Source organism: Agromyces tardus (genome assembly GCF_003710805.1).
GTDB classification, from domain to species: Bacteria; Actinomycetota; Actinomycetes; order Actinomycetales; family Microbacteriaceae; genus Agromyces; species Agromyces tardus.
On the sequence record NZ_RHHB01000002.1, the window covers coordinates 170,675 to 252,694 of the forward strand.

Here is an 82,020-nt window from a genome sequence, read left to right on the forward strand (position 1 = left end):
TGTTGCGCACGCCGAGAAGCGCCGCGGCTTTGCCGCCACACTGGAGGTGGCGTCTCGACGACGGCGACAACCGAACGTCGTCCCGAGGCTCGCGAGAGTGACCTGGTCCGCCGACACCACCGACGAGGAGCGCGGTGCAGCCCGGCGATGCCGGACCGCGCTTCCGCTGAGCCCCTCCAAGGAGTGAGATGTCGACCGTGATCCAGACCGACGCCCAGACCCGTACCGCCGAGCGCACCCCGTCCGAGAAGACCGTGCTGATGTGCCGCCCCGAGCACTTCACCGTCGTCTACCAGATCAACCCCTGGATGGACCCCGCCAAGCCGACCGACACCGCCCTCGCCGTGGCGCAGTGGCAGGTCCTGCACGACACGTACGTGGGCCTCGGCTTCGACGTGCACCTCATCGACCCCGTCGACGGCCTGCCCGACATGGTCTACGCGGCCAACGGCGGCACCGTCATCGACGGCATCGCCTACGGCGCGAGCTTCACGCACGCGCAGCGCCAGCCCGAGGGGCCCGCCTACATGGAGTGGTTCCGCAGCGCCGGCTTCGACGTGCGCGAGCCCGAGGAGGTCAACGAGGGCGAGGGCGACTTCCTCCTCGTCGGCGACGTCATCCTCGCGGGCACCGGCTTCCGCAGCGACTCGTCGAGCCACGACGAGCTGCGCCGCATCACCGGCCGCGAGGTCGTCACGCTCACGCTCGTGAACCCGAGCTTCTACCACCTCGACACCGCCGTCGCCGTGCTCGACTCCCGCCCCGGCCAGGAGCACATCGCCTACCTGCCGAGCGCGTTCGACGAGCCGTCGCTGGCGATCCTGCGCGAGCGCTACCCCGACGCGATCCTCGTCTCCGAGGAGGACGCCGCCGTGCTCGGCCTCAACTCCTACAGCGACGGGCGCAACGTCGTCATCGCCGCGCGTGCGAAGGGCTTCGAGCAGCAGCTGCGCCACGCCGGCTACAACCCGATCGGCGTCGACCTCTCCGAGCTCCTGCTCGGCGGCGGCGGCGTGAAGTGCTGCACGCTCGAGCTGCGTCGCTGACAGGACGTTCGACCCGCCGGGGGAGGCTCCCGGCGGGTCGACTGTGCGGATGACCGGAACCGGATCCGAGCAGCCCTACCGCACGCTCTACCGCGTCGCCGGCGTGGCCTCGCTCCTCTTCGTGGGGCTGCTGCTGGCTGCGCTGGCCCTCGACGTGATCGCGCCGCCCCCCGTCACGGGCGGCGCCGAGACGCTCGAGTTCATCGCCGGGCACAAGGCCGTCTACGTCGCCGAGCAGCTCCTGTGGATCGTGCCGAGCCTCCTGCCCGTCGTGACGTTCCTCGCGCTGTTCATCGCGCTGCGCTACACCAGTCCGAGCTGGGCGCTCATCGGCGCAGTCGTGGGCGGGCTGCCCTGGGCGCTGCTGCTCGCGATCCCCGTCTCGAGCCGAGGCTCGCTCGTGCTGGTCACGCTGAGCGACTGGTACGCCGTGGCGGCGACGCCCGAAGCGCGAGCGTCGTATGCGTCGGCCGCGGAGGCGCTCGTCGCCGAGAACAACACTCCGGGCATCCTGGGGGTGCTCGCTGCGGCGGGAATCCTGCTCGTCTCGCTCGTGATGCTGCGCAGCCCGCTGCCCCGCACGGTCGCGTGGCTGGGCATCGCCGCGGGTGCCGTCGGCGTGCTCAGCGAGCTGCTGCGCTACGCCGTGCCGGCGTTCTACTCCGCATACGGCCTGCTCATGTGGGCCTGGTTCGTGATGGTGGGCATCTCGCTCCTGCGTCGCGCATCGCGCATGGCGCCCGCTCCACGCCGCGGCGGGTACGATTCCTGAGTGCCGTCGCGAGGTGAGGAGCAGCGGATGACCCGGCCGCTGGTGGTGATCCCCACCTACGACGAACGCGAGAACCTCGCGGCGATCGTCGCGCGCGTGCGGGCCGCCGTGCCCGCGGCATCCGTGCTCGTCGTCGACGACAACTCGCCCGACGGCACCGGGGCGATCGCCGACGGGCTCGCCGCCGCCGACGCCTCGGTGCACGTGCTGCACCGCCGGGCCAAGAACGGCCTCGGCGCCGCCTACCTCGAGGCCTTCGCGTGGGCGCTCGACCGCGACTTCGACCCGATCGTGCAGCTCGACGCCGACGGATCGCACCTGCCCGAGGAGCTGCCCTCGCTCCTCGAGGCACTGCAGACGACGGATGCCGCGGGCCGCACGCCCGACCTCGCCATCGGGTCGCGCTGGGTGCCCGGGGGCTCGATCGTCAATTGGCCGCGGCACCGCGAACTGCTCTCGCGCACCGGCAGCGCCTACGCGGGCTGGATCCTGCGCCTCCCCGTGCGCGACGTGACCGCCGGCTATCGCGCGTTCCGGGCCGACGCGCTGCGCGACCTGCACCTCGAGCTCGTGCACACGCTCGGCTACGGGTTCCAGGTGGACATGCTCTGGCACGCGCACGAGGCCGGGCTCGTCGCGGTCGAGGTGCCCGTGACGTTCGTGGAGCGCGAGCACGGGCACTCGAAGATGAGCATCGGGATCGTGCTGGAGGCGATGGCGCGCGTCACCGCGTGGGGCGTCGGGTCGTGGTTCCGCCGCCGGCGCCAGCCGGCTCGCAACGACGGGCCGGCTGCGAGTCGTTCGCGCGCCTGAGGCCCGGTGCGGTCAGCGGCGCTCTTCGGCGACCGCGTTGCCGCCGTCGACCGCGATGAGCTGCCCGGTCGTGTAGGCCGCGCCCGGCGTCGCGAGCCACGCGACCGCGGAGGCGACCTCCTCGGGGCGGCCGCTGCGCTTGAGCGGCACGAGCAGCCCCTCCTCGGCCTCGCTCGGCAACTGGCTCGCGGTGGCGATCCAGCCCGGCGCGACGGCGTTCGCCGTGATGCCGAAGAGCGCCTCGTCGACGGCGAGCGCGCGCACGTAGCCGAGCATGCCGGCCTTGGCGGCGGCGTAGCCGACGTCGCCGCGCGAGGCCATGAGCGGGCCCGAGACGCTCGAGACGCAGATCACGCGGCCCCAGCCGACCTCGCGCATGCCCGGCAGCATCGCGCGGGTCAGCAGGAAGGCCGTCGTGAGGTTCATGGCGAGGCTCGCATTCCAGTCGGCGAGCGACATCGTGGCGTCGCCGTGGAGCATCTCGGGGTCGCCCGTCGCGATCATGCCGGCGTTGTTCACGACGATGGTGGGGCGGATGCCGCTCGCCGCGAGGTCGGCCGCGAGCGCGTCCACCTGCTCCTCGTCGTCGAGGCGCGCGACGAGTCCGGTGGCCGTGATGCCGGATGCGCGCAGCTCGGCGGCCCGCTCGAGCACGCGCCCGCTCGTGGCGGTGAGCACGATGCCGGCGCCGAGCTCGCCGAGGGCGCGTGCCGCCGCGAATCCGATGCCCGCAGGGCTGCCCGCGCCGCTCACGATCGCCACGCGTCCATCGAGGTTCCAGAGGTCCGGGAGGCTCATGACCACATCGTACGCACGGGCGTGCGGGTGCCGGGAGGCACTGCTCGGGTCAGCCGGCGAGCAGTGGGCGCACGGCCGCGAAGCCGTCGTCGGCCACGCTCGACGGGGTGTCGTAGACGCGCGTGGCGCGCGCGGCATCCGTGTACCGCGGCCAGCCGGGGTCGCCCGTCGCGATGAACCCGACCGCGCCCGCGTGCACCTCGTCGGCGAGCGCCTGCGGGGGAGCGTCGCCGGCGATGACGGCGACGCGCTCGGCGCCGAGGCAGTCGAAGAAGAAGGGCACGTCGAGGCAGTGCAGGGCGAAGCCGCGCGTCGGCGACACCCACGAGAAGCGGTAGAGCCACGTGGGCGCCGATCCGCGAGCCGACGCGACGCGCACGGCGAGGGTGCGGAACAGGCGGTCGGTGAGGTACCGGCCGGCCACCGCCGCGGTGCCGCGTCGGCGCACGTCGCGGTTCGCGGCGAGGTAGGCGGAGCGCGTCCGGCCGCGCAGGCCGAGCCGGCCGAGCAGGAACGACGCCGGAACGAACCGGAGCTTGCCCTTCGCGCCGTCGAGGATCATCGAGAACTCGTCGTCGGTCGCACCGAGCACGAGTCGCTTGTCCGCGCCGACGCCCGAGCGGATCGCGTCGAGCGTGCACGTGGGAAGCAACTCGCCGTCGGTCACGGGCGCGAGCGTGAGCCCGTCGTCGACGAACCGGCGCAGGCCGTCGAGCGGACTGCCGCCGTCGCCCGCGGCGAGCTCGCGCTGCAGCTCGAGCACGCGCCGCTCGTCGAGGGAGCCGAAGCCCGCGCGGGTCGGCTCGACGCCGGCCCGGCCGGCGAGGCGCCGCGCGAACTCCTCGGCTCGATCGCGCGTGACGTCGGTCGACACCCCCGAGATGCAGTAGACCGCGTCGAAGAGGGGCTGTGCTCGTGGCGTGCCGAGCAGCGTGAGCACCGCCCCGCCGCCCGCCGACTGGCCGGCGATCGTCACGCGAGCGGGGTCGCCGCCGAACGCCGCGATGTTGTCGCGCACCCACTCGAGCGCGAGGATCCAGTCGAGCACGCCGCGGTTGAGCGGGGCGTCGGCGATCCAGCCGAACCCGTCGAAGCCGAGCCGGTACGACACCGAGACCGTCACGACGCCGTCGCGGTTGAACGCGGCGCCGTCGTACCACGGGCTCGCCGGGGACCCCGAGACGTAGCCGCCGCCGTGGATGTAGACGAGCACCGGGAGCGCGGCGCCCGTGCCCGGCTCCGTCGCCGGCGCCGGCGTGAACACGTTGACGTTGAGCGTCGACTCGCCGGGGACCGACGGCTCGGGGATGAGCGTCGTGTCGTCGTCGGGACCCCGCTGCGGCGTCGCGCCGTACTCGAGGGCGTCGCGCACGCCCTCCCACGGGCGGTGCGGCACCGGCGCGGCGAACCGCAGTTCGCCGACGGGCGGCTCGGCGAAGGGGATGCCGAGGAACGCGGCCGAGCGGTTGCCCGCGGCATCCGCTCGCCATCGGCCGCGCACGCGGCCCGCCAGGGTGTCGACCTCGACGAGGGTGTCGGTTGCGTGCGCGTGCATGTGCGGTTCAGGCCTTCCGGGTGATGAGGTGCCAGAGGTAGGCGATGTGCTCGGGCATGTCGATCGACGGGTCGAGCATCCACTGGGTCTGGAGCCCGTCGGCGGCAGCGAGGAAGAGCCCCGCGGCCAGCTCGGGATCGATGTCGGGATCGACCCGCCCCGCGGCCTGCTCGAGCCGGATCTGCTCGGCGAAGCGCCGGCGGAACTCGGCGTAGCGCTGGATGAAGAACTCGCGCGCGGGGTGGTCGGGGTCGCCCGCTTCGGTCGACACCTGCGCGTAGAGCTGCACGAGACCGGGCACCTCGGCGTTGTGGCGCACGACGCCGAGGAACCCCTCCATGAAGTCGGTCGTGTCGGGCTCGAACGCCGAGGCGTCGACCTCGTCGCGCTTGCGGAGGATCTCCTGGAAGAGCTCCTCCTTCGACGAGAAGTAGTGCAGCAGGCCGGCCTGGCTGAGGCCGACGGCCTCGGCGAGCTCCCGCACCGAGGTGCGACGGTACCCGTTGCGCGCGATCACCTCGAGGGCGGCGGTGAGGATCTCCTCCCGCTTCGCCACGCCCTTGGCGTATGAACCGCGTTGTGCCATGCGCCCAGCGTAAACCGAGCACTGCTTGAAATTGAAAACCGAGCGATGTATGGTTTTGCCACCCTCACCGATGAGGCACCCCCGAAAGGACCGCACATGACGATGGCGTCAGCCCCTGCGCCCACCCTCGAAGCCGACGGCACCGACGAACCTCGCCCCCTCGTGCGGGGCACCGTCAGGCGCCTGCTCGGCTGGATCATCCCGGCGAACATGTCGATCTTCGTGCTGTGGGGCGCGATCCCCGGCCTGCTGCTCGCGACCCAGGTGCAGCAGATCGACGAGGCGAACAAGGTCGGCAACCTCGCCGTCGTCACGACGATCGGCGCCTTCGCGGCGATGCTCGCCCAGCCGATCGCCGGCCAGGTCTCCGACCGCACGCGCAGCCGCTTCGGGCGTCGTGCCCCGTGGATGGTCGCGGGCGTGCTCATCGGCGGCCTCGCTCTCGTGGGCATGGGCCTCGCGAACACCATCGCCCAGATCGCCATCGCCTGGGTCATCGTGCAGGTCGCCTACAACTTCACGCAGGGGCCGCTGTCGGCGATCCTGCCCGACCGCGTGCCCCGCGCGGCCCGGGGCACGTTCTCGGCGCTCGCCGGCCTCGGCGCCATGCTCGGCGCGCTCGGCGGCCAGATCGTCGGCTCGATGCTGCTCTCGAACATCCCCGCGGCCTACGTCGTGCTCGCCGGCACCGCGATCGTCGTGATCGTGCTCTTCGTGGTGTTCAACCCCGACCACTCGTCGACGGACCTCGCGCGCGAGCCGTTCTCGGTCGTCGAGTTCCTCAAGACGTTCTGGGTCAGCCCCGTGCAGCACCCCGACTTCTTCTGGGCCTTCACCGGCCGCCTGCTGCTCTACACGGGCTACTTCGCCGTGGTCGGCTACCAGCTCTTCATCCTGCAGGACTTCATCGGACTCGGCGACGCCGCAGGCTCCGTCATCCCGATCTTCGGCCTCGCGTCGCTCGCGGGCATCGTCGTCTCGACGCTCGTCTCGGGCCCGCTGTCCGACAAGCTCGGTCGTCGCAAGATCTTCGTGTTCCTCTCGTCGGTCGTCACCGGCGTCGCGTTCCTCGTGCCGCTCGTCATGCCCACGTTCGAGGGCTGGCTCATCTTCTCGGTCGTGTCGGGCCTCGGCTTCGGCATGTTCGGCGCCGTCGACACCGCCCTCATGAGCGAGGTGCTGCCGTCGGCGAAGTCGTTCGCGAAGGACCTCGGCGTCGTGAACATCGCCGCGACCCTGCCGCAGACGCTCGCCCCCGCCGTCGCCGGCGCGATCGTGCTCGCCTTCGGCGGCTACGCCGCGCTGTTCCCGATCGCGATCCTGCTCTCGGTGCTCGGCGCGTTCGCCGTGTGGCCGATCAAGGCGGTGCGCTGATGACGGATGCCGCGCCCACGACCACACCTGAAAGGATCCACCCATGACCGAAACGCTCAGCCACGCGGCATCCGCTGCCGACATCGTCGACGGACTGACCCTCGAGCAGAAGGCCGCCCTCACGAGCGGCGCGAGCTTCTGGCGCACCAAGCAGGTCGGCCCCGTGCCGTCGATCATGCTCACCGACGGCCCGCACGGCGTGCGCAAGCAGGACGAGAGCGCCGACCACCTCGGCATCAACGACTCGGTGAAGGCCACGTGCTTCCCGCCCGCCGTGGCGCTCGGCTCGTCGTTCGACCCCGAGCTGCTCGAGCGCGTGGGCGTCGCCCTCGGCGAGGAGGCGCGCGCCGAGGGCGTGGGGGTGCTGCTCGGCCCGGGCATCAACATCAAGCGCTCGCCCCTGTGCGGCCGCAACTTCGAGTACCTCTCGGAGGACCCGATCGTCTCGGGCGTGCTCGGATCGGCGCTCGTGCGCGGCCTGCAGTCGCAGGGCGTGGGGGCATCGCTCAAGCACTACGCGGCGAACAACCAGGAGGACGACCGCATGCGCGTATCGGCCGACATCGACCCGCGGCCGCTGCGCGAGATCTACCTGCGCGGCTTCCAGCGCGTCGTCGAGGACGAGCAGCCGTGGACCGTCATGTGCTCGTACAACCGCGTCAACGGCATCCCCGCGTCGGAGCACCACTGGCTGCTCACCGAGGTGCTGCGGGACGACTGGGGCTTCGACGGCCTCGTCGTGTCGGACTGGGGCGCCGTCACGAACCGTGTGAATGCGCTCGCCGCGGGCCTCGACCTCGAGATGCCCGCCAACGACGGCCGCTCCGACGCGCAGCTCGTCGCGGCCGTGCGGGCCGGCGAGCTCGACGAGTCGGTGCTCGACACCGGCGCGACGCGGGTCGTCTCGCTCGTGCAGCGGGCGCTCGCGGGCGCCGACGCCGATGCCTCCTACGACCGCGACGCGCACCACGGGCTCGCCCGCGAGGCCGCGGCGGCGAGCATCGTGTTGCTGCGCAACGAGGGCGGGGTGCTGCCGCTCGCGCCCGAGGCATCCGTCGCCGTGATCGGCGAGTTCGCCCGCACGCCCCGCTTCCAGGGCGGCGGCAGCTCGCACATCAACCCGACCCGCGTCGACAGCGCGCTCGAGGCGATCCGCGAGGTCGCCGGCGCCGGCGCGGTCGCGTTCGCGCCCGGCTTCACGATCGACGGGTCGGATGCCGCGGGGCTCGCCGACGAGGCCGTGGCCGCCGCATCCGCCGCCGACGTGGCCGTGCTCTTCCTCGGCCTGCCCGCGAGCCTCGAGTCGGAGGGCTACGACCGCCGCGACATCGAGCTCCCCGTGGAGCAGCTCGAGCTCGTCGACCGCGTGCTCGCCGTGAACCCGAACACCGTCGTGGTGCTCTCGAACGGCGGCGTCGTGCGGCTCGCGCCGTTCGCCGAGCGCGTGCCCGCGATCCTCGAGACGTGGCTGCTCGGCCAGGCCGGCGGCGGCGCCGTCGCCGACGTGCTGTACGGCGCCGTGAACCCCGCGGGGCGGCTCACCGAGACGGTGCCCGTGCGCCTGCAGGACACTCCCGCGTGGGGCAACTTCCCCGGCGAACACGGCCACGTGCGCTACGGCGAGGGACTGCTCGTGGGCTACCGCTGGTACGACGCGCGCGAACTCGATGTCACCTACCCCTTCGGGCACGGACTCTCGTACACGACCTTCGAGTACGGCGACGCGGTCGTCTCCTCGGATGACGACGGCCTCGCGCTGCGCGTACCGGTGACGAACACCGGCGAGCGCGACGGCGCCGAGGTCGTGCAGGTCTACACCTCGCTGCCCGGCTCCGCCGTGGCCCGTGCACCCCGGGAGCTCAAGGGCTTCGCGAAGGTCGCGCTCGCCGCGGGGGAGCGCCGCGAGGTCGAGGTGCGCGTGCGCCGCAGCGACCTCGCCTACTGGGACACCCGGGTCGACCTGTGGCTCGTCGAGGGCGGCGAGTACACGGTCGAGGTCGGGGCGTCGAGCCGCGACATCCGCGGGGCCGTGACCGTCGACGTCGAGGGCGACCCCGTGCGGGTGCCGCTCACGGTCGAGTCGACGATCGCCGAGGTCATGGCGCACCCCGTCGCCGGACCGATGGTCGCCCCCGCCTTCGCGGCGATGGCCGCCGACATGCTGGGCGGCGCGCACGCCGACGGCGAGGCGACGGCGGAGTCGGCCGGCGGGCTCGGCATCGACGCCGAGGGCATGATGCAGATGATGGGCGCGATGCCGATCGGTCGCGCCGTCATGTTCCCGGGGTCGCCGTTCGGGTTCGAGCAGCTCGAGCAGCTCATCGCGTCCGCCAACGCGCCGCAGGCGTAGCGACCGCGCTCGGCATCGGGCCCGTCGCCCCTTCAGGGCGGCGGGCTCGTTCGTCTGCCTGCGGGGCCTCGCGGACCGGGCCCACGGCGGCCGGACGTCATCGGATCGTAAGGATCTCCCTTCCGCGGCACGGGGCGCGCGCGGCAGGCTGGGTGGATGACGAGCATCGTGGGCGTGATCGGCGGCTCGGGCCTGGGCGTGCTGGTCGACGGCGGCGAGCCGCGCGAGATCCCGACGCCGTTCGGTCCGGCGACCGTGACGATCGGCGAGCTCGGCGGGCGGACCATCGCGTTCCTGCCCCGTCACGGCGCCGGGCACACGATCGCGCCGCATCGCATCAACGCACGCGCGAACCTGTGGGCGCTCGCGAGCGTCGGGGTGCGCGCCGTGGTGTCGACCGCTGCGGTCGGATCGCTCAGCCCGGGCCACCTGCCCGAGTCGTTCGCCCTCGCCGACCAGCTCGTCGACCGCACGTTCGGACGCGCCGACACCTACTTCGACTCGGGGCCCGTGCGTCACCTGCCGTTCGCCGAACCGTTCTGCCCGGTGCTGCGTGGGCTCGCGATCGAGGCGCTGCCGGATGCCGCGCCGCGAGCGACCGTCGCCGTGATCCAGGGGCCCCGGTTCTCGACCGCCGCCGAGTCGCGGATCCTCCGCGATGCCGGCGTGGATCTCGTCAACATGACGCTCTGTCCCGAGGTCGCGCTCGCCGCCGAGATCGGCATCGGCACCGTCGCCATCTGCGTGGTCACCGACACCGACAGCGGCACCTCGGCAGACGATCCCGATGCGGTCACGGCCGAACTCGTCTTCCGCCGCCTCGCCGAGGCGAAGCCGCGCATCGTCGCTGCGATCGCGCGGATCGTCGCGGCCGTGCCCGGCGACTACGTGCCGCGCCCCCTGATCGACGAGGAGACGGTCGCGGCGCTGCGAGCACTGCCGGTGCCACCGCCGCCGCTGTCCGTCACGCCATGATGATGCTCGTCACCGGGGGCGCCGGGTTCATCGGTTCGGAGATCGTGCGTCTCGCGGTCGATCGAGGCGCGGAGGTGCGCGTGCTCGACTCCCTGCGCCCGGACGTGCACCGAGCACCACGCGGTCCGGTCGGCGGGGTGGAGCTCGTACGGGGAGACGTGCGGGACGCCACGGTCCTCGATCGGGCCCTGCGCGGCGTCGACGTGGTCTGCCACCAGGCGGCGAAGGTCGGACTCGGCGTCGACCTCTCGGACGCGCCCGACTACACCGAGAGCAACGTCACCGGCACCGCCGAGCTCGTCGCCGCGATGGACCGTGCGGGCGTCGGCGGACTCGTGCTCGCGTCGTCGATGGTGGTGTACGGCGAGGGTGCCTACCGCGATGCGTCCGGCCGCCGCCGTCGCCCCACCCCGCGCGCGACGGACGACCTCGACGCCGGCCGCTTCGAGCCCCGCGACCCCGACACGGGCGAGCCGCTCGAGGCCGACTTGATCGACGAGGACGACGTGCTCGACCCCCGCAACGTCTACGCGCTCACGAAGCTGGCCCAGGAGCACCTCGCCGCGAGCTGGGCGCGTGCGACCGGTGGCAGGGCGGCGATGCTGCGGTACCACAACGTCTACGGCCCCGGGATGCCGCGCAACACGCCCTATGCCGGTGTCGCGGCCCTGTTCCGCTCGGCGATCGAGCGCGGCGAGGCGCCGCGCGTCTTCGAGGACGGCCGCCAGCGGCGCGACTTCGTGCACGTGACGGATGTCGCGACCGCGAACCTCGCCGCCGTCGGCGCACTGCCCGCGCAGGCCTCCGGCACCGCCCGTGCGTTCAACGTGGGCTCCGGCATGGTCTCCACGGTCGGCGAGGTCGCCGCCGGGCTCGCCCGCGTCATGGGCGGACCCGAACCCGTCGTGACGGGGGAGTACCGCCTCGGCGACGTGCGGCACATCACGGCGTCGGCGGCGCGGGCCCGGGCCGAGCTCGGCTGGCGGGCGCGGGTGTCGCTCGAGGCCGGGTTGCGTGACTTCGCGCGCTCCGGTGCTGGTGACGACGCCGATCCCGGCCACTGAGGTGCCTCGCGCCGCGGAGCGAGCGCAGGTGCGGGACAGTCCTGACCGGCGCGGGACAGTGCCGATCAGGCGCTGAGCGACGCGTCCCGGGGCAGCAGCAGGTCGAAGCGGCATCCGCCCGGCACGTTGCGCACGGCGACCTCGCCTCGGTGCGCGCTCATGATGCCCTTGACGATCGCGAGGCCGAGCCCGGCGCCGCTCGAGCGGCCGTCGTGGAGGGAGGGCGTGCGCGCCTTCGACCCCCGCCAGGCCGGCTCGAATACGCGGTCGAGGTCGTCCTCGTCGATACCGCCGCCCGCGTCGATGACCGACACCATCGCGCGGTCGTCGACGAGGTCGACCGCGACGGTGATCGGCGAGCCCTCGGGAGTGTGCTGGATGGCGTTCATGAGCAGGTTGCCGATCGCGCGCGAGAGCTCGCGAGGATCGGCCATCACCACGAGGTCCTGTGCGAGCGGCGCCTCGACGCGGATCTCGCGACCGCGTGATGCGGGCCGCAGGTCGGCGACCGTGTCGCTCACGACGTCGTAGAGCGACACCTCCTCGAGCGAGAGCCGCAGCGCGTCGGAGTCGATCTTCGACAACTCGAAGAGGTCGTCGACCATGCTCGAGAGCTGGTCGACCTGCATGCGCATCTGCCGGTGATAGCGGGCGGGGTCGGGCGCGATCCCGTCCTCGAGGGCCTCGGCCATCGCCCGGATGCCGGCGAGCGGCGTGCGCAGGTCATGCGAGATCCAGGCGACGAGCTCCCGGCGGGAGGCTTCGATCCGCTGCTCCCGCTCTCGGGACTCTGCGAGCCTCGCACTCGTCGCGACGAGCTCGTCGGCGAGGTCGTTGAACTCGCTGTTCGAGTACCGGCCGGCCGACTCCAGGCGTTCGCCCGCGCCGATCCGCCGAGCAGCGGCCGAGAGCGAGCGGGAGTTTCGCGCGACGAGCACGCCGAGCACCGCCACGAGCAAGAGGGACACGATGCCCGAGATGCCCGCCACGGCCACCGCGACCGTGAGGTCGTGCTCCGAGAGGTACATCTGGTTCGCGACGCCCACCATGCTCGCGACGACCGACACGATCGCGGCGAGCACGAGCACCCACACCTGCACGGCGAGCGACGCTCGCCGCAGCAGCACGAGCGCGGCGACGCCCAGACCGCCGACGACCGCCGTGGTGGCGAGCGCGACGCCGGCGATCGCCGCAAGATCAGACCACGGCATCCGCAGCACCACCCATCGTGAATCGGTACCCCACGCCCCACACGGTCGTCAGCATCGTCGGAGCACGAGGGTCGAGCTCGATCTTCTCGCGGAGGCGGCGCACGTGCACCGTGACCGTCGAGAGGTCGCCGTGCGTCCATCCCCACACCGTGCGCAGCAGGTCCTCTCGGCTGAACACCTGGTTCGGATGCTTCAGCAGGAACTCGAACAGGTCGAATTCGCGCAGTGTCAGCGGCAGTTCGACGCCGCCCCGGGTCGCGACGCGTGCCGACGGGTCCAGGCGGAACTCGCCGTACTCGAGTACGGACTCGGGCGTGAACTCGCCGATCGACCGGCGCAGCACCGACTGCACGCGCAGCACGAGCTCGCGCGGCGAGAACGGCTTCGCGAGGTAGTCGTCGGCGCCGGCCTCGAGGCCCGCGATGCGGTCGTCCTCCGAGCCGAGGGCGGTGAGCAGGATGACCGGGGTCGACATCCGCTCGCGCAGTCGACGGAACACCTCGAGGCCGTCGATGCCGGGGAGCATGCGGTCGAGCACGATCAGGTCGGGCGCGAGGCGGTCGGCCGCCTGCAGCGCCGCGAACCCGTCACTCGCCTCCTCGACGACGAATCCGCTCGCTCGCAGGTAGCTCGAGGCGACCTCGGCGACCGTCGGGTCGTCGTCGACGAGCAGGACCCGTCGGCCCACGAGGTCCTCGTTGCCGGTCGACGAGGGAGCAGCGGGGGACACGCTCACAGACTACGTCCGCTGCGGCGGCGCGTCCGCGACGGTCGGGCATCCGTCCGTGTTCCGTAAGACTTGACCCGCCACCCACGGCTGCCGCATGGCTAGCGTCGGACCATGACCGCTGCCCGCGTCGACCTCGTGCTCCCGTGCCTCGACGAGGAGCATGCGCTGCCGTGGGTGCTCGCACGCCTGCCCGCAGGCGTGCGCGCGATCGTCGTCGACAACGGCTCCACCGACCGCTCTGCGGCGATCGCTCGGGAGCACGGCGCCCGCGTCGTGACCGAACCCCGCCGCGGCTTCGGCGCCGCGGCCAACGCCGGCCTCGAGGCGGCGGATGCCGCGTACGTCGCGTTCTGCGACGCCGACGCATCGCTCGACCCCGCCGAGCTTCCGCGCCTGCTCGCGCTCGTCGAGGGCGGTGAAGCCGATCTCGTGCTCGGACGTCGCCGCCCGACGAGCCGCCGTGCGTGGCCGGTGCACGCCCGCCTCGCCAACCGGGTGCTCGCCGCACGGATGTCGCGCCGCACGGGCGTGCGCCTGCACGACCTCGGACCGATGCGCCTGGCCCGCACCGCCGAACTGCGTTCGCTCCGCCTGCGCGACCGGCGCAGCGGCTTCCCGCTCGAGATGGTGCTGCGCGCCGCGACCGCCGGTTGGGCCATCCGGGAGGTCGACGTCGCCTACGCCCCGCGCGCGGGGCGGTCGAAGGTCACGGGCACGGTGCGCGGCACCGTCACCGCCGTCGCCGACATGTCGCGGGTCTTCGCGGAGGTCGAACGATGACCACGGTGGTCGTCATCGCGAAGGAGTGCCGACCCGGGCGGGTCAAGACCCGGCTCACGCCGCCGTTCTCCCCCGTCGAGGCGGCCCACCTCGCGGCCGCGAGCCTCGACGACACCCTCGCGGCGGTCGGCGACCTGCCGGTCGCACGGCGCCTGCTCTACTTCGCCGGGACCCGCGTGCCCGCGCTGGCACGCGACCTCGGATTCGAGCTGTTGCCGCAGGCCGACGGCGGGCTCGACGCCCGGCTCGCGCACCTCTTCGACGTGCTCGCGGAGCCGGCCCTGCTCGTGGGCATGGATACGCCGCAGCTCACCACGACGGACGTCGCGCCGGCGTTGGTGGGGCTCGCCGCTCCTCGCTCGGACGCCACGAGCAGCGCAGTCGACTGCTGGTTCGGGCCGGCTGCCGATGGCGGCTTCTGGGCGCTCGGCATGCGCGAGCCGCGTGGCGACGTCATCCGCGGGGTGCCGATGTCCCGGGCCGACACGGGCGCGCTGCAGCGCCGCCGCTTGGAGGCCGAGGGACTTGCGGTGGGCGCGCTGCCGGTGCTCACGGACATCGACACCGCGGACGACGCATCCCTCGTCGCAGCCATCGCGCCGAGCTCGCGGTTCGCGCACGAGTTCCGTCGCCTCGGGGCGGGGCGGCCGGCATGAGCACGTCCACCGTCGACGGCATCGACGGCGGGGCCTTCGGCGCCGGGCGCGGCGAGCCCTACGGCAGGGCGCTCGCGAACGACCGCGGGACGCTGTCGCTCCGCAGCGTCGACGGTGCGCACGGGCCGTACCGCCTCGACGTCGGCAGCTGGGTGCGCTCGGCGACGGCCGCCGACCTCACCGTGCTCGACGGCGCGACCGGACCGACGCTCGACGTCGGCTGCGGGCCGGGGCGGATGGTGCGTGCGGCCGCGGCCCGCTCGATCCCGGCGCTCGGAATCGACATCGCTCCGCACGCCGTCGCCCGCACGCGCGTCGACGGGAGCCTCGCCCTGCTGCGTTCCGTGTTCGGTCGGGTCCCCCTCGAGGGGCGCTGGCAGCGGGTGCTGCTCATGGACGGCAACGTCGGCATCGGCGGCGACCCCGAGGCGCTCCTGCGTCGCTGCCGTGCGCTGCTCGCGCCGCTTGGCTCGATCGTCGTCGAGGTCGAGGCGGACCCCGCGCTCGAGGTCCGCTCGCTCTGCACGGTGGTCGACGACGACGGCAACGAGAGCGAGCCGTTCCCCTGGGCGCGCATCGGATGGGTCGCCGTCGAAGCGGTCGCCCGGCGGGCAGGCCTCGCTATCGCCGCCCACTGGGTGGCGTCGGGACGTCACTTCGTGCGAGCGGTGCCCGTGCCGTCGTCCGTGGCCGACTCGGTTCCGGTGTCGGCGGCGGCGCCGGCCCCCTGAGGGGAGCCGACCGTCCGCGCCGACGCTCCCGACCGCCACAGGGCGACGGCCGCGACGGTGGCGAGCACCGCCCATGCCAGCGCGAGCGACCACGCGTACGAGCCCACCAGGATCGTCGGGTTCGGATTGCCGCGTGTCGACGCGATGATCGCGGGCAACGCGATCGCGGTGAGGATCGCGCCGACGAGCAGCGCCCCCTGTGCCACCGCGATGCCGCGCCGGCCCACCCGCCCCCGGGCTCGCGCCGCCCCCAGCCCGATCGCGACCGCGATCGGCGCGATCACCGCGTCGTGCACGACGATCGCGGCGCCCACCCACACCACGATGCCGAGGTAGCGGTCGGGCGGCACCTCCGTCAGCAGCACGAAGCCGCCGGCGCCCACGAGCCCCAGGCCGAGGCCGATCAGGATGCCGCGCGCCGCGCTCATGCCGCCACCTCGATCGATCGCAGCCACTTCGTCTGCATGACCCCCGGCCGGCCGGGTGCGATCACGCGGGCGGGGTAGCCGTGGTCGACGTGCAGCACCGAACCGTTGAGCTCGAGTGCGATGAGGGTGAGCGGATCCCGGGCGTACTCGGGCGGCATCTCGGTGCGAGCGAAGCTCCCACGCGTCTGGAGGCTCGTGAACACGAGCGGCGTCGTCGGCTCGGCCCCCACCTCCGCCAGCAGGTCGACGAGGCGCACGCCGCGCCACGAGGCCGACTGGCTCCAGCCCTCCACGCACGCGATCGGCAGCACGACGTCGGCCTGCGGCATCCGTCGCAGCTCCTCGAGCGAGAACGCTCGCGAGCCGGCCGGCGTGACGAGCTCGAGCGACCAGCCCGGCGCGACCGCGGTCTCGGTCACGCCTGCCTGCGCGGCAGTGCGATTGACCGGCAGCCCCTGCGGGCCCACGCCCATGCGGCGGGGTGCGAACACGTTGAACGGGGAGAGCGCGTCGACCGACTGCCCGGCGGTGAGCAGCACGGCGGAGGCGGTGGCGGCGGTGACCCCGCCGACGAAGGCTCGGCGCGAGACGAAGCGCCCCGCGGCATCCGGATCGTCGCGGGCCGGCCGCCGCCAGAGCCGCGCGATCACGGGAAGCTTGACGCCGATGTGGATCGCCAGGCTGCCGATCGCGATCCAGGCGAGCGCGAAGTGCGTCGAGCGGAACGAGAACGGGAACGGGTACCACTGCACGATGTTGAGCAGGCCGATCGTCACCTCGACGAGCGAGACGCCGACGAGCACCGCGATCGACACGCGCTCGAGCAGGTTCGGGAGCGAGCGAACGGGCGGCCACGTGAAGAGCGCGGGATAGACCGTCCAGAGCTTCCCGAGCAGCAGGGGCACCGACGCGATACCCGAGATCACGTGCAGGCCCTGCGTGAACCGGTAGAGCTCGGCGGGTCGCGTCGGCAGCGGAATCCACGGCAACGGGTCCTGGAGCAGGTGGCTGTAGAGCCCCGTGGCGAAGCACACGAGGAACGCCGCGGCGAGCAGCCGGCCGATGACGACGGCCGAGCGCTCGGACTTCACGGGGTCGGCGGCCGCGTCGCGCGCGCGCCGCACGCCGGGCTCGAGCCGGGCGGCGAGCCGCGCCGAGACGCGTGCGGTGAGGTCGGCCATGAGTCCAGTCGAGCACTCGGCACCCGACGATGCAGCCGCCAGTCCTTACGGTTCGCGAACGGGCGGCCCCGGGGCCGCGACGGGCGGATGTCGCGACCGCCGCCGTTCGCGTTCCGTAAGGTTTCACGGGCTCCGCTGCGGCATCCTCGTCCGTAGTCTCGCAACAGCGGGCCTCCCGCAGGCCGGCACGGTCGACTCGCGCCCGTCCCGCGCCCGCGCACCGACCCAGCCACGAGGAGCGGCATGAACGTCGAGACCGACACCGCGCGCGAGCGCACGCGTGCGCCGGCGATCGGGCTCGGCGTGGCCGTCGCGCTCATCGTGCTCGCCGTCGCCCTGCCGCCGCTCCTCGGCTGGAACGTGCACGTGCGGTCGTTCCCGCCGCTGCATGCCGAGTGGCTGCCGCGCGTCGGGCCGGGAACGCTGCCGGCCGTCGCGCTCGCCGTGTGCGCCGCCGTGTACGGAGTGGACGTCGCCGCCCGCGCGCGCTGGCGGTGGCTCCTGGCGGGGAGTTGCGTCGTCGGTGCCGCATGGCTTGCGAGCCTCGCGACGGTCGACGGGCTCGACGGCATCGGCGTCATCCTCGATACGCCCTACGAGTACCTGGAGACGGCACGGGCCGTCACCGACTTCCCGGCCACCCTGCGCGAGTACGTCTCGCGGATCCCCCTCGACGCGCCCCACAACTGGCCCGTGCACCTCGCCGGGCATCCGCCGGGCGCCCTGCTCTTCTTCGTCGTGCTCGTGCAACTCGGGCTCGGCAGCGGCCTCGCCGCGGGATTCGTGGTGCTCCTCGTCGGGGCCACGACGCCCGTCGCCGTGCTGCTGCTGCTGCGCCGGCTCGACGCCGAGGAGTGGGCGCGCCGGGCGGCGCCGTTCCTCGTGATGGGCTCGGCGGCGATCTGGATGGCGGTGTCGGCAGACGGCATGTTCGCCGCGTTCGCCGCGTGGGGCCTGTGCGCCCTCGGGTATTCGGCGACCGCGGGAACGCGAGGGGCGACGGCCGCCTGGGGAGTCGCGGCGGGCCTGCTGCTCGGGTACTGCGTGATGTTGTCCTACGGACTTCCGTTGCTCGGGATCCTCGCGCTCGCCGTGCTGCTCATCGCGCGCACGTGGCAGCCGCTGCCGTGGGCGGTCGGGGCAGCGCTCGCCGTCGTGCTCGCGTTCGCCGCCCTCGGGTTCGCCTGGTGGGAGGCGTACCCCGTGCTCGTCGACCGCTACTGGGACGGCATCGCGAGCCGGCGGCCGGCGGCGTACTGGGTGTGGGGCGACCTCGCGGCGCTGGCCGTGAGTGCGGGACCCATGGTCGGCCCGGCGGTCGCGATGGCGCTGCAGCGCGGCATCCGACTGCGACGTCTCGAGGCCGGCGAGCGCGTGATCGTGCTGCTCGCCCTCGCGGCCGTGCTCACGGTACTGCTCGCCGACCTCTCGCAGATGAGCAAGGCGGAGGTGGAGCGCATCTGGCTGCCGTTCGTGCCGTGGCTGCTGCTCGGCACGGCGCTGCTGCCCGAGCGTTGGCGCCGCGCCGGGTTCGCCGGACAGCTCGGCTTCGCGCTCCTCGTGCAGCACCTGCTCGCCACCGGATGGTGACCTCCGTCGTGCCGGTGCTGCGGATGCCGCGTGCGAGCCGCTCGTCTCGGGCGACTGCACGCGGCATCCGTCAGGTCACTTCAGGAACTTGAACAGCGCGGAATGCGTCGTCCCATCGTTGAGCTTCAGTGCGAAGGTGCCGCACTTGCCCGCCCACGACTTCTCGGTCTTCCAGACGTAGACGTACTGGCCCGCGACCGGGTCGTAGCTCAGGCTGCTGCCGCCCGCGGTGATCGTCGTCTCGATCGCGTCGATCGTCGCGCTCGCGTTGCAGGACGTGAACGTGATCGTCGGTGAGCCAGCGGCCAGGATGTCGAGGCCCTGATCTCCGTCGAGGCCGAACTTGATCGGCACCGCGCTGCCGGCCTTCGCCGAGTTCACCACGTTGCCCATGTCGACCGGCCGGAAGAACCCGGCGAAATCGTAGATCACCGAGTAGGTGCAGGAATCAGCAATGGATTCGTTGCCGGCCGCATCCCACACCGTCCCGGCCGGCACCGTCGCCGTCTTGCTTCCGACGCTGCTCGTCGCGAGCGCCACCGATCCGCTCGACGGGGAATCGTCGGCGATGCCAGATCCCGGTGACGGGTCGTAGGCGGTCCACTCGGCGACTGCGCTGGATCCGAGGATCAGCGGCGAGGTCGGGCACACGAGGTCGACGACCGGCGGGGTGTTCTCCGTCACGAAGTACTCGCACGTCACCTCTGCCGATCCATTGCCGGCGAGGTCCTTCGCTGTGCCGGCCGGGGCCGTCGCGGTGGCAGGGCCGTAGCTCGACGTGTCCAAATCGATGGACCCGCTGGAGGGCTCGGCGATGCCGGACCCGCCGGCCTCGTCGGTCGCCACCCATGTCGCCTCTGCGCTCGAGCCCAGCAGCACGTCCTCGTCAGGGCACGTGAGCACGACCACCGGCGGCGTCTTCTCGGTCACGAAGTAGGCGCACGTGGCTTCCGCGGACTCGTTCCCGGCGATGTCCTTCGCTGTTCCGACCGGTGCGGTGGCGGTCGCTGCGCCGTAACTCGACGTGTCCAGCTCGATGGAGCCGCTCGACGGCTCCGCGATGCCGGACCCGCCCACCTCGTCGGTAGCGACCCACGTGGCGTACGCCGTCGATCCGCGCAGCACCTCCTCGGTGGGACAGGTGACCACAACGACCGGGACGGTCTCATCGGGCACCACCACCTCGCAGTCGACGATCTCCCACGACACGGTGACGTCCTTCGTGGTCGAGAACGCAGCGCTCGAGGTGTTGGTGCCGGCCACCTTGTACGTGACCTTCGAGGTGTAGGTGCCCTCCACCGAGCCCCCCACGGTGATCTCGGAGTCCGACGGAGTGCTGAAGATGTTGTTGCTGGCCACCCAGTTCCCGGGAAGCGCCGCCGTCGAGGGCGCAGGCTGGGTGGCGACGGCGCCCGCGTCGCCCGTCGTCGGGAGCACCGAGAAGGTGACGGTGCTCGAGTTCGCGAAGACGTTGCCCGAGTTCACATTGCCGTTGCGCTTCGCTGCGAGGCTCACGGTCGCGGTGTCCTGTTCACCGCACGCGATCGGTCCGAAGTCGATCGAGCTCACCTCCACGTCGAGCTCGTCAGTGAGGAAGAGGCTGTCCGCATACGCAATGCCGCCCCCGCCCAGGATCAGGGCGGCCGCTGTGGCCGCTCCAGCTATCGACATTCCCCAGCGCTTCATCAGCATTCCCCCATCGGACCATTTGATTCGTGTGCATGCACACGGTGAGTCCTCACCGTACGGGGTTGCGTCAGGGCGGGGTGAGCCCCCGTATGAGTGCCAGACGTCCGGGTGGCCGGGCGATCCGGACTCGCGACTGGGCCGCCCGCTTCAGTCCATCGCGACGGAGGCTGCGGGCTGGATCTCAGTCGGGACCGTGGCCGAGTCCGCCGGCGAACTCGGCTCGCCCGGGTCGGCGTCGAGGTCGACGATGCCGCGGAGGTAGACCTCGAGCTCCTCGGCCATGTCGACGCTGTCGCGGTCGAGGAGCCACTGCACCTGCAGGCCGTCCATCATGGCCACGGTCGCGCGCGCCGCGCTGTCGGGGCTGACCCCGGGCCGCAGCGCCCCGCGCTCGGCGGCACGCCCGAAGGTGTTCGCGAGGCTTCCGACCGTGAAGCGGTAACGGCGCACGAAGTAGTCGTGCGCGGGGTGGTCGGGCGTCGTGGCCTCTGCCGACAGCGTGCAGTAGAGCTCGACGACGCCGGGCACGGAGGCGTTGTAGCGCGCGAGCTCGACGAGTCCGCGCAGCGTCTGCAGGGGGTCGGGGCCGTCGATGGGGGCCAGCTCGAGCGAGTGCTGGTCGCGCAGGTCGAGCACCTCGGCCAGGAGCGCGCTCTTGGTCGGGAAGTGGTGGAGGAGACCGGCCTCGCTCATGCCCACGGCCTCGGCGATCTCGCGGATCGACCCCGAGCGGTAGCCGCCCTTGGCGAAGACGGCGAGCGCGGCTTCGAGGATCGCCTCGCGGGTCTTGCGGGTCTTGGCGTAGGCGCCCCGGGGGCGCCCTCGGCCGCGCGGCTTCGGCGCCGCATCCGGCGTCGCATCGGTCGTGTCGGTCATCCCTCTCACCTCCCGTGGATTCGCCGTCGAGCCTAGTCGGTGGCCGCACCGCACCGGACGGAGGTCTCCGTTTCGGGCGGATGCTGCGGCGTCCTCTTTCCATCGTGGCACCCGCTGAAACAAAAACCTAGTGATCATTAGAAATTCTTCCGTGAAAACCTAGTGTGCACTTGGAATTCGTGCTAGCTTCCATCCCACGAGGCGATCCGCAGTGGTATCGCCCTTGATCAAGAGGACCGAAGATGCTCCGATGGAGGAAGGCCACAGCAGCCGCCGCGATCGTCGCCGCAGCAGCAACGGCAGCGCTCGCGCTCACCGGCTGCGCGGCTGACAGCGCGGGATCCACCGCTGGTGGAGGCACCCTGACGCTCGGCGCGATCGCCGCGCCCACCACGTACGACGTAGCCGGCTCCGAGTGGGGCAACCGTGCGCCGTTCTACCAGGCCGTGTACGACACGCTCCTGCTCGCGACGTCGGAGGGCACGATCGAGCCGTTCCTCGCCTCGGCCTACGCGTACGACGAGACGAACACCGTGCTCACGCTCACCATCCGCGACGACGTCACCTTCACCGACGGCTCGAAGCTCACCGCCGATGTCGTGAAGCAGAACCTCGAGCGGTTCAAGTCGGGCACCTCGCCCGACGCCGGCTACTTCGCGGGCATCGCCTCGATCGAGGCGCCCGACGACACCACCGTGGTCATCACGCTCACCGCGCCCGACCCGGCGATGCTCAACTACCTCACCCGCGACCCGGGCCTCATCGCCAGCGGCGAGGCGCTCGCCGACCCCGAGTCGCTCGCGACCGACCCGGTCGGGTCCGGCCCGTACGTGCTCGACACCGAGGCGACCGTCACCGGTACGAGCTACACGTACACGAAGAACCCCGACTACTGGAACCCCGACCTGCAGCACTACGACAACCTCGTGATCAACGTGCTCGGCGACCCGACGGCGGCGCTCAACGCCATCAAGGCCGGCGAGGTCAACGCCATCAAGCTCGCCACCAACGACAACCTGGCCGAGGTCGAGGGCGCCGGCTGGACCGTCAACTCCAACGAGCTCGACTTCCAGGGCCTGCTGCTGCTCGACCGTGCCGGCACGATGAACCCGGCGCTCGCCGACGTCCGCGTGCGCCAGGCCATCAACTACGCCTTCGACCGCCCTGCGCTGCTGAGCGCGCTGCAGAACGACCACGGCACCGTCACCGAGCAGGTCTTCCCCGAGACGAGCGCCGCCTTCGACGCCTCGCTCGACGACACCTACTCGTACGACCCCGAGAAGGCCAAGGAACTCCTCAAGGAGGCCGGCTACGGCGACGGGCTGACGATCGCGATGCCCAGCACCCCGCTGCTCGGCGCGAACACGTTCACGCTGATCGCGCAGCAGCTCGCCGACGTGGGCATCACCGCCGAGTACACCGACCCGGGCAACAACTTCATCGCCGACCTGCTCGCGCCGAAGTTCCCCGCGTCCTTCATGGCACTCGAGCAGAACCCCGACTGGCAGCTCATCCAGTTCATGATCGCCCCGAACGCCATCTTCAACCCGTTCCACTACGCCGACCCCAAGGTCGACGAGATGATCGTCACGATCCAGAGCGGTGACGAGGCGACGCAGGACGAGACGGTCAAGGAGCTCAACAAGTACCTCGTCGAGCAGGCCTGGTTCGCACCGTTCTACCGCGTGCAGGGCAGCTTCCCGTCGGACGCGAACACATCGGTCACGATGATGCCGACCAACGCCTACCCGGCGATCTACGACATCCAGCCCAAGGGCTGAGTCGACTCCCGGCCCGTCGCGGATGACCGCGGCGGGCCGGGCCCCACACCCGGTCGCGCACCAGCCGGCCGTCCCGGAACCGTTCCACCACCACGGAGTCCACCATGCTTCCATTCGTGCTGCGGCGCATCGCCTCCGGCATCGTGATGCTGTTCGTGATCTCGTTCGTCGCGTACACCCTCCTCTACCTGAGCGGCGGTGACATCGCCCGCCGCATCCTCGGCCAGAACGCCAGCCAGGACGTCGTCGCGCAGAAGGCCGCCGAGCTCGGCCTCGATCGGCCGCTCCTCACCCAGTACTTCGACTGGCTCACCTCGGCTCTGACGGGCGACTTCGGCCGCTCGTGGTTCACCGGCCAGCTCGTGTCCGCGAGCCTCTCGAGCCGCCTCGCGGTGACGCTCTCGCTCGTCATCGGCACCACGATCGTCGCCGCGATCGTCTCGGTCGTGCTCGGTGTGCTCGCCGCACGCCGCGGCGGCTGGATCGACGCCGTCGTGCAGTTCGTCGCGGTCATCGGCTTCGCCATCCCGGGCTTCCTCATCGCCCTCGTGCTCGTGCTCGTGTTCGCGATCAACCTCGGCTGGTTCAAGGCCACCGGGTACACGCCGTTCGCGACCTCCCCGAGCGGCTGGGTCGCCTCGGTGACGCTGCCGATCATCGCCCTCGCGATCGGCGCGATCGCGTCGGTCGCCCAGCAGGTGCGCGGCTCGGTGCTCGACGCCCTCTCCCGCGACTACGTGCGCACGCTCCGCAGCCGCGGACTCAGCACCAATCGCGTCGTCTACAAGCACGTGCTGCGCAACGCCGGCGGTCCGGCGCTCGCGGTGCTCGCCGTGCAGTTCGTCGGCCTCCTCTCGGGCGCCGTCATCGTCGAGCAGATCTTCGCGCTCCCCGGCATGGGCCAGCTGTCCGTGCAGGCCACGAGCTCGGGCGACATCCCCGTCGTCATGGGCGTGGTGATCATCTTCGCGATCATCGTCATCGTGGTGAACCTCCTCATCGACCTCGCGCAGGCGGCACTCAACCCGAAGGTGAGACTGTCATGACCACCGCAGTGGACCTCCCCACGAACATCCCGACCCCGCCGGTCAAGACCTCGCTCATGCGGCGCATCGTGCGCCGGCCGATCGGCGTCGTCTCGCTCGGGATCCTCATCGTCGTCGGCATCATCGCCGTCATCGGCCCGTACATCGCGCCGTACGACCCCAACAAGGCATCGCTGCAGCTCGTGCTCGCCCCGCCGAGCGCAGCACACCCGCTCGGCGCCGACAGCGCCGGCCGGGACGTGCTCTCGCGGCTGCTCGTCGCCACCCAGGTGAGCGTCGTCGCGGCACTCCTCGCCCTCGTGACGGCCCTCCTGATCGGCGTGATCTCGGGCCTCATCGCCGGCTACTTCAAGGGCTGGTTCGACTCCGTGTCGGCATGGTTCACGTCGCTCGTGATGGCGCTGCCCGGCATCGTGGTGCTGCTCGCCGTTCGGGCCGTGGTCGGCCCGTCGGTGTGGATCGCGATGTTCACCTTCGGCATCCTGCTCGCCCCCGCCTACTACCGGCTCGTCTACGCCGCCGTCACCGCGGTGCGGTCCGAGCTCTACGTCGACGCCGCCAAGGTGTCCGGCCTCGGCGACGGGCGCATCATCTCGCGACACATCCTCTCGGTCGTGCGCGCGCCCATCATCATCCAGTCGGCGATCATCGCGGGGATCGCCATCGCGATCCAGTCGGGCCTCGAGTTCCTGGGCCTCGGCGACACGTCGGTGCCCACCTGGGGTGGGATGCTCAGCGACGGATTCGCGAACATCTACAAGGAGCCGCTGCTCATGCTGTGGCCCGCCCTCGCGATCGGCATCACGTCGATCGCCCTGACGCTGCTCGCCAACGTCATGCGCGATGCCCTCGAACGCACGGTGCTCGTGCGCCGCCGTCGTCGTCGCGCGGTCGCCACCGCCACGGGCTCGATCGCCGCGGTGACCACGTCGATCGGTGCGGTCACCGGGTCGCTCGACGTGGATGCCGCGTCCGCCCCCGTCATCCGCCACGACGACGACGTGCGCGCCGCCGCGCGGGCCGGCGACACGATCCTCCAGGTCCGCGACCTGCACGTGGGCTACGGGCAGGACGACGGCAGCACCCTCGAGGTGGTGCACGGCGTGTCGCTCGACATCCGCAAGGGCGAGGTGCACGGGCTCATCGGCGAGTCGGGGTCGGGCAAGACCCAGACCGCGTTCGCCGTGCTGGGTCTGCTGCCCCGGGGCGGCCACATCACCGGCGGCTCGATCGACTTCGAAGGCGTGCGGCTCGACCAGGCGTCCGAGAAGGACTACACGGCGATCCGCGGCCGTCGCATCGGCTACATCCCGCAGGAGCCGATGTCGAACCTCGACCCCTCGTTCACGATCGGCAGCCAGCTCGTCGAGCCGCTGCGGAAGAGCCTCGGGCTCAGCAAGAAGGATGCGACCGACAAGGCGCTCTCGCTCCTCGAGCGAGTCGGCATCCCGAACCCGAAGCGCACCTTCGCCGCATACCCGCACGAGGTCTCGGGCGGCATGGCCCAGCGCGTGCTCATCGCCGGGGCGGTCTCGACCGATCCCGACCTGATCATCGCCGACGAGCCCACCACGGCCCTCGACGTCACGGTGCAGGCCGAGGTCCTCGACCTGCTGCGGGACCTCCAGGCCGAGCGGCACATGGCGCTCCTCCTCGTCACCCACAACTTCGGCGTCGTCGCCGACCTCTGCGACCGGGTCTCGGTCATGCAGCAGGGCCTCATCGTCGAGACCGGACCGGTGCGCGCGATCTTCGGGCATGCGGAGCATCCGTACACCCGGTCGCTCCTCGGCGCCATCCTCGACGAGGGCCCCGCGCGGCCCCCGCTCGGCACGCTCCTCACGAAGGGAGGTGCGCGATGAGCGCACCGCTGCTCGAGGTCACGGACCTCGTCGTCGAATACCCCGGCAAGGGATTCCGCGCCAAGCCGTTCCAGGCGCTCAAGGGCGTCTCGATCGACATCCAGCCCGGCGAGACCGTCGGCCTGGTGGGGGAGTCCGGTTCGGGCAAGACCACGCTCGGTCGCGCGGTGCTCGGGCTCGCGCCCGTCACCGGCGGGTCGATCACGTACGACGGCAAGGAGATCGGCCACCTGTCGCGCAGCCAGCGGCGGGCGCTCAGCTCCGAGATCCAGGTCGTCTTCCAGGACCCGTACTCGTCGCTCAACCCGTCGATGACGATCGAGCAGATCCTCATCGAACCGCTGACGGTGCGGGGTGTCGCCTCCGGCGAGGCCAGGCAGCGCGTCGCCACGCTGCTCGAGCAGGTCGGCCTCCCGGTCGACGCCCGGTCGCGCCTGCCGCGCGAGTTCTCGGGCGGCCAGCGCCAGCGCGTCGCCATCGCCCGGGCGCTCGCCCTCGACCCGAAGCTCATCGTGTGCGACGAGCCCGTCTCGGCGCTCGACCTCTCGACCCAGGCCCGCGTGCTCGACCTCTTCATCGAGATCCAGGAGCGCACGGGCGTCGCCTACCTCTTCATCTCCCACGACCTCGCGGTCGTGCGGCACATCAGCCACCGCGTGGCCGTGATGTACCACGGCGAGATCGTGGAGTCGGGCGAGGGCGACCAGGTGACGGCGCGCCCGCAGCATCCGTACACCCAGCGCCTCTTCATGGCCGCGCCCGTGCCCGACCCCGACCAGCAGGAGGAGCGGCGCGTCGCGCGCCGCGCCCTCATGACCACGACCGTCGAAGGATGACGATGACGCACCGCACCGACCCCACCGACCACCTCCGGCCCCTGCTCGCGCAGCTGAGCCTCGAGGACAAGGCCGCCCTCGTGCAGGGCGCCGACTTCTGGACCACCGTGCCGCTGCCGCAGATCGGCCTGCGCGCGATGACCCTGTCCGACGGGCCCGCCGGAGTGCGCGGTCCCGTGTGGGACGAGCGGGACCCGTCGCTCAACATGCCGTCGGGCACGGCCCTCGCGGCGTCGTGGGACACCGACCTCGCCGACCGCTACGGCGCGGCCGCGGCATCCGAGGCCCGTCGCAAGGGAGTGGATGTCGTGCTCGGCCCGACCATCAACCTGCACCGCTCGCCGCTCGGCGGCCGGCACTTCGAGTGCTTCAGCGAGGACCCGTGGCTCTCGGGCGAGCTCGGCGCCGCCTACGTCGAGGGGCTGCAGCGCAACGGCGTCGCCGCCACGCCCAAGCACTACGTGGCGAACGACTCCGAGACCGACCGCTTCACCGTCGACGTGCAGGTCGACGAGCGCGCCTTGCGCGAGCTCTACCTGCTGCCGTTCGAGCGCACCGTCGACTCCGGCGCGTGGGCGATCATGAGCGCCTACAACTCCGTCGACGGCGTGACCATGACCGAGAACGACCTGCTCGAGACGCCCCTCAACTCCGAGTGGGGGTTCGACGGCGTCGTGATCTCCGACTGGACCGCCGTGCGCAGCCTCGGCTCGGTGCCCGCCGCGCAGGACCTCGCGATGCCCGGCCCCGCCCCCGCCTGGGCCGACCTCGCCGAGGCCGTGCGCGACGGACGACTCGACGAGGCCGACCTCGACCGCAAGGTGCTGCGCCTGCTGCTGCTCGCCGAGCGGGTCGGCGCGCTCGAGGGCGCCACCGCCGTGACGCCCGACGCGATCGACGGCCGCGCGTTCGTGCGCGAGGCCGCGATCGAGGGCTCGGTGCTCGTGAAGAACGCCGGCGAGCTGCCGTGGCAGCCGTCGTCGCTCTCGAAGGTCGCCGTGATCGGGCACAACGCCCTGCACGCGCGCACCCAGGGCGGCGGCAGCGCCACCGTGCTGCCCGACCACGTCATCACGCCCATCGACGGCATCCGCGCGGCGCTGCCGCACGCCGAGGTGGTCTACGAGCTCGGCGCCGTCGTGCAGGAGGGCGTCGCCGAGATCCCGCTCGAGCGGCTCACCAACCCCCGCACGGGCGAGCCCGGCCTCGTCGTCACGTTCCGCGACGCCGACGGCGTCGACCTGTTCAGCGAGGACCGCCGCTCGACGGCGCTCGTGTGGTTCGGCGGCGACGCCCCGATCGCGGCATCCGCCACGGTCGAGCTGCACACGACGTTCGTGCCCGAGGAGACCGGCGAGATCCTGCTCGGCTTCGCCACCGCCAAGCACGGTCGCGTCTACGTCGACGGTGTGCTCGTGGTCGACGACCAGCCCGTGATCACCGGCACCGACCTCGGCGCCGCGTTCCTCGCGCCGCCGTCGGCCACCGCGCCCGTGCACGTCGAGGCGGGCGTGCCGCTCGACGTGCGCGCCGTGTTCGAGATGGGCTCGGCGCAGAGCGCGCTCGACGGCGCCCTCAGCGTCACCTTCGGCATCGCGCTCGACGACACCGACCCCGACGGGCTCATCGCCCGCGCGGTGGAGGCGGCCCGCGCGGCCGAGGTCGCCGTGGTCGTCGTGGGCACCAACTCGAAGGTCGAGTCCGAGGGCTACGACCGCGAGAACCTCGACCTGCCCGGCCGGCAGGACGAGCTCGTGCGCGCCGTCGCCGCGGTGAACCCGCGCACGGTCGTCGTCGTCAACTCCGGCTCGCCCGTGCTGCTCCCGTGGCGCGACGACGTCGCCGCCGTGCTCCTCGGGTGGTTCGGCGGCCAGGAGTTCGGCCAGGCCATCGCCGACGTGCTGTTCGGCGTCGCCGAGCCCGGCGGTCGCCTGCCCACCTCCTGGCCGGCGAGCCTCGACGACGTGCCCGTGCGCGACGTCACCCCGCACGAGGGCCGTCTCGAGTACACCGAGGGCATCCACGTGGGCTACCGCGCCTGGCTCCGCGCCGACCGCAGCCCTGCGTACCCCTTCGGGTTCGGGCTCGGCTACACGACGTGGTCGTTCGACGCGATCGAGGTGGCGGATGCCGCGAGCGCCGGCGCCGAAGCATCCGACGCGGGCGATGCCGTGGTGCGCGTGACCGTGACGAACTCGGGCGATCGCGCCGGCAAGCACGTCGTGCAGGTCTACGCCGAGCGCGCGGACTCCGCCGTGGAGCGCCCGGTGCGGTGGCTCGTCGGCTTCGCGGTCGTGCGCGCCGAGGCGGGTGAGACCGTGGTCGCCGAGGTGCCCGTGGCCGCCCGCCGCTTCGCGCACTGGGCCGACGGAGGCTGGCAGGTCGAACCGGGCGAGTTCGCGCTCCTCGCGGGCAGCTCGGTGGCCGACCTCTCGCTCGCCGCCACCTACGCGACCCCCGCGGTGGTGGCAGCATGACCGGCTACCCGAACCCGCTCATCCCGGGCTTCAACCCCGACCCGAGCGTCGTGCGGGTCGGCGACGACTTCTACCTCGCCACGTCGACCTTCGAGTACCTGCCGGGCGTGCCGATCTACCACTCCCGCGACTTCGTGACGTGGACCCTCATCGGCAGCGTCGCGACCCGCGCGGGCCAGTTCGACGTCGAGAAGGTCCCCACGGCGGGCGGTGCGTGGGCGCCGACCATCAGGCACCGCGACGGGGTGTTCCACGTCGTCATCACCGACGCGTTCGGCCGCGGCACCCTGCACTTCACGGCGGAGGACCCGGCGGGCCCGTGGAGCGACGGCGTCGTGTTCGACGGCATCGACGGCATCGACCCCGACCTGGTGTGGGATGAGGACGGCAACGCCTACCTGACCTTCTCGGGGCTCGGCGTGAACCCGGAGCTGCCGACGTTCATGAAGCACCGCGGCCTGCTGCAGGCGCGCGTCGACCTCGAGACCGGGCGCGCGCTCGAGGAGCCGCGCAGCATCTGGTCGGGCGTCGGGGGCCAGTTCCCCGAGGCGCCGCATCTCTACCGGATCGGCGACTGGTGGTACCTCGTCATCGCCGAGGGCGGCACCGAGCGCGGCCACAGCGTGAGCGTCGCGCGCTCGACGAGCCCCGAGGGCCCGTTCGAGAACGCGCCGGGCAACCCGCTGCTCACGGCACGCGGCACCGACCGGCCGATCCAGAACACCGGCCATGGCGACCTCGTGCAGGGCCCCGACGGCGAGTGGCTGCTCGTGCTGCTGGGCGTGCGTCCGCGCAGCATGACCCGCGCGTTCTCGGCGCTGGGCCGCGAGACCTACGTGACCACGGTCACGTGGGGCGACGACGGCTGGCCGGCGTTCGAGCCGGTGCAGCTGACGCCGCGGCCGGGCGTCGTGACGCTCCGCGAGGAGTTCGACGGCAGCGAGCTCGGCCCCGAGTGGATGTCGGTGCGCCGCACGCCCGCGTCGGTCGCCGACCTCGGCGCGCGCGCCGGCTCGGTCGTGCTGCGCGCCGACGGCTCGACGCTCGACGACCTCATTCCCGTGTTCCTCGGGCGACGCCAGCAGCACCAGACGGCGCGCGCCACGATCGCCGTCGACGTCGCGAACGGCGTCGGCGGGCTCGCGGTGCGGTACGACGAGAAGTTCCACTACTCGATCGCCGCCGGCGCGGGTCGGATCGTCGCCCGCGGCGCCATCCCCGGCTTCGAGCGCACCGCCGAGCTGCCGCTGACCGCCACGACGCTCGAGCTCGAGGTGCGCAGCCGTCGTCCCGAGGGCGACTCGTTCGAGGCCCGCACCTCCGACGTCGTCGAGCTCGCCGCCACCGTCGACGGGGAGCGCACGGTGCTCCTCGAGCTCGACGGCCGCTACCTCTCCTCCGAGGTCGCCGAGTCGTTCACCGGTCGCGTGATCGGGCTGTTCGCCCGCGAGGGCGAGATCGCCGTCGATCGCTTCGAGTACGAGGGATCCGACGACTGAGCGCCCGGCGACCGAGCGCCCGGCGACCGTTCCGGCACTGACGCAACCCCATCGAAAGGCACCTGATGTTCGACCGCTCCTCCACGTTCGGCGATGCCCTCGACGACGACGCCGCCCGTGCGGTGCTCGAGACGTTCCTGCCGGGCATCGCGGCCTCGCCCATGGCCGGCCAGTTCCGCGGTGCCCGGCTGGGGCAGCTCATCGCGATCTCGCCCGCGCTGCGCGAGGACGAGGCGGAGCAGGACAGGTTCTGGGCGGCGCTCGCCGAGGTGCCCGGTGACGGCGAGGTCACGCCCCGCGAGTACTCCCCGGCGATCGCGCCCGACCCGGCGTACGAGGGCGACGACGTGACCCGTGCGTCCGCCCGTGTCACAATGCCGTCGGTGCCGGTCGAGCGCTGGGGCGTCGTCGAGCTGCGGTTCGACGGGCCGAGTCACGGCAACCCGTTCGTCGACGTCGAGCTGGGCGCTCGCGTCACGCACGGCGACCGCGCCTTCCACATCGGCGGGTTCTACGACGGCGACGGCACGTACCGCATCCGGTTCCTCGCCGAGCGCGAGGGGGAGTGGCACTTCGAGACGACGTCGACGGCGCGCTCGCTCGACGGACTGTCGGGCGCGGTGCAGGTCGGCCCCGCGGCATCCGGAAGCCATGGTCCCGTGCGGGTCGACGGACTGCACTTCGCACACGCCGACGGCACCCGCTACCGACCGGTCGGCACGACCGCGTACGCGTGGACGCACCAACCCGAGGAGCTGCAGCAGCGCACGCTCGGGGCGCTCGCGGAGTCGCCGTTCAACAAGATGCGCATGTGCCTCTTCCCGAAGTCGTACCTCTACAACGCGAACGAGCCCGAGCGGTTCCCGTTCCCCGGCTCGCTCGCCGACGGCTTCGACCTCGCGCGGTTCGATCCCGCATACTTCCATGAGCTCGAGGGGCGCGTCGCCGAGCTCGCGGGGCTCGGGATCGAGGCCGACCTGATCCTCTTCCACGCGTACGACCGCTGGGGGTTCGCCGACCTCGGACCGGCGGTCGACGACCGGCTCATCCGGTACGTCGTGCGCCGGCTGGCGGCATCCGCCAACGTGTGGTGGGCGCTCGCCAACGAGTACGACCTCGTGTGGGCGAAGACCACCGCCGACTGGGAGCGCATCGCGGCGATCATCGAGGAGGAGGACCCGCACGGGCACCTTCGCTCCATCCACAACTGCCACGGCTTCTACGATCAGACCCGCCCGTGGATCACGCACGTGAGCGCGCAGCGCATCGACGTCTACCGCACCGCCGAGAACACCGACGCGTGGCGCAGCCAGTACGGCAAGCCCGTGGTCATCGACGAGGTGGGCTACGAGGGCGACATCGACCAGGGCTGGGGCAACCTCACGGGCGAGGAGCTCGTTCGGCGCTGCTGGGAGGGCGCGGTGCGCGGCGGCTACGTCGCCCACGGCGAAACCTACCTCAACGACCGCGAGGAGCTGTGGTGGTCGAAGGGCGGCGAGCTCATCGGCACGAGCCCGGCGCGCATGGGATTCCTCGACGGCATCGTCGCCGAGGCGCCCGGCGGCGTGCTCGACCCGCTCCCGTCGGACTGGGACGTGCCGTGGGGCGGCGTCGCCGGCGAGTACCTCATCGCGTACTTCGGGTTCAACCGGCCGAGCTTCCGCAGCATCGTGCTGCCCGACGGTTCGTTCGAGATCGACGTGATCGACACGTGGAACATGACGGTGGAGCCCGTGCCGGGCGTGCACCGCGGGGCCGTGCGCGTGGAGCTGCCCGCGCGGCAGTACATGGCGGTACGGGCGCGGCGGGTGACGCCGTCGGTCGAGTAGGCGCGCAGCGGTGCAGCGTCGGTCGAGTAGGCGCGCAGCGGTGCAGCGTCGGTCGAGTAGGCGCGCAGCGCCGTATCGAGACCATCCGGCGGCCGGGTCCCCGGGCCTCGATACGCTCGCCGGCGCTCGCTACTCGACCGGCGGGGCGACGCGGGCCTCGATACGCTCGCCGGCGCTCGCTACTCGAGGGCGGGCGGTGGCGGCATGCGCCGGGGGATCGAGTCCGGGTCGAACGTGCGCCTGTGGTGGAGGAACCGCACGTTCGACCCGGTCTCGATGCACCGGGTCGAGCGCTGTGCAACCCCGTTGACGCCGGCGAGCTGCCCTCGTAGACCGGAGATCGGGCGCGAGCGCCGCGCCCGATCGTCACGGAAAGGACACGTCATGACCGTGAAGCTCAACCAGACCGGACTCCGGCACGCCCGCTCGCTCGTGCGCGACGGGAAGGTCGTACGCGACGAGCGCGACGACTGGAGCGAGGACGCGCCGAGCGCCGACGACGAGAACGCCTTCGTCGACGAGCACGGCTGGGGCGAGTACTCCAAGTGGCACCTCGGCGTCGACGACGACATGGACCGCGAGACGAAGGGCCACTACAAGTTCCCGTTCGGCGACTTCTCGAAGGTGCACCGCTGCGCGGTGATCTCGCTCGAGAGCCGCGCCGGCCAGTTCGACCACGACGACATCCGCGACGAGGCGAAGAAGCTCCTCGAGCTCATCGACGAGGGCTGACGACTGACGGCTGAACGCCGAGGGCCGAGGGCTGAGCGCTGATGTGCGGTGCTCGCCGGGAGTGTTCGTCTCCATGGCTCATGTGAACGACGCCTCACATGAGGCGGTGTTCACACGACGGATGGCCGAATACGAACCGCTCGCAACCGGAGAGCTTGACTGGTCTGGCGAGCGAGCGGGCGGGCTCGGCGCAAGGCCACCGAGCAGGCATTGGCCGTGCCGCCCGCCCGGTCACCGATGGCACACTCGAACTCGAGCACCCGGAGGTCGCCATGAATGCCCCCGTCCCCGTCCCCGTCCCCGCCTCCGTCCCGCCCACCGCGGCGGTCGCCGACGCCGCCCTGCGCCTCGGCGTCGACGCCCGGCTCGCGCCCGTGTCGCTGCGATCGCTGCTGCCGTGTCCGCCCGTCGCGGGGCCCGCGCGCCCGGTGACCCACCTGGGCAGCGTCGACGTGCTGCTCGAGACGATCGACGACGCGTCGCCCGGCGACATCCTCGTGATCGACAACGGCGGACGCCTCGACGAGGCCTGCGTCGGCGACCTCATGGTGCTGGAAGCGGAGCGCGCCGGCCTCGCGGCGATGATCGTGTGGGGGCTGCATCGCGACACCGCGCAGCTGCGCGAGATCGGCCTGCCCGTGTTCAGCCTCGGCGCGAATCCGTACGGACCCCGCAGGATCCCGCCCGCCGGACGCCGGATGTCGAGCGCCTTCCTCGACGGTGTCGCGGTGAGCGACGCCGATCACGTGTTCGCCGACGACGACGGGGTGCTCGTCGTCGCATCCGACCACGTCGACCCCGTCGTCGACCTCGCGCGCGACATCCAGCGCGTCGAGACCGCCCAGGCCGAGCGGATGCGGGCGGGCTCCAGCCTGCGCGAGCAACTCGACTTCGCGGGGTACCGCGAGCGCCAGGCGGCCGATCCCGAGCTCACCCTGCGCCGGTACCTGCAGGAGCGCGGCGGCGCCATCGAGGTCTGACGGCGTCCGGTCGAGCGGATGCCGCGAGCAGGCGTCGGCGCGCATGCGGATACCTGTCAAGGGGTCGAGGCCGCACCGGGTCGCGGGCTATCGTCGCCGAAACGGATGCGGGACCGCGTGCTCCGATCGAGTACGCACCGGCGTCACGGAGGGAGTCCCCGAAATGGCACGAGCAACGACACGCACGACGAAGCAGGAGCGCACCGAGTCCGCTCGCGCGCTGAAGGCCGCCAAGAAGGCGAACGCCGAGGCTCGCAAGCTCGCCTCCACCCTTCCGCAGCCGACGCGCGGCAAGCTCGAGGCGGTCGCGGCGACCGAGCGCACGCAGCTCGAGCGGGCGAAGAAGGAGCGCGGCGAGAGCCCGCGCGCGGCAACCCGTCGCGCTCGCCGGTCGGCGGTACGCCTCGAGCGCGCGTCCGCGCGGCTCGGGCCGCGCAACGAGCGACGTTCCACCTCGGCCGACCCGAAGCGGCGGGCGGGCTCGATCAAGCGCCAGCGCGTGCAGGCCACCCAGTCGCAGTCGATGCCGGTGAAGGCGGCAGTCCGCACGATCATCACCGCCGTGATGACGCCGACGGACCGCGAGCAGAACAAGAAGGTCGCGAAGCGTCGAGTGCGGCGGATGAAACTGCAGCACGCGCGCTGAGCCGGCATCGCCACAGGTGCACCCCGCCGATCGCGGGGTGCGCCGTCGCGTACAGCACCGCCGTCGATCCTTGCGGCCCGTGCTCCACGGCGGTACGGTGCCGGTATTCGACGGGCGCCGCAGCGCCGACGGCCACCTCGGCACTCGCCGCAGGGCGGAATCATGGATCCCTCGGGGCTTCTCGAAGACGGTCGCTCGGCCTTCGCCGAGCACCGGTGGGGCGACGCGTTCCGCGCGCTGACGGATGCCGACGCGGAGCGCCCGCTCGCGGCGGCGGACCTCGAGCAGCTCGCCACGGCCGCGTTGCTGCTCGGGCAGGACGTCGCGGGCATCGACCTCGGCACGCGGGCGCACGAGGCCTTCCTCGGGGTCGACGCCGTCGGCGCGGCCCGGTGCGCCACCTGGATCGGCCTCTACCTCGAGGGACAGGGCGATGACGCGCGAGCCAACGGCTGGCTCGCGCGGGCCCGCCGCATCGTGTCCGAGGACCCCTCGGCCGAGGCCGCCGGTGCGCTCCTGCTCATACCGGCCGCGCTCGGACACCTGTACTCGGGGCAGCCGGAGCTCGCTGCCCGGACGTTCGAGCAGGCGCTCGTGATCGGGCGCCGGTTCCACGACCGCGACGGGGTGACGCTGGCGCAGCTCGGGCACGGACAGGCGAAGATCATGCTCGGCGATGCGGCGGGGGGCCTCGCCCTGCTCGACGAGGCGATGGTGGCGGTCACCGCGGGCGAGGTCTCGCCCGTGGCATCCGGGATCGTGTACTGCTCGGTGATCGGAAGCTGCCACCTCGCTTTCGACGTTCGGCGGGCGCAGCAATGGACGATCGCGCTGGACCACTGGTGCGGCGAACGGCCCGACATGGTGCTGTTCAGCGGACAGTGCCAGGCGCACCGCGCGGAGCTGTACCGCCTCCACGGCGCGTGGACGGACGCGATGGCGGCAGCCCGAGTCGCTCAGGATCGGGCGCGGGCGGGCGACTGGGCCGGCGTCTTCGGTGCGTGGTACCAGGAGGCCGAGGTGCATCGACTGCGCGGCGAGACGGAGGCGGCCGAGGCGGCCTACCACCGCGCGGGCGAGGCCGGATACCCGCCCGAGCCGGGTCTCGCGCTGCTGCGACTCGCGCAGGGGAACGTGCGCATCGCGCGTTCCCTCCTCCGCGAGGCCGTCGAGCAGGCCGACCCCGCGACACGGCGTGGACTGCTCGCCGCGCTCGTCGAGGTCGAGCTCGCAGCCGGCGACGTCGCCGCCGCCCGGACCGCGACAGACGAGCTGGCCGCCGCGACACCCGACGACGCGATGCCCCTCATGCGCGCCATCGCGGCCCGGTGCGAGGCATCCGTGCGCCTCGAGGAGGGCGACGCCCGCGGCGCGCTCGGTGCATTGCGCACGGCGTGGGCGAGCTGGCAGGAGGTCGACGCCCCCTACGAGGCGGCTCGGTGCCGGGTGCTCTCGGCTCGAGCCTGGCGGATGCTCGGCGACGAGACGGCTGCCTCGATGGACGCTGAGGCCGCCCGGGCGGTGTTCTCCGAACTCGGTGCGCTGCCCGATCTGCTCGCGGTCGACGCGCTGCCGCACGGTGGGGCGGGGTCGACGGCACCGCTGACGGCGCGAGAGGTCGAGGTCGTGTGCCTCGTGGCGGAAGGGAAGACCAACCGCGCCATCGCGGGCGAGCTCTACCTCAGCGAGAAGACGGTGGATCGCCACCTCAGCAACGTGTTCGCGAAGCTCGGCGTCTCGTCGCGGGCGGCGGCGACCGCCTACGCCTACGAGCATGCCCTGCTCTGACTCCACGTGATTGCGCCGACCGGAGCAGCGGGTCGCTCCATCCGGATCGCGAGAATGGGTGATTCACCTGATGCCCCGGCCGGGCGTCGCCCGTAGCGTCGGATGCATGGACGTCGCAGTGTTCGCCGGCGTCGTCTCGGCCGGCCTCTTCGCCATGAGCTACCTGCCCATGCTGGTGAAGGCCGCCCGTTCGAAGGATCTCTCGTCGTACAGCCTGGGCAACCTCGCGATCACCAACGCGGGCAACGTGCTGTACTCGGTCTACGTCTTCAGCCTGCCGATCGGGCCCATCTGGTTCCTCCACGGGTTCTACCTCGTCGCCTCGGCGCTCATGCTCACCTGGTTCCTGCGGTACCGCCGCCGGTGGCAGCGAACGGACGGCCAGGACCTCGCCGAACCGATCGCGGCCGAGCAGGCGACCCGGCGGTCGCGGCTCCGCCCGCTGTGACCTAGGACCCGGTCCCGCGCCGCCGCTCCCGTTACGTTGGTGGAGCGGGGCGCTCCGTCTGGGACCGCCGTGTGGACGAGGAGGTTCATCATGAGGGCACGACTGGGACTGCTCGCCGTGGTGGGCGCCTTGGCGCTGGGCGTGGGGTTCGCCGCGCCGGCGGTGGCCGCCATCGAGCCACCGGGCGACTGGATGAGCGTCACGAAGGTCATGGTGAACAGGCTCGGCGGCGTGAACGTCTCGGGCGAGGTGAGCTGCGCGGGGTCGTACCAGCGGCTCGTCGACGGCCAACTCGGTTACGACGACGACGGGCAGTGGGTGCCCGTGCCGTTCGTCGAAGGCGACCTCGTGGTGATGAGCGCCAACAACGACAACTACACCGTGAGCCAGCCGGCGGGCCGCAAGACGATGATCCGGGTGACGCACGGTTCATCGCGGATGAACCCCTGCTTCCTCACCGCCCCGACGCAGCCCGACGGCAGTGCATTCCCCGCCTGGGTGGGCTGCCAGGCGGACGGCGCCCCGTGCCGCTGGGAGACCGACGCCTACGCCTACGACCATGACGCGAACGGTCCGCTGTACGACTACTCCTCGGACGGCAAGTTCAAGTCCGGGTTGCTGAACGTCGACGCCCAGAGCATCGGGCTCCTCGTGCAGATCCTCCACGCTGACCAGACCTGGGATGTCTACTTCATCCAGGAGGGCAGCTACGCCATGGCCTCGACCGCGATCAAGGCCGTCAACGCTCGATAGGCGGGCCCACTCAGAGCTGCACGGGCAGGCGCGACGCGGCGAGCTCCGCGGCATCCGCCACCGGACGTGCGACCGGCTGCAGCCGCGCGAGCTGCGTGACGTGCTGCGGGCCGAGCTCGTCGAGCGTCGCGACCTCGAGGAGCTTCATCGTGCGCTCGATCTCGCCGCGCAGGATCTGGATGGTGCGATCGACGCCGCGACGCCCGCCGGCCATGAGGCCGTAGAGGTAGGCGCGGCCGATGAGCGTGAATCGCGCACCCAGGGCGACGGATGCCACGATGTCGGCGCCGTTCATGATGCCCGTGTCGACGTGCACCTCGAGGTCGTCGCCGACCTCGCGCACGACGTGCGGCAGCAGGTGGAACGGGATCGGCGCGCGGTCGAGCTGCCGGCCGCCGTGGTTCGACAGCACGATGCCGTCGACGCCGCGGCCGGCGAGGAGCTTCGCGTCCTCGACGGTCTGCACGCCCTTGACCACGATCCTGCCGGGCCAGATCTCGCGGATGACGTCGAGGTCCTCGAACGAGATCGTGGGGTCCATCGCCGAGTCGAGCAGTTCGCCCACGGTGCCGCCCGTCGACTGCAGCGACGCGAACTCGAGCTTCGGGGTCGTGAGGAAGTTGATCCACCACGCCGGGCGGGGGAGCGCGTTGATGATCGTGCCGGGCGTGAGCTGCGGGGGGATCGAGAAGCCGTTGCGCTTGTCGCGCAGGCGGGCGCCCGCGACGGGAGTGTCGACCGTGAAGAAGAGCGTGTCGAATCCGGCGGATGCCGCACGGCGGGCGAGCTCGTACGAGATCTCGCGGTTCCTCATCACGTACAGCTGGAACCAGTTGCGGCCCGTGGGGTTCGCGGCCTTCACGTCCTCGATCGAGGTCGTGCCGAGCGTCGACAGCGTGAACGGGATGCCGGCCGCACCCGCCGCTCCCGCCCCGGCGACCTCGCCCTCGGTCTGCATGAGGCGGGTGAAGCCCGTGGGCGCGATGCCGAACGGCAGCGCGCTCGGGCCCCCGAGCACCTCGCGGCTCGTGTCGACCACGGGCACGTTGCGCAGGATCGACGGGTGGAACTCCACGTCCTGGAATGCCTGGCGCGCCCGCGCGAGCGACAGCTCGCCCTCGGCGGCGCCCTCGGTGTAGTCGAACGGCGCCTTCGGCGTGCGGCGCTTGGCGATGTCGCGCAGGTCGGCGATCGTGAGCGCGTTCTCGAGGCGGCGCTCGGTGGGGTTGAGGGTGGGCTTCTTGAACTTCATGAGCTCGGCGAGCTCGCCGATCTTGGGGAGTTGGCGCTGGACCATGTGCTGCTCTCTCTCAGGCGGGGTTCGTGTCGTGTCGTGCCGGTCTCGGCTGCGGCGGGGTCTCACGTGATGTCGTTCTCGCCGGTGGGAACGACATCGACTGCGACCTCGTCGAGGTCGGCGGGGTGGGGAGGGGGCTCAGGGGTGGCGAAAGTGCGGTCGGGGGAGGTCTGGGCGTAGTAGCCCGAGATGTGGTCGTGCATGCGGGTGCGGGCGGTCGCGGCATCCGCTGCCCGGATCGCGGCGACCACGCCGCGGTGCTCGCTGCGCAGGCGGGCGGATGCCGCGTGCCAGTCGTCGATGCGGGCGAGCCCGGCGAGCGCGTAGCCCTCGATGCCGCTGCGCAGGCCCGCCATCGTGGCGGTGATGACCTGGTTGCCCGACGCCTCGGCGAGCGCGAGGTGGAAGGCCGCGTCGAGCGCCAGGAAGTCGGGGGCGGCGAGGGCCGCGTCGTCCATGGCGTCGAGCAGGCGGTCGGCCGCCGCGAGATCGGGCCCGGGCTCGACGGCGGATGCCGCGGCGAGATCGCCCGCGACGGATGCCTCGAGCACGAGCCGCGTCGCGACGATGTCGGCCACGGGGAATCCGCTCGCCGCGACCTGCAGGCGCATGAGGGCGCTCATGCCGCCGCCCGGCGTGGCGATGATGATCGCGCCGGCGGTGGGCCCGGAGCCCGTGTGCGTGCGGATGAGCCCGAGCACCTCGAGCACCCGCAGGGCTTCGCGCACGCTCGAGCGGCCGACGCCGAGCTCCGCGGCCAGCGCGCGCTCGCCGGGAAGGCGATCGCCGGGGGCGAGGTCGCCGTCGAGCAGCCTGCGCTCGATGTGCTGGAGCACCTGCTCCCAGGCGCGTGGCTCGGCGGATGCGTCAGCTGCCATGCCGCTCGTTCCCCTCGCCGCTCCCATGTGGTCTGACCACACTGTACCAGATGTGGTCAGACCACACAGGGGGTTCCGCTGCGCGCACCTCACGGGCCGTACGACCCTTGCCGCATGCCGAACGGAGCGGGCACGCTGGACGGATGAGCGGATACGCGAACCCCGATCAGCCCGAGCAGCGACTCAGCGACGCCGAGCGGGAGGCCGCCGTGGCGCAGCTCGCCGTGGCCCGTGCCGAGGGGCGCCTCACGTCCGCCGAGTACGACCAACGAGCCACGGCGGCGCAAGCGGCGCTGACTCGCGCGGACCTCGTGCCGCTCTTCGAGGACCTGCCGGAGACGACGGCGGCGCCTCCGCGGGTCGCGGCCTACTCGACGACGGCGACGGCGCCACCCGCCGCCACCGTCGCCGAGGCGTCGACGCCGCGCCCCTCGCGGGCGCTCGGGGGCCGCATCGGCGACACGATCATGGGCGTGACGCCGTTCCTCGCGGTGGCCCTGTTCTTCATCACGGGGTTCCAGGTCAGCTTCATGTGGGCCTGGCTGTGGTTCCTGCTGATCCCGATCGTCGGCATCATCATCTACGGTCCCGGTCGCCGGAACGAGCCCGAGGAGCCGACCCGCCCGTCCCGAGCGCTCGGCGGTCGCATCGGCGACACGATCATGGCGCTGACCCCGTTCCTCGCCGTCGCCCTCTTCTTCCTCACCGGCTTCAACGGCAGCTTCGCCTGGTCATGGCTGTGGTTCCTGATCATCCCGGTGACCGCGATCATCATCTACGGCCCGGGGGGCGGCGGGCGCCGCGGGCGCGACTGACGCGACGACCCGCAGTTCGAGGGAACGGGGGCGTTTCGCGGAGGCGGGCGTCAGCCCTTCTTCGGGCGGATGCGGACGCGGGTCTGCCCCGACTCGTCGAGTTCGACGACGCCGCCGCGCGACTTCAGGAAGTCGGTGAAGGTCGCGAAGCCGAGCCGCCGCTCCTGGAACGACGGGTCCATGCGCAGCATCTGGTTCTTCACGGCGCTCGGCGACTGCCACTCCTGGTCGTTCTTCGCGCGCATGAGCTCGAGCGCCTTGAGCAGCAGGCGGCCCGGGTTGCGGGGAGTGCCCGTCGCTCCGTCCTCGGCGGCGCCCGGCTCGACCGGTGCCACGAACTGCACGGCCTTCGACGACCCCTTGGTCGTCGGGGCTTCGGTCGGCGTGGCTGCCTCGGGCTCGGCGTCGGCGGATGCCGCATCCGTCACGGTCTTCGACGATGCACGTCGGCGCCGCGCGGGCGGGGCTGCCGCCTCGGGGGCGGCCTCCGCGACCGGCTCGGCCACCGCCGGCTCGGCCGCTGCCCCGCGCCCTGACGCCGCCGCCCTGGGCTCTGGGGCGCGCGGCGCGGCCTCGACCTCGTCGTCCCGCACCGCGGCATCCGTGGCAAGCAGCGCGTCGTAGTCGGCGTACTCGTCGCACGCGGCGGTGAGCGCGCGGCTCGTGCCGCCCGCGACGCCGATGCCGACGACGTAGCGGCCGAGTCGCTTGGCCTTCTGCGCGAGCGCGACGTAGTCGGAGTCGCCCGCCACGATGACGATGTGCGAGAGGTCGTCGATGCGGAACATGTCCTCGACGGCGTCGACCGCGAGGCGGATGTCGGCGCCGTTCTTCGTCGCCGAGAGCGGGAAGAGCTGCACGAGGTCGACCGCGCGGTCGATGAGCTGGCCGCGGTAGCTCGCGTTCACGGGCGTCGACCAGTCGGCGTAGGCGCGCGCGATGGCGATCGTGCCGAACGTCGCTGCGAAGTCGAGCACGGCGTCGATGTCGACCGTCGCCTGCTTGAGGCGCTCGGCCGCGACCGTGCCGGCCGAGACGGCCTTGGTGCGCGAGGTGTCCTTGCGGTACTGGCTGTCGCCGTGCAACTGGTCGTACCGGGAGATGACGATGTTGTCGAAGTCGAAGTAGAGCGCGACCCGGGGTTCTGCCGTAGTGGGCATGCCGACCTTCCGTCGATGGGTTCCCCTCGATCGTAGGCCCGGATGGGTGGGTCGTGGGTCGAGGAGGGGTGCGGGGGCTCGAGACCCGGCCGCGTGGACCGGGTCTCGAGACGGCCGCGGGCGACCTCCTCGACGCGCAGAAGCGGGTCCTCCTCAGGTCTCGAGACGGCCGCGGGCGGCCTCGTCGACCCGCACCGGCAGGGGTCTCCCCGACCCGCAGAGCGGGGAGCGCTCAGCCGGCGGCGACGCCCGCGAGCCGGGCGTCGGCGCGCACGCCGGCGGCCTCGAGCACCTCGAGGAACGCCTTCATCCACGTGCCGTTGTCGGGCCACGCGCGGGCGGTCACGAGGTGTCCGTCGACCACGCCGCCGCCGTTCTCGAACACGCCGCCGGCCACCTCCACGTCGACCGCGAGCTCGGGGTACGCCGACGAGGTGCGGCCCTGCAGCACGCCGGCCGCCGCGAGCAGCAGCGGGCCGTGGCAGGTCGCGGCGACCGGCTGGTCGGTCTCGAAGAAGTGCCGCACGATGCGCTTCGCATCCTCGTTGTTGCGGATGTACTCGGGCGCACGGCCGCCGGGCACCACGATCGCCACGTAGTCGGCGGGGTCGACGTCGGCGAACGCGACATCCGCCGGCCATCGGTGCCCGAGCTTCTCGGTGTACGTGTCGAACCCGTCGACGAAGTCGTGCACCACGAACTGCAGCGTGCGCGCCTCGGGGGCGCCGATGTGCACCTCGAAGCCCGCCTCCTGCAGGCGGTGGTAGGGGTAGAACACCTCGAGGGTCTCGGCTGCGTCGCCGGTGAGGATGAGGATCTTCGACATCGTGTACCTCTCTGCACGTCGGGCCTGCGGGTGCAGGCCCGGTGGGCTGTGCGGGCGGGCGGGCGGATGCCGCGGAGCCCCCGCGCACCCAGCGTGCGCGTCGCCGGGACCCCGCGTCACCCCTGCTTCGCACTATGTGCGAATCGCCGGCCGATCTCGATCGCCGGGGTCGCCTTCGGCCGGACACGCCCCCGATCGCGCGGCGTAGCATCGGGGCATGAGCGCAGTGGAGCGCCGGGGCGGCGCGGGCATCCAGTCGGCGGAGCGAGCGCTGCGCATCCTCGAACTCGTCGGCGCGGCCCCCACCGGGCTCACCGCGGCCGAGATCGCCGATCGCCTCGGCCTCGGCCAGTCGACCACCTACCGGCTGCTCGCGACGCTGCAGCACGACGACTACCTCGCCCGCCAGCCCGGCGAGCACCGCTACATCCTGGGCCGCTCGGTCGACGAGCTCGGCAGGGCGCTCCAGGTGCAACTCGTCGCGACCGATCCGGTGCGGGCGGTGCTGCGGGCGCTCCACGACGCCGTGCACGCGCCCGCGTACCTCACGGTGTTCCGCGGCGACGACATCGCCGTGGCGCACATCGCGGACTCGCCCGACCACCCGCGCATCGGCCAGCTGCACGTCGGCTTCGCCGAGGCCTCGCACACCACGGCGTTCGGCAAGCTCATGCTCGCGTCGCGCGACGACGCCGCCGTGGCGCGGTTCCTCGAGCGGCGCGGCGCGGCGCGGCTCACGGCGTCGAGCATCACGGATGCCGCGACGCTGCGCGACCAGCTCGACGAGGTGCGCGCCCAGCAGCTCGCCGTGGAGGTCGAGGAGTACCTCCCGAAGCTGGCGTGCATCGCCGCCCCCGTGCGCAGCCCCGCCGGACGCGTCGTCGGCGCGGTGTCGGTGTCGGTCTCATCGAAGGACCTGCCGTCGCGGGCGTGGGAGCTCGAGCGCGCGGTGCGACGCGGTGCGTGGCAGGTGTCGGCGCGCGTCGCGGGGTAGCCATGCCCCCCGGATGCGCGTGAGCGCCGCATCCGCGATCGGCAATAGTCTCGGGAGCACGGCCATCGCGAGGAGTCCCCTATGACGCACCCACGTTCCGCCCTTCCGGTCATCGCCGTGGCCGCAGTGCTCGCGCTCGCCGGGTGCACCGCCGAACCGGCGTACGCCCCGCGCCACGTCTCGGGCGACACGCCCGCGGGCGACGCGGTCGAGCTCGCCGCCGACGGGCTCGACGGAGCGCTCGAGGAGCTGCCGGCGATCGTGGAGCGCGTGCTCGAGGAGTCGGGCGTGCCCGGCGCCGCCGTCGCGGTCGTGAAGGACGACGAGCTGCTGTTCGCCGACGGGTTCGGCGTCAAGGTCATCGGCGGCGACGACCCGATCGACAAGGAGACGGTGTTCCAGATCGCCTCGATGTCGAAGCCCATCGGCGCGACCGTCGTCGCGACCCAGGTGGACGCGGGCGTCGTCGACTGGGACACCCCGGCCGCGCCCCTCGTGCCCGGGTTCGCCCTCTCCGATCCGTGGGTGACCGACCACGTGACCATCGGCGACCTGTACGCCCATCGGTCGGGGTTGCCCATGGCCGCGGGCGACGACCTCGAAGACGTCGGGTACGACCGCGACGAGGTGCTCCAGCGCCTGCGCTTCGAGCCGCTCGACCCGTTCCGCACCACGTACAACTACGCGAACTTCGGCATGACGACCGGTGCGCAGGCCGTCGCGAACGCGGCGGGCGTCGACTGGGAGACGCTGTCGGAGCAGGAGCTCTACGAACCGCTCGGCATGGACTCGACGAGCTCGCGCTACGAGGACTTCGTCGCGCGCGACGACCGTGCGACCCTGCACGCGCTCGTGGGCGGGAAGTTCCAGCCGCTCTACGAACGCGACCCCGACGCCCAGTCGCCCGCGGGCGGCGTGAGCTCGAACGTCGTCGACATCGCGAAGTGGATGTCGCTCATCATCGGCCAGGGGAGCTCGGCGGGCACCGACCTCATCGACTCCGAGGCGCTCACGCCCGCCATCTCGGCCGAGGTCGTGTCGGGACATCCGCCGTTCCCCGGTCGGCCCGGAATGTACGGGTACGGCTTCAACGTCGGATCCCAGCCGAGCGGGCGCGTCACGCTCAGCCACTCGGGTGCGTTCACGCTCGGCGCCGCGACGAACTTCCAGATCGTGCCCGAGCTCGGGCTCGGGGTCGTCGCACTCACGAACGCCGGTCCGGTCGGCGCCGCCGAGGCGATCGTCGCCGAGTTCCTCGACCGCGTGCAGTTCGGCGAGAGCACGCGCGACTGGTACCCCGCCTACAACGGGGCCCTCGCGCACTACTACGCGCCCGCCGGCGACCTCGCCGGCGAGACGGCACCGGCCGACCCCGCGGCATCCGGCCCCCTCGAATCGTTCGTGGGCACCTGGTCGAACGAGTACTTCGGCGACGCCGTGGTGGAGCTCGACGGCGATACGCTCGTCGTGAAGCTCGGCCCCGACGGCGGCTACGAGTTCGACCTCGAGCCGTGGGACGGCGACACGTTCGCGTTCGTGCCCACGGGTGAGAACGCACCCGACGGCTCGCTGTCGTCGGCGACGTTCGCCCTCGGCGGCGGCGCGGGCGACCGCATGACGCTGCAGTTCTTCGATGCGAACGGACTCGGCACCTGGACCCGGTGACGCGGCCGCCGGATGCCGTGATCGGGGTGACGTCGCGCGCCTCCGCGGCGACGCGTGACGGGGGAACGATGCGCGAACGGCGCTGGTGGCAGCTCGACCCCGGGGGCGCCGTCGTCGGGCTGCTCCTCGCCGCGCTCTCGATGACGCCGTCGCTGCTGCCGCGTCCGGCGCTCTTCCAGGGGCTCATCACGGGGTTCGGCTTCGCGATCGGCTACGCCGTCGGCGTCGGCCTGTGGTGGCTCGTGCGTCGGTTCGTCGCGTGGCGGCCGACGACCGACCAGCGACGCGTCGCGTGGTGGAGCTACCTCGGCGTGGCCGCGGTCGCCACCGTCGTGCTCGCCGTGCTCTCGCTCGGGTGGCAGAACGAGGTGCGCCGTGCGGTGCGGATGCCGGAGGTCGACGGGTTCGACTTCCTCGTGTTCGTCGTGGGGTTCGTTCCCGTCGTGGTGCTCGGCATCGCGAGCGGCCGCGGCATCCGGCGCCTGTACCGCCGCGCGGAGCGCACGTGGGGACGCGCGTGGGGCACGGTCGCGACGGCCGCCACGGTGGTCGTGGGCGTCGCCGTGCTGCTCTCGGTCGTGATGTTCGGGCTCGACCGGCTCTACCTCGCCAACAACGGGCCCGCGGCGCCGTGGGTGACGGAGCCCGTGAGCGGCGCGAGGTCGGCGGGTCCCGACTCCGAGGTCGACTGGGATCTCGTGGGCCGGCACGGCACCGCGTTCCTCGGCGGCGGCCCGAGCGCCGCCGACATCGAGGAACTCACCGGCGAGCCCGCACTCGAGCCCGTGCGCGTCTACGTCGGGCAGGCGAACGCGCCCACCGTCGAGGAGCGGGCCGCGATGGCCGTGCGCGAGCTCGAGCGCACGGGTGGCTTCGACCGCGACGTGCTCGTCGTCGCGACGACCACCGGGTCGGGATGGCTCGAGCCGCAGACGGTCGACGCGATCGAGTACCTGCACGGCGGCGACACCGCGATCGTGTCGACGCAGTACGCGTACACGCCGAGCTGGGTGTCGTTCGTGTTCGACCCCGACGCGCCGGTCGCGGCATCCGTCGCCCTGTTCGACGCCGTGCGCGCGAAGTGGGAGACGCTGCCCGCCGACGATCGACCCCAGCTGGTCGCGTACGGGCTGAGCCTCGGCGCGCACGGCGCCCAGGAGACGTTCGCCGACCTCGACGACGTGCGCGGCCGCACCGAGGGCGCGCTCTTCGTCGGCAGCCCCAACGGCTCGGCGCTGTGGCGCACCCTCACCGAGGGACGCGACGAGGGCAGCCCGCAGTGGCAGCCCGTGGTCGACGGCGGGCGGCAGGTGCGCTGGCACTCGACGGCAGGCGACTTCGGGGCGCTCGGCCCCGGCTGGGAGGAACCACGCGTCGCGTACCTGCAGCACGCCACCGACCCGGTCACCTGGCTCGGACTCGAGCTCATCTGGGCCGAGCCCGACTGGCTGAAGTCCGGCCAGCGCTCGGACGACCTCAGCGACTCGATGCGCTGGATCCCCGCCGTCACCGCCGTGCAGCTCGTCGTCGACATGTTCATGGGCGAGAGCGTCCCGGCGTCGTACGGGCACAACTACGGCGATGTCGTGCTCGACGGCTGGCGTGCCGTCACGGGCGACGGCGGGCTCGACGTCGCCGCGCTCGCGCGCATCCAGGAGGTCCTCGAGGGGTACGCGCAGGTGCAGCCGATCGGCAGCGTCAGCGAGTAGCAACCCGCCCTGTGCTGGTTGAGCCTGTCGAAACCCGGGTCAGGATGCCGCGGCCACCGCGTTGTGCAACTGGTCGGCGTCGAGGCCGAAGCGCCCGATGCCCCCGCCCACGTTCGCGAGCAGCACGAAGCACACGCCGCGCGAGGGCGTGATCCAGAACTCGGTGCCGGCCCAGCCGCCGTGGCCGAACGTGTCGTTCGCGAGCAGGCCCGGCGCGGACTGCCGCACGTTCCAGGTGAAGCCCCAGTCCTGGCCGCGCGAGGCGACGTAGGGCTCGAGCTTCGGCAGGCCGGCGGTGAGCGGGCGCAGCATCGCCTCGGCGGTGACCGGCGCGACGAGCGAGCCGTCGGTGCGCAGCAGCGCGCTGCCCACCGCGAGCAGGTCGGCGGCGCGGGCCAGCAGCCCGGCTCCCGGATGCCGCAGCGCCGCGAAGCGGGCGTAGTCGAGCCCCTGCTCGGCTGCCTCGACGGGGGCGTGCGGCGAGACCGAGGCGTCGAAGGTGAAGCCGGAGGCATCCGCCCGCTCGCCGACCCGCGCCACGGCCTGCTCCCACGGCGCACCGGAGGCGTGCTCGATGAGCGCCGCGATGCCCTCGAAGGCGATCGTCGAGTAGCGCGACACGGCGCCGGCCGCGAAGTCGCGACCCGGTGCGAGCAGCGACGGCCGCAGCCCGTCGGGGGTGTCGAGGGGCGGCTCGACGATGCCCGAGGTGTGGCTCGCGAGGTGCCGCAAGCGCACGACGTCGTCGCGCCCGGTGCCGAACTCGGGGATCGCCGCAGTGAGCGGCGTCTCGGGAGTGAGCCGGCCCTGCTCCACGAGGTGCAGCGCCGCGAGCCCCACGATGGGCTTCGTGATCGAGAACAGCGGGTAGTGGTCGTCGACGGATGCCGCGCCGAACCCGTCGAGCGCGGCGACCCCCGCTGCCGTCGCCACGCCGAGCACCGCGCTGGGCAGCGGACCCTCCTCGACGTGGCGGCGGACCCAGTCGAAGGCGTGGTCGAAGCGTGGCATCGGTGTCCTCTCGGTCAGCTGCGCAGCACGACGTTGCGCGGCTCGTCGCCGCGCAGCATCCGCTCGATCTGGTCGCGGAGCAGCCGCGCCATGCGGGGGATCATCGCGCTCGTCGCGCCGCCGACGTGCGGCGAGATGAGCACGTTCGGCAGGGCGAAGAGCGCATGGCCCTCGGGGAGCGGCTCGGGGTCGGTGACGTCGAGGGCGAAGCGCAGGCGCCCGCTCGCAGCCTCGGCGAGGATCGCCTCGGTGTCGGCGACGGGTCCGCGGGCGACGTTCACGACGAGGGCGCCGTCGGGCAGCGCCGCGAGGAAGGCTGCGTCGACGAGGCCGGTCGTGGCATCGGTGAGGGGCACGCCGACGATCACGATCTCCGCCTCGGGCAGCAGCGCCGGCAGTTCGTCGATGCCGTGGATGCGGCCGTGCTCGTCGTCGCGCGCGTGGCTCGCGACCCGGGTGAGCACCACCTCGAACGGCGCGAGGCGCGCCTCGATCGCCTGGCCGACGCCGCCGAAGCCGAGCAGCAGCACCCGTCGGTCGGCGAGGCTGGCGTGCCGTGCGGGCGCCCACCGGCCCTCGGCGGCGGCGCGCACGAAGTCGGGGATGCCGCGCTGCGCCGCGATCGCGAGGCCCACGGCGAGCTCCGCGGTCGAGGTCTCGTGCACGGATGCCGCGTTGGCGAACACGTGGCCCGGTGGCAGGGCGGCGGGCACGTCGTCGTAGCCGATCGACTGCGACTGCACGAGCCGCACATCGAGACCGGCGAGTGCCCCGAGGCGAGCCGCGGCGCCCATGTAGGGCGGCACGACGATGTCCAGGTGCTGCGCCGGCGGCGATGACCGCAGGTCCCAGACGACCACCTCGGCTCCCTCGGGCACACCGCCCGGCGTCGCCGCGAGGGCGGTGCGGAGGGTCTCACCGGGCACGGTCACGAGCAGGCGGGGTGCGGTCATGCCGCAATCCTTCCAGAGGCCGCGGCCGCTGCTAGCTTGGGCGCATGACGGAGGCGGCAGGCGGGGCGGCAGGCGACGCGGCGGGCGAGGCTTCGGCCGACGCCGGGGGCAGGACATCGCCGCTGGGCCGTCGGAGCCGGCACGACCGACCCGTCGACGAACGGGCCGAGGCGCTCAAGGAGCGCGTCTACGCGACCTTCACGGGCCTCGCGATCGTGCTCGTGCAGCAGACGAACGTCGAGCACATCACCGCGGCGCGCGCGACGCTCACGCTGCTCGTCGGCATCGTGGCGATCAGCGCGGCGGGATTCGTGGCCGACGTGATCGCGCACCTCGCCGTGCACGCCGCGTTCCCCGACCGCGCCGAGCTCGGCCGCATGCTGCGCACCGCCGGCTCGGCGGTCGGGTCGGCGAGCGTGCCGCTGCTCGTGCTCGCGCTCGCCGCACTCGGCGTGTTCGAGCTCGAGGGCGCGCTGCGGGCCGCCTCGATCGTGTACCTCGTCACGCTCGGCCTGCTCGGGTACGTCGCGGTGCGCCGAACCCGCGTCGCCTGGTGGAAGCAGCTGCTCGCGCTCGGCGCGCTCGTCGCGCTGGGCCTCGCCGTCGTCGGCCTGCAGCAGCTCGCCCACGGGCACTGACCCGCCGCCGGTCGAGGAGGCCGCCCCGCGGCCGTATCGAGACCTTCGATCCACGCCCACCGCCCCGCGTCAGCGCCCCGACGGCTCGTACCGCCTCGGCGCGAACGCCGCGGCGACGAGCGCGCGCAGCGACTCGAGGTCGCCCCTCGCGAAGCCCTGCGCCCGCGCCTGCACGAGCACGTTGCCGATCGCGGTCGCCTCGACGGGGCCCGCGAGCACGGGAATGCCGGAGCGATCCGCCGTGCGCCGGCAGAGCAGCTCGTTGAGCGCGCCCCCGCCGACGACGTGGATCGTCTCGACGTCGACGCCCGACAGGATCGACGCGGTGCGCACGGCGCCGGCGAACGCCTCGGCGAGGCTCTCGATGATCGACCGCGCGAACTCGGCGCGGCTCGCCGGCGCGGCGACGCCGTGCTCGGCGCACCACTCGGCGATGCGGCCCGGCATGTCGCCCGGCGCCAGGAACCGCGGGTCGTTCGCGTCGAACACGGGCACCGACGCGGTGACGGATGCCGCGGCCGCGAGCAGTCCGCCCAGGTCGATCGCCTCGCCGTCGCGTTCCCACCACCGCACCGACTCCGACAGCAGCCACAGTCCCATGACGTTGTGCAGGAACCGCACGCGCCCGTCGACGCCGCCCTCGTTCGTGAAGTTGGCCGCGCGCGCGGCATCCGTCGTCACGGGGTGCTCGAGCTCGACGCCCACGAGGCCCCACGTGCCGCACGAGATGTAGGCGGCCGACTCGGCGCGCATCGGCACGGCCACGACGGCCGACGCGGTGTCGTGCGATCCGACCGCGACGACCTCGATGCCCGCGGGCGCGCCCAGGTCGGCGGCGACGCCGGCGCGGAGGCCGCCGAGCGACTCGCCGGGCGAGACGAGCGGTGCGAAGACGGATGCCCCGAAGCCGAGCCGCTCGATGAGCTCGTCGTCCCACTCGCCCGACTCGACGGCGACGAGGCCCGTCGTCGACGCGTTCGTGCGCTCGGACACCTTCGCGCCCGTGAGCTGGAACCCGATGAGGTCGGGGATCAGCAGGAGCGAATCGGCGAGGTCGAGCCAGCCTCCCGGTCGGGCACCGTCACTCGCCGCGTCGCGCTCCGCCGCGAGCTGGTAGACCGTGTTGAACGGCAGGAACTGCAGGCCGTTGCGCCGGTAGAGCTCCTCGAACGGCACGACCCGGTGCACGGCCTCGACTGCGGCCTCGTTGCGTTCGTCGCGGTAGTGGAAGGGCTCGCCGAGCAGGCGACCGCCGCGCAGCAGCCCGTAGTCGACGGCCCACGAGTCGACGCCGATCGACGCGACCGCGGGGTCGCGGCGGAACGCGTCGGCGAGGCCGCGGGTGAGGTCGCGGTAGAGGCCGGTGAGGTCCCAGTGCAGGCCCGAGGCGAGGCGCACGGGCCCGTTGGGGAACCGGGCGACGTGGCCGAGTTCGAGCGTGCCGGCGCGCTGGTCGACCCGGCCGAGGATGACGCGCCCGCTCGTCGCGCCGAGGTCGACCGCCGCGACGGTGCCTCCGCTCATCGCAGGAACGCCGCCGCGACGCCCGCGTCGACGGGGATGTGCAGCCCGGTGGTGTGGCTGAGCTCGGGCCCGGTGAGCACGATGACCGCGTTGGCGACGTGCTCGGGGAGCACCTCGCGCTTGAGGATCGTGCGCTGGGCGTAGAACTTGCCGAGGTCCTCCTCCTCGATGCCGTACGTCTTGGCGCGGTTCGCGCCCCAGCCGGAGGCGAAGATGCCAGAGCCCCGCACGACGCCGTCGGGGTTGATGCCGTTGACCTTGATGCCGTACTCGCCGAGCTCGACGGCGAGGAGGCGCACCTGGTGCGCCTGGTCGGCCTTCGTCGCCGAGTAGGCGATGTTGTTCGGTCCGGCGAACACCGAGTTCTTCGACGAGATGTAGATGATGTCGCCGCCGAGGCCCTGGTCGATGAGCACGCGGGCGGCGGCCTTCGACACGAGGAAGGAGCCCTTCGCCATGACGTCGTGCTGCAGGTCCCAGTCGGCCTCGGTGGTCTCGAGCAGGGGCTTCGAGAGCGAGAGTCCCGCGTTGTTCACGACGAGGTCGAGTCCGCCGAAGGCGAGCACGGCGTCGTCGATCGCGGCCTGCACGGCCGCCGCATCCGTCACGTTCGCCTGCACGCCGATCGCGACATCCGTCGACCCGAGCTCGGCCGCCGCGGCCTGCGCCTTCTCCAGGTCGAGGTCGGCGATCACGACGCACGCGCCCTCGGCCGCGAGGCGGGTGGCGATGGCCTTGCCGATGCCGGATGCCGCGCCCGTGACGAGCGCGATCCGCGTCGCGTGCGGCTTGGGCTCGGGCATGCGCTGGAGCTTCGCCTCCTCGAGCGCCCAGTACTCGATGCGGAACTTCTCGGCGTCGCTGATGGGGGAGTACGTCGACAGCGCCTCCGCCCCGCGCATCACGTTGATGGCGTTGATGTAGAACTCGCCGGCCACGCGGGCGGTCTGCTTGTTCGCGCCGTACGAGAACATGCCCACGCCCGGCACGAGCACGATGAGCGGGTCGGCGCCGCGGATCGCCGGCGACGCGGCATCCGCGTGCGCGTCGTAGTACGCCTGGTAGTCGGCGCGGTAGGCCTCGTGCAGCTCCTTCAGGCGCGCGATGGATGCCTCGATGCCGGCGTCGGCCGGCAGGTCGAGCACCATCGGCTTCACCTTGGTGCGCAGGAAGTGGTCGGGGCAGCTCGTGCCGAGCGCCGCCAGCCGCGGGTGCTCGCTGCTCGCGAGGAAGTCGAGCACCTCGGGGGCGTCCGTGAAGTGGCCGACCATGGGCTTGTCGTGGGATGCGAGGCCGCGGATCGTGGGGGCGAGGGCGGCGGCCTTCGCACGGCGCTCGGCGGGCTCGAGCGGCCCGTAACCGGACAGTGCGGAACCGAACGGGTCGGCCTTGCCGTGCTCGGCGATGTACGCGGCGGCGGTGTCGATGATCCAGAGCGAGTTGCGCTCCGACTCCGCGCTCGTGTCGCCCCACGCGGTGATGCCGTGGCCGCCGAGGATGCAGCCGATCGCCTGCGGGTTCGCCGCCTTGATCTCGGCGATGTCGAGACCGAGCTGGAAGCCGGGACGCCGCCAGGGTACCCAGACGACCCGGTCGCCGAAGATCTTCGCCGTGAGCTCCTCGCCGTCGGCCGCCGTCGCGATCGCGATGCCCGAGTCGGGGTGCAGGTGGTCGACGTGCGCCGCGTCGACGAGCCCGTGCATGGCCGTGTCGATCGAGGGGGCCGCGCCGCCCTTGCCGTGCAGGGTGTAGTCGAACGCGGCGACCATCTCGTCCTCGCGGTCGACGCCCGGGTAGACGTCGACGAGCGCGCGCAGCCGGTCCAGTCGAAGCACCGCGAGGCCCGCCTCGGTGAGGGTGCCCAGGTCGCCGCCCGAGCCCTTCACCCACAGCAGCTCGACGGGCTCGCCCGTGACCGGGTCGGTCTCGGTGCCCTTGGCCGACGTGTTGCCGCCGGCGTAGTTCGTGTTCCTGGGGTCGGCGCCGAGGCGGTTCGACCGCGCGATGAGGTCGACAGCAGCCTGGTTCGTCATGAGGGGATTCCTTCGTTGGTGCGGAGGGTGGTCAGGTGGTCGGATGTCGCCGGTCGAGTAGGGCGCTCAGCGCCCGCGCCCGCCGGTCGAGTAGGGCGCTCAGCGCCCGTATCGAGACCCGACAGCCCGTCGATCCAGCGCACGACGCGCTCGATCGAGGCGGATGCCGCGGGCCCATCCGGCCGGTTCAGGTGTCCGTGCTCGGTGCCAGCCTCGGTCGAGAGCTCGAGCGACACGCCCGCCTCGACGAGCGTCGCGGCGAACACCTCGCCCGAGACGCGGAGCTCGTCGGCCTCGCCGTTGATCATGAGCACGGGCGGGAATCCCACGACGTCGGATGCCGCGGCCCGGCCGGGCACGGCCGGAAGCGGCGCATCGTCGACGGGGCCGCCGAGGTAGGCCTCGTACATGCTGCGAACGCGGTCGGGACCGAAGCGGTCGGCGTCGGGATTCGCGTCGAGGAGCGCCCGCAGCGCGGCATCCGGTGCCGGCTGCACGGCGAGCAGGGTCGGGTAGGCGAGGAACACGCCCGCGGGCGATTCCGCCGGTCGAGCAGGGCGCGCAGCGCCCGCCCCCTCCGCCGGTCGAGTAGGGCGCGCAGCGCCCGTACCCTCCGCCGGTCGAGTAGGGCGCGCAGCGCCCGTATCGAGACCCGGGGCGCTGGTCTCGATACGCTCGCCGGCGCTCGCTACTCGACCGGCGGGGTCGCTGGCGCTCGCTACTCGACCGGCGGGGTGGGTCGCGATACGCGGCCCCGCCGCTCCTCGATCGGCGGGGCGCAGCAGCCGCAGCACGGCGCCCGCGACGAGGTTCGCGCCCGCGCTCGCCCCGCCCAGCGCCAGGCGGTCGCGGTCGACGCCGAGCTCCTCGGCGTGCGCGAGCGTCCAGCGCCAGGCAGCGAGCACGTCGTCGGACACCGCGGGGTAGCGGCATCCGTCGCCGACGAGCCGGTAGTCGACCGAGACGACCGTGACGCCGCGGGCAGCGAGGGAGCGCGCGACCCAGTCCGCCTCGGGCATGTCGAGGTCGCCCGCGGCGAAGCCGCCGCCGTGCGCCCAGACGAGGCCCGGCGTCGGGCGCGCGGCCGCGGCATCCGCCGGGTACACCCGTACGAGTCCCTCCGCTGCGCCGTACGGCTCGGTCGACTGCGTCATCGGCTCAGGCGCCCCAGCCCGCCTGCACGCCGCCGACGCGGTCGGCCGCGATCTGCTGCAGGTACCCGGATGCCGCGAACGCCGCCATCGGGTCGGCGGGCAGGCCGCGCGACTCGCGCCACTCGGCGAGCGCCGGACGCACGTCGGTGTAGAACGCGTCCATGAACACCGCGTTGGCGGCGAGCACGTCGCCCGACACCTGCGCGGCGCGCAGCGCCTCGGCGTCGACGAGCAGGGCCCGGGCGGTCATCTCCTGCACGTTGAGCACGGAGCGGATCTGGCCGGGGATCTTGTCCTCGACGTTGTGGCACTGGTCGAGCATGAAGGCGACGTCGGGGTTGTTGAGCCCGCCGCCGCGGGCGACCTCGAAGAGGATGCGGAACAGCTGGAACGGGTCGGCCGCGCCCACGATGAGGTCGTCGTCGGCGTAGAAGCGGGAGTTGAAGTCGAACGAGCCGAGCTTGCCCAGGCGCAGGAGCTGCATGACGATGAACTCGATGTTCGTGCCGGGGGCGTGGTGGCCGGTGTCGAGGCAGACCATCGCCTTGTCGCCGAGGGTCGAGACCTGGGCGTAGCTCGTGCCCCAGTCGGGAACGTCGGTGTGGTAGAACGCGGGCTCGAAGAACTTGTACTCGAGCACGAGGCGCTGGTCGTCGCCGAGGCGTTCGTAGATCGTTCGCAGCGACTCGTTGAGGCGGTCCTGGCGGCCGCGCAGGTCGGCCTGTCCGGGGTAGTTCGAGCCCTCGGCGAGCCAGATCTTCAGGTCGCGGCTGCCGGTCGCGTGCATGATGTCGATGCACTCGAAGTGGTGGTCGATGGCCTTCCGTCGCACGGCCGCGTCTTCGTGGGTGAGGGCGCCGAACTTGTAGTCGTCGTCCTGGAAGGTGTTCGAGTTGATCGTGCCGAGGGCGACGCCGAGGTCTTCGGCGTGCTTGCGCAGCACGTCGTAGTCCTCGACCTTGTCCCACGGGATGTGCAGCGCCACGGTCGGCGCGAGCGCGGTGTACGTGTTGACCTGCGCGGCATCCGCGATCTTCTCGAACGGGTCGCGCGGGGTGCCGGGGGTGCCGAACACCTTGAAACGGGTGCCCGAGTTGCCGAACGCCCAGCTCGGCAGTTCGATGGCCTGGAGCTCGAGCTCGCTGAGGACGGTGTCGGGAAGGGTGCTCACGATGCGCTGCTTTCTGTGCTGGTGGGGTCGGATGCCGCGGGGCCGGCGCCTGCGCCGGGTGCGGTGGTCTCGGGGGCGGTGGCGCCGGGTGCGGCGATGCCGGGTGCGGCGGCCTCGGGTGCGGCGGCCTCGGGGGCGGTGGCGGATGCCGCGTCGTCGCGGAGTGCAGCCAGCTGGTCCTCGAGGTGGAACACCTCGGGCAGTCGCGGGGCGCCCTGGTCGGGGCGCGCGCCGTCGAGCGCCACGAAGAACCCGGCCATCTCGGCCTCCCACGGCGCGGTGCGCGGGTCGTTCGCGAGCGACGCCTGGGCCGCCTCGTCGTCGTCGACCTCGTAGTAGCCGATGAGGAGCCCGTCGTCGCGGAGGAAGAGCGAGTAGTTGCGGCGGCCGGACGCCTCGATCGCCCGCAGCATGTCGGGCCAGACGGCGGCGTGGCGGTCGCGGTACTCCGCGAGCCGGTCGGGATCGACCTGCAGCTGGAAGCACACCCGCTCGGTGGTGCCTGTGCTCATCGTCGAGCTCTCCTGTCCGTCGTATGAATCGTTTCAAGAGTAGAACGGATCGAGGGTGATCCGCAAGTGGAAGGGCGTGCCGTCCCGCGATTCCGGGTGAATCGGGTGCGCGGGGCGGACTCGGTCGCGGGTGCCGCGGCTCTCCCGACCCTCCCGGATCGTCCCCGATCGTCTCGGAGCCATCGCAGGGCCGCGGTCCCGACAGTGCCCGACCGCCCGATCGTAGACCGATCCACGAGTTTTATAAAACGTTGCAATTTCTCCTTGACCGCTGGCGAACGGCTCCCGTAAGTTCGCCACCGCGGGCCCGCACTCCCAGTTCACGATCCTCGAAGGAGAGGCGCTGCAATGGTGAAGTCACGCACTATCCCCCTGCATCGACGACGTGGCGGCATGGCCGTCGCCGTCGTCTCAGCCGGTCTCGCGCTGTTGATGGGCGCGGTCGCCGTGCCGTCCGCGGTCGCGGCCGAGACCGACTGCTCGACCGTCCCCTGGATGGACACCGGTGCGTCGTCCGCGGAACGCGCGACGGCCCTGCTCGACGCGAGCAGCCAGCACCAGAAGTACCGCTGGCTGGTGGAACAGCCCGCGGTCACGCCGGCGCGCACCGACTGGGCGCCCGGCAGGGCGGGGGAGAACCCGGTCGTCTACCCCGTTCAGGTGCCCTGCACGCCCACCATCGTCTACACCGACGGCCCCGAGGCGGTTCGCTCGGCCGGCGTGACCGACTTCCCGTCGCAACTCGCGCTCGCGTCGACGTGGGATCTCGACCTCGCCTACGACAAGGGCGTCCAGCAGGCGGAGGAGGCGTTCGCGAAGCGCAAGAACCTGATCCTGGCGCCGGGCATCGCGAGCGGTCGCACGCCCCTGGCCGGCCGCACTCCCGAGTACTTCGGCGAGGACTCGCTGCTCAGCGGCCTCCTCGGTGCGGAGTCCATCGAGGGGATCGAATCGAGCGGCAAGGTCATCTCCGACGTCAAGCACTACCTCGCGAACGAGCAGGAGCTCGACCGGCAGACGAGCTCGTCCAACATGGACGAGCGCACGCTGCGCGAGGTCTACGCGCTGCCGTACGAGATCGCCGTCAAGCGGAGCGATCCCGAGAGCGTGATGTGCGCCTTCAACCAGGTCAACGGCGTCTACATCTGCGAGAGCCCGCTCATGAAGGACGTGCTCAAAGCCGACAACGGCTTCGAGGGATTCATCATGTCGGACTTCGGATCCGTGCACTCCACGGCGGCGTCGCTCATGAACGGCCTCGACCAAGAGCTCAACCGGCCGATCTACTTCACGCCCGAGAAGCTCGACGCGGCACTCGCCGCCGGCGAGATCACGCAGGAGCGGATCGACGAGGCGGCCTTCACGGTGGTCAAGTCCTACATCGACGGCGGGCTCTTCGACCACCCGCTGCCGGCCATCGCGGCCACCGAGGCATCCACCCCCTCGGGCGAAGCCGTCGCGCTGCGCATCGCGGAGGAGGGCAGCGTGCTGCTCAAGAACGACGGGGTGCTGCCGCTCGCGGCCACCGAGGGGCAGACGATCGCCCTCATCGGGCCGACCGCGTCGAGCACCCCGACGACCGTCTCCGGGCAGCCCGTGAGCGCGATCTCGGTGTGCAGCCTCACGCTCCGGTTCAACCCCGCGGCGCCGCCGCGGAACACGCTGCCGTGCGAGGACGTGGTCTCCGCCGAGACGGCGCTGACCGAACGGGCCGCCGAGGTCGGTGCATCCGTCGTCTGGAACAACGGACAGGACCTGCAGTCGGCGGCAGCCGCGGCCGCGAGCGCCGACGTGGCCGTCGTGGTCGGCTACCAGCGCATGGGCGAGTTCAGCGACATCCCCGACCTGCACCTGCAGGGCGGCGGCGATGCGCTCATCCAGGCGGTCGAGCAGGCGAACCCGAACACGGTGGTCGTCCTGCAGACGGGCAGCGCGGTGGAGATGCCGTGGCTCGGCGGCGTGCAGGCGGTGCTCGAGACGTGGTACGGCGGCGAGCAGCAGGGTCCGGCGATCGCGTCGCTGCTGTTCGGCGACACGGCGCCGACCGGCAAGCTGCCCATGACCTTCCCGCGCAGCACGGCCGACCTGCCGACGCAGACGTCCGCGCAGTACCCGGGCATCTTCTCCGACGGCTCGACGACGCGGCCGGCGGGCACGACCGAGATCCGGCAGGTCTTGTACTCCGAAGGCCTCGAGGTCGGTTACAAGTGGTACCAGGCGCAGGGCATCGATCCGCTGTTCGCGTTCGGCCACGGCCTCACCTACACGACCTTCGCGTACGACAAGGTGCAGGTGACGCCCAAGTCGACCGACGGCGCCAAGGAGATCCGGATCAGCTTCCGGGTCACCAACACCGGCGATCGTGCCGGCACCGAGACCGCCCAGGCCTACGTGGCGCTCCCGGGCTCCACGGGCGCTCCCGGCACCCGTCTCGTCGGCTGGCAGAAGGTGACGCTGCAGCCAGGTGAGCACGCGAACGTGACGATCGCGCTCTCGCCGGAGGACCTCGCGGACTTGCACCTCCTCGAGTACTGGAATACCGAGGCCGGCGACTGGTCGACGGCGGCCGGCACGTACGGCGTGGCCGTCGGCGGCTCGTCCGACGTCGACGTGTCGACCTCGTTCGCCATCAAGTAGCGGCGACGGGTCGGGGGAGCGGGTTCGCCCGTTCCCCCGACCCACACGTCCGGGGGGTCCTCGACGTGGCCGGTCGACGCGATCCCGCGGATGTCGCGGATACGATCCTCCTATGCGGAGGCGAACGCCGGCGGAGTCGCCGAGCAAGCTGTCGGATGTCGCGCGGCTCGCCGGCGTGTCCCTCTCGACCGTCTCCAACGTGCTCAACCATCCGACTCGCGTGGCGGCGAGCACGCGCACTCGCGTCGAAGCCGCGATCTCCGAACTCGGATTCACGCCCAACCGGAACGCGCGGGCGCTCGTCGTCGGAACCACCGATTCCATCGGCCTGGTCGTGTTCGACCTCAAGAACTCGCTCTTCGTCGACATCGCGCGCGGTGCGCAGCGCCGTGCACGCGGCCGCGGCTACAGCCTGCAGGTGGGCAGCAGCGACAGTGACGTCGAGCAGCAGGCGGAGCATCTTCGCTTCTTCGACGCGGCGCAGGTCTCGGGACTCATCCTCGCCCCCATGCACGACGCCCCCGAAAGCGTGGACCGTCTGCGCAGCCACGGCCGGCCGGTCGTGATCGTCAACCACGATCCCGCCGAGGCGAACGTCTGCCGGGTGCTCGTGGACAACGAGCAGGCGGGGTTCCTCGCCGTGCGACACCTGATCGAATGCGGAGCCCGCCGCCTCGGCATCGTCGCGGGACGGCGCGACCTCCAGCCGGTCGAACTCCGCGTCGAGGGTGCCCACCGTGCCGCACGTGAGTCAGCGGTGCCCGTCGAGGTCGTCGAGTACCCGGTGGACGGCCTCGAGCCCGAGTACGGCGATCGGATGGGTTCGCGCCTCGCAGCGCTGGACCGCGACGAGCGACCCGACGCCGTGCTGGCGGTCACCGACATGCTCGCGATGACCATCATCAGCCGGCTCACGGCCCAGGGGATCCGGGTGCCCGACGACATCCGAGTCATGGGCTGCGATCACAACACGGCTGCCTGGGGCGGTGCGATCCCGCTCAGCTCGGTGTCGCTGCGGGGCGAGGCGCTCGGCGAGCACGCCGTCGACCTCCTGCTCGACGAGATCGACGACCCGGCCGGTCACGTCCACGAGACGATCACGATCGGGCCGTCGCTGCACATCCGCGAGAGCACGGTGGGTCGGCCCACGGCCACCCCGCCTGCGTAGTCCGCTCCCGGGGGACTCGGGCCGCGGGGGACGGCGACGGAGACACGCGCGCCGCCCCCTGGGATCAGCCGCGCAGGGCTTCGGCCGCGGCCGGCTGGGCGATCCGCGCCGCGGTGACGACGATCCGGTGCGACCCCGGGCCGACGAGGTCGCCCCCCGAGGGAGCGCCGTCGACGGTCACCGTCGACGCGTCCGTGACCGGGAGGTCGAGCTCCGCCTCGGCACCGAACGGCACCTGGAGCTCGATCTCGAGGTCGTCGCCCGCGATGCGCCAGTCGATCGCCACCTCGCCGAGCCGCGACTCGACCGAGGCGCGAGCCCACGGGATCGACACGGTCGGTCGCGGCGCGACCACGATGTGTCGGTAGCCCGGCCGGTCGACGGTCGGCGCGATGCCCGCGACGTGGCGGTAGACCCAGTCGATCACGGCGCCGTACGCGTAGTGGTTGAACGAGAGCATGCCCGAGCTGTCGTCGGTGGCCATCTCGCCCGAGTGGATGGTGCCGTCGGGTGCCAGGGCGTCCCAGCGCTCCCACACCGTGGTCGCGCCCATCTCCACCTGGTAGAGCCAGGAGGGCGGTGCCTGGCGCAGCAGCATGAGGTAGGCCTCGTCGACGTGGCCGGTGTGCGCGAGCGCGAACAGCACGAGCGGCGTGCCGAGGAAGCCCGTCGCGATCCGTCCCTGCTCGGCTCGCACGTTGCGGGCGAGTCCGTCGGCGATGCGCTGGCGCTCCGCCGCGGGCGCGATCTCGAACTCGAGGGCGATGGCGGCACCCGTCTGCGTGTCGACGGCGGCTTCGCCCCACTCGGCCCAGGTGTCGCGGGCGACCCGTTCGGCGAGGCGGGCCGCTCGCTCGCCGCGCTCGGGGTCGCCGACCAGGCGCTCGGCATCGGCGAGCAGCCGCGCGCTCCGCGCGAAGAACGCGTTCGCGACGAAGTCCGACGAGACCTTCGCCGCCCAGGGCTGGTCGCCGGGCGCGTCGGGGTCGAGCCAGTCGCCGAACTGGAACTCGGTCGGCAGAAGGCCGCGCCCTCCGGCACGCCGCTCGAGGCTGTCGACCCAGCGCCGCATCGAGTCGAGCTGGCGCTCGAGCACCTCGGTGCTGCCGTACGACTCGTAGACCGCCCACGGCACGATGGTCGCGGCATCCGCCCAGCCGGCGCGGCCCATGGTGACCCATTCGCCCTCCGCCGGAACCTCGGGATCCGTCAGGATGTTCGGCACGACCGCGGCGACCGCGCCGTCGGCATCCTGGTCGAGCTCGACGTCGCGCAGCCACGACATCCAGAACGCCTCGACGTCGAAGAGCGTCGAGGCGGTCGGCGCGAAGGCCTGCGCGTCGCCGGTCCAGCCCAGTCGCTCGTCGCGCTGCGGGCAGTCGGTGGGGAGCGAGACGAAGTTGTCGCGCTGCGACCAGGCGACGTTGGAGTGCAGTCGCTCGAGGCGCGGGTCGGCGCTCGCGAAGGAGGAACGCGGGAGGTCGGCGCTCGATACGGCGACCGCCGTCGCCGACACCACCTCGGCGCCGGTCACCTCGGCGTACTGGAAGCCGTGGAACGTGAAGGTCGGCTCGAGCGTGGTCTCGCCGTCGTGGGCGAGCACGTACCCGTCCGTCGCGCGCGCCGTGCGCAGCGACCTGGTGTGGATCGACCCGTCGGGTTCGAGCACCTCGGCGTGCCGCACCTCGACGCGGTCGCCGGCCGAGCCCCGCACGACGAGGCGCAGCCAGCCCGCGATGTTCTGGCCGGCGTCGATGAAGGTGCGGTCGCCACGGTCCTCGAGGGTGGCGGCCCACTCGCCGACCGTGCGCACCCCGCCGTTGATGCGCGGCTCGACGACCGTCGTGTCGATCGCGATCTCGCGTGCGGGCGCCCAGCCGGCGGCACCGAAGCCCGGCGCGTCCCAGCCGTCGGGCTCGGCGCGGAGATCGATCTCCACGCCGTCGTAGAGGCTCGCCGAGCGGATGCCGCCGGTCGACGTCGTCCACTCGGGCGAGCTCGCGACCCGAACGTGCGATCCGTCGGCGCACTCGACGTCGAGCTGCACGAGCGCCGCGAGCTTGGTGCCGTACTGCTCCGTGCCGTCCTCCCAGCCGAGCCGGCCTCGATACCAGCCGTCGCCGAGCAGGGCGCCGAGGGTGTTGTCGCCGGCGTGCAGCAGGTCGGTCACGTCCCAGGTGCCCAGCACGATGCGGTGCCGGTACGCGGTCCATCCGGGCGCGAGGTGCTCGTCGGTCGCCCGGCGGCCGTTGATCCGCAGCTCGCCCACGCCCCAGAAGGTGGCGCGCAGTCGGGCCGTCACGGGTTCGGCGGGCAGCGCGACATCCGTGCGCAGTAGCATCACGGGACCTTCGACGGGCTCGGTCCCGCCGATCGGGCGCGCCTCGAGTTCGGCCGGGTCGACGGCGGCCTCGACCAGGAGCTCCTCGCTCCAGTCCGACCAGCCGTCGGCGGTGGCGATGCGCACCGAGTACCGGCGCGTCGCGCCGGAGCCGAGGGCGGGGCCGGGGGCGGGGACGCCGATCGAATCGCCCGACGCGACCGGCTCGGCGGCGCCGTCGACGTCGCCGCTCCAGCGCAACTGGTAGCCGAGCTGGGCGGATGCCGCAGACGCACGCCAGGTCAGCCGCAGGCCGGTGCCGGGCACCCCGAGCAGTTCCTCGGGGTACTGGGTGCGCAGTGCGACGACCCGCGCGCCGGGGTCGACGGTCGTGGGAGCAGGCAGGTGGGGGGACATCCGTTGTCCTTTCGTGGTGGCGCCGGCGGCGCCGGCTGGAGTCGAGGGATCTGCTCGCGTCGATGGACGGCGCGAGCGGGTTGCCGATGGGGTCAGGGTGCGGGTTCCGGAGGGACGGGCTGCGTCGACCCGCGCACCTTGAGCGTGGGTTCGACGGAGAAGTGCGTCGGCTCGGTGCGGCCCTGGATGCGTTCGAGGAGGAGGCGGACGGCTCGCTCGCCCATGGCCTCGCCCGACTGGTTCACGGTCGTCAGCGAGATGGCCGGGTAGCTTGCGATGTCGACGTCGTCGTAGCCGACCACCGACACCTCGGCCGGGGAGAGCCCGTGATCGTTCAGCGCGCGAAGCGTGCCGAGGGCCAGCTCGTCGTTGCCCACGAAGATGGCCGTCGGCGTCTCCGCGTCGAGCAGCGCGCGCGTGTCGAGCCTCGCCGACTCCTCGTCGAGGCCGGTGCGCACGACCCGGATGCAGTCGTCGAGTCCGGCGTCGTGCATGTGGGCGAGGTACCGCTCGAGGCGTATCGCATGCGGATTGCCGGAACCGGGCCGCGTGACCTCTTCGCTGCGGGTCAGGTGCACGATGCGGCGATGGCCGAGGCCGAGCAGATGCTCCATGACCAGACGCGTGCCTTCGGCGTCGTCGCCGGTCACGGTGTCGTAGGCGACCGACCGGTCGTGGCGGCCGAGCATGACGACCGGCACCCGCGCGGCGAGCCGCTCGAGCCACTCGGGTGCGACGAGGGGTGAGATCGCGATGATGCCGTCGACCTGCCGGTCGGCGAGGGCGCCGATGGCCCGCACGCCCTCCTCGCCGTCGACGTCGGCGGGGGCGATGATGAGCTGGTACTCGGTGCCGGTGAGCGCGGCGGTCGCACCGGCGACGATCTTGGTGAAGAACGGGTTGCCGATGTGCGGAAGCTCGATTCCGATCGTGAAGCTCGACCCGCGCATGGCCCGCGCGGCGACGCGCGGTCGGTAGTCGAGGGCCTCGATGGCGGCGTTGACGCGCTCGCGCATCGCGGGGCTCACGCCGTACGCGTTGCGGATGACCTTGGAGACCGCGGCGCGTGACACGCCGGCTCGGCGTGCCACGTCTTCGATGGTGGCTGCGCGCAGTGCGGTCACGATCTCCCCCTCTCGCCGTCGATGTCGGAACCTCGACTCGGTGTCACGATACACGCTCGATCGTTCCTGCATAGATCGATCTACGACACCCGTCGCCATCGATCGTAAATCGTTTCAAAGAAATTGTGTAGATCGGTTGACAAAGTTTCTCCGACGCTCGTAACGTGGGCGTCGCCACCGCACCGAGACCATTCGGAGCACTCAACAGCGAAGTTGCTTTACATGGAGGTAAAGAACATGGTTCCCCGTACCCCACGACGTTCGATCGTCGCCCTCGGCGCAGGCGGCATCGCCCTGTCGCTCGCCCTCGCCGGCTGCAGCGCCGGCGGAGACTCCGGCTCCTCCGACGGAACGGTGTCCCTCACCTGGCTGGTCGACAACGGCGAGGCGACGGTCGTCACCGCCCAGGCGCTGGTCGACGCGTTCGAGGCCGACAACCCCGACATCTCGATCGAGGTCCAGACCCGCCCCCAGGGCGCGGATGGCGACAACCTCGTCAAGACCCGCCTCGCCACCGGCGAGATGGACGACCTCTTCTCCTACAACTCGGGCTCGCTCTTCCAGGCGCTCAGCCCCGACGACACGATGGTCAACCTCGACGACCAGGGCTGGGTCGACAAGCTCGACGAGAACTTCGTGAAGACGGTGTCCACCGACAATGGCGTCTACGGCGTGCCCCTCGGCCAGTCGATGGCCGGCGCGGTGCTCTACAACAAGGACATCTACGAGCAGCTCGGACTCGAGATCCCGACGACCTGGGACGAGTTCATCGCCAACAGCGAGGCGATCAAGCAGGCCGGCACGGCCGCGCCGATCGTGCAGACCTACGGCGACACCTGGACCTCGCAGCTCTTCGTGCTCGGCGACTTCAACAACGTGCTCGCAGAAGACCCGAACTGGGCCGACGACTACACGAACAACAAGGCGAAGTACGTCGACCAGCCGGCGTTCGCGGGCTTCGAGCACCTGCAGGAGGCGTTCGAGAAGGGCCTCTTCAACGAGGACTTCGCCTCGGCGACCTACAACGACGGCGTGTCGATGGTCGCGACCGGTGCGGGTGCGCAGTACCCGATGCTGACCTTCGCGGCGAGCCAGCTCATGACGTCGAACCCCGACGCCGCGGACGTCGTGGGCACCTTCCCGCTGCCCGGTCCCGACGCCGACACGAACGGCCTGACCGTGTGGATGCCGGGCGGCGTCTACATCCCGAAGTCGACCGAGGGCGACAAGCTCGAGGCCGCCAAGAAGTTCCTCGACTTCGTGGCCACGCCCGCGAGCTGCGACATCCAGTCGGAGTCGACGGCGCCGCAGGGACCGTTCGTCGTCGAGGGCTGCGACCTGCCGGAGGACGTGCCCGCCATGATCTCCGACATGCAGCCGTACTTCGACGAGGGCAAGACCAACCTCGCCCTCGAGTTCCTCTCGCCCATCAAGGGCCCGGCGCTGGAGCAGATCACGGTCGCGGTGGGCTCCGGCATCACCTCGGCCGCCGACGGTGCCGCGCAGTACGACGAGGACGTCAAGAAGCAGGCCCAGCAGCTCGGCATCGAGGGCTGGTAACCCGTACCATCCAACCGCGGGGCCGGGCCGACCGGCCCGGCCCCGCGGCCACACCCCCGGGAGACCCACCATGACCACCACGACGGCCCCAGGCCGCCCCGCCACCGGCACGGAGTCGACGTCGCCTCCGTCGCCCGGCAGGCGCAAGCCCATGAAGAGCCCGTACCCCACGTGGTTCTTCATCCCGGCCGGCGTGTTCTACGTCGTCCTGTTCCTCGTCCCGACGGTCGCGTCGTTCTACTTCTCGCTCACCCGGTGGACGCTCTTCAGCGTCGAGTTCATCGGATTCGACAACTTCGTGCGGTTCTTCCAGGAACCCCAGCTCGTGCAGGGCTTCATCAACACGTTCATCTACGCGTTCCTCACCTCGGGCGCGAAGGTCGTGCTCGGCCTCCTGCTCGGCGTCTTCCTGAGCTCGCAGATCATCGGCCGCGGATTCCTGCGGGCGACCATCTTCTTCCCCGTGCTCGTGAGCACGATCGGCGTCGGCATCCTCTTCAAGGTGCTCATGGACCCGTTCGGCGGCCCGATCAACGAGTCGCTCGCGGCCATCGGCATCCAGGGGCCGGGCTGGCTCACCGACCCGTCGCTCGCCCTGATCTCGGTCGCGCTCGTCGACATCTGGAAGGGCGTGGGTCTCGCGACCCTCATCTACATCGCGGGCATGGTCGCCATTCCGCAGGAGTACTTCGAGGCGTCGAAGGTCGACGGCGCCAGCGCGTGGAGCACCTTCCGGCACATCACGCTGCCGCTGCTGCGTCCCGCGACCGTGACGGTCGTGCTGCTCTCGCTCATCGGCGGCCTCCGGTCGTTCGACCTCATCTGGTCGATGACCGGTGGTGGCCCCGGATTCACGAGCGACGTGCTCGCGTCGGTCATCTACAAGCAGTACCAGGCCGGGTTCTTCGGCCTCTCCACCGCGGGCAACGTCGTGCTCTTCGTCGTCGTGGCCGCCATCATCTTCCCGCTCTCGTGGTGGCTCAACCGGAAGGGGGACGAATCATGAGGAACACCGCCTGGCGGTGGGGCGGCGGCATCGTCGCCATCGCCCTCGCGCTCTTCGTGTTCGTCGTGCCGTTCCTGTTCATCGTCTTCACCGCGGGCAAGACGCAGGCCGAGGCATCCGCCCTGCAGTTCACCCCGCCGACGCAGTGGGTCCTGTTCGACAACATCGTCGCGGTGCTGCAGAACCGCGACTACCTGCTGGTGACGGCGTTCGTGAACAGCACGATCCTCACGGTCGGCGCCGTCTCGATCATGGTGGTGCTCGGCGCGATGGTGGGCTACGTGCTGCAGCGACGCAAGTCGCGGTGGAACCCGCTCGTCAACTCGCTCGTGCTCGCGGGGCTCATCATCCCGCCCGCGGTCGTGCCCACGATCTGGGTGCTGCAGGGGCTCGAGCTGTTCAAGACGCTGCCGGGCCTGATCGCAGTCCACGTCGCGTTCGGCCTCTCGTTCTGCATCCTGCTGTTCCGGGCGTTCGTCGCGACGATCCCGCGCGAGCTCGACGAAGCCGCGATCATCGACGGCGCGGGGCCGGTCAAGCTGTTCTTCCGCGTGATCTTCCCGCTGCTGCGCTCGGTCATCGTGACCGTGATCGTGGTGCAGGCGGTGTTCGTGTTCAGCGACTTCACATACGCGCTGTACTTCCTGCCCGGCGACGAGAACGCCACGGTGCAGCTGACGACGTTCAACTTCATCTCGCAGTCGGTGAGCTCGTACAACCTGCTGTTCGCCGACGTGCTGCTCATCACGATCCCGCCGCTCATCATGTACATCTTCTTCCAGCGCCAGATCGTCGCCGGCATGACGTCCGGCGCCGTGAAGGGCTGACCGTGGAGGAGCGACCGCCGCGCTCGGCAGCGGAGCTGCGGCGGTGGGTGCGCGCGCGGTCGCCGCAGCCCTTCGACGACGCCGCGGTGGTGCCGCGCGCCTCGGACACCGACTGGGTCTACGGGCCCGACCAGTACCCGCTCGCCCTCCTCGCCCGGCTCGTCGACGACGGCTTCGCGGCGAACCGGCACGTGCACTACCCGCGCAATCACGGCCGGGTCGCGAACCGGGTCGACTTCCGGGCCGTCGCGACGGCCGCCGGCACCGTGCGGGTGCGGGTGGCGGGGCGAGCGGATGCCGCGGGCGACGCGATCGCCGTCCGCCCCGTCGTGGGCGGCCTCGACCTCGTGCTTCCGGGGCCGGGCGCCGCGCTCGAGCTCACGGTGACCGGCGAGCACGGAGCCGCGCCGGCGATCGGCGTCCCGTCGGGGGCGCTCCTGTCGGAGTGGACGGGCAGCGCCGACGGCGGGCCGTGGTTGCCGGTCCGGCCGAGGCCGGGCGGCGAGCGCCCGCCGCACCTCGACCCGCCCGGCACGGTCGACGTGGTCGCCCGTCCCGGACCCGACGGCGTGCTCGACCTCGGCGCGCCGGTGCTCGGGCATCCGCTCCTTCCGCCCGGCCCCCGGCCCGTGGTCATGAGCGGCGAGAGCGTCGCCGAGGCGCTCGCCGCCGAGGCGCAGCTCGAGACCCGGCACGAGGTCGTGCCGGTGGCCGGCGGAGGCTGGACCACGCGGCATCCGCTCGGCTTCCGGTACCTGCGGGTCGTCTTGGATGCCGCGCCCGACCCGGTCCCGGTGCGCGCCGAGGTCGCGCCGGCCACGCGTCCCGGCGCGTTCGCCTGCTCCGACGAGCGCCTCACCCGGATCTGGGCGACGGCGCAGTACACCCTGCGATCCTGCGACCAGGGACTCATGATCGACGGCATCAAGCGCGACCGCATGCCGTGGGCCGGCGACCAGGCGCTCAGCACCCTCGCGAACGCCTTCGCGCTCGGCGACGCGCAGGTCGTCGCCGACGGGCTCGTGGCGCTCGGCCGTCCCCGGCACGGGTACGTGAACGGCATCGCCGACTACTCGCTCTGGTGGGTCGTGAACGCCGACCTCTACGTTCGGTACTTCGGCGACACCGCGTTCGCGCAGCACGAGGCCGAGCAGGTCGACGCGTTCGTGGCCGACCTGGCGCGGCACGCCGACGATGCGGGCGTCTTCCGCCCGGCGGCGCAGCGCGGCGGGTTCGTCGACTCGGGACCCGGGTCGGTGTTCCTCGACTGGGGCCTCGCGCTCGAGGGCGGCCGCGATCCGGTGGCACTGCAGATGCTCTGGTGCTGGGCGCTGCGGAGCGCCGCACGCCTGCTCGACCGCGCCGGCCATCCCGGCGCGGAACGATGGGCGCGCCTCGCCGACGTGCTCGAGTCCACGCTGCGCGCGCACGGCTGGGTCGCCGAGGCGGGGCGCTGGGTCGACTACCTCGATGCCGGCGCCGCCGCCTCGCCGGCGCCGTATGCGAATTTCCTCGCGGTGCTCGCCGGGTTGCACCCCGACGGCGTGCCGGCGGGCGTCGCGACCGCGATCCGCGGCGGCACCGCCGGCACGCCCTTCATGACGGCGTTCCGCCTGCGGGCGCTGCTCGCGGCGGGCGAGCACGATGCCGTCCTTGACGAGGTGCGGCGGTCGTGGGGCGCCATGCTCGACGCCGGCCCCGGCACGTTCTGGGAGGAGGGGGCGGCCGGCGGCGACGACCTCGCGATGTACGGGCGACCCTTCGGGCGAAGCCGCTGCCATGCCTGGTCCGCCGGTCCGGCAGCGATCCTGCCCGAGGCGGTGCTCGGCGTGCGCCCACTCGCCGACGGGTGGGCGCGGTTCGCGGTCGAGCCTCGCCTCGGCGACCTCGACTGGGCGGCCGTCGTGATCCCGACGCAGGTGGGCGATCTCATCGTGCGGGCCGACGCCGAGCGCGTCTCGGTGCGGATCCCCGCCGGGGCGGCGCTCGTGCGCGGTGACCGTGTCGAGCCCGGGCCCGCGCTGGTCGAGTGGTCGACGCAGGATGCTCCCGGCTCGGTCGGCGAACCGGCGGTCGCGACGGGTCGTGCCGTCGCCCGAGGGGGAGGCGGCGCGATTGGAACACCATGAGCGCGCCCTCGCCGCCTACGTCGACTCGGTGCGAGCTGCCCCGGGCACCGTGGCGGTGATCGCCGTGGGCTCGGTCGCTCGCGGCACCGAACGCGCGGACTCCGACGTCGACGTCTACCTCGTGGTCGACGACGCCGCGTTCGAGTCGGCGCTCGCCGGCAACCGCCTCTCGTGGGTCGAGCGGCGCGACGCGGACTACCCCGGCGGATACGTCGACGTGAAGCTCGCGAGCCCCGGGGTGCTCGCCGCCGCGGCCGAGGCGGGCGACGACCCGATGCGGGCCTCGTTCGAGGGCGCCCGCGTCGCGTTCCAGCGCGGCGGCGACCTCTCGGCTGTGCTCGAGTCGATCGTCACCCTCCCCGACGAGGGGTGGGAGCTGCGCGTGTGCGCCCACGTCGCCCAGGCGCGGATCCACGGCGGCTACTTCCTGCCGCAGGCGGCAGCCCACGACGACGCCTTCCTGTTGCAGCACGCTGCGACCCACCTCGCGCTGGCATCCGCCCGGGCGGCGTTCGCCGAGCGCCGTACCCTCCTGCGCGGCCCGAAGTACGTCGCCGCGACGCTCGCGCGCCTCGACCTGCCGCCCGGGTTCCTGGAGCGTTGGCGCGCGCTCGTGGAGCGGCCGGGCGTCGAGGAGGGCGCACTGCTGCTCGCGGCGCTGGATGACTGGCTCGGGCCCGCGATCGGCCCCGACGAGACGCTCTCCACGTTCATCCGCGACAACGAGCTCGCCTGGCTGCACGGAACACTCCCACCCGAGTACCGCTGAGCCGGACGGTGCGGCTCCGGCTCCCGCACCCTCGGCCTGCGATCATGGAGGGACCGGGCACCGGCAGGCGCACCGGAACGACAGGAGGACGTGCGTGGCAGTGAGCGTGCGCGAGGTGGCGGCCGCGGCATCCGTGTCGGTGGGCACCGTGTCGAACGTGCTCAACCGGCCCGACAAGGTCGCCCCGGCGACCGTGGCGCGCGTGCTCGCGGCGATCGAGGAGCTCGGGTTCGTGCGCAACGACGCCGCCCGGCAGTTGCGCGCCGGCCGCAGCCGCTCGATCGGACTCGTCGTGCTCGACGTGCGGAACCCGTTCTTCACCGAGGTCGCCCGCGGCGCGGAGGATCGTGCGGCGGAGGACGGCATGACGATCCTGCTCGGCAACAGCGACGAGAACGTCGACCGCGAGCACGCCTACCTCGACCTGTTCGAGGAGCAGCGCGTGCACGGCGTGCTCATCTCGCCGCTCGGCGACGACCTGCCGCGGCTCGAACGCCTGCGCCGGCGCGGCACGCCCGTGGTGCTCGTCGACCGGGAGTCCGAGGACCGCAGCATCTCGTCGGTGTCGGTCGACGACGTCGTGGGCGGCTCGCTCGCCGTGCGGCACCTCATCGAGACCGGCCGGCGACGCATCGCGTTCGTCGGCGGGCCGACGAGCATCCGCCAGGTCGCCGACCGGCTCGAGGGAGCACGCCGTGCGGTCGCCGAGGCGTCCGGTGTGACCCTCGAGGTCGTGGACACCGAGTCGCTCACCGTGCTGCAGGGGCGGGCGGCGGGCGAGGCGATCCGCCAGCGGCCCGCCTCCGAGCTGCCCGACGCGATCTTCGCCGCGAACGACCTGCTCGCGGTCGGCGTGCTGCAGGCGCTCATCATGCTCGGGTCGGTGCGCGTGCCCGAGGACATCGCGCTCATCGGCTACGACGACATCGACTTCGCGGCCGCGGCCGTGGTGCCGCTGTCGTCGATCCGCCAGCCCGCGACGCTCATCGGGTCCACGGCCGTCGACCTGCTGCTGCGGGAGGCCGACGCAGGCGACGGGTTCACGCCCGAGCAGGTGGAGTTCCAGCCGGAGCTCGTCGTGCGCGACTCGACGCGGCCGCCGGCCGGCTGAGGCGTCGCGGGCCGCGGGTGGCGGGTCGCTCGACGCCCGCACCGCCGCATCCGCTCGACGCCCGCATCGCCGCATCCGCTCGACGGCCGCGTCGCGGAATCCGCTCAGAACCCCGAGGCCGCCGCCGGTTTCGCCGGCGAGGACGACCCCCGTGCCGCGGTCGAGCGGCGGACGACCAGTTCGGGCAGGAACACGGTCTGGCGGGGGATCAGCTCGGGATCGGCGGTCTCCTCGAGCAGGATCCGCAAGGCAGTGCGGCCGATCACGGCGCTCGGCTGCCGCATCGACGACAGGGGCACGGCCGCCGCCGAGGCGAACGAGATGTCGTCGAATCCGATGAGCGCGATGTCGTCGGGCACGAGCATGCGGCCGCCGACGATGAGCGCCTGCTGGAGGCCGAGGGCGAGCAGGTCGTTCGCGGCGAAGATCGCGTCGGGCCACTCCCGCCGCGGGCGCGAGAGGATGCGTGCGCCGGCGGCGGCGCCCTCGGCGACGGTGAGCGCGGTCGTGGCGACGACCTCGATCTCGACGGGCTCGGTGCTGTTCTCGACCGCCACCCGCGCGCCCGCGAGCCGATCGGTGACCTGCCGGATCTCGAACGGTCCGCCGACGAACGCGATGCGCCGACGCCCCGTCTCGATGAGGTGCTCGACCGCCATGCGGCCGCCCACGACGCTGTCGACCGACACGGAGCTGAATCGCCCGTCGCCGCTCAGCCGGTCGACGAGCACGGCGGGGATGCCGCGCGCCCGCAGCCGCTCGAGCCGCGGGTTGATGTCGCTGTAGGGCGAGATGAGCACGCCGCGCACCTGCTGCTCCTCGAAGAGGTCGAGGTACATGCGCTCGCGCGCGACGTCCTCGTCGGTGTTGCCGTAGAGGATGGCGATGCCGTGCTTCGACGCCTCGTCCTCCGCGCCGCGCACGACGTCGCCGAAGAAGGGGTTCTGTCCGTCGAGGACGACGAAGCCCACGGTCGTGCTCGTGCCGGCGCGGAGCTTTCGGGCGGCGTCGTTGCGCACGTAGCCGAGTTCCTCGATGGCCCGCTGCACGCGCTGGACCGACTCGGCGGAGACCTCGCCCGGGCGGTTGAGCACGTTGGACACGGTGCCGACCGAGACGCCGGCGCGCTGGGCGACATCGCGGATGCTCGCCGGTGTCATCCGTGCTCCTTCATCGTCGACTGGTCGGATCATTCGGTCGGTGCGACTTGACCGCTGCACTCGACCTCCATAGAGTATGCCTGAATCGAGCCTGAATCGATTCAGAAATGTTTCACCTCAAGGAGGAGGACGTGCCAGTGCCCGAAGAAGCACCGCCGACGGCATCGCCCGCGCCGCCCGCGCTCGAACTGTCGAGGGTGGTCAAGTCGTTCGGGGCGGTCGTGGCCCTCCGCTCCGGCACCATCACGCTCGAGGAGGGCTCCATCCACGCCCTCATCGGCGAGAACGGCGCCGGCAAGTCGACGCTCGTGAAGATCATCGCGGGGCTCTACCGGCGGGATGCCGGCACCTTCCGCCTGCGCGGCGAGGACGTCGACTTCCACAGCACGGCCCAGTCGAAGGCCTCGGGCATCGCGGTCATCTACCAGGAGCCGACGCTCTTCCCCGACCTCTCGGTCACCGAGAACATCTTCATGGGCCGCCAGCCCACGAACCGCTTCGGGCGCATCGACCGCAAGGCGATGCGCGCCGAGACGCAGCAGATCTTCGGCCGCCTCGGCGTCTCGATCGATCCCGACCGCGTGACCGAGGGCCTCTCGATCGCCGACCAGCAGATCATCGAGATCGCCAAGGCCATCTCGCTCGACGCCCGCGTGCTCATCATGGACGAGCCGACCGCGGCGCTCAGCGGCGTCGAGGTCGAGCGGCTCTTCGCCGTCGCCCGGAGCCTGCGCGACGAGGGCCGGGCGCTCATGTTCATCTCGCACCGCTTCGACGAGGTCTTCGCGCTCTGCGACACCGTCACCGTGATGCGCGACGGCAGCTACATCGCCACCACGCCCATTCGCGAGACGAGCGTCGACGAGCTCGTGCGCCAGATGGTCGGCCGGGATGTCGCGGAGCTGTTCCCGAAGCTCCCGGCCGAGATCGGCGACGACGTGCTCGTCGTCGAGGGCCTCACCCGGGCGGGCGTCTTCCACGACATCAGCTTCTCCGTGCGCGCCGGCGAGATCGTCGGCCTCGCGGGGCTCGTGGGCGCCGGACGCTCCGAGGTCGCCCGCGCGGTCTTCGGGGTCGACCCCTACGAATCGGGGTCGGTGCGACTCGGCGGTCGCCAGCTGCCCAAGGGCAACCCGCGCGTCGCGATGGCGCGCGGCCTCGCCCTCGTGCCCGAGGACCGACGCAAGCAGGGCCTCGTGCTCGACGAGAGCGTCGCGCGGAACATCACGCTCGCCATCCGCGGCTCGCTCGCGAAGGCCGGCCTGCTCTGGAGCGGACCCGAGAACGAGGCCGCCGCGATCTGGTCGAGCCGCCTCGAGGTCAAGACGGCGTCGCTCGACGCCGAGACCGGCACGCTGAGCGGCGGCAACCAGCAGAAGGTCGTGCTCGGCAAGTGGCTCGCCACGGACCCGAAGGTGCTCATCGTCGACGAGCCCACGCGCGGCATCGACGTGGGCACCAAGGCCGAGGTGCACCGGCTCCTCTCCGAACTCGCCCAGCAGGGCCTCGCGATCCTCATGATCTCCTCCGAGCTCCCCGAGGTGCTCGGCATGGCCGACCGCGTGCTCGTCATGCGCGAGGGCCACCTCACCGGCGAGTTCCCCCGATCCGAGGCGACCCCCGAGGCGGTCATGTTCGCCGCGACCGCAGACAAGGAGGCCGCGCTGTGACCGCGACCGTCGCCCCGCCGACCGCTCCCGTCCACCCCGTCAGCCGCGCTGCGGGGCGTATCCTCAAGGCGCGCGAGACCGGCATCCTCATCGCGCTCATCGCGGTGATCGTGGTCGCCACGATCCGCAACCCCGCGTTCCTCTTCTCGAGCGACGGATTCCGCGACCTGCTGCTGACCCCCTCGCTGCTGCTGCTCGTGGCGGTCGGGCAGGCCGTCGTGATCATCACGCGCAACGTCGACCTCTCGGTCGGATCCATCCTCGGGCTCACCGCCTACCTCACGGGACGCCTGTTCATCGACCTGCAGGGCATCCCGCCGATCCTCGTGTTCGTCGCGGGCGTCGCCCTCGGCGCGTTCCTCGGCCTCGTCAACGGCGCGCTCGTGGCGTTCGCCAAGGTGCCCGCGCTCGTGATCACGCTCGGCACGCTGTACATCTACCGCGGCATCAACGTCGCGTGGGCGGGCGGCGACCGCATCAACGCGTCCGACCTGCCCGCCGACTTCCGCGGCCTCGGCACCGGGCAGATCCTCGGCATCCCGATCCTCACGATCATCGCCGCGATCGTGCTCGTCGCGGCCGCCTGGTACCTGCGCAATCTCCGCAGCGGTCGCGAGCTCTACGCGATCGGATCGGACCCGGCCGCGGCCCACCTCTACGGACTGCGGGTCACCAGCCGGGTGCTCGGTGCGTTCCTCGTGAGCGGCGCGCTCTCCGGTCTCGCGGGCGTGCTCTACGCCGCGCGGTACGGCACGGTGAGCTCCGCCGCCGGAACCGGCTGGGAGCTGCAGGCGATCGGCGCGGCCGTCATCGGCGGTGTCGCGATCTCGGGCGGCGTCGGCACCGTGTGGGGTGCCGCGATCGGCGCCTACCTGCTGCTGACCATCAACCGCGCGCTGCCGATCCTCGGCATCGAGGACTTCTGGCAGCGCGCCGTCGTGGGCGTGCTCATCATCGGCGCGATCGTGCTCGACCGGCTGCTCGCGCTCCGACAATCTCGCAAGCTCCTCGAAGCCAGGGAGGACGACCGATGACGACCACCGCCCCCGAGACCCGGACCGTGCGCACCTACAGGGCGCACGCCCACCCGGCCTGGCGTCGCATCCTGCTCACCCGCGAGATGGCGGTGATCGCCCTGCTCGTCGTCGTGATCGCCGTGGCCCTCGCGGTCGTGCCGAACTTCGACAGCCCGCTCACCGTGACCTACCTGCTGCGCGACCTCGCGCCGATCCTGCTGATCGCGCTGCCGATGACGCTCATCATCATCACCGAGGAGATCGACCTCTCGGTGGCGAGCATCGTCGGGCTCACGAGCGTCATGACCGGCATCCTCACGCAGGCGGGATGGGACTTCCCCGTCGCGGCCGTCGCGGCGATCCTCGTCGGCACGGTCGCGGGCGTCATCAACGGGTTCCTCGTGACCGTGGTGGGCCTACCCTCGCTCGCCGTGACGATCGGCACGCTCGCGCTGTTCCGCGGCATCGCCGTGGGCCTGCTCGGCACCACCGCGATCACCGACTTCCCCGAGTTCTGGAGCGACCTCGCGAAGGACAACATCCCCGGCACGCCGATCCCCGGCATCATGATCCCGTTCGTCGTGCTCGCGATCGTGTTCGCCGTGCTGCTGCACTTCACGCCGTTCGGGCGCTCGCTCTACGCGATCGGCTTGAACAAGGAGGCCGCCGCCTTCTCGGGCGTCGACGTGGGCCGCACGAAGTTCCTGCTCTTCGTGCTGAGCGGCACCGTCTCGGGCTTCGCCGGCGTGTACTTCACGCTGCTCTACAGCAACGCACGCGGCGACAACGCGACGGGCCTGGAGCTCTCGGTCATCGCAGCCGTGCTGCTCGGCGGTGTCTCGATCTTCGGCGGCCGCGGCGCGCTGCACGGCGTGATCGCCGGCGTGCTGCTGATCGGAACGCTCGGCAGCGCCCTGCGACTCGCCGGGGTCACCTCCGACATCATCAACGTCATCACCGGGGTGCTGCTCGTGCTCTCGGTGGTGTCCGCAAGCTTCCTCGCCTGGCTCCGCTCGCGGCGGATCTCGGCGATCGGGAGGAAGAAGGGTCGCACTTCGAGCGCAGCAGAGCCGATCTGACCTCAGCACCACCTGTCATCACAGTCAGTCCGGTATCCACCGGAACCATGGAAGGAAACAACGATGTTCACTCATGACCGCAAGCGCCGCCTCGGCGTCTCGATCACCGCGCTGGCCGTCGGCGCCGCGCTCGCCCTCACCGGATGCTCGGCGGGCGGCGGCGGCGACGCCGGCAGCAGCGACGGCGCGAGCGACGCCAACCTGGCGATCACGTTCCTGCCCAAGAACCTGGGCAACCCGTACTTCGACACGTCGAACGCGGGCGGCGAGGAGGCCATCAAGGAGTTCGGCGGCACCTATGCCGAGGTCGGCCCGGCCGAGGCGTCCCCGACCTCGCAGGTCACGTTCATCCAGACCGCCGCACAGCAGGGCGTGGGCGGTCTCGTCGTCTCGGCGAACGACCCCGAGGCGATCTGCGACGCCCTCAATGAGGCGCGCGACGCGGGCGTGAAGGTCGTCACGTTCGACTCCGACACGAACCCCGACTGCCGCGATCTGTTCATCAACCAGGCCACCGCCGAGGGCATCGCCAAGTCGCAGGTCGACCTGATCGCCGAGCAGATCGGCGACGCGGGCCAGGTCGCGATCCTCTCGGCATCCGCCAACGCGACGAACCAGAACGCCTGGATCGAGCTCATGAAGACCGACCTGGCCGACAACCACCCGAACATCGAGCTCGTCGAGACGGTGTACGGCGACGACGACGACCAGACCTCGTTCGACAAGACCGCGGCGCTGTTGCAGACCTACCCCGACCTGAAGGGCATCATCTCGCCCACCACGGTCGGCATCTCCGCCGCGGCCCGCTACCTGTCGACCTCGGAGTACAAGGGCAAGGTCGCACTGACCGGCCTCGGCACCCCCAACCAGATGCGCGAGTACGTCAAGGACGGCACCGTGACCGCGTTCGCGCTGTGGAACCCGGCCGACCTGGGCTACCTCGCCGCGTACGCGACGAAGGCGCTCATCGAGGGCGACATCACGGGCAAGGAAGGCGACACCTTCGACGCCGGCAAGCTCGGCGAGTACGAGGTCGGCGCCGACAGCGTCGTGCTCCTCGGCGACCCCTACGTGTTCAACGCCGACAACATCGACGACTTCGACTTCTGAGCCGTCGGGCGTGAGGGGCCCGGCCCGCGGTCATCCGCGGTGCCGGGCCCTTCGGCGTCCGTGCGCGGCTGCGGATGTCGCCGGCGAGCGAGGGGTGCGGTAGCCTATCCGGTAAACCGGTCAACCGGTTATGGCAGACGGGACTGCGAAGGGGCAGACATGGGCGAACGGCTCACTGGAAAGACGGCGCTCGTCACGGGCGCCGCATCGGGCATCGGGCGCCAGGTCGCCCTGCGATTCCTGCGCGAGGGCGCCCGGGTGGCGTTCGCCGACCGCGACCGTGCGGCCCTCGAATCCGCCGTGGCAGGCCTCGGCGACAGCGCGCGGGCCGTCGTCATGGACATCTCCGACGAGGCGTCCGTCGAGGCTGCCTTCGCCTCGCTCATCGACGACGGCCGGCGCCCGGACGTGGTCGTCGCGAACGCGGGCGTACAGCTCTTCGGCCACGACGCCAAGGCCGCCGACCTCGACCTCGAGGTGTGGCGGCGCACGATCGACGTCAACCTCACGGGCACCTTCCTCACCCTCAAGCACACCGTGCGGGCGATGCTGGGCGGCGAGGGCGGCTCCATCATCCTCACCGGCAGTCCCACGGGCGTGCGCGGCGAGGGCGCCGACTTCACGGCGTACAGCGCCTCGAAGGCCGGTGTGCACGGCCTCGGTCGCACCGTCGCCGCGGCGTACGCCCGCGACGGGATCCGGGTGAACACCGTCATCCCGGCGTACACCGAGACGCCGCTCGTCTCGACGCTCACGCACGACACCGAGGCGCATACCGCGATCGTCGGCCGCATCCCGATGGGACGCTCGGGCTCGCCCGCCGACGTCGAGGGCATCATGGTCTACCTCGCGAGCGACGAGAGCGCATTCGCCACCGGTTCCGCGTTCGCCGTCGACGGCGGGATGTCGGTGCTGTGACCACGCCCGACGAGGCGGCGCTGCTCGATCGGGTCTGGGGCGTCGCCGAGCCCGAGCCCGTCGGCGTCGACCTCGGCGCGTGGCGGTTCGAGCTGCGCGGAGACGAGGTGGCCGACCTCGCGTTCGACGGCAGCCCGGTCGCGCGCAGCGTGCGCGCCGTCGCGCGCGATCGCGACTGGAACACGGTGCCGACCGCGGTCGAGGGCGTCGAGCGGTTCGAGGGCGGATGCCGCCTCCGGCTCGCGATGCGGGGACTCGGCGCCGACGTCACGGCGGCCCTCACGGTCACTGCAGAGGGCGAGCGCATCGCGGTGTCGCTCGAGGCGACCGCGCACGCCGAGTTCCTGAGCAACCGGCTCGGTCTCGTGGTGCTGCACCCGCCGGCGCTCGCGGGGGAGGCGCTCGTGGTCGGCGGCCACTCGGGCATCGAGCGTCGCACGACGTTCCCCGAGGCGGTGGCGCCGCATCAGCCGGCGATGGACATCGCCACCCTCGCGTGGGCGCACGACGGCGTCGCCGTGCGCGCCGAGTTCGCGGGCGAGGTCTTCGAGATGGAGGACCAGCGCAACTGGACCGACGCGTCGTACAAGACCTACAGCACGCCACTCTCGCTCCCGTTCCCCGTGCGCATCGAGCCGGGTGCCGGGATCGCGCAGGCCGTGACGTTCACGGCTCGGCGCACGGGCGAGCGCCGCGCCGCGCCGAGGGCTGTCGTCGTCGAGCTGGTCGGCACCGGCCGGCCGGTGCCCGAGGTGCTGCTCGGCGCGTCGACCGCACCCGATCCGACCGGCGGTCCTGCCGACGCCGCCGACCGGAAGCCGCTGCCCGAGGGCGTCGCCGGGCTCCTCGTCGAGCTCGACACGCGAACGCCGCAGTGGCCGGCCGCGCTCCGCCGCGCCGATGCCGAGGCCGGGGCGCTGCGGCTCGACGTGCGCATCGTCGCCGAGCATCCCGGCGCGGTCCGCGAGGCCGTGGACGCGATCGCCGCGCTGGCGGCCGGTCGGGTGGTGCGGGTCGGTGTCTTCTCGACGCGGACCCACGTGAGCGAGCCACCCCTGTGGGCGGCGCTGGCGGATGCCGCGCGCGAACGCCTGGCGGACGTGGAACTCGTCGGCGGCGCCCGCTCGCACTTCACCGAGCTCAACCGCCGCCACGGCGACCTGCCCCGCGGCATCCCCTCGTTGACGTTCGCGATCACGCCGCAGATGCACGCGACCGAGCGCGCGCAGTTCGTCGAGTCCGTGCCGATGCAGGGGATCGTCACGCGTGACGCCGGACGCATCGCCGCGGGCCGCCCGATCCACGTCGGCCCCATCACACTGCGCCCGCGGTACAACGCCGTCGCGACCACGACGCCCGACCCCGGCTCGGGCCCGACCACGGCCCACGGGTACGGGGCCGAGCTCGTGCCGGGCGCGAGCGACCCGCGCCAGTCGTCGGCCGCGCTCGAGGCGTGGACGGTCGCGAGCTTCGCCGCCGTCGCCGGGGAGGGGCGTGCGGCGGATGTCGCGAGCGTCGCGTACTTCGAGACCGACGGACCGCGCGGCATCCGCTCGAGTGCGGGGGAGTACCCCGTCGCGCGGGCGATCGCCGCGATCGCGGCGCTGCACGGCGGCGAGCTGCTCGTGCCCGACGGCGCGCTGCCGCCCGGCGTGCACGCGATCGGCGTCCGTCGCGAGGACGGCGCGTGGCGTGCGCTCGTCGCCAGCCTCGCCCCCCGAGCCGCCGATGTCGAGGTCCTCGTCGCGGGCCGCACGCACCCCGTCGCCCTGCCGCCGTACGGCGTGGTCGACCTCGCCGGCCGCGACGACCGCCCATGACGGCGATCGGCCTCCCGCGAGGCGCGGGAGGCCGATCGGATCCGTCGGTCGTCAGCGTCGGAAGTGCGACACCAGTCGCTCGCCCGCCTTCACACCCGCGACCGGCGAGGCCTTCGCCGTGCCGTTCACGGAGCTCGTCGACATGGCGTAGGTGAGGATCGCGTGCGCGGTCGCATCCGCCATCTCGTCGAGGGCCGTCGTGTTGATGTTGGTGATCACGCCCTCGTACTCGAGCGCGCCCCCGTACGCGGCGTTGAGCGCCTCGTACAGGCCCGCGTCGGCGCCGTCGCCGATCGGGTCCATGCTGTCGCACGGCTGGTGGTAGCACGGGTCGTACGACACCGGCTCGCCCTCGTAGGTCGCGAGGCCGCCGTAGAGTCCGACCTGGTCGGCCGTCTTGGCGTCCTCCGCTCCGGTGAACAGGCCACCGGCCGGGATGCCCGCCGAGATGAAGGCGTCGTAGTCCGAGCGTCCGTCGAACGCGGTCGGCTCCGAGGCGAGGCCCTGCGAGGCGAAGTAGTCCTCGAAGGTCCGCTCGATGTGGGCGCTGCCGTTGGGGCCCTTGATGCCGAACGCACCGCCGTCGCCGTCGTAGATGAACCGCGCGTAGTTCGGCGAGCCGATCATGTCGAAGTTGAGGTAGAGCTGGATGTCCTTCGCCTGGCTCTTGCTGAGCGAGCTGACGTAGAACTGCGATCCGATGAGCCCGGCCTCCTCGGCGCCCCACCATGCGAAGCGCACGGTGTTGCGCGGCTGGATGCCGAGTTCGGCCATCTGCAGCGCGGTCTCGAGCAGCGTGGCGGAGCCGGTGCCGTTGTCCTCGATGCCCGGGCCGTCCGGCACCGAGTCGAGGTGGGCGCCTGCCATGACGACACGGTCGTCACGGCCGGTGGGCGTCTCCGCGATGAGGTTGGAGGTCGGCACCCCGAGTTCGATGAGCGTGTCGGTCACGAGGTGGATGACCACGTCGCCCTGCTCGAGGAGGGCGGCGAGCTCGTTGCCGATCTCGAACGACGTGCCGATGACGGGGATGTCGTCGCTGAACGCGTCGCCGAGCGTTGCGTTCAGCGTGTCGGTGCGCCCTTCCTGGCCCTCGTTGAAGATGATCACGCCGACGGCGCCGGCGACGAAGGCGTTGTGCGCCTTCACTGAGAAGTCGCACGTTCCGCGCTGCACGAGCGCGATGTTGCCGGCGGTGAAGTCGGCGAAGTCCTCGGGCTCGCATCCGCTGTTCGAGGTGCTCGCGGTCGCTCCGGGCGGCAGCACGAGATCGACGGCCTCGAGCGATGCGGTCACATCGCCGCTGCCGGAGTACTCGGCCGTGAAGAAGTCCTCACCCGGCGTGTAGGTGACCTGGTCGGGCGACACCTGCTCGAACACGGGCTCCGAGAGCTCGCGGAACGAGTTGAACGTGAAGTCCTGCCTCGTCACCTCGTACCCGGCGTTCGTGAGCTGTTCCTCGAGGAATTCGATCGACTGGTCGAACCCGGGCGTGCCACTGGCGCGACTGCCGGCGTTGGCGTCGGCGATCGCCTGGAGGTCATCGAGATGCCCCATGATCGCGTCGGCCGTCACGGCATCGCGCAGCGCGCTGGTGTCCGTCGGTACTGCGGCATTGGCGGTGGTCGCGGCCATGGTGGTGGCGGCGGTGACCGCCACGACGCCCACGACCCATCTGTTCATTCTCTTCACGGTGTCTCCCTGCGACTCTGCAGTGGTCTCGGGCTCGTAGCCCGTCCGGACGACCCGGCGTTCATAGGTGATGCATAGCCGGATCCGTTCCACCCTCCGCGACGAATCCGACGACGTCAAGGGGTTCCGTGCGGATGCTCCGCACGATAAGGGCCGACGCCGGAGGCCACCGCGGGCGTCGCGGTCGCCTCCGTGCGCGAGGCTCGCCGTCAGCCGGCGCCGGTCGCGCCCGCTGCGCCGGTCGCGCCCGCTGCGCCGGTCGCGC

67 protein-coding genes are annotated in these 82,020 nt (G+C 72.1%); 43 read left to right on the forward strand and 24 right to left on the reverse strand.

The features are described 5' to 3' along the window. Positions 1 to 188 precede the first annotated feature (188 nt). Genes ddaH through EDM22_RS02760 form a run of 3 tightly spaced genes read left to right on the forward strand, consistent with a single transcriptional unit; the run spans position 189 to position 2,631 of the window. On the forward strand, positions 189 to 1,046 hold the full coding sequence (gene ddaH / locus EDM22_RS02750; protein ID WP_170963984.1) for a dimethylargininase: 858 nt from the start codon (positions 189 to 191) through the stop codon (positions 1,044 to 1,046). 49 nt (positions 1,047 to 1,095) lie between these two features. Next, entirely contained in the window at positions 1,096 to 1,818 is a 723-nt protein-coding gene (locus EDM22_RS02755; protein WP_122935514.1) for a DUF4386 family protein, read from the forward strand. 27 nt (positions 1,819 to 1,845) lie between these two features. Continuing rightward, complete coding sequence (locus EDM22_RS02760; protein ID WP_122935515.1) at positions 1,846 to 2,631, forward strand: polyprenol monophosphomannose synthase; 786 nt, start codon at positions 1,846 to 1,848, stop codon at positions 2,629 to 2,631. Between the two features lie 12 nt (positions 2,632 to 2,643). Here EDM22_RS02760 and EDM22_RS02765 read toward each other — a convergent pair whose 3' ends face one another. The 3 genes from EDM22_RS02765 to EDM22_RS02775 are packed head-to-tail and all read right to left on the reverse strand — an operon-like array spanning position 2,644 to position 5,570. Continuing rightward, a complete protein-coding gene (locus tag EDM22_RS02765; protein ID WP_122935516.1) occupies positions 2,644 to 3,429 on the reverse strand; it encodes an SDR family NAD(P)-dependent oxidoreductase in 786 nt (261 codons plus the stop codon). A gap of 49 nt (positions 3,430 to 3,478) precedes the next feature. Next, complete coding sequence (locus EDM22_RS02770; RefSeq protein ID WP_122935517.1) at positions 3,479 to 4,984, reverse strand: carboxylesterase/lipase family protein; 1,506 nt, start codon at positions 4,982 to 4,984, stop codon at positions 3,479 to 3,481. Between the two features lie 7 nt (positions 4,985 to 4,991). Beyond that, on the reverse strand, positions 4,992 to 5,570 hold the full coding sequence (locus EDM22_RS02775; RefSeq protein ID WP_170963985.1) for a TetR/AcrR family transcriptional regulator: 579 nt from the start codon (positions 5,568 to 5,570) through the stop codon (positions 4,992 to 4,994). A gap of 96 nt (positions 5,571 to 5,666) precedes the next feature. On the opposite strand from EDM22_RS02775, the gene EDM22_RS02780 reads away from it, so the two are divergent. From EDM22_RS02780 to EDM22_RS02795, 4 genes are all read left to right on the forward strand, one after another. Next, positions 5,667 to 6,944, forward strand: coding sequence for an MFS transporter (locus tag EDM22_RS02780; RefSeq protein ID WP_122935519.1), 1,278 nt, complete (start codon positions 5,667 to 5,669; stop codon positions 6,942 to 6,944). 43 nt (positions 6,945 to 6,987) lie between these two features. Continuing rightward, positions 6,988 to 9,294, forward strand: coding sequence for a glycoside hydrolase family 3 C-terminal domain-containing protein (locus EDM22_RS02785; protein WP_122935520.1), 2,307 nt, complete (start codon positions 6,988 to 6,990; stop codon positions 9,292 to 9,294). 156 nt (positions 9,295 to 9,450) lie between these two features. Then, positions 9,451 to 10,269 carry an MTAP family purine nucleoside phosphorylase gene (locus tag EDM22_RS02790; protein ID WP_122935521.1) on the forward strand — a complete coding sequence of 273 codons (819 nt, stop codon included), beginning with the start codon at positions 9,451 to 9,453 and terminating at the stop codon, positions 10,267 to 10,269. Then, positions 10,266 to 11,333, forward strand: coding sequence for an NAD-dependent epimerase/dehydratase family protein (locus tag EDM22_RS02795; RefSeq protein WP_122935522.1), 1,068 nt, complete (start codon positions 10,266 to 10,268; stop codon positions 11,331 to 11,333). Before EDM22_RS02790 ends, EDM22_RS02795 begins: the two co-directional genes overlap by 4 nt. 65 nt (positions 11,334 to 11,398) lie before the next feature. On the opposite strand, the gene EDM22_RS02800 is transcribed toward EDM22_RS02795, so the two are convergent. Both EDM22_RS02800 and EDM22_RS02805 read right to left on the reverse strand, forming a co-directional pair. Next, positions 11,399 to 12,544, reverse strand: a complete 1,146-nt coding sequence (locus tag EDM22_RS02800; protein ID WP_122935599.1) for a sensor histidine kinase — start codon at positions 12,542 to 12,544, stop codon at positions 11,399 to 11,401. Next, complete coding sequence (locus EDM22_RS02805; RefSeq protein ID WP_122935523.1) at positions 12,531 to 13,280, reverse strand: response regulator transcription factor; 750 nt, start codon at positions 13,278 to 13,280, stop codon at positions 12,531 to 12,533. The genes EDM22_RS02800 and EDM22_RS02805 overlap by 14 nt, the downstream gene beginning before the upstream one ends. A gap of 105 nt (positions 13,281 to 13,385) precedes the next feature. On the opposite strand from EDM22_RS02805, the gene EDM22_RS02810 reads away from it, so the two are divergent. Genes EDM22_RS02810 through EDM22_RS02820 form a run of 3 tightly spaced genes read left to right on the forward strand, consistent with a single transcriptional unit; the run spans position 13,386 to position 15,441 of the window. Further along, complete coding sequence (locus EDM22_RS02810) at positions 13,386 to 14,054, forward strand: glycosyltransferase family 2 protein (protein WP_122935524.1); 669 nt, start codon at positions 13,386 to 13,388, stop codon at positions 14,052 to 14,054. Continuing rightward, a complete protein-coding gene (locus EDM22_RS02815; protein WP_122935525.1) occupies positions 14,051 to 14,710 on the forward strand; it encodes a TIGR04282 family arsenosugar biosynthesis glycosyltransferase in 660 nt (219 codons plus the stop codon). Before EDM22_RS02810 ends, EDM22_RS02815 begins: the two co-directional genes overlap by 4 nt. Continuing rightward, positions 14,707 to 15,441 (forward strand): class I SAM-dependent methyltransferase, encoded by a 735-nt coding sequence (locus EDM22_RS02820; protein ID WP_212591875.1) that lies wholly within the window; start codon positions 14,707 to 14,709, stop codon positions 15,439 to 15,441. The genes EDM22_RS02815 and EDM22_RS02820 overlap by 4 nt, the downstream gene beginning before the upstream one ends. Here EDM22_RS02820 and EDM22_RS02825 read toward each other — a convergent pair. Together EDM22_RS02825 and EDM22_RS02830 are read right to left on the reverse strand one after the other, a co-directional pair. After that, entirely contained in the window at positions 15,363 to 15,869 is a 507-nt protein-coding gene (locus EDM22_RS02825) for a hypothetical protein (protein ID WP_122935526.1), read from the reverse strand. The genes EDM22_RS02820 and EDM22_RS02825 overlap by 79 nt on opposite strands. Next, positions 15,866 to 17,050, reverse strand: a complete 1,185-nt coding sequence (locus tag EDM22_RS02830) for a molybdopterin-dependent oxidoreductase (protein ID WP_122935527.1) — start codon at positions 17,048 to 17,050, stop codon at positions 15,866 to 15,868. The genes EDM22_RS02825 and EDM22_RS02830 overlap by 4 nt, the downstream gene beginning before the upstream one ends. A gap of 243 nt (positions 17,051 to 17,293) precedes the next feature. Between EDM22_RS02830 and EDM22_RS02835 the strand changes: the two genes are divergently transcribed. Beyond that, positions 17,294 to 18,640, forward strand: coding sequence for a hypothetical protein (locus tag EDM22_RS02835; protein ID WP_122935528.1), 1,347 nt, complete (start codon positions 17,294 to 17,296; stop codon positions 18,638 to 18,640). 75 nt (positions 18,641 to 18,715) lie between these two features. Here EDM22_RS02835 and EDM22_RS02840 read toward each other — a convergent pair whose 3' ends face one another. Both EDM22_RS02840 and EDM22_RS02845 read right to left on the reverse strand, forming a co-directional pair. Next, positions 18,716 to 20,326: a PxKF domain-containing protein gene (locus tag EDM22_RS02840; RefSeq protein WP_138708008.1), complete on the reverse strand. Its 1,611-nt coding sequence runs from the start codon at positions 20,324 to 20,326 to the stop codon at positions 18,716 to 18,718. A gap of 150 nt (positions 20,327 to 20,476) precedes the next feature. Then, positions 20,477 to 21,205: a TetR/AcrR family transcriptional regulator gene (locus tag EDM22_RS02845; RefSeq protein WP_122935530.1), complete on the reverse strand. Its 729-nt coding sequence runs from the start codon at positions 21,203 to 21,205 to the stop codon at positions 20,477 to 20,479. Between the two features lie 242 nt (positions 21,206 to 21,447). Between EDM22_RS02845 and EDM22_RS02850 the strand changes: the two genes are divergently transcribed. From EDM22_RS02850 to EDM22_RS02910, 13 genes are all read left to right on the forward strand, one after another. Further along, positions 21,448 to 22,986, forward strand: coding sequence for an ABC transporter substrate-binding protein (locus EDM22_RS02850; protein ID WP_122935531.1), 1,539 nt, complete (start codon positions 21,448 to 21,450; stop codon positions 22,984 to 22,986). A gap of 104 nt (positions 22,987 to 23,090) precedes the next feature. Beyond that, complete coding sequence (locus EDM22_RS02855) at positions 23,091 to 24,032, forward strand: ABC transporter permease (protein ID WP_122935532.1); 942 nt, start codon at positions 23,091 to 23,093, stop codon at positions 24,030 to 24,032. Then, a complete protein-coding gene (locus tag EDM22_RS02860) occupies positions 24,029 to 25,894 on the forward strand; it encodes a dipeptide/oligopeptide/nickel ABC transporter permease/ATP-binding protein (RefSeq protein WP_122935533.1) in 1,866 nt (621 codons plus the stop codon). Before EDM22_RS02855 ends, EDM22_RS02860 begins: the two co-directional genes overlap by 4 nt. Beyond that, complete coding sequence (locus EDM22_RS02865; protein WP_122935534.1) at positions 25,891 to 26,730, forward strand: ATP-binding cassette domain-containing protein; 840 nt, start codon at positions 25,891 to 25,893, stop codon at positions 26,728 to 26,730. Before EDM22_RS02860 ends, EDM22_RS02865 begins: the two co-directional genes overlap by 4 nt. Further along, a complete protein-coding gene (locus tag EDM22_RS02870) occupies positions 26,727 to 29,207 on the forward strand; it encodes a glycoside hydrolase family 3 protein (protein WP_122935535.1) in 2,481 nt (826 codons plus the stop codon). Before EDM22_RS02865 ends, EDM22_RS02870 begins: the two co-directional genes overlap by 4 nt. Further along, positions 29,204 to 30,706, forward strand: a complete 1,503-nt coding sequence (locus EDM22_RS02875; protein WP_122935536.1) for a glycoside hydrolase family 43 protein — start codon at positions 29,204 to 29,206, stop codon at positions 30,704 to 30,706. Before EDM22_RS02870 ends, EDM22_RS02875 begins: the two co-directional genes overlap by 4 nt. Before the next feature lie 65 nt (positions 30,707 to 30,771). Continuing rightward, on the forward strand, positions 30,772 to 32,535 hold the full coding sequence (locus EDM22_RS02880) for a DUF5605 domain-containing protein (RefSeq protein ID WP_122935537.1): 1,764 nt from the start codon (positions 30,772 to 30,774) through the stop codon (positions 32,533 to 32,535). Positions 32,536 to 32,919: 384 nt separating this feature from the next. Next, a complete protein-coding gene (locus EDM22_RS02885) occupies positions 32,920 to 33,267 on the forward strand; it encodes a hypothetical protein (protein WP_122935538.1) in 348 nt (115 codons plus the stop codon). Positions 33,268 to 33,539: 272 nt separating this feature from the next. Further along, on the forward strand, positions 33,540 to 34,247 hold the full coding sequence (locus tag EDM22_RS02890) for an RraA family protein (RefSeq protein ID WP_122935539.1): 708 nt from the start codon (positions 33,540 to 33,542) through the stop codon (positions 34,245 to 34,247). 163 nt (positions 34,248 to 34,410) lie between these two features. Further along, positions 34,411 to 34,893 (forward strand): hypothetical protein, encoded by a 483-nt coding sequence (locus EDM22_RS02895; protein WP_122935540.1) that lies wholly within the window; start codon positions 34,411 to 34,413, stop codon positions 34,891 to 34,893. 162 nt (positions 34,894 to 35,055) lie between these two features. Beyond that, on the forward strand, positions 35,056 to 36,681 hold the full coding sequence (locus tag EDM22_RS02900) for a LuxR family transcriptional regulator (RefSeq protein WP_122935541.1): 1,626 nt from the start codon (positions 35,056 to 35,058) through the stop codon (positions 36,679 to 36,681). A 106-nt stretch (positions 36,682 to 36,787) separates the two neighbouring features. Continuing rightward, complete coding sequence (locus tag EDM22_RS02905) at positions 36,788 to 37,129, forward strand: hypothetical protein (RefSeq protein WP_245989140.1); 342 nt, start codon at positions 36,788 to 36,790, stop codon at positions 37,127 to 37,129. A gap of 90 nt (positions 37,130 to 37,219) precedes the next feature. Then, entirely contained in the window at positions 37,220 to 37,882 is a 663-nt protein-coding gene (locus EDM22_RS02910; RefSeq protein WP_122935542.1) for a hypothetical protein, read from the forward strand. A gap of 10 nt (positions 37,883 to 37,892) precedes the next feature. Here EDM22_RS02910 and EDM22_RS02915 read toward each other — a convergent pair whose 3' ends face one another. Together EDM22_RS02915 and EDM22_RS02920 are read right to left on the reverse strand one after the other, a co-directional pair. Next, positions 37,893 to 39,179 (reverse strand): alpha-hydroxy acid oxidase, encoded by a 1,287-nt coding sequence (locus EDM22_RS02915; RefSeq protein WP_122935543.1) that lies wholly within the window; start codon positions 39,177 to 39,179, stop codon positions 37,893 to 37,895. Positions 39,180 to 39,241: 62 nt separating this feature from the next. After that, complete coding sequence (locus EDM22_RS02920; protein WP_122935544.1) at positions 39,242 to 40,057, reverse strand: FadR/GntR family transcriptional regulator; 816 nt, start codon at positions 40,055 to 40,057, stop codon at positions 39,242 to 39,244. Between the two features lie 143 nt (positions 40,058 to 40,200). On the opposite strand from EDM22_RS02920, the gene EDM22_RS02925 reads away from it, so the two are divergent. After that, positions 40,201 to 40,872, forward strand: a complete 672-nt coding sequence (locus tag EDM22_RS02925; protein WP_170963986.1) for a DUF1707 SHOCT-like domain-containing protein — start codon at positions 40,201 to 40,203, stop codon at positions 40,870 to 40,872. A 50-nt stretch (positions 40,873 to 40,922) separates the two neighbouring features. Here the strand turns inward: EDM22_RS02925 and EDM22_RS02930 are convergent, their stop codons facing one another. Both EDM22_RS02930 and EDM22_RS02935 read right to left on the reverse strand, forming a co-directional pair. After that, entirely contained in the window at positions 40,923 to 42,032 is a 1,110-nt protein-coding gene (locus EDM22_RS02930; RefSeq protein WP_122935546.1) for an NYN domain-containing protein, read from the reverse strand. A gap of 232 nt (positions 42,033 to 42,264) precedes the next feature. Further along, positions 42,265 to 42,858, reverse strand: a complete 594-nt coding sequence (locus tag EDM22_RS02935) for a DJ-1/PfpI family protein (protein WP_122935547.1) — start codon at positions 42,856 to 42,858, stop codon at positions 42,265 to 42,267. A 217-nt stretch (positions 42,859 to 43,075) separates the two neighbouring features. On the opposite strand from EDM22_RS02935, the gene EDM22_RS02940 reads away from it, so the two are divergent. The 3 genes from EDM22_RS02940 (at position 43,076) to EDM22_RS02950 (ending at position 47,226) form a co-directional block, all read left to right on the forward strand. Further along, the gene (locus EDM22_RS02940) at positions 43,076 to 43,852 is read left to right on the forward strand and encodes an IclR family transcriptional regulator (protein ID WP_122935548.1); all 777 of its coding nucleotides are present in this window, start codon (positions 43,076 to 43,078) and stop codon (positions 43,850 to 43,852) included. An 81-nt stretch (positions 43,853 to 43,933) separates the two neighbouring features. Next, positions 43,934 to 45,517 carry a serine hydrolase gene (locus EDM22_RS02945; protein ID WP_122935549.1) on the forward strand — a complete coding sequence of 528 codons (1,584 nt, stop codon included), beginning with the start codon at positions 43,934 to 43,936 and terminating at the stop codon, positions 45,515 to 45,517. A 68-nt stretch (positions 45,518 to 45,585) separates the two neighbouring features. Further along, the gene (locus EDM22_RS02950) at positions 45,586 to 47,226 is read left to right on the forward strand and encodes an alpha/beta hydrolase (RefSeq protein WP_138708009.1); all 1,641 of its coding nucleotides are present in this window, start codon (positions 45,586 to 45,588) and stop codon (positions 47,224 to 47,226) included. Positions 47,227 to 47,265: 39 nt separating this feature from the next. Here EDM22_RS02950 and EDM22_RS02955 read toward each other — a convergent pair whose 3' ends face one another. Both EDM22_RS02955 and EDM22_RS02960 read right to left on the reverse strand, forming a co-directional pair. Continuing rightward, positions 47,266 to 48,237, reverse strand: a complete 972-nt coding sequence (locus tag EDM22_RS02955) for a serine hydrolase domain-containing protein (protein ID WP_122935551.1) — start codon at positions 48,235 to 48,237, stop codon at positions 47,266 to 47,268. Between the two features lie 14 nt (positions 48,238 to 48,251). Next, the gene (locus tag EDM22_RS02960; protein WP_122935552.1) at positions 48,252 to 49,190 is read right to left on the reverse strand and encodes a 2-hydroxyacid dehydrogenase; all 939 of its coding nucleotides are present in this window, start codon (positions 49,188 to 49,190) and stop codon (positions 48,252 to 48,254) included. Between the two features lie 44 nt (positions 49,191 to 49,234). Here EDM22_RS02960 and EDM22_RS02965 point away from each other — a divergent pair, with 44 nt between their 5' ends. Then, positions 49,235 to 49,828, forward strand: a complete 594-nt coding sequence (locus tag EDM22_RS02965) for a hypothetical protein (RefSeq protein WP_122935553.1) — start codon at positions 49,235 to 49,237, stop codon at positions 49,826 to 49,828. Between the two features lie 69 nt (positions 49,829 to 49,897). On the opposite strand, the gene EDM22_RS02970 is transcribed toward EDM22_RS02965, so the two are convergent. From EDM22_RS02970 to EDM22_RS02990, 5 genes are read right to left on the reverse strand one after another with little or no spacing between them, the layout of a single operon-like run. Continuing rightward, complete coding sequence (locus EDM22_RS02970) at positions 49,898 to 51,352, reverse strand: rhamnulokinase (protein WP_122935554.1); 1,455 nt, start codon at positions 51,350 to 51,352, stop codon at positions 49,898 to 49,900. Further along, positions 51,349 to 53,385: a bifunctional aldolase/short-chain dehydrogenase gene (locus tag EDM22_RS02975; RefSeq protein ID WP_122935555.1), complete on the reverse strand. Its 2,037-nt coding sequence runs from the start codon at positions 53,383 to 53,385 to the stop codon at positions 51,349 to 51,351. The genes EDM22_RS02970 and EDM22_RS02975 overlap by 4 nt, the downstream gene beginning before the upstream one ends. Then, positions 53,382 to 54,539, reverse strand: a complete 1,158-nt coding sequence (locus EDM22_RS02980; protein ID WP_122935556.1) for an alpha/beta hydrolase — start codon at positions 54,537 to 54,539, stop codon at positions 53,382 to 53,384. The genes EDM22_RS02975 and EDM22_RS02980 overlap by 4 nt, the downstream gene beginning before the upstream one ends. A 4-nt stretch (positions 54,540 to 54,543) precedes the next feature. Continuing rightward, positions 54,544 to 55,710 carry an L-rhamnose isomerase gene (gene rhaI / locus EDM22_RS02985; protein ID WP_122935557.1) on the reverse strand — a complete coding sequence of 389 codons (1,167 nt, stop codon included), beginning with the start codon at positions 55,708 to 55,710 and terminating at the stop codon, positions 54,544 to 54,546. Continuing rightward, positions 55,707 to 56,222, reverse strand: coding sequence for an L-rhamnose mutarotase (locus EDM22_RS02990; RefSeq protein WP_122935558.1), 516 nt, complete (start codon positions 56,220 to 56,222; stop codon positions 55,707 to 55,709). The genes rhaI and EDM22_RS02990 overlap by 4 nt, the downstream gene beginning before the upstream one ends. Positions 56,223 to 56,573: 351 nt before the next feature. Here EDM22_RS02990 and EDM22_RS02995 point away from each other — a divergent pair, with 351 nt between their 5' ends. After that, the gene (locus EDM22_RS02995) at positions 56,574 to 58,859 is read left to right on the forward strand and encodes a beta-glucosidase family protein (protein ID WP_212591876.1); all 2,286 of its coding nucleotides are present in this window, start codon (positions 56,574 to 56,576) and stop codon (positions 58,857 to 58,859) included. A 112-nt stretch (positions 58,860 to 58,971) separates the two neighbouring features. Continuing rightward, positions 58,972 to 60,027 carry a LacI family DNA-binding transcriptional regulator gene (locus EDM22_RS03000; RefSeq protein ID WP_122935559.1) on the forward strand — a complete coding sequence of 352 codons (1,056 nt, stop codon included), beginning with the start codon at positions 58,972 to 58,974 and terminating at the stop codon, positions 60,025 to 60,027. 64 nt (positions 60,028 to 60,091) lie between these two features. Here the strand turns inward: EDM22_RS03000 and EDM22_RS03005 are convergent, their stop codons facing one another. Together EDM22_RS03005 and EDM22_RS03010 are read right to left on the reverse strand one after the other, a co-directional pair. After that, positions 60,092 to 62,764 (reverse strand): alpha-L-rhamnosidase, encoded by a 2,673-nt coding sequence (locus EDM22_RS03005; protein WP_122935560.1) that lies wholly within the window; start codon positions 62,762 to 62,764, stop codon positions 60,092 to 60,094. Between the two features lie 92 nt (positions 62,765 to 62,856). Further along, the gene (locus EDM22_RS03010; protein WP_245989141.1) at positions 62,857 to 63,888 is read right to left on the reverse strand and encodes a LacI family DNA-binding transcriptional regulator; all 1,032 of its coding nucleotides are present in this window, start codon (positions 63,886 to 63,888) and stop codon (positions 62,857 to 62,859) included. Positions 63,889 to 64,125: 237 nt separating this feature from the next. Here EDM22_RS03010 and EDM22_RS03015 point away from each other — a divergent pair, with 237 nt between their 5' ends. The 6 genes from EDM22_RS03015 to EDM22_RS03040 all read left to right on the forward strand — a co-directional run bounded on the left by EDM22_RS03015 (position 64,126) and on the right by EDM22_RS03040 (position 71,290). Next, a complete protein-coding gene (locus EDM22_RS03015; RefSeq protein WP_122935562.1) occupies positions 64,126 to 65,448 on the forward strand; it encodes an ABC transporter substrate-binding protein in 1,323 nt (440 codons plus the stop codon). A 70-nt stretch (positions 65,449 to 65,518) separates the two neighbouring features. Next, positions 65,519 to 66,454 carry a carbohydrate ABC transporter permease gene (locus tag EDM22_RS03020; RefSeq protein WP_122935563.1) on the forward strand — a complete coding sequence of 312 codons (936 nt, stop codon included), beginning with the start codon at positions 65,519 to 65,521 and terminating at the stop codon, positions 66,452 to 66,454. Beyond that, the gene (locus EDM22_RS03025) at positions 66,451 to 67,281 is read left to right on the forward strand and encodes a carbohydrate ABC transporter permease (protein WP_122935564.1); all 831 of its coding nucleotides are present in this window, start codon (positions 66,451 to 66,453) and stop codon (positions 67,279 to 67,281) included. Before EDM22_RS03020 ends, EDM22_RS03025 begins: the two co-directional genes overlap by 4 nt. A 2-nt stretch (positions 67,282 to 67,283) precedes the next feature. After that, complete coding sequence (locus tag EDM22_RS03030; RefSeq protein ID WP_122935565.1) at positions 67,284 to 69,410, forward strand: alpha-L-rhamnosidase-related protein; 2,127 nt, start codon at positions 67,284 to 67,286, stop codon at positions 69,408 to 69,410. After that, a complete protein-coding gene (locus EDM22_RS03035; protein WP_170963987.1) occupies positions 69,397 to 70,179 on the forward strand; it encodes a nucleotidyltransferase domain-containing protein in 783 nt (260 codons plus the stop codon). Before EDM22_RS03030 ends, EDM22_RS03035 begins: the two co-directional genes overlap by 14 nt. A 94-nt stretch (positions 70,180 to 70,273) precedes the next feature. Next, positions 70,274 to 71,290, forward strand: coding sequence for a LacI family DNA-binding transcriptional regulator (locus EDM22_RS03040; RefSeq protein ID WP_212591877.1), 1,017 nt, complete (start codon positions 70,274 to 70,276; stop codon positions 71,288 to 71,290). Positions 71,291 to 71,394: 104 nt separating this feature from the next. Here EDM22_RS03040 and EDM22_RS03045 read toward each other — a convergent pair whose 3' ends face one another. Continuing rightward, positions 71,395 to 72,450 (reverse strand): LacI family DNA-binding transcriptional regulator, encoded by a 1,056-nt coding sequence (locus tag EDM22_RS03045; RefSeq protein WP_122935568.1) that lies wholly within the window; start codon positions 72,448 to 72,450, stop codon positions 71,395 to 71,397. A gap of 137 nt (positions 72,451 to 72,587) precedes the next feature. Between EDM22_RS03045 and EDM22_RS03050 the strand changes: the two genes are divergently transcribed. The 6 genes from EDM22_RS03050 to EDM22_RS03075 all read left to right on the forward strand — a co-directional run bounded on the left by EDM22_RS03050 (position 72,588) and on the right by EDM22_RS03075 (position 80,063). Beyond that, on the forward strand, positions 72,588 to 74,120 hold the full coding sequence (locus tag EDM22_RS03050) for a sugar ABC transporter ATP-binding protein (protein WP_245989147.1): 1,533 nt from the start codon (positions 72,588 to 72,590) through the stop codon (positions 74,118 to 74,120). Then, positions 74,117 to 75,154, forward strand: a complete 1,038-nt coding sequence (locus EDM22_RS03055) for an ABC transporter permease (RefSeq protein ID WP_122935570.1) — start codon at positions 74,117 to 74,119, stop codon at positions 75,152 to 75,154. Before EDM22_RS03050 ends, EDM22_RS03055 begins: the two co-directional genes overlap by 4 nt. After that, positions 75,151 to 76,215 (forward strand): ABC transporter permease, encoded by a 1,065-nt coding sequence (locus tag EDM22_RS03060; protein ID WP_122935571.1) that lies wholly within the window; start codon positions 75,151 to 75,153, stop codon positions 76,213 to 76,215. The genes EDM22_RS03055 and EDM22_RS03060 overlap by 4 nt, the downstream gene beginning before the upstream one ends. 63 nt (positions 76,216 to 76,278) lie before the next feature. Then, complete coding sequence (rhaS, locus tag EDM22_RS03065) at positions 76,279 to 77,325, forward strand: rhamnose ABC transporter substrate-binding protein (protein WP_122935572.1); 1,047 nt, start codon at positions 76,279 to 76,281, stop codon at positions 77,323 to 77,325. A 159-nt stretch (positions 77,326 to 77,484) separates the two neighbouring features. Beyond that, positions 77,485 to 78,243 carry an SDR family NAD(P)-dependent oxidoreductase gene (locus EDM22_RS03070; RefSeq protein ID WP_122935573.1) on the forward strand — a complete coding sequence of 253 codons (759 nt, stop codon included), beginning with the start codon at positions 77,485 to 77,487 and terminating at the stop codon, positions 78,241 to 78,243. Further along, entirely contained in the window at positions 78,240 to 80,063 is a 1,824-nt protein-coding gene (locus tag EDM22_RS03075; RefSeq protein WP_122935574.1) for a D-apionate lactonase family protein, read from the forward strand. Before EDM22_RS03070 ends, EDM22_RS03075 begins: the two co-directional genes overlap by 4 nt. Positions 80,064 to 80,114: 51 nt before the next feature. On the opposite strand, the gene EDM22_RS03080 is transcribed toward EDM22_RS03075, so the two are convergent. After that, positions 80,115 to 81,746, reverse strand: coding sequence for a M20/M25/M40 family metallo-hydrolase (locus EDM22_RS03080; protein ID WP_122935575.1), 1,632 nt, complete (start codon positions 81,744 to 81,746; stop codon positions 80,115 to 80,117). Positions 81,747 to 82,020: the final 274 nt, after the last annotated feature.

Bases quoted from the DNA above. Each gene is read 5' to 3' on its own strand.
- ddaH (WP_170963984.1), top strand. From the start codon at position 189: ATGTCGACCGTGATCCAGACCGACGCCCAGACCCGTACCGCCGAGCGC.
- EDM22_RS02755 (WP_122935514.1), top strand. From the start codon at position 1,096: ATGACCGGAACCGGATCCGAGCAGCCCTACCGCACGCTCTACCGCGTC.
- EDM22_RS02760 (WP_122935515.1), top strand. From the start codon at position 1,846: ATGACCCGGCCGCTGGTGGTGATCCCCACCTACGACGAACGCGAGAAC.
- EDM22_RS02765 (WP_122935516.1), bottom strand. From the start codon at position 3,429: ATGAGCCTCCCGGACCTCTGGAACCTCGATGGACGCGTGGCGATCGTG.
- EDM22_RS02770 (WP_122935517.1), bottom strand. From the start codon at position 4,984: ATGCACGCGCACGCAACCGACACCCTCGTCGAGGTCGACACCCTGGCG.
- EDM22_RS02775 (WP_170963985.1), bottom strand. From the start codon at position 5,570: ATGGCACAACGCGGTTCATACGCCAAGGGCGTGGCGAAGCGGGAGGAG.
- EDM22_RS02780 (WP_122935519.1), top strand. From the start codon at position 5,667: ATGACGATGGCGTCAGCCCCTGCGCCCACCCTCGAAGCCGACGGCACC.
- EDM22_RS02785 (WP_122935520.1), top strand. From the start codon at position 6,988: ATGACCGAAACGCTCAGCCACGCGGCATCCGCTGCCGACATCGTCGAC.
- EDM22_RS02790 (WP_122935521.1), top strand. From the start codon at position 9,451: ATGACGAGCATCGTGGGCGTGATCGGCGGCTCGGGCCTGGGCGTGCTG.
- EDM22_RS02795 (WP_122935522.1), top strand. From the start codon at position 10,266: ATGATGATGCTCGTCACCGGGGGCGCCGGGTTCATCGGTTCGGAGATC.
- EDM22_RS02800 (WP_122935599.1), bottom strand. From the start codon at position 12,544: ATGCCGTGGTCTGATCTTGCGGCGATCGCCGGCGTCGCGCTCGCCACC.
- EDM22_RS02810 (WP_122935524.1), top strand. From the start codon at position 13,386: ATGACCGCTGCCCGCGTCGACCTCGTGCTCCCGTGCCTCGACGAGGAG.
- EDM22_RS02815 (WP_122935525.1), top strand. From the start codon at position 14,051: ATGACCACGGTGGTCGTCATCGCGAAGGAGTGCCGACCCGGGCGGGTC.
- EDM22_RS02820 (WP_212591875.1), top strand. From the start codon at position 14,707: ATGAGCACGTCCACCGTCGACGGCATCGACGGCGGGGCCTTCGGCGCC.
- EDM22_RS02825 (WP_122935526.1), bottom strand. From the start codon at position 15,869: ATGAGCGCGGCGCGCGGCATCCTGATCGGCCTCGGCCTGGGGCTCGTG.
- EDM22_RS02830 (WP_122935527.1), bottom strand. From the start codon at position 17,050: ATGGCCGACCTCACCGCACGCGTCTCGGCGCGGCTCGCCGCCCGGCTC.
- EDM22_RS02835 (WP_122935528.1), top strand. From the start codon at position 17,294: ATGAACGTCGAGACCGACACCGCGCGCGAGCGCACGCGTGCGCCGGCG.
- EDM22_RS02840 (WP_138708008.1), bottom strand. From the start codon at position 20,326: ATGAAGCGCTGGGGAATGTCGATAGCTGGAGCGGCCACAGCGGCCGCC.
- EDM22_RS02845 (WP_122935530.1), bottom strand. From the start codon at position 21,205: ATGACCGACACGACCGATGCGACGCCGGATGCGGCGCCGAAGCCGCGC.
- EDM22_RS02850 (WP_122935531.1), top strand. From the start codon at position 21,448: ATGCTCCGATGGAGGAAGGCCACAGCAGCCGCCGCGATCGTCGCCGCA.
- EDM22_RS02855 (WP_122935532.1), top strand. From the start codon at position 23,091: ATGCTTCCATTCGTGCTGCGGCGCATCGCCTCCGGCATCGTGATGCTG.
- EDM22_RS02860 (WP_122935533.1), top strand. From the start codon at position 24,029: ATGACCACCGCAGTGGACCTCCCCACGAACATCCCGACCCCGCCGGTC.
- EDM22_RS02865 (WP_122935534.1), top strand. From the start codon at position 25,891: ATGAGCGCACCGCTGCTCGAGGTCACGGACCTCGTCGTCGAATACCCC.
- EDM22_RS02870 (WP_122935535.1), top strand. From the start codon at position 26,727: ATGACGATGACGCACCGCACCGACCCCACCGACCACCTCCGGCCCCTG.
- EDM22_RS02875 (WP_122935536.1), top strand. From the start codon at position 29,204: ATGACCGGCTACCCGAACCCGCTCATCCCGGGCTTCAACCCCGACCCG.
- EDM22_RS02880 (WP_122935537.1), top strand. From the start codon at position 30,772: ATGTTCGACCGCTCCTCCACGTTCGGCGATGCCCTCGACGACGACGCC.
- EDM22_RS02885 (WP_122935538.1), top strand. From the start codon at position 32,920: ATGACCGTGAAGCTCAACCAGACCGGACTCCGGCACGCCCGCTCGCTC.
- EDM22_RS02890 (WP_122935539.1), top strand. From the start codon at position 33,540: ATGAATGCCCCCGTCCCCGTCCCCGTCCCCGCCTCCGTCCCGCCCACC.
- EDM22_RS02895 (WP_122935540.1), top strand. From the start codon at position 34,411: ATGGCACGAGCAACGACACGCACGACGAAGCAGGAGCGCACCGAGTCC.
- EDM22_RS02900 (WP_122935541.1), top strand. From the start codon at position 35,056: ATGGATCCCTCGGGGCTTCTCGAAGACGGTCGCTCGGCCTTCGCCGAG.
- EDM22_RS02905 (WP_245989140.1), top strand. From the start codon at position 36,788: ATGGACGTCGCAGTGTTCGCCGGCGTCGTCTCGGCCGGCCTCTTCGCC.
- EDM22_RS02910 (WP_122935542.1), top strand. From the start codon at position 37,220: ATGAGGGCACGACTGGGACTGCTCGCCGTGGTGGGCGCCTTGGCGCTG.
- EDM22_RS02915 (WP_122935543.1), bottom strand. From the start codon at position 39,179: ATGGTCCAGCGCCAACTCCCCAAGATCGGCGAGCTCGCCGAGCTCATG.
- EDM22_RS02920 (WP_122935544.1), bottom strand. From the start codon at position 40,057: ATGGCAGCTGACGCATCCGCCGAGCCACGCGCCTGGGAGCAGGTGCTC.
- EDM22_RS02925 (WP_170963986.1), top strand. From the start codon at position 40,201: ATGAGCGGATACGCGAACCCCGATCAGCCCGAGCAGCGACTCAGCGAC.
- EDM22_RS02930 (WP_122935546.1), bottom strand. From the start codon at position 42,032: ATGCCCACTACGGCAGAACCCCGGGTCGCGCTCTACTTCGACTTCGAC.
- EDM22_RS02935 (WP_122935547.1), bottom strand. From the start codon at position 42,858: ATGTCGAAGATCCTCATCCTCACCGGCGACGCAGCCGAGACCCTCGAG.
- EDM22_RS02940 (WP_122935548.1), top strand. From the start codon at position 43,076: ATGAGCGCAGTGGAGCGCCGGGGCGGCGCGGGCATCCAGTCGGCGGAG.
- EDM22_RS02945 (WP_122935549.1), top strand. From the start codon at position 43,934: ATGACGCACCCACGTTCCGCCCTTCCGGTCATCGCCGTGGCCGCAGTG.
- EDM22_RS02950 (WP_138708009.1), top strand. From the start codon at position 45,586: ATGCGCGAACGGCGCTGGTGGCAGCTCGACCCCGGGGGCGCCGTCGTC.
- EDM22_RS02955 (WP_122935551.1), bottom strand. From the start codon at position 48,237: ATGCCACGCTTCGACCACGCCTTCGACTGGGTCCGCCGCCACGTCGAG.
- EDM22_RS02960 (WP_122935552.1), bottom strand. From the start codon at position 49,190: ATGACCGCACCCCGCCTGCTCGTGACCGTGCCCGGTGAGACCCTCCGC.
- EDM22_RS02965 (WP_122935553.1), top strand. From the start codon at position 49,235: ATGACGGAGGCGGCAGGCGGGGCGGCAGGCGACGCGGCGGGCGAGGCT.
- EDM22_RS02970 (WP_122935554.1), bottom strand. From the start codon at position 51,352: ATGAGCGGAGGCACCGTCGCGGCGGTCGACCTCGGCGCGACGAGCGGG.
- EDM22_RS02975 (WP_122935555.1), bottom strand. From the start codon at position 53,385: ATGACGAACCAGGCTGCTGTCGACCTCATCGCGCGGTCGAACCGCCTC.
- EDM22_RS02980 (WP_122935556.1), bottom strand. From the start codon at position 54,539: ATGACGCAGTCGACCGAGCCGTACGGCGCAGCGGAGGGACTCGTACGG.
- EDM22_RS02990 (WP_122935558.1), bottom strand. From the start codon at position 56,222: ATGAGCACAGGCACCACCGAGCGGGTGTGCTTCCAGCTGCAGGTCGAT.
- EDM22_RS03000 (WP_122935559.1), top strand. From the start codon at position 58,972: ATGCGGAGGCGAACGCCGGCGGAGTCGCCGAGCAAGCTGTCGGATGTC.
- EDM22_RS03005 (WP_122935560.1), bottom strand. From the start codon at position 62,764: ATGTCCCCCCACCTGCCTGCTCCCACGACCGTCGACCCCGGCGCGCGG.
- EDM22_RS03015 (WP_122935562.1), top strand. From the start codon at position 64,126: ATGGTTCCCCGTACCCCACGACGTTCGATCGTCGCCCTCGGCGCAGGC.
- EDM22_RS03020 (WP_122935563.1), top strand. From the start codon at position 65,519: ATGACCACCACGACGGCCCCAGGCCGCCCCGCCACCGGCACGGAGTCG.
- EDM22_RS03025 (WP_122935564.1), top strand. From the start codon at position 66,451: ATGAGGAACACCGCCTGGCGGTGGGGCGGCGGCATCGTCGCCATCGCC.
- EDM22_RS03045 (WP_122935568.1), bottom strand. From the start codon at position 72,450: ATGACACCGGCGAGCATCCGCGATGTCGCCCAGCGCGCCGGCGTCTCG.
- EDM22_RS03060 (WP_122935571.1), top strand. From the start codon at position 75,151: ATGACGACCACCGCCCCCGAGACCCGGACCGTGCGCACCTACAGGGCG.
- rhaS (WP_122935572.1), top strand. From the start codon at position 76,279: ATGTTCACTCATGACCGCAAGCGCCGCCTCGGCGTCTCGATCACCGCG.
- EDM22_RS03070 (WP_122935573.1), top strand. From the start codon at position 77,485: ATGGGCGAACGGCTCACTGGAAAGACGGCGCTCGTCACGGGCGCCGCA.
- EDM22_RS03080 (WP_122935575.1), bottom strand. From the start codon at position 81,746: ATGAACAGATGGGTCGTGGGCGTCGTGGCGGTCACCGCCGCCACCACC.